The 113,496-nt window shown below is 71.8% G+C and carries 99 protein-coding genes and 7 pseudogenes (2 of these 106 only partly in view); 57 read left to right on the top strand and 49 right to left on the bottom strand.

Annotated elements, in window-relative coordinates; all coding sequences use genetic code 11:
- Positions 1-131 (bottom strand): annotated as a pseudogene (locus ACWCQS_RS23935) (HAD family hydrolase); it reaches 564 nt to the left of the window's first position.
- Between the two features lie 20 nt (positions 132-151).
- Entirely contained in the window at positions 152-628 is a 477-nt protein-coding gene (locus tag ACWCQS_RS23940) for an Lrp/AsnC family transcriptional regulator (RefSeq protein WP_388629174.1), read from the bottom strand.
- A 241-nt stretch (positions 629-869) separates the two neighbouring features.
- Here ACWCQS_RS23940 and ACWCQS_RS23945 point away from each other — a divergent pair.
- The 3 genes and pseudogenes from ACWCQS_RS23945 to ACWCQS_RS23955 form a co-directional block, all read left to right on the top strand.
- Positions 870-1,733: pseudogene (locus tag ACWCQS_RS23945) on the top strand (FUSC family protein); the annotation flags it as partial.
- Between the two features lie 199 nt (positions 1,734-1,932).
- Complete coding sequence (locus ACWCQS_RS23950; RefSeq protein WP_451006326.1) at positions 1,933-3,429, top strand: FUSC family protein; 1,497 nt, start codon at positions 1,933-1,935, stop codon at positions 3,427-3,429.
- Between the two features lie 640 nt (positions 3,430-4,069).
- Positions 4,070-4,340 (top strand): annotated as a pseudogene (locus ACWCQS_RS23955) (4-hydroxy-2-oxovalerate aldolase); the annotation flags it as partial.
- Between the two features lie 81 nt (positions 4,341-4,421).
- Here the strand turns inward: ACWCQS_RS23955 and ACWCQS_RS23960 are convergent.
- From ACWCQS_RS23960 to ACWCQS_RS23985, 6 genes are all read right to left on the bottom strand, one after another.
- Positions 4,422-5,126, bottom strand: a complete 705-nt coding sequence (locus ACWCQS_RS23960) for a hypothetical protein (RefSeq protein ID WP_451006327.1) — start codon at positions 5,124-5,126, stop codon at positions 4,422-4,424.
- Positions 5,127-5,198: 72 nt separating this feature from the next.
- A complete protein-coding gene (locus ACWCQS_RS23965) occupies positions 5,199-5,546 on the bottom strand; it encodes a DoxX family protein (protein WP_451006328.1) in 348 nt (115 codons plus the stop codon).
- Positions 5,543-7,576, bottom strand: a complete 2,034-nt coding sequence (locus ACWCQS_RS23970; RefSeq protein WP_451006329.1) for an acetoacetate--CoA ligase — start codon at positions 7,574-7,576, stop codon at positions 5,543-5,545. The genes ACWCQS_RS23965 and ACWCQS_RS23970 overlap by 4 nt, the downstream gene beginning before the upstream one ends.
- Before the next feature lie 16 nt (positions 7,577-7,592).
- On the bottom strand, positions 7,593-9,212 hold the full coding sequence (mhpA, locus tag ACWCQS_RS23975; RefSeq protein ID WP_451006330.1) for a bifunctional 3-(3-hydroxy-phenyl)propionate/3-hydroxycinnamic acid hydroxylase MhpA: 1,620 nt from the start codon (positions 9,210-9,212) through the stop codon (positions 7,593-7,595).
- Positions 9,209-10,147 (bottom strand): fumarylacetoacetate hydrolase family protein, encoded by a 939-nt coding sequence (locus ACWCQS_RS23980; protein ID WP_451006331.1) that lies wholly within the window; start codon positions 10,145-10,147, stop codon positions 9,209-9,211. Before ACWCQS_RS23980 ends, mhpA begins: the two co-directional genes overlap by 4 nt.
- Entirely contained in the window at positions 10,144-11,181 is a 1,038-nt protein-coding gene (locus ACWCQS_RS23985) for a VOC family protein (RefSeq protein WP_451006332.1), read from the bottom strand. The genes ACWCQS_RS23980 and ACWCQS_RS23985 overlap by 4 nt, the downstream gene beginning before the upstream one ends.
- Positions 11,182-11,427: 246 nt before the next feature.
- On the opposite strand from ACWCQS_RS23985, the gene ACWCQS_RS23990 reads away from it, so the two are divergent.
- Positions 11,428-12,066: a TetR/AcrR family transcriptional regulator gene (locus ACWCQS_RS23990; RefSeq protein WP_451006333.1), complete on the top strand. Its 639-nt coding sequence runs from the start codon at positions 11,428-11,430 to the stop codon at positions 12,064-12,066.
- Here ACWCQS_RS23990 and ACWCQS_RS23995 read toward each other — a convergent pair.
- From ACWCQS_RS23995 to ACWCQS_RS24005, 3 genes are all read right to left on the bottom strand, one after another.
- Positions 12,032-12,682, bottom strand: coding sequence for a TetR/AcrR family transcriptional regulator (locus tag ACWCQS_RS23995; RefSeq protein WP_451006334.1), 651 nt, complete (start codon positions 12,680-12,682; stop codon positions 12,032-12,034). The two genes, ACWCQS_RS23990 and ACWCQS_RS23995, sit on opposite strands and share 35 nt — an antisense overlap.
- Positions 12,683-12,790: 108 nt before the next feature.
- The gene (locus ACWCQS_RS24000; RefSeq protein WP_451006335.1) at positions 12,791-13,837 is read right to left on the bottom strand and encodes a zinc-binding dehydrogenase; all 1,047 of its coding nucleotides are present in this window, start codon (positions 13,835-13,837) and stop codon (positions 12,791-12,793) included.
- A 231-nt stretch (positions 13,838-14,068) separates the two neighbouring features.
- On the bottom strand, positions 14,069-17,290 hold the full coding sequence (locus tag ACWCQS_RS24005; RefSeq protein ID WP_451006336.1) for a bifunctional cytochrome P450/NADPH--P450 reductase: 3,222 nt from the start codon (positions 17,288-17,290) through the stop codon (positions 14,069-14,071).
- 254 nt (positions 17,291-17,544) lie between these two features.
- On the opposite strand from ACWCQS_RS24005, the gene ACWCQS_RS24010 reads away from it, so the two are divergent.
- The 8 genes from ACWCQS_RS24010 (at position 17,545) to ACWCQS_RS24045 (ending at position 24,377) form a co-directional block, all read left to right on the top strand.
- Entirely contained in the window at positions 17,545-18,213 is a 669-nt protein-coding gene (locus tag ACWCQS_RS24010) for a TetR/AcrR family transcriptional regulator (RefSeq protein WP_451006337.1), read from the top strand.
- A 417-nt stretch (positions 18,214-18,630) separates the two neighbouring features.
- Positions 18,631-20,139, top strand: coding sequence for an MFS transporter (locus ACWCQS_RS24015; protein WP_451006338.1), 1,509 nt, complete (start codon positions 18,631-18,633; stop codon positions 20,137-20,139).
- 123 nt (positions 20,140-20,262) lie between these two features.
- A complete protein-coding gene (locus ACWCQS_RS24020; protein WP_451006339.1) occupies positions 20,263-20,859 on the top strand; it encodes a TetR/AcrR family transcriptional regulator in 597 nt (198 codons plus the stop codon).
- A 638-nt stretch (positions 20,860-21,497) separates the two neighbouring features.
- Entirely contained in the window at positions 21,498-22,565 is a 1,068-nt protein-coding gene (locus tag ACWCQS_RS24025; RefSeq protein WP_451006340.1) for a S1 family peptidase, read from the top strand.
- 34 nt (positions 22,566-22,599) lie between these two features.
- Positions 22,600-22,878, top strand: a complete 279-nt coding sequence (locus tag ACWCQS_RS24030; protein ID WP_451006341.1) for a hypothetical protein — start codon at positions 22,600-22,602, stop codon at positions 22,876-22,878.
- Between the two features lie 6 nt (positions 22,879-22,884).
- Entirely contained in the window at positions 22,885-23,664 is a 780-nt protein-coding gene (locus ACWCQS_RS24035) for a D-Ala-D-Ala carboxypeptidase family metallohydrolase (RefSeq protein ID WP_451006342.1), read from the top strand.
- Positions 23,665-23,730: 66 nt separating this feature from the next.
- A complete protein-coding gene (locus ACWCQS_RS24040) occupies positions 23,731-24,039 on the top strand; it encodes a hypothetical protein (protein ID WP_451006343.1) in 309 nt (102 codons plus the stop codon).
- 47 nt (positions 24,040-24,086) lie between these two features.
- The gene (locus ACWCQS_RS24045) at positions 24,087-24,377 is read left to right on the top strand and encodes a hypothetical protein (protein ID WP_451006344.1); all 291 of its coding nucleotides are present in this window, start codon (positions 24,087-24,089) and stop codon (positions 24,375-24,377) included.
- Between the two features lie 331 nt (positions 24,378-24,708).
- On the opposite strand, the pseudogene ACWCQS_RS24050 reads toward ACWCQS_RS24045, so the two are convergent.
- From ACWCQS_RS24050 to ACWCQS_RS24075, 6 genes and pseudogenes are all read right to left on the bottom strand, one after another.
- A pseudogene (locus ACWCQS_RS24050) lies at positions 24,709-24,843 on the bottom strand (transposase); the annotation flags it as partial.
- A complete protein-coding gene (locus ACWCQS_RS24055; protein ID WP_451006467.1) occupies positions 24,843-24,968 on the bottom strand; it encodes a hypothetical protein in 126 nt (41 codons plus the stop codon). The gene ACWCQS_RS24055 and the pseudogene ACWCQS_RS24050, both read right to left, overlap by 1 nt.
- 106 nt (positions 24,969-25,074) lie before the next feature.
- Positions 25,075-25,464 (bottom strand): SsgA family sporulation/cell division regulator, encoded by a 390-nt coding sequence (locus ACWCQS_RS24060; RefSeq protein ID WP_451006345.1) that lies wholly within the window; start codon positions 25,462-25,464, stop codon positions 25,075-25,077.
- Positions 25,465-26,057: 593 nt separating this feature from the next.
- On the bottom strand, positions 26,058-26,387 hold the full coding sequence (locus tag ACWCQS_RS24065) for an NIPSNAP family protein (protein ID WP_451006346.1): 330 nt from the start codon (positions 26,385-26,387) through the stop codon (positions 26,058-26,060).
- Positions 26,388-26,427: 40 nt separating this feature from the next.
- The gene (locus ACWCQS_RS24070; RefSeq protein ID WP_451006347.1) at positions 26,428-26,850 is read right to left on the bottom strand and encodes an SsgA family sporulation/cell division regulator; all 423 of its coding nucleotides are present in this window, start codon (positions 26,848-26,850) and stop codon (positions 26,428-26,430) included.
- 243 nt (positions 26,851-27,093) lie between these two features.
- Complete coding sequence (locus tag ACWCQS_RS24075) at positions 27,094-27,507, bottom strand: hypothetical protein (protein ID WP_451006348.1); 414 nt, start codon at positions 27,505-27,507, stop codon at positions 27,094-27,096.
- A 643-nt stretch (positions 27,508-28,150) separates the two neighbouring features.
- On the opposite strand from ACWCQS_RS24075, the pseudogene ACWCQS_RS24080 reads away from it, so the two are divergent.
- The 5 genes and pseudogenes from ACWCQS_RS24080 (at position 28,151) to ACWCQS_RS24100 (ending at position 31,750) form a co-directional block, all read left to right on the top strand.
- Positions 28,151-28,370, top strand: a pseudogene (locus ACWCQS_RS24080) (ferredoxin).
- Positions 28,367-29,770, top strand: coding sequence for an NAD(P)/FAD-dependent oxidoreductase (locus ACWCQS_RS24085; protein ID WP_451006349.1), 1,404 nt, complete (start codon positions 28,367-28,369; stop codon positions 29,768-29,770). Before ACWCQS_RS24080 ends, ACWCQS_RS24085 begins: the two are co-directional and overlap by 4 nt.
- Positions 29,771-29,831: 61 nt before the next feature.
- Complete coding sequence (locus tag ACWCQS_RS24090) at positions 29,832-30,710, top strand: hypothetical protein (RefSeq protein WP_451006350.1); 879 nt, start codon at positions 29,832-29,834, stop codon at positions 30,708-30,710.
- The gene (locus ACWCQS_RS24095; RefSeq protein ID WP_451006351.1) at positions 30,710-30,850 is read left to right on the top strand and encodes a hypothetical protein; all 141 of its coding nucleotides are present in this window, start codon (positions 30,710-30,712) and stop codon (positions 30,848-30,850) included. Before ACWCQS_RS24090 ends, ACWCQS_RS24095 begins: the two co-directional genes overlap by 1 nt.
- Positions 30,851-31,072: 222 nt before the next feature.
- Positions 31,073-31,750 (top strand): HdeD family acid-resistance protein, encoded by a 678-nt coding sequence (locus ACWCQS_RS24100; RefSeq protein ID WP_451006352.1) that lies wholly within the window; start codon positions 31,073-31,075, stop codon positions 31,748-31,750.
- A 426-nt stretch (positions 31,751-32,176) separates the two neighbouring features.
- Here the strand turns inward: ACWCQS_RS24100 and ACWCQS_RS24105 are convergent, their stop codons facing one another.
- Positions 32,177-33,073, bottom strand: a complete 897-nt coding sequence (locus tag ACWCQS_RS24105; RefSeq protein ID WP_451006353.1) for an AI-2E family transporter — start codon at positions 33,071-33,073, stop codon at positions 32,177-32,179.
- 141 nt (positions 33,074-33,214) lie between these two features.
- Here ACWCQS_RS24105 and ACWCQS_RS24110 point away from each other — a divergent pair, with 141 nt between their 5' ends.
- The 5 genes and pseudogenes from ACWCQS_RS24110 to ACWCQS_RS24130 all read left to right on the top strand — a co-directional run bounded on the left by ACWCQS_RS24110 (position 33,215) and on the right by ACWCQS_RS24130 (position 42,345).
- Entirely contained in the window at positions 33,215-34,165 is a 951-nt protein-coding gene (locus ACWCQS_RS24110) for a diacylglycerol/lipid kinase family protein (RefSeq protein ID WP_451006354.1), read from the top strand.
- Positions 34,166-34,459: 294 nt separating this feature from the next.
- Positions 34,460-36,922 (top strand): SpoIIE family protein phosphatase, encoded by a 2,463-nt coding sequence (locus ACWCQS_RS24115; protein ID WP_451006355.1) that lies wholly within the window; start codon positions 34,460-34,462, stop codon positions 36,920-36,922.
- A gap of 66 nt (positions 36,923-36,988) precedes the next feature.
- On the top strand, positions 36,989-39,427 hold the full coding sequence (locus ACWCQS_RS24120; protein ID WP_451006356.1) for a SpoIIE family protein phosphatase: 2,439 nt from the start codon (positions 36,989-36,991) through the stop codon (positions 39,425-39,427).
- Between the two features lie 913 nt (positions 39,428-40,340).
- Positions 40,341-40,985 (top strand): annotated as a pseudogene (locus ACWCQS_RS24125) (FUSC family protein); the annotation flags it as partial.
- A 322-nt stretch (positions 40,986-41,307) separates the two neighbouring features.
- Entirely contained in the window at positions 41,308-42,345 is a 1,038-nt protein-coding gene (locus ACWCQS_RS24130) for a lactonase family protein (protein ID WP_451006357.1), read from the top strand.
- Positions 42,346-42,424: 79 nt separating this feature from the next.
- Here the strand turns inward: ACWCQS_RS24130 and ACWCQS_RS24135 are convergent, their stop codons facing one another.
- From ACWCQS_RS24135 to ACWCQS_RS24150, 4 genes are all read right to left on the bottom strand, one after another.
- Positions 42,425-43,351, bottom strand: a complete 927-nt coding sequence (locus ACWCQS_RS24135; protein WP_451006358.1) for a sirohydrochlorin chelatase — start codon at positions 43,349-43,351, stop codon at positions 42,425-42,427.
- Positions 43,352-43,540: 189 nt separating this feature from the next.
- Complete coding sequence (locus ACWCQS_RS24140) at positions 43,541-44,515, bottom strand: N-acetylglucosamine kinase (RefSeq protein WP_451006359.1); 975 nt, start codon at positions 44,513-44,515, stop codon at positions 43,541-43,543.
- Positions 44,512-45,189, bottom strand: a complete 678-nt coding sequence (locus ACWCQS_RS24145) for a uracil-DNA glycosylase (protein WP_451006360.1) — start codon at positions 45,187-45,189, stop codon at positions 44,512-44,514. The genes ACWCQS_RS24140 and ACWCQS_RS24145 overlap by 4 nt, the downstream gene beginning before the upstream one ends.
- An 86-nt stretch (positions 45,190-45,275) precedes the next feature.
- Positions 45,276-46,364, bottom strand: a complete 1,089-nt coding sequence (locus ACWCQS_RS24150; protein WP_451006361.1) for a WD40/YVTN/BNR-like repeat-containing protein — start codon at positions 46,362-46,364, stop codon at positions 45,276-45,278.
- Positions 46,365-46,652: 288 nt separating this feature from the next.
- Between ACWCQS_RS24150 and ACWCQS_RS24155 the strand changes: the two genes are divergently transcribed.
- Positions 46,653-47,243, top strand: coding sequence for an Rv1733c family protein (locus ACWCQS_RS24155; protein WP_451006362.1), 591 nt, complete (start codon positions 46,653-46,655; stop codon positions 47,241-47,243).
- A 182-nt stretch (positions 47,244-47,425) separates the two neighbouring features.
- Here ACWCQS_RS24155 and ACWCQS_RS24160 read toward each other — a convergent pair whose 3' ends face one another.
- A complete protein-coding gene (locus tag ACWCQS_RS24160; RefSeq protein ID WP_451006363.1) occupies positions 47,426-49,399 on the bottom strand; it encodes a HEAT repeat domain-containing protein in 1,974 nt (657 codons plus the stop codon).
- 166 nt (positions 49,400-49,565) lie between these two features.
- Positions 49,566-51,245, bottom strand: coding sequence for a DNA alkylation response protein (locus ACWCQS_RS24165; protein ID WP_451006364.1), 1,680 nt, complete (start codon positions 51,243-51,245; stop codon positions 49,566-49,568).
- Between the two features lie 71 nt (positions 51,246-51,316).
- Between ACWCQS_RS24165 and ACWCQS_RS24170 the strand changes: the two genes are divergently transcribed.
- The gene (locus ACWCQS_RS24170; RefSeq protein ID WP_451006458.1) at positions 51,317-52,075 is read left to right on the top strand and encodes a PaaX family transcriptional regulator C-terminal domain-containing protein; all 759 of its coding nucleotides are present in this window, start codon (positions 51,317-51,319) and stop codon (positions 52,073-52,075) included.
- Positions 52,017-52,346, top strand: a pseudogene (locus ACWCQS_RS24175) (hypothetical protein); the annotation flags it as partial. The gene ACWCQS_RS24170 and the pseudogene ACWCQS_RS24175, both read left to right, overlap by 59 nt.
- 69 nt (positions 52,347-52,415) lie before the next feature.
- On the opposite strand, the gene ACWCQS_RS24180 reads toward ACWCQS_RS24175, so the two are convergent.
- Entirely contained in the window at positions 52,416-54,671 is a 2,256-nt protein-coding gene (locus tag ACWCQS_RS24180) for a DEAD/DEAH box helicase (RefSeq protein WP_451006365.1), read from the bottom strand.
- Positions 54,672-55,025: 354 nt separating this feature from the next.
- Between ACWCQS_RS24180 and ACWCQS_RS24185 the strand changes: the two genes are divergently transcribed.
- Together ACWCQS_RS24185 and ACWCQS_RS24190 are read left to right on the top strand one after the other, a co-directional pair.
- Positions 55,026-55,712, top strand: a complete 687-nt coding sequence (locus ACWCQS_RS24185; protein WP_451006366.1) for a hypothetical protein — start codon at positions 55,026-55,028, stop codon at positions 55,710-55,712.
- A gap of 8 nt (positions 55,713-55,720) precedes the next feature.
- On the top strand, positions 55,721-60,052 hold the full coding sequence (locus ACWCQS_RS24190; protein WP_451006367.1) for an HAD-IC family P-type ATPase: 4,332 nt from the start codon (positions 55,721-55,723) through the stop codon (positions 60,050-60,052).
- A 602-nt stretch (positions 60,053-60,654) separates the two neighbouring features.
- Here the strand turns inward: ACWCQS_RS24190 and ACWCQS_RS24195 are convergent.
- Positions 60,655-61,734 (bottom strand): NADH:flavin oxidoreductase/NADH oxidase, encoded by a 1,080-nt coding sequence (locus ACWCQS_RS24195; RefSeq protein ID WP_451006368.1) that lies wholly within the window; start codon positions 61,732-61,734, stop codon positions 60,655-60,657.
- 131 nt (positions 61,735-61,865) lie between these two features.
- On the opposite strand from ACWCQS_RS24195, the gene ACWCQS_RS24200 reads away from it, so the two are divergent.
- A complete protein-coding gene (locus ACWCQS_RS24200; RefSeq protein ID WP_450982655.1) occupies positions 61,866-62,222 on the top strand; it encodes an ArsR/SmtB family transcription factor in 357 nt (118 codons plus the stop codon).
- On the opposite strand, the gene ACWCQS_RS24205 is transcribed toward ACWCQS_RS24200, so the two are convergent.
- Both ACWCQS_RS24205 and ACWCQS_RS24210 read right to left on the bottom strand, forming a co-directional pair.
- Positions 62,139-63,533: a nucleobase:cation symporter-2 family protein gene (locus tag ACWCQS_RS24205; RefSeq protein ID WP_451006369.1), complete on the bottom strand. Its 1,395-nt coding sequence runs from the start codon at positions 63,531-63,533 to the stop codon at positions 62,139-62,141. The genes ACWCQS_RS24200 and ACWCQS_RS24205 overlap by 84 nt on opposite strands.
- Before the next feature lie 143 nt (positions 63,534-63,676).
- Entirely contained in the window at positions 63,677-65,011 is a 1,335-nt protein-coding gene (locus ACWCQS_RS24210) for an FAD-dependent oxidoreductase (RefSeq protein ID WP_451006370.1), read from the bottom strand.
- A gap of 209 nt (positions 65,012-65,220) precedes the next feature.
- Between ACWCQS_RS24210 and ACWCQS_RS24215 the strand changes: the two genes are divergently transcribed.
- Entirely contained in the window at positions 65,221-65,889 is a 669-nt protein-coding gene (locus ACWCQS_RS24215; protein WP_451006459.1) for a DUF6214 family protein, read from the top strand.
- 33 nt (positions 65,890-65,922) lie between these two features.
- Here ACWCQS_RS24215 and ACWCQS_RS24220 read toward each other — a convergent pair whose 3' ends face one another.
- Positions 65,923-66,591 (bottom strand): TetR/AcrR family transcriptional regulator, encoded by a 669-nt coding sequence (locus ACWCQS_RS24220; RefSeq protein ID WP_451006371.1) that lies wholly within the window; start codon positions 66,589-66,591, stop codon positions 65,923-65,925.
- Between the two features lie 265 nt (positions 66,592-66,856).
- Here ACWCQS_RS24220 and ACWCQS_RS24225 point away from each other — a divergent pair, with 265 nt between their 5' ends.
- Positions 66,857-67,105 (top strand): DUF2630 family protein, encoded by a 249-nt coding sequence (locus tag ACWCQS_RS24225; RefSeq protein WP_451006372.1) that lies wholly within the window; start codon positions 66,857-66,859, stop codon positions 67,103-67,105.
- A 46-nt stretch (positions 67,106-67,151) separates the two neighbouring features.
- On the opposite strand, the gene ACWCQS_RS24230 is transcribed toward ACWCQS_RS24225, so the two are convergent.
- The 3 genes from ACWCQS_RS24230 to ACWCQS_RS24240 are packed head-to-tail and all read right to left on the bottom strand — an operon-like array spanning position 67,152 to position 68,842.
- Entirely contained in the window at positions 67,152-67,841 is a 690-nt protein-coding gene (locus ACWCQS_RS24230; RefSeq protein WP_451006373.1) for an HAD family hydrolase, read from the bottom strand.
- Positions 67,838-68,230 (bottom strand): hypothetical protein, encoded by a 393-nt coding sequence (locus ACWCQS_RS24235; RefSeq protein ID WP_451006374.1) that lies wholly within the window; start codon positions 68,228-68,230, stop codon positions 67,838-67,840. The genes ACWCQS_RS24230 and ACWCQS_RS24235 overlap by 4 nt, the downstream gene beginning before the upstream one ends.
- Positions 68,231-68,284: 54 nt before the next feature.
- Complete coding sequence (locus tag ACWCQS_RS24240; protein ID WP_451006375.1) at positions 68,285-68,842, bottom strand: DUF5134 domain-containing protein; 558 nt, start codon at positions 68,840-68,842, stop codon at positions 68,285-68,287.
- A gap of 184 nt (positions 68,843-69,026) precedes the next feature.
- On the opposite strand from ACWCQS_RS24240, the gene ACWCQS_RS24245 reads away from it, so the two are divergent.
- Together ACWCQS_RS24245 and ACWCQS_RS24250 are read left to right on the top strand one after the other, a co-directional pair.
- Positions 69,027-70,709 (top strand): FUSC family protein, encoded by a 1,683-nt coding sequence (locus ACWCQS_RS24245; protein WP_451006376.1) that lies wholly within the window; start codon positions 69,027-69,029, stop codon positions 70,707-70,709.
- Positions 70,710-71,296: 587 nt separating this feature from the next.
- The gene (locus ACWCQS_RS24250) at positions 71,297-71,776 is read left to right on the top strand and encodes a MarR family winged helix-turn-helix transcriptional regulator (protein WP_451006460.1); all 480 of its coding nucleotides are present in this window, start codon (positions 71,297-71,299) and stop codon (positions 71,774-71,776) included.
- Between the two features lie 30 nt (positions 71,777-71,806).
- On the opposite strand, the gene ACWCQS_RS24255 is transcribed toward ACWCQS_RS24250, so the two are convergent.
- Positions 71,807-72,571: a VOC family protein gene (locus ACWCQS_RS24255; RefSeq protein WP_451006377.1), complete on the bottom strand. Its 765-nt coding sequence runs from the start codon at positions 72,569-72,571 to the stop codon at positions 71,807-71,809.
- Between the two features lie 154 nt (positions 72,572-72,725).
- On the opposite strand from ACWCQS_RS24255, the gene ACWCQS_RS24260 reads away from it, so the two are divergent.
- The gene (locus ACWCQS_RS24260; protein ID WP_451006378.1) at positions 72,726-73,565 is read left to right on the top strand and encodes a class I SAM-dependent methyltransferase; all 840 of its coding nucleotides are present in this window, start codon (positions 72,726-72,728) and stop codon (positions 73,563-73,565) included.
- On the opposite strand, the gene ACWCQS_RS24265 is transcribed toward ACWCQS_RS24260, so the two are convergent.
- The gene (locus ACWCQS_RS24265) at positions 73,562-73,954 is read right to left on the bottom strand and encodes a VOC family protein (RefSeq protein ID WP_451006379.1); all 393 of its coding nucleotides are present in this window, start codon (positions 73,952-73,954) and stop codon (positions 73,562-73,564) included. The two genes, ACWCQS_RS24260 and ACWCQS_RS24265, sit on opposite strands and share 4 nt — an antisense overlap.
- Before the next feature lie 71 nt (positions 73,955-74,025).
- On the opposite strand from ACWCQS_RS24265, the gene ACWCQS_RS24270 reads away from it, so the two are divergent.
- On the top strand, positions 74,026-74,565 hold the full coding sequence (locus tag ACWCQS_RS24270) for a GNAT family N-acetyltransferase (protein ID WP_451006380.1): 540 nt from the start codon (positions 74,026-74,028) through the stop codon (positions 74,563-74,565).
- A 3-nt stretch (positions 74,566-74,568) separates the two neighbouring features.
- Here the strand turns inward: ACWCQS_RS24270 and ACWCQS_RS24275 are convergent, their stop codons facing one another.
- A complete protein-coding gene (locus tag ACWCQS_RS24275; protein WP_451006381.1) occupies positions 74,569-75,252 on the bottom strand; it encodes a glycerophosphodiester phosphodiesterase in 684 nt (227 codons plus the stop codon).
- 388 nt (positions 75,253-75,640) lie between these two features.
- Here ACWCQS_RS24275 and ACWCQS_RS24280 point away from each other — a divergent pair, with 388 nt between their 5' ends.
- The 4 genes from ACWCQS_RS24280 to ACWCQS_RS24295 all read left to right on the top strand — a co-directional run bounded on the left by ACWCQS_RS24280 (position 75,641) and on the right by ACWCQS_RS24295 (position 79,564).
- Positions 75,641-77,038: a DUF6421 family protein gene (locus ACWCQS_RS24280; RefSeq protein WP_451006382.1), complete on the top strand. Its 1,398-nt coding sequence runs from the start codon at positions 75,641-75,643 to the stop codon at positions 77,036-77,038.
- A complete protein-coding gene (locus tag ACWCQS_RS24285; RefSeq protein WP_451006383.1) occupies positions 77,035-77,829 on the top strand; it encodes an SDR family NAD(P)-dependent oxidoreductase in 795 nt (264 codons plus the stop codon). Before ACWCQS_RS24280 ends, ACWCQS_RS24285 begins: the two co-directional genes overlap by 4 nt.
- Positions 77,826-78,896, top strand: a complete 1,071-nt coding sequence (locus tag ACWCQS_RS24290; RefSeq protein ID WP_451006384.1) for a threonine aldolase family protein — start codon at positions 77,826-77,828, stop codon at positions 78,894-78,896. The genes ACWCQS_RS24285 and ACWCQS_RS24290 overlap by 4 nt, the downstream gene beginning before the upstream one ends.
- Before the next feature lie 77 nt (positions 78,897-78,973).
- The gene (locus ACWCQS_RS24295; protein ID WP_451006385.1) at positions 78,974-79,564 is read left to right on the top strand and encodes a transglutaminase domain-containing protein; all 591 of its coding nucleotides are present in this window, start codon (positions 78,974-78,976) and stop codon (positions 79,562-79,564) included.
- Positions 79,565-79,782: 218 nt separating this feature from the next.
- Here the strand turns inward: ACWCQS_RS24295 and ACWCQS_RS24300 are convergent, their stop codons facing one another.
- Together ACWCQS_RS24300 and ACWCQS_RS24305 are read right to left on the bottom strand one after the other, a co-directional pair.
- Positions 79,783-80,511 (bottom strand): lysophospholipid acyltransferase family protein, encoded by a 729-nt coding sequence (locus tag ACWCQS_RS24300; protein WP_451006386.1) that lies wholly within the window; start codon positions 80,509-80,511, stop codon positions 79,783-79,785.
- 188 nt (positions 80,512-80,699) lie between these two features.
- Positions 80,700-81,116, bottom strand: coding sequence for a DUF4395 domain-containing protein (locus tag ACWCQS_RS24305; RefSeq protein WP_451006387.1), 417 nt, complete (start codon positions 81,114-81,116; stop codon positions 80,700-80,702).
- 75 nt (positions 81,117-81,191) lie between these two features.
- On the opposite strand from ACWCQS_RS24305, the gene ACWCQS_RS24310 reads away from it, so the two are divergent.
- From ACWCQS_RS24310 to ACWCQS_RS24335, 6 genes are all read left to right on the top strand, one after another.
- Positions 81,192-81,605: a TlpA family protein disulfide reductase gene (locus ACWCQS_RS24310; protein WP_451006461.1), complete on the top strand. Its 414-nt coding sequence runs from the start codon at positions 81,192-81,194 to the stop codon at positions 81,603-81,605.
- A gap of 229 nt (positions 81,606-81,834) precedes the next feature.
- Entirely contained in the window at positions 81,835-82,344 is a 510-nt protein-coding gene (locus ACWCQS_RS24315) for a flavin reductase family protein (protein WP_451006388.1), read from the top strand.
- A gap of 217 nt (positions 82,345-82,561) precedes the next feature.
- A complete protein-coding gene (locus tag ACWCQS_RS24320) occupies positions 82,562-83,347 on the top strand; it encodes an electron transfer flavoprotein subunit beta/FixA family protein (RefSeq protein ID WP_451006389.1) in 786 nt (261 codons plus the stop codon).
- 55 nt (positions 83,348-83,402) lie between these two features.
- Positions 83,403-84,365: an electron transfer flavoprotein subunit alpha/FixB family protein gene (locus ACWCQS_RS24325; protein WP_451006390.1), complete on the top strand. Its 963-nt coding sequence runs from the start codon at positions 83,403-83,405 to the stop codon at positions 84,363-84,365.
- Between the two features lie 184 nt (positions 84,366-84,549).
- The gene (locus ACWCQS_RS24330) at positions 84,550-85,848 is read left to right on the top strand and encodes a DUF6986 family protein (RefSeq protein WP_451006391.1); all 1,299 of its coding nucleotides are present in this window, start codon (positions 84,550-84,552) and stop codon (positions 85,846-85,848) included.
- Between the two features lie 110 nt (positions 85,849-85,958).
- The gene (locus ACWCQS_RS24335; RefSeq protein WP_451006392.1) at positions 85,959-87,674 is read left to right on the top strand and encodes a protein kinase domain-containing protein; all 1,716 of its coding nucleotides are present in this window, start codon (positions 85,959-85,961) and stop codon (positions 87,672-87,674) included.
- Positions 87,675-87,904: 230 nt separating this feature from the next.
- Here the strand turns inward: ACWCQS_RS24335 and ACWCQS_RS24340 are convergent, their stop codons facing one another.
- Complete coding sequence (locus ACWCQS_RS24340; protein WP_388629024.1) at positions 87,905-88,954, bottom strand: LacI family DNA-binding transcriptional regulator; 1,050 nt, start codon at positions 88,952-88,954, stop codon at positions 87,905-87,907.
- Positions 88,955-89,221: 267 nt separating this feature from the next.
- Between ACWCQS_RS24340 and ACWCQS_RS24345 the strand changes: the two genes are divergently transcribed.
- Positions 89,222-90,172 (top strand): ROK family protein, encoded by a 951-nt coding sequence (locus ACWCQS_RS24345; RefSeq protein ID WP_451006393.1) that lies wholly within the window; start codon positions 89,222-89,224, stop codon positions 90,170-90,172.
- Between the two features lie 201 nt (positions 90,173-90,373).
- Here ACWCQS_RS24345 and ACWCQS_RS24350 read toward each other — a convergent pair whose 3' ends face one another.
- The 3 genes from ACWCQS_RS24350 to ACWCQS_RS24360 all read right to left on the bottom strand — a co-directional run bounded on the left by ACWCQS_RS24350 (position 90,374) and on the right by ACWCQS_RS24360 (position 93,749).
- The gene (locus ACWCQS_RS24350) at positions 90,374-92,413 is read right to left on the bottom strand and encodes an NPCBM/NEW2 domain-containing protein (RefSeq protein ID WP_451006394.1); all 2,040 of its coding nucleotides are present in this window, start codon (positions 92,411-92,413) and stop codon (positions 90,374-90,376) included.
- Between the two features lie 215 nt (positions 92,414-92,628).
- Positions 92,629-93,399 carry a maleylpyruvate isomerase family mycothiol-dependent enzyme gene (locus ACWCQS_RS24355; RefSeq protein WP_451006395.1) on the bottom strand — a complete coding sequence of 257 codons (771 nt, stop codon included), beginning with the start codon at positions 93,397-93,399 and terminating at the stop codon, positions 92,629-92,631.
- Entirely contained in the window at positions 93,396-93,749 is a 354-nt protein-coding gene (locus tag ACWCQS_RS24360) for a hypothetical protein (protein ID WP_451006396.1), read from the bottom strand. The genes ACWCQS_RS24355 and ACWCQS_RS24360 overlap by 4 nt, the downstream gene beginning before the upstream one ends.
- Positions 93,750-94,592: 843 nt before the next feature.
- On the opposite strand from ACWCQS_RS24360, the gene ACWCQS_RS24365 reads away from it, so the two are divergent.
- Positions 94,593-94,787 (top strand): hypothetical protein, encoded by a 195-nt coding sequence (locus ACWCQS_RS24365; protein ID WP_451006397.1) that lies wholly within the window; start codon positions 94,593-94,595, stop codon positions 94,785-94,787.
- A 150-nt stretch (positions 94,788-94,937) separates the two neighbouring features.
- Positions 94,938-95,981: an NUDIX hydrolase gene (locus tag ACWCQS_RS24370; RefSeq protein ID WP_451006398.1), complete on the top strand. Its 1,044-nt coding sequence runs from the start codon at positions 94,938-94,940 to the stop codon at positions 95,979-95,981.
- Between the two features lie 80 nt (positions 95,982-96,061).
- Here the strand turns inward: ACWCQS_RS24370 and ACWCQS_RS24375 are convergent, their stop codons facing one another.
- Positions 96,062-96,766 (bottom strand): MBL fold metallo-hydrolase, encoded by a 705-nt coding sequence (locus ACWCQS_RS24375; RefSeq protein WP_451006399.1) that lies wholly within the window; start codon positions 96,764-96,766, stop codon positions 96,062-96,064.
- Between the two features lie 61 nt (positions 96,767-96,827).
- Positions 96,828-98,180 (bottom strand): M20/M25/M40 family metallo-hydrolase, encoded by a 1,353-nt coding sequence (locus ACWCQS_RS24380; protein WP_451006400.1) that lies wholly within the window; start codon positions 98,178-98,180, stop codon positions 96,828-96,830.
- A 141-nt stretch (positions 98,181-98,321) separates the two neighbouring features.
- Here ACWCQS_RS24380 and ACWCQS_RS24385 point away from each other — a divergent pair, with 141 nt between their 5' ends.
- Positions 98,322-99,563, top strand: coding sequence for a geranylgeranyl reductase family protein (locus tag ACWCQS_RS24385; RefSeq protein ID WP_451006401.1), 1,242 nt, complete (start codon positions 98,322-98,324; stop codon positions 99,561-99,563).
- Between the two features lie 696 nt (positions 99,564-100,259).
- On the opposite strand, the gene ACWCQS_RS24390 is transcribed toward ACWCQS_RS24385, so the two are convergent.
- Entirely contained in the window at positions 100,260-100,709 is a 450-nt protein-coding gene (locus ACWCQS_RS24390; RefSeq protein ID WP_450982622.1) for a nitroreductase family deazaflavin-dependent oxidoreductase, read from the bottom strand.
- Between the two features lie 145 nt (positions 100,710-100,854).
- On the opposite strand from ACWCQS_RS24390, the gene ACWCQS_RS24395 reads away from it, so the two are divergent.
- The 3 genes from ACWCQS_RS24395 (at position 100,855) to ACWCQS_RS24405 (ending at position 103,533) form a co-directional block, all read left to right on the top strand.
- The gene (locus ACWCQS_RS24395; RefSeq protein WP_451006402.1) at positions 100,855-101,541 is read left to right on the top strand and encodes a TetR/AcrR family transcriptional regulator; all 687 of its coding nucleotides are present in this window, start codon (positions 100,855-100,857) and stop codon (positions 101,539-101,541) included.
- A 115-nt stretch (positions 101,542-101,656) separates the two neighbouring features.
- Positions 101,657-102,871, top strand: coding sequence for a sensor histidine kinase (locus ACWCQS_RS24400; RefSeq protein WP_451006403.1), 1,215 nt, complete (start codon positions 101,657-101,659; stop codon positions 102,869-102,871).
- Positions 102,868-103,533, top strand: a complete 666-nt coding sequence (locus tag ACWCQS_RS24405; RefSeq protein ID WP_451006404.1) for a response regulator — start codon at positions 102,868-102,870, stop codon at positions 103,531-103,533. Before ACWCQS_RS24400 ends, ACWCQS_RS24405 begins: the two co-directional genes overlap by 4 nt.
- Before the next feature lie 183 nt (positions 103,534-103,716).
- On the opposite strand, the gene ACWCQS_RS24410 is transcribed toward ACWCQS_RS24405, so the two are convergent.
- Complete coding sequence (locus ACWCQS_RS24410; RefSeq protein WP_451006405.1) at positions 103,717-105,207, bottom strand: MFS transporter; 1,491 nt, start codon at positions 105,205-105,207, stop codon at positions 103,717-103,719.
- Positions 105,208-105,292: 85 nt separating this feature from the next.
- Here ACWCQS_RS24410 and ACWCQS_RS24415 point away from each other — a divergent pair, with 85 nt between their 5' ends.
- Positions 105,293-105,691: a MarR family winged helix-turn-helix transcriptional regulator gene (locus tag ACWCQS_RS24415; RefSeq protein ID WP_451006406.1), complete on the top strand. Its 399-nt coding sequence runs from the start codon at positions 105,293-105,295 to the stop codon at positions 105,689-105,691.
- 7 nt (positions 105,692-105,698) lie between these two features.
- Here the strand turns inward: ACWCQS_RS24415 and ACWCQS_RS24420 are convergent, their stop codons facing one another.
- Both ACWCQS_RS24420 and ACWCQS_RS24425 read right to left on the bottom strand, forming a co-directional pair.
- Positions 105,699-106,439, bottom strand: coding sequence for a maleylpyruvate isomerase family mycothiol-dependent enzyme (locus ACWCQS_RS24420; protein ID WP_451006407.1), 741 nt, complete (start codon positions 106,437-106,439; stop codon positions 105,699-105,701).
- A 205-nt stretch (positions 106,440-106,644) separates the two neighbouring features.
- Positions 106,645-107,829 carry an MFS transporter gene (locus tag ACWCQS_RS24425; protein WP_451006408.1) on the bottom strand — a complete coding sequence of 395 codons (1,185 nt, stop codon included), beginning with the start codon at positions 107,827-107,829 and terminating at the stop codon, positions 106,645-106,647.
- A 567-nt stretch (positions 107,830-108,396) separates the two neighbouring features.
- Between ACWCQS_RS24425 and ACWCQS_RS24430 the strand changes: the two genes are divergently transcribed.
- The 3 genes from ACWCQS_RS24430 to ACWCQS_RS24440 all read left to right on the top strand — a co-directional run bounded on the left by ACWCQS_RS24430 (position 108,397) and on the right by ACWCQS_RS24440 (position 109,505).
- On the top strand, positions 108,397-108,657 hold the full coding sequence (locus ACWCQS_RS24430) for a sigma factor-like helix-turn-helix DNA-binding protein (RefSeq protein ID WP_451006462.1): 261 nt from the start codon (positions 108,397-108,399) through the stop codon (positions 108,655-108,657).
- Complete coding sequence (locus ACWCQS_RS24435; RefSeq protein ID WP_451006409.1) at positions 108,609-108,902, top strand: hypothetical protein; 294 nt, start codon at positions 108,609-108,611, stop codon at positions 108,900-108,902. The genes ACWCQS_RS24430 and ACWCQS_RS24435 overlap by 49 nt, the downstream gene beginning before the upstream one ends.
- A 207-nt stretch (positions 108,903-109,109) precedes the next feature.
- Entirely contained in the window at positions 109,110-109,505 is a 396-nt protein-coding gene (locus tag ACWCQS_RS24440) for a luciferase domain-containing protein (protein ID WP_451006410.1), read from the top strand.
- A gap of 712 nt (positions 109,506-110,217) precedes the next feature.
- Here the strand turns inward: ACWCQS_RS24440 and ACWCQS_RS24445 are convergent.
- On the bottom strand, positions 110,218-110,997 hold the full coding sequence (locus ACWCQS_RS24445) for a DeoR/GlpR family DNA-binding transcription regulator (RefSeq protein ID WP_451006411.1): 780 nt from the start codon (positions 110,995-110,997) through the stop codon (positions 110,218-110,220).
- A 127-nt stretch (positions 110,998-111,124) separates the two neighbouring features.
- On the opposite strand from ACWCQS_RS24445, the gene ACWCQS_RS24450 reads away from it, so the two are divergent.
- The gene (locus ACWCQS_RS24450; protein ID WP_451006412.1) at positions 111,125-112,006 is read left to right on the top strand and encodes an SIS domain-containing protein; all 882 of its coding nucleotides are present in this window, start codon (positions 111,125-111,127) and stop codon (positions 112,004-112,006) included.
- Between the two features lie 31 nt (positions 112,007-112,037).
- Entirely contained in the window at positions 112,038-112,895 is an 858-nt protein-coding gene (locus ACWCQS_RS24455; RefSeq protein ID WP_451006413.1) for a class II fructose-bisphosphate aldolase, read from the top strand.
- On the opposite strand, the gene ACWCQS_RS24460 is transcribed toward ACWCQS_RS24455, so the two are convergent.
- Positions 112,892-113,496: the 3' portion of a methyltransferase gene (locus ACWCQS_RS24460; RefSeq protein WP_451006463.1), read on the bottom strand. The gene runs 529 nt beyond the window's last position; the window shows 605 of its 1,134 coding nt (coding positions 530-1,134); the start codon falls outside the window, past its right edge — the gene reads right to left on this strand; its stop codon occupies positions 112,892-112,894. The two genes, ACWCQS_RS24455 and ACWCQS_RS24460, sit on opposite strands and share 4 nt — an antisense overlap.

A 113,496-nucleotide genomic window follows, 5' to 3' on the forward strand; every position in this document is an offset into this window, starting at 1 on the left:
TCCGCCCAGGTGAAGTCCGGGACGCCATGCCCGGCCAGGGTCTGCCGGCTCGCCTCGTAGTAGTTCGGTTCGCTGTTCACCAGCGTTCCGTCGAGATCGAAGACGACCGAGAGGCCGCCGAGATCGCTCATGCGCTCCAGCATGCCAAGCGTCAGGCGCGCGCCGCCCGGCCGATCGACTCCACCAGGGGCAGCAGCCGGTGCGGGACGCGCTCGCGCAGCGCCACCTCGGTCCGCGTGCGCACCACGCCCGGCAGGCTGATGAGTTTCTGGATGACGTCCTCCAGATGGGCGTTGTCCCGGCCCACCACCCGGGCGAGCAGATCGCCACCGCCCGTGATGGAGAACGCCTCCACGATCTCCGGCACGGCGGCCAGCGCGTCCCCGACGTCGTCCAGATGGCCCTGGGTGACCTCGATGTGCACGAACGCCAGCACCGGATGGCCCAGGGCGGCGGGGGAGAGGGAAGGGCCGGTGCCGGTGATCACGCCGTCCCGCTCCAGTCGGTCCAGCCGGGCCTGGAGCGTGCCGCGGGCGACGCCGAGAATGCGGGCGTACTCGCGCACGCTGGTGCGCGGCTGTTCCAGGAGCAGTCGCAGGATGCGGGTGTCGAGTTCGTCCACGGACATGATGGACGACTGTACCAATGGCTCAGCGCACCCACCTGCGCCTGTGCCGTCCGACCTGGTCCGTTGGCCCTCGGCGCAACACGGATACCGAGGTGTCACTGGTCCAATGGCACAGCGATTCGGGTCACACTTGAGCCAGTGACCTCGGTGATGCTCTCATGGACAGGTCGATGGCGCTGCGGATCCCCGCGGCGCCTTTTCTGTGCCGGTGTTCCATCCGGTTTCCATGGGGAGGGCAGCAGTGCTGAAGAGGATGTTCGTGGCTCCGGACCCGGGGCGGGCGCGGTTGCGCTTCGCCGCGCGGGCCGTCCTCGGCATCGGCCTCGCGGTCGTCGTCTGCCTCCTCGCCGGTCAGTCCGTCATCGGCGCGGTCACCGGCGGGCTCGCGGCCCTCCTTGCGCTGTTCACCGTCGCCGACCCGACCGTGCGCGGTCAGGCCGTCACCACCGCGTTGCTGCCCACCGTGGGCGTGCCGGTGCTCGCCGCCGCGGCCGAGCTGCACGCCGTGCCCGTCGCGCGCGACCTCGTCTTCCTGGCCGTCGTCGGCGCCGGGGTGTACGCGCGCCGCTGGGGACCGCGCGGGCACAGCCTCGGCGTGTTCGCGTTCATGACCTTCTTCGTCGCCCAGTTCCTGCACGCCACCCCCGCGCAGCTGCCCGAGCTGTACGCCGCCGTCCTGCTGTCCGTGCTCAGCGCGGCCGTGGTGCGCTTCGGCGCCTGGTGCTACGAGCGCCGGCTGCCCCCGGCCGCCGTACCGGCCCCGCCCGCCGGGCGCGGCCTCGCCCGGGTCACCGCGCGGCAGGCCGTCCAGACGACCGCCGGCGCGGGCTTCGCGCTGGTCGTCGGGCAACTGGTGTCCGGACAGCACTGGTACTGGGCCGTCGGCGCCACCTGGTGGATCGTCGTCAACACCGCCTCGCGCGGCGAGACCCTGGTACGCGGCTTCCGCCGGGTCCTCGGCACGGTGATCGGCATCTGCCTGGGCTTCCTCGTCGCCGTTCCCGTGGGCGGTGCGCCGGTCCCGACGGCAGTCCTGGTCGCCGTCGCCGTCTTCGGCATCTTCTACACGGCCGCCGTCTCGTACACCTGGATGATGTTCTGCGTAGTGTCAACCGGGCGGGTCGCGGGGGTAGCGGGCCTGGGGCCTGTTTTCGCAGATCAGGCACGGTCTTCTTGGCGTCGCTTGATGTGCGGGTGTGGGCATCTTCGGCAGTCTGTGGGTGGACTGATGCTGACCCTTTGCTGATTTTCCTGACTGTGTGTCAGTTCTGCGGGTTGATCGTTTTGGGTGTCAGGGAGATGTCGTGTTGAAGCGGGTGTTCGTCGCGCCGGATCCGGGGCGGCTGAGGTTGCGCAGTGCTGCGCGGGGCGTCCTGGGTGTCGGTCTGGCGGTGGCGGTGTCGGATCTGACGATGCAGTCGCTGCCGGCGGCGATCGCTGGTGGGCTTGCCGCGCTGCTCGCCTTGTTCACGGTGGCCGATGGGTCGGTGCGGGGGCAGGCGGTCACGACGGCACTGCTGCCGGTGGCGGGTTTCCCGGTGCTGGCTCTCGCGGCGGTGTTGCACGATTTCCCGTGGGTGCGGGACGTGGCCTTTGTTGCCGTCCTCGGCGCGGGGATGTATGCCCGCCGGTGGGAGCCGCGGGGCCACGCTCTGGGGACTTTCGCGTTCATGATGTTTTTCGCGGCGCAGTTCCTGCGTGCGGTGCCGGGCCAGTTGCCGGAGCTTTATGCGGCGGTGGCCCTTGCCCTGCTGGCGTCCTCAGCGGTGCGCTTTGGCCTGTGGTGTTACGAGCGGCGGCTGTCGCCGCCTGCTGTTGTGGTGGTGGCGCCGGGTGGTACGGGTTTTGCCAGGGTGACCACGCGCCACGCGGTGCAGGGAATGGCGGGCGGCACTTTCGCTCTGTTGGTGGGGCAGCTGGTGTCGCACGAGCGCTGGTATTGGGCTGTGGGTGCGGTGTGGTGGATTTTCGTGAATACCACCTCGCGGGGCGAGACCCTGGTGCGGGGCTTTCGCAGGGTTTTGGGCACGGTGATCGGTATTGCCATTGGCCTGGTGATCGCTGTGCCGCTGGATGGGGCTGGTGCCCCCACCGCGGCGCTTGTCGCGGTCTGCGTGTTCGGCATTTTCTATACGGCGGCGGTGTCGTATACGTGGATGATGCTGGCGGTGACGGTGATGGCCGGGCTGTTGTATGGACTGTTGGGGGTGCTGAATCCGGGGCTGCTTGCTCTGCGTGTGATGGAGACGGGGGTGGGGGCACTCGGCGCGGGGCTCGCGGTGTTGTTGGTACTGCCGGTGACCACGCACGCCACCACTGACGCGTGGATCCAGCGAGCGCTGCACTGTGTCCATGCGTGCACTTCTGAGGCTGCGGCCCGTCTGGCCGGCTCTCCGGCTGCGGATCCGGCCCGGCATGTCGCTGAACTGGAGCTGCTGTTGGGCAGGGTGAGGCTGTCGCTGGCGCCGCTGGTGCACCCGTTCACTCCGCTGCGGGCGCGTAAAGCGCGGGCCCGTCAGGTGATCGAGCTGCTGGACCGGTGTGCCCGGGAGGTGCGTGGCCTCGCATCGGTCGCGGCGGATCCGGATGCTTCCCACGACGCGAGGCTTGCGGCAGCGTGCTGGCGGGTGGAGGCAGCAGTGGAGGCACTCATCACGCCCGGTGCCACGCCAAGCGAGGGTCATGCGGCGGTTGCAACACCGCATCCTTCCGGTGGCGAACTGGCCTTGGCCCATCTGCATGGCCTGGAACAGGCACTGAAAGCACTCGCAGTCCCGTTGCAAGGCTCCGTCGCGGCCTGACGGCCGCCGCCCCAGGAGGGTTACGAGGCCCGTGCTCCGTGACGGCGCCCATTACGCGATGGCGATTCGCCGAGTGGGTAGTCGGCCAGGGGCCTGGAACATGCGGTGTCTGCCAGGGGTGTGCGTGTACTGAATGGGCTTGATCCGCTTCGGGTCCGGCTGTGTAGCGAGTGCGGAGCTGACTGGCGGTCAGAGCTGACCTCGGTACGACATGGCACATGTCGTAGAAACCGTCTTTGGGCGTCCACGTCAGTCCAGGGTGGGCGCGTAAGAGCAGGTCAGGGCGTAGCGGTACGAGGGAGTCGACGTAGTTGGTGACAGACGTGTGAGAGCGGTCTGTGAGAGGTGCGTTCGACGGCAAGCCCCTACAGGCGCGGCCGGCGGGGGCTTCCGGGCGGGTGTGCTGCAGCTCCGGCGTCGACATCGTTGCCCTCGGGTTCTCTTCCACCGAGCACTCGACGCGAGGGCACAGTGATGACACACGCCTTACGGTAAATCCGGCAGGGGCCCTTGGTGACCAACAGTCATAGCCTTCGCCCCTGCAAAGTCGAACGCTCTCCGGGGGGTGTCTGAGGCGATGCCTGCCCCCGCCGAGGGGGCACGGGCTTCTCGTCCGCAGGCTGTTCATGGTCGCGGAAGCTGCGACCTGTTCCGCCTGATGGACGCTGCCGACCGACATCGTCCGCCCCCTGCAGGCCCGCGAGGTGCGGGTGGACCGCGAGACGCTCGCCCTCGGGTACGCGGGCGTGTACTCCGGCTTCCTCCGGCACGCCGTTGCCGCGGCGCGCCGTCACGGCCTGGACACCCGGGCGGTCCCTATCGAAGCCGGCCGGCGCCGGATGGTCGGCGGCCAAACAGACATGATCACGGACATTGCGCTCGACCTCGCGGCGGTCGGTTGCGCCGACTGACGCGAGTGATCGGTGCGGTGGCTGTGGCGGCCCGGCGGGGCCGGTGCCACCGCAGTCCACGTCAGAGGACGGACGGCGATATCAGCGGCTCGTGTCGGCGTCACCTTCGTCATTCGGAGGGTCTCCCTGTCTCCTGTCGCCCGGAGGGGAGCCGTCCCCGTGCTCTTCCAGCAGTTCGAGGAGCGCGGCATCCGCTCTTTTCTGGTCTTCCTTCGTCAGCTCGACCGGTGCGTTGTCGTAAACGGTGTAGCGATCTGGATCGATGATGTTGGCGGCCCTCAAGCTGAACGTCAGCAGGGGGCGCCAACCCTTGCGGTGGCCGACCCGCACCTGTATCTGGGCCTTGTAGTCACGGGCCTCCGGGAGGAAGCCGGAAAACGGTGCCTCGAACTCGAGGAAGAGCTGTTGCGCTTCTCTGCCGGGCACGACGAATCCGGCGGGCAGCTTCGCCTCCTCGTCCGGCCCCGGTTGGAGCCGGGACGGGGAGGACACCCACAGGAGTGGCAGATGAGAGGCGGGCTCATCGGGGAAGGTCAGGATGAGGTCCTGTACGACGATCGGTTTGGGACCGGTGTTGTGCAGGACGAGCGGCAGTCGTAGGCGTGCCGTGGAACCGTGGATGACGGCCGCGAAGGAATGAGGTTCCCACGCCTGCAGGCGTCCCTGTCGGGCGTTGAGCCACCAGAACGACGCGACGGTGAAGAGCAGTGCGCAGACTGACACCACACTGGCGCCGGTAAGCGATGAGGACGCGATCTGATCCGCCGCGACCATCAGCGGAACCACAGATTCAGTCTGCCAGCCCCGCCGTGGGCTCGCTAACAGGACGAGTGGCCGCCGACAGTCTCCCGGAACGGGTCAGAGACCGGCGAGGAGTACGAGATACCAGGCGACCAGGGCCGCGCATGTCACCGCGGGGAGGAGCTTGGTCAGCCCGTCGCCCTTGCGTGCGTGCGTGGTCACGGCACCGGCGAGCAGCATCAGCAGTCCGATGCCGGCCAGGCGGCCGCACAGCGGTACGACCGGGCCGAGGGCCACGCCGATGGCGCCCGCCAGCTCCAGCCCGCCGATGACCCGGTAGGCCGCGGTGGTGAAGCCGGCGTGGGCGGCGAGCTCGGGCATCGGACCCAGGGCCAGGATCTTGGCCGCGCCCAGCAGGGCGAAGATCAACGCGATGAGACAGGTCAGCGAGGCGGAGAGGATCACGAGGCGCCTTCGGGGGTGTGCGGGCGGCGGGCCTGGCGGCGTTCGGCTCCCAGGCCGGCGAAGTGGGCGATCAGGTCGGGGTTGTCGACCGCGGAGGGGTTGAGGACCTGCTCGGCGGGTGCGCCCTGAAGGAGGCGCTTGACCGGGACCTCGAGTTTCTTGCCGGTCTTCGTGTGCGGGATGGCCGGCACGGCGAGGATCTCGTCGGGGACGTGGCGGGGGGAGGCGCCGGTGCGGATCGCGTCGCGGATCTTCTCGCGCAGGGAATCGTCCAGCTCGATCCCGTCGGCGAGGACCACGAAGAGCGGCATCCAGTAGCCGCCGTCGGGTTCTTCTGCGCCGATGACGAGGGCCTCGGCGACCTCGGGGAGGCGTTCGACGATGTCGTGGATGTCGGCGCTGCCCAGCCGTACGCCGTTGCGGTTGAGCGTGGCGTCGGAGCGTCCGTGCACGATCACCGAGCCGTGGGAGGTGAGGGTGATCCAGTCGCCGTGCCGCCACACGCCCGGATAGGCGCTGAAGTAGGCGTCGCGGTAGCGGCTGCCGTCGGGGTCGTTCCAGAAGTACAGCGGCATGGACGGCATGGGCCGGGTGACGACCAGTTCGCCGACCTGGTCGACGACCGGCCGTCCCGCGCCGTCGTACGCCGCGAGCGCCACGCCGAGGTTGGGAGCCGACAGTTCACCCGCCCACACCGGGGTGGTGGGGGCGCTGCCGGCGAAGCCGGAGACGACGTCCGTGCCGCCGCTGGTGGAGGCCAGCTGGACGCCTGCGCCGACGTGGTCGCGGACCCAGGGGTAGGCGGAGGCGGGCAGGGCGGAGCCGGTGCATCCGATGACGCGGATCGCCGACAGGTCGTGCACGGCGGGGTCGACGCCGAGCTTGGCCATGGCCAGCAGGTACTGGGGACTGGTGCCGAAGACGGTGACCTTGTGGCGGGCCGCCAGCTCCCACAGGACGTCCGGGCGCGCCACCGGCGCGGGGCTGCCGTCGTAGGTGCAGGTGGCGGCACCGGTCAGCAGGGTGGATACGGCCAGGTTCCACATCATCCAGTGGGTGGTGGTGTACCACAGCAAGCGGTCTCCGACGCCCAGGTCGCAGTGCAGGCCGAGGGTCTTGAGGTGCTCCAGCAGGACGCCTCCGTGACCGTGGACGATGCCTTTGGGCAACCCGGTGGTGCCGGAGGAGAAGACGATCCACAGCGGGTGGTCGAACGGCACCGGGGTGATGGTGAGGTACTCGGTGCGGCCGGCCGCGTCCTCCCAGGGAACCGTCAGCCTCGCGGCCCGGGTCGCGGGCCACGCAAGGCCCAGGTGATCCACGAGGACCGTGGCCTTGAGCGTGGGGAGGGCGGCGGCGAGGTCGAGGGAAGCGGTGCGGCGGTCGTGCGCGGTGCCGTTGAAGAGGTAGCCGTCCGCGGTGATGAGCACCGTGGGTTCGAGCTGGGCGAAGCGGTCGGCTGCGGCCTTGGGTGCGTAGTCCTGGCCGCACACGGACCACACCGCGCCCAGGCTGGCGGTGGCGAGGAAGGCGATGACGGCGTGGGGGGTGTTGGGCAGGTAGCCGACCACCCGGTCGCCGTGTCCGACACCCAGGTCGCGCAGGGTGGCGGAGACGGAGGCGACCTGGGCGCGCAGCTGCCGGCCCGTGATCTCGTAGGCGGCTCCGGTCTCGTCCAGTGCGGTGATCGCGGGTGCGTCAGGGTGCAGGTTGCGCAGTGCGTGGTGGGCGTAGTTGAGGGTGGCGCCGGGGAACCAGCGGGCGCCGGGCATGGTCTCCTGGGCCAGCACCCGCTCGTGCGGAGTGGTGGCGTCGATGTCGAAGTACTCCCACACCGCGGCCCAGAACCCTTCCAGGTCCGTGACGGACCAGTGGTGCAGGGCCTGGTACTCGGTCGGGTCAGGAATCCCTTCGGCGCCCTGGTGCCGGGCGGCCCAGCGGGCAAAGTCCGCGATGCGGCTGCCGGCGGCCGCTTGGGGGTCGGGCGGCAGGAAGGGCTCCGGACAGGGCGTGGAGTGCGGGGTGGTCATGGTGTGGTGTTCCTCGTCAGGGTGCGGGCCGGGCTTCGGCGGGGCGGCGGGCCGTGTGCAGCAGGGGAGCCCAGGCGGCGGCGTCGGTGAAGTCGCCGGTGCCGGCGGGGACGGTGTCCATCACGACACGGTCGGGGCGCAGCAGGACGGCGTCCGCTCGGCCGCGTGCCAGCCAGGCGGCGAGCGTGCCGTCGTCGTCCAGGTCGTCGACGTGGATCGTCGGGGCGCCCAGTGCCGTGGTCACTGCTGTCATCTGCGCCGTGGCCGGTACGGCGGTCAGGACGACGAAGGCGTCCCGGACGACGTCATCGAGACGCACTCGCCTGCCATCGTGCCGTATCCAGGGCTGCGGGCAGAAGGTGCCGGCCAGCGCGCGGCCGGCCAGCCTGGGCCTGCGCCGTACCAGCGGGCCGGCGGCCAGGGCGGGGCTGAGGTCACGGCTCACCGCCTCGGTCACGCCCGGGATGCGACAGACCGTGCCCACGACGGCCCGGCGAAAGGCCGCACCGCGGTCCTGGCCGCCGGTCATGGCCCAGCCGACGGCCACCGCCACGCGGATCACATGGCGGGCGTGCGGCTTGCGCTCGCGTTCGTAGGTGTCCAGCAGTTCCTCGGGCGCGCCCTGTCGGAGGACCCGGGCGAGTTTCCAGGTGAGGTTGTTGGCGTCGCGCAGGCCGGAGCACAGACCCTGCCCGACGAAGGGCGGGGTCAGGTGGGCGGCGTCGCCCAGCAGGAAGACACGCCCCCTGCGCCACCGGTCGGCGAGACGGGCCTGGAAGGTGTACTGCGCCTGCCGTACCACCTCGAAGTCGTCGCTCTGCGAGGCCGGCAGGTCCACCCAGGGGGCGACCAGCTCGCGCAGGCGCTCCCATCCGTCCGGGCCCTCCAGGTTCTGGTCGTCGGCCAGCCGGAACTCCCAGCGGTAGCGGTCCTCGCTGATGCGCATGAAGGTGGCCGGCCGGGTGGGGCAGCAGATCTGCTCGGCGCCTTCCCAGGTCCGCACCGGGCGGCTGGTGCGCACGTCGATGACCCGCCAGTTCTCCTGGAAGTGCAGGTCCTCCCAGGCGGCACCGATGGCGTCACGGGTGAGGCTGCCCGCCCCGTCGCAGCCGAGGACGGCATCGGCCCACAGGTGTTCCTCCTCGTCACTGCCGCCGCGCCGGAAGGTGACCCGGACGGGACCCGTCGGATCGTCGGGTGTGTCGGTGTTCGGCGTGCTGGACTCGGTGACGGACACGACCTCCACCCCGCTCCACAGCTCGCACTCCGGGCGGCGCGCCAGGGCGCCTCGCAGCAGACGTTCCAGCTCGGGCTGGTTGAACATGCTCAGCTGCGGGAAGCCGTGGAGTCCGTGCATGGACCGCGGGAACTCGCTGATCACGCGGCGCCGGGCGTCCAGCAGCCGTAGCCCGGGCGCCGGCCTGGCGATGGCGGCGAACTCCTCGTGGACGCCGACGCTCTGCAGGATCCGGCAGATCTCGTCGTCCGCGACGACGGCGCGTGGCAGGGGGTAGACATCGGGGTGGCGTTCGAGGAGGAGGCTGCGCACTCCGTAACGGGCCAGCAGGAGCGCGGCCGTGACTCCCACGGGCCCCGCCCCGATGATCACCACCGGTCTGCGGGTGGTGGCGCTCACGTCGCGTCCGCCACAGCGGTCCGCTGCTCGCCCAGGTCGATCCGCCCGTCGGGGGTGGCGATCGTGGCGGTGACGAGGTCGCCGTCGCGCAGGTACAGGGGGTTCTTGGCCTGTCCGTTGAAGAACGCCTTCCACTTCAGCGCGGGCGGCAGCAGCGCGGCGATCTTCTCGACCGGCTTGGGCGGGGCCTTCAGGGCGGTGCCGCCGGGCGTACCGGTCAGCAGCAGGTCGCCCGGGTCGAGGGTCTGGAAGCGGGCGAGCAGGGAGAGGGCCTGGGCGGGCCGCACGATCATGTCGGCCAGGGTGCGGTCCTGACGCGTTACACCGTTCACCGACAGCCGCAGTCGCAGGTCGATCAGACGGTCGAAGTCCTCCGGCTCCAGCAGGGCCAGGTACGGACCCGTCGGCGTGAAGGTCGGGTAGGACTTGCTCTCGTAGAACTGGGTCTTGGTCAGCTGGACGTCGCGGGCGCTGACGTCGTTGGTGAGGACGAGCCCGGCGACGTACGAAGGAAGGTCCTGCTCCCCCACAACCGTGCCCACCGGGAGCGTCGCGCCCATGACGAGGCCGAGTTCGACTTCGTAGTCGAGGAACTTCACGTGTGCCGGGCGGACGATCGTGTCGTGCGGGCCGCTGACCGAGCCGGACGCCTTGCGGAAGAAGGTGGGCGGTATGTCGCCCGTGAAACCCGAATCCTTGGCGTGGCTGCGGTAGTTGACCATCTGGGCGACCACCCGGCAGGGGGTGGTGACCGGGGGCAGCGCCACCAGGTCGGCGACGGGTGTGCCGCTCTTGCCGGAGGCGGCGGCCTCCCGGACGGCGGCCCGGTCAGCGAGCAGTTCGGCGGTGGTGACCGCCTTGGTCTCGATACGGACGGCGCGCTCGTTTCGGACGGCCCACCAGCCGTCGGGGGTGCGCAGCACGTTGGTGCTCATGAGCTCATCGCTTTCATCAGGCCCAGCAGGCGTGCGGGGTCGAGTTCGTTGTCGTCGCGCAGGGCGGTCATGACCTCGCGGAGCTTGGCGGGGGAGGGGTTGGTGCCCAGGAAGTCGCGGGTGACGGGCGGGCCCCACTGGGCCAGGCCGCTCGCCGACATGGGTGCCCAGCCGGGTTCGAGGTCGCAGGAGAACAGGTCGCCGTCGGCGAAGTGCTCCAGCATGAAGTGGTCGGGGTCGCGCCAGTAGTCGAAGAGCTGGCTGCCCTGGATGTGCCGGCCGATCCCCCAGCTGCGCTTGTATCCGCGCTCGGCGAGGTACTCGCCGCCGGCGGCGATCGCGTCGAGGTCGGTGACCTGGTAGGCGGAGTGGACGTAGCCGGTGCCCGGCCCGAGGTGCAGGGCGAGGGTGTGGTGGTCCACGGGCAGGCTGCCCTGGTCGCAGCGGATGAACGCCATGGTCGGCCCGCGCTGGCGTTGCCCGTCGAGGAACAGGAAGTCGGACACGATCATGCCAAGGGTGTCCAGGTACCAGTCCAGGGTGCGGGTGAACGTCCGCGTCTCCAGCACCACATGGCCGAGGCGCTGGATACGGGACGGCTCACGGGGCGGGCGCTGGGTGGTGTTCGTACGACGGCCTTCGATGCCGGTGTTGAGGATCAGCGGCTGCTGCCCGGGCAGCGCGGGAAGCGGTTCGGCGCAGTGCACCACCCGGACGGGGAGTCCCGAGGGATCGAACAGGGCGACCGACCGGCCGCCGCCGGGGACGTCGATGTCCCGGACGGTGTGTCCGACGGCGGCGGCCAGCCGGTCCACATCGGTCCGTTCGGCCGCGCGGAACGCGGGCCCGAGGAAGCGGGAGGCGCGACCGCGTCGGATGACCATGCAGGGAGAGCCCCCGAACGTGCCGCGCAGCCACAGCTCGTGATCGGTGCGGGCGGCGATCGCGAAGCCGAAGTCACGGGCGAACACCTCGGCCCGGTCCAGGTCCGGCTTCTCGAACTCCAGCCAGGCCAGGTCCGCCACTTTGATCACGGGATTCCGGGCTCGTCCGGGGTGTTCACCGCGTAGGGCGCCCTGCTCACTGTGGAGGTCTTGGTGGGGCGTCAGAGGACCGCCCTTGTTAACGGGGATGTGGGACACGGTGTCCTCCAAGCAACACTGCCGTAATGAGGAAATCATCAACTCTGTCGTTTCTCGTCGTCAATAGGTGCAGCCCAAATAATTGAGGATCTCATCAGTAATGGCAGTGTCATCGTTGCGGCGGTTACACTGAGCCGCATGCCGACGTCAGCCCTGCCCAAGAACCGCTTCGAGCGACGCCGTGCCGAGACCCGCCAGGCGCTCGTCCGCGCGGCCCGGCAGATCCTCGCGGAAACCGGGGACACGAGCGCGAGCATCCAGGCCCTCGCCCAGCGCGCCGATGTCGGCTTCGGGTCCTTCTACAACCACTTCGAGTCGAAGACGGAGCTGTTCGACGCGGCGGTGACGGACGCCCTGGAGGAGTTCGGGAAGGTCATCGACGAGCGCGTGGAAGGCATCGACGACCCGGCCGAGCTGGTCGCGGCCGGCTTCCGGCTCACCGCCCGGATGGCCGACTCCCACCCGGAACTCATGCGAATCCTGCGCGACCGCGGCCTGTCCCACATCCACTCCGACAGCGGCCTCGCCCCACGCGCCCTGCGCGACCTGGAGATCGGCATCGCCTCAGGCCGTTTCACCTGCGGCAACGCGACCACCGCCCTGTCGGCCCTGGGCGGCACCCTGCTGTCCCTGGTGGCTCTCCGGCTGGAGCGCCCGGACCTCGACGGCGACGAGGCCGCCTCCGACCTGGCCGAGATGGTCCTGCGCATGCTCGGCCTCGCTGCGGACGACGCCCATGAGGTCACCCGTCGCCCGCTGCCCGATCTCGCCCGATGACCTCCTGCACCTGAAGCGCGGCCCTCTGTGGTGCTACGCCGGCGGCGACGAGGAACGCGGTTGCCGCGGCCTCGCCCGTGGGGTCGGTCCACGGGCATGCGGCGTTCTCCTCGGCGAGGGCCAGCATCAGTGCCTCCAGCGCTTGGGCGAGGACAGGTGCGGGAAGGTGGTCCGCGAAGACGCCTTCGCGCTGACCACGTCGTAGGGTTGCGACGGCTTCTGCGCGGGCCGGTGCCAGAGTGGTACGGATCGCGTCCTCTCCCAGGTGGCGCCGTCCCAAGGCGATGAGCATGCGGTAGTGGTCGCCCACCGTCCATGCCGCCAGCACCATCCGTGTCATCGCCTCGACCGGGTCGGCATCCGCGGTACGGGCTCTGGCGAACGCCTGCCGGAGTTCATGGCCTGCTTCCTGTGTCAGGTCGGCGATCAGCGCATGCCGGCTGGGGAAGTGCCCGTAGAGGGTGCGCCGGGCGACGCCGGCCGCCTGAGCGATGCTGTCGAGACTCGCGTCCGGGTCCTCCCGCAGTTTCCGCCGGGCGGTCGCGAGGATGCGCCTGTGGTTGGAGTGAGCATCCTTGCGCTGCACAGTACGGCCCGGGGTGTCGGTCGTCTGCATGGTTCTTCCTCTCCGCGGTTGCCGGAAAGCCGTGGGCGCCGGTGTTCCCTCACGCACCGGCGCCCACTCACCCCTGCCCAGGGTGGCTTGTTGTCCTGCTGACGGGCGTCAGGGGACGAGGATGAGGCGGATCGGGTCGCCGATCTTGTTCTCCAGTCGGTGGACGGCGTCGGCGGCTTCGATGAGCGGGATGTGGTCGGTGATGGAGGGGGCCAGGTCGAGGCGGCCGGCCGCGGTCAGCTGCACCAGCTCGGAGACGGACTCGGGGAAGCCGCCGTAGTGGCCGCGCACCTGCTTCTGCAGGTAGTTGAAGGTCAGGCCCTCGGTGATGGTCAGCGGTCTGGGGGTGATGCCCACCAGGATCAGGGAGCCGCCCAGGCCGAGCACGGAGGCGGCCTGGTCGCGGACGGCGGGGACGCCGGCGCAGTCGAAGGCGAAGTCGAGGCCGCGTCCGCCGGTGGCTGCGCGGACCTGGTCGGCGAAGTCGGGGGCTGCCGGGTCGAGCGCGTAGTCCGCGCCGAAGGCCAGGGCGCGCTCGCGGGCGCTGGGCAGCGGGTCGACGGCGATGATCGGGGCGGCGCCGACCAGGCGGGCGAGGCGTACGTTGTGGGCGCCGACTCCGCCGACGCCCCAGACGCCGACGGACTGGGCGGGGCGGACGCCCGCGGTGGCGACGACGGCGGCGTAGGGGGTGGAGACCGCGTCGGGGATGATCGCGGCCTGGTCGAAGGGGAGGCTGTCGGGGATGGGGATGAGGGTGTCCTCGCGGGCGATCACGTACTCGGCCCAGCCGCCGTCGTAGTCGATGCCGGCGGTGAGCATCTGGGTGCAGGGGCGGTGGCGCACGCATCCGGCGCACGTGCCGCAGGTCTTGCCGGCCTCGAGGGTGACGCGGGTGCCGACGGGCAGGCCGCGCTTGAGGTCGGGGCCGAGCGTGTGGATCACACCGGCGACCTCGTGGCCGACGGTGATGGTGTCGGAGGTGGCGAACAGGGGGGCGAGGGAGCCGTCGAGGAGGTGGACGTCGGAGAGGCAGACGCCGGCGGCCTTGACCTCGATGAGGACCTCGCCCGGGCCCGGCACGGGGATCGGGACCTCTTCCACGGCGAACTTCTTGCTGTCCAGGTGGAAGCGTCCGGCGAGCATGGTGTCCATGAAGGTCTGCTTTCTGTGAGCGGCACGGCCCGGTGGTTCGGGCCATGGGTGCCATGGGTGTCTGAATGGCTGGTGGGGCCGGGAGGCGGGCGGAGTGGCAGGAGGGGGGGCCGCACGCCTCCCGGCGGCTGGGGGTGGGGGGGGGGGGCGGGGGGGCGGGGGGGGCGGCGGGGGGGGGGCCCCCCCCCCCCCCGGCGGCTGGGGGTCGCACGCCTTCACGGCGTGCGACGGTCAGGCGAAGACGTCCTGCTGGTAGCGCTCGTCGGCCTCGAGCTGGGCGAGCCACTGCTGGGCGGTGTCGTCGTCGCTGCCGGTCTTTTGGCGGTGGATGGCGGCGAGTGCCTCGCGGACGGCGGGGGCCATGCGGCGGCCGTCACCGCAGACGTAGATGTACGCGCCGTCCTCGATGGCCTGCCACACCGTGTCGGCGGCATGGGCGATGGCGTTCTGCACGAACCGGGCCGGGTGGCCGGTCACCGCGGAGAAGGCGGTGTGGATCTGGGCGATCCCGGCCTGCTCCCAGTCCTGCATCTCCTGCTTGTAGAAGTAGTCGTGCTCCGGGTGGCGGCAGCCGACGAACACCTGCGACGCGCCCACCTGGGTGCCGTTGGCGTGCTGTGTCGCCCGCTCCTCCAGGAAGCCGCGCAGCGGTGCGATGCCGGTGCCGGGGCCGATGAGGATCAGCGGCGTGGCGGGGTCGGCGGGCGGGGCGAACGTGGGGGAGGGCACGCGGACGTAGCCGTAGACGGCGTCTCCGGGTTCGAGGCCGGCGATGTAGGAGGAGCAGGTGCCGCGGTACTGGCCGTCGCCGGACAGGGCCGGGCCCTCCAGCAGGCCGACGGTCAGGCGCACGTGGCGCGGGTTGGCGGACGGGGCGGAGGAGATGGAGTAGAAGCGCGGGCGGATGGGGCCCATCATCTCCAGGAAGACCGCGAGCGGCAGCTCGACGGCCGGGAAGCGTTCCAGCAGGCCCAGCACCGAGATGCGCTTGCCGAGGATCTCCTTGCTGTAGCGCTCCTCGGCCTCCTGGGTGTCGGCGGTGTACGCCAGCAGCTGCGGCCGGGTCCACGGGCACTCGGTGTACTCGGCGAGCGTCTGGATCTGGGAGCGGGTGGCCACGTCCTGCAGCTCCAGGAACTCGGTGAGCAGGATGCCGGCGGTGACCGGGGTGCCGACCGGCAGGTGGGTGCGGCCACCGGCGGGCTGCTCCAGCCGGAGCACCTGGTCGTAGTCGACGCCGAGCCGCCTCAGGGCGCGCTCCACCAGGGCGAGTTCGTTCTTGGCGAAGACGGCCAGGTGGTTTCCGGTGTCGTAGGTGACGCCCTCGGGCAGCTCGAAGGTGATGGACTTCGCCGACGGGCGCGGCGGCTCGATCTGGAAGTCCCACAGGCCGGTCGCGTCGGCCACGAGCTCCTCATTGGCCACCACCGTGAGCGGGTACGCCTGCTCGGAGACGATGGCGGGGCGCACGTCGGCCTCGGTGAGCAGCTGGACCTGGAAGCGCGGGCCGCTCGCCTCGGAGGTGTCGGCGGCGTACTCCTCGGCCAGAGTGGCCCACAGGGTGTCCATCCACCGCGTGGCCATGCCGTCGAAGTCACCGGCGGCGTCCGCGATACCACGCTCGACGATGGGGGTGGCGCCGGCGGCCAGCAGACCTTCCTCGATCCGCTTGGGGAATGCCTGGTAGGTGGCCACCCATTGGGTGTTGCCGGCGCCCAGCAGCGCGTACCGCACGTTGGACAGTGAGCCCTCGGGCAGTCCGGCGGCGAGCAGGTCGTCGAAGCGCTGGGCGTTGTCGGGGGCCTTGCCGTTGTAGCTGGCGGCGACGACGGCGAGCAGGCCCTCGGTGGGCAGGTTGTCACCCAGCTCGTCCAGGCTGATGAGGGTGGTGCCGAAGCCGGAGCGCTCGCCGCGGTCGGCGATGGTGCGGGCCAGGTCCTCGCACGAACCCAGGCTGGAGCCGTAGGCGACGGTCAGGTTCACACCGACACCGCTGACCGCGGCCTGTGCCTGCGTGTCGCCGGTCTGCAGGTCCGCGGCGCCGAAGACGGTCCGCTCGTGCTCCTGACGGCGACGGACGATCAGCTCGAAGTTGCCGGGCTTGCGCGTCAGCGCCTCCCGGGGGTCCATCTTGTAGTCGTTGGTGTCGGAGAACTTGAACTTCTGCAGCACCAGCGCGAGGGCCAGGCGGGCCTCGGTGAGCGCGAACTGGCGGCCGATGCAGGCACGTATGCCGTTGCCGAACGGCTTGTAGGCGTGCGGGTGGTGCTGGACGCGGTTTTCCGGCAGCCAGCGGTCGATGTCGAACTCGTCCGGCCGCTCCCACGCCTTGGGGTGTGTGTGCAGCGGGCCTTCCAGGATGAGGACCTTCGCACCCTTCTTCAGCTCGTAGTGGCCGCCGATGACGGTGTCCTCCCGCGCCGTCTTGCCGAACGACGGGATGGGAGCCCACAGGCGCAGGGTCTCGTCCAGGATCCGCGGGATGACGTCCAGCTGCATGATCGTGTCGTAGTCCGGGACCGTGTCACCCGGCATCAGCCGGTCCACCTCGGCGTACGCCTGGGCCAGCACGTGCGGGTTGCGCATCAGCGAGTACGTGGCGAACGACAGCAGGCCGCTGGTGGTCTCGTGGCCGGCGATCAGGAACGTCAGCACCTGGTCGCGGACGTTGTCGTCGTACAGCCGCTTGCCGGTCTCCGGGTCGGTGGCCTCCAGCATCAGGCCCAGCAGGTCCTCCTCACCGCCGCCCTTCCCCTCGCGGCGCTCCTTGATCACGCTCTCGACCAGCTCCTGCATCAGCCGGACGTTCTCGCCGTACTTCTTGGCATCGGCCTTGCGGAGCTTGGTCATCATCGGCAGCTCCTGCGAGCGCCGCAGCGACTCCACCAGCGCGCCCAGCAGCGCGTTGAGGAAGGGGTGCAGCTCCTCCTTCTCGAAGGAGTCGAACCGGTAGCCGAACCCCGACAGGGCGATCGTGTCCAGCGTCAGCCGGGTGTAGTCGTCGGTGATGTTGACCGACTGACCCTCCTTGCGCTCCCACTTGCCCGCCAGGTTCTGGGCGATCTCCAGCATCTGCCCGAAGTACGCCTTCATGGCCCGCTGGCTGAACGCCGGCAGGAGGATCCGGTGCGCCATGCCCCATTCCTCCTCGTGCTGGTGGGCCGTGAACAGGCCCGCGCCCGCGAAGTCCCGGACATGCTGCAGCGGCGTCTTCTCGATCTGCTTGAAGAACCGCGTCTCGTCGGAGACCTCGGCCACCAGGTCCGGGTCGTAGACGAAGATCTGCTCGATACCGGCGATGTCCAAGCCGTAGATGCCCTCGGGGAACTGCTTGGACAGCTCGGCGAAGTACTCGACCGGGTTGGTGTCGGGGATCTGCGGCGTGTTGCCGAGGAGGGGGATCCCGCGCGGGGACCGGATGGGGCGAAGGTCGTTCGCGGAGTGCGTGGTCATGTCTTGCTCCTCTGCGCGGAGGGGGTGGAGGGGGATGGGCAAGGGCGCGCTGCGCAGGTCGATGCCGTGGCGCCGTACGGAAACATACGCCGTATGGAATTGGAACCATACGGGGTATGGAAAGTGGAGCGCAACCCCGGGGGCCCAGGTGGGGCTGTGGTGAAGCTCATTTCCGTACCGTGTACGGAACTGGTACCGTACGAGGTATGGAAAAGAAGGTGAGACGTCCCCCGCGGGGAACGAGGAAGAGAGACGTGCCTCTGACGGAGGCCGGGATCTATACCGCCGCCCTGCGGCTCATCGACGAGGACGGCGTCGAGGCGCTCACCATGCGCAAACTCGCCACCGAGCTCGACGCGAACCCGATGTCGCTGTACCACCACGTGCCGAACAAGGAAGCCGTGCTGCGCGGCGTGACGAGAATGGTCGGAGCGCAGTTCCGCACCGTGACACTGGAGGACGCTCCCTGGCAGGAGCGGATCCGTCTGCTCGCCACAGACTTCCGGACCCTGGCGCACCGTCACCCCAAGCTGCTGGCTTACTCGTTCAGCCACCAGCCGGACTTCATCCAGCCCAACGACCCGTTCTGGACCGCCCTCACCGCCATCGTGGCCGCTGCCGGTGTGCCGCAGTCAGAGGTCTCGAAGATCGCTGCGCTGATGGTCGCCGTCGTCATCGGCGTCCTCACCGCAGAACTCAACGGCGCACTCCACCAGTGGTCGACCCTCAAGCCCCATGGCCCTGAAGCCGATGAAGACGGGGCCATGGACGCACACCCTGGCTCTACGGGTGCGGCCCCCGAAGGCCCTGACCAGGACCACATGTTCCGCCTCGTGATGGACACGCTGATCACGGGCCTGGAAAGCCGCCTCACCGCCGGACGTGACGGCCGGCACGCCCGGCCATTGAGCCAGTCAGCCTGAGACGCTGCGCCCCAGCCACTGGCGGCTGAGGCGCGCCCGCAGTCGGGCGATCTCAGGCTGCGACACACGGGAGCCACCCCGTCACATCGGGTGAGACCGCCCGGCGGGGTAGTTCCACACCGCCCGGCGGGGTGGTTCCACATCCAGCCTCTACACGGCAGCCGTATGCCGACGCTGAACCGTGCAATGACCATGGTCGTCGGCTTGTTCCTGGTCTCCCTCCTGAGGGGGGAGACCGTCGGCCTCGTCGAGCTGAATCACCCGCGTTGTCCGTTCACCGAGGCGGCTACGCCGCCGAGTGCTCCCGCCCGTGAGCGCGAAGTGTCGCCCCGTACCGGATGAGACCTACCCGATCTCTCGATCCGTTCTTTTCTCTCTTCCTCCATCCCCACCTTTGCTGTCCGGAGGGCTGCCCCCATGTCCCAGAACGCCACCGTCGCTGCTTGCGGCGCCGAGACCACAGCTGAGAATGTGCCCGACCTGTCGCACCGGCGTCGCTGGTGGATTCTGTTGGTCATTTCCCTGTCGATGCTGATGGGTGTCCTCGACGGCACCATCGTGAACATCGCCCTGCCGTCCGCCCAGCACGACCTGGGCTTCTCGGATGCCGACCGGCAGTGGGTGGTCACCGCCTATGCGCTGGCCTTCGGCAGTCTGCTGATGCTCGGCGGCCGGGTCGCGGACCTGGTCGGGCAGAAGGTGACGTTCCTGGTGGGTCTGGCCGGCTTCGCAGCCGCCTCCATGGTGGGAGGAGCGGCGAACGGTTTCGCCATGCTCGTCATCGCGCGCGCCGTCCAGGGCCTGTTCGCCGCCCTGCTGGCCCCGTCCGCACTGTCACTCCTGATGACCACCTTCACCGATCCGCGCGAGCGGGTGAAAGCTTTCACCGTCGCGGGATCGGTCGCCGGTGCCGGCGGAGCCATCGGCCTGATCCTCGGCGGGGTGCTGACCCAGTACTTGGACTGGCGCTGGACCATGTACGTCAACGTGGTCTTCGCGGGGGTGGCGTTCGTCGGTGGGGCCGCTCTGCTGCACCGCACGCCGCGCGACACGTCCTCCAAGCTCGATGTCCTCGGCACTCTGCTGGTTTCCATCGGCCTGTTCTGCCTGGTCTACGGGTTCTCGAACGCCGAGACGCACGGCTGGGGCTCGTCGGCGACCTGGGGCATGCTGGTGGCCGGTGCCGTACTGGTGGCCGTCTTCGGGTGGTGGCAGACCAGGGCGGAGTATCCGCTGCTGCCCCTGCGGGTCCTGCTGGACCGCAACCGCGGTGCCTCCTTCGCCGCCCTCTTCGTCACCGGCGCGGGCATGTTCGGCGTGTTCCTGTTCCTGACCTACTACCTGCAGCAGAGCCTCGGCTACAGCGCCCTGAAGACGGGCTTCGCCTTCCTGCCCATGATCGTGGCGTCGTCGTCCGCGTCGGCGGTGGCCAACAACGTCCTGGTGCGGCGCATAGGTCCCAAGCCGGTGGTTCCGCTGGGGATGGCCATCGCGGCCGCCGGCCTGGTGTGGATGACCACGCTGGACCTGGGCAGCGGATACATGACACAGGTACTGCCCCAGCTGGTGCTCGTCGGCGTCGGCCTGGGCACGGTCATCGCGCCCGCCATGAGCCTGGCCACCTCCGGCGTGGCCGCGGCCGATGCCGGAGTCGCGTCCGCCGCCGTGAACACCGTCCAGCAGGTGGGTGGGTCCATCGGCGTCGCCCTGCTCAGCACGATGGCCTCCGACGCCGCCACCAACTACCTCTCCGGCCGTGACCCCAAGGGCCCCGGCGTCCTGGCCCAGGCCGGTCTCGAGGGTTACTCCACTGCGTACTGGTGGTCGGCGGCCGTCTTCGTGGTGGGTCTGGTGGTGACCGTGCTGCTGTACCGCCGTGGCGTGCCCCAGCAGAACGAGAACGCTGCATCCGTCGTGCACATGTAGCGGGACAAGCAGTGCTTTGAGGGCCACCCACCTTCGAGGGGGGCGAACAGGGTCTTTGCGGCTCCCCTCCCTTGCTCAATGGATGCCCCATAGGGGCAGCGACTCGGGTTCTATCAGCGGAAGGTGTACCAGGTGGAAGATCGAACAGATCCGCGTCTATTGCGCAGTCGTGAGGCCATGGTCGCGGCGGCCACCGCGTTGCTCACGGAAGGTGGGCTGGAGGCCGTGACACATCAAACGGTTGCGACTCGTGCCGGCGTCGGCAGGGCAACCGTCTACCGGCACTGGCCGAGCCTTCTCGACCTCCGCCTGGCCGCGCTGGAGGCCGGCATGCCCCCTCTGCCTCCGGTACCCGAGGAGCTTCGGGCCGCTTCGGGCAACGATCCGCGAGCGGAGCTCATTTACCGTCTGAACGTGCTCGCCGAGCGTTGGGACGACGAGCAATCGGGGGCCGTCCTTGCCGCGGTCCTCGGGGGCTCACGGCACGACGAAGGTATGCGCCGCCTCCGGGAGTCACTGCTGAACCAGATCGCCGACGCCCTGCGTCCCGCGGTTACCGCAGCCGTCGAGCGCGGCCGGCTCCGGCCCGACGTCACCCCCGAGACATTCGCCATGGCCACCGCTGGGCCGCTGTTCTTCGAGCGCTTCTTCGTCGGGAACCACCTGGGACGCGACACCGTGAACGCCGTCGTGGACGCCGCTTTGCGAGGTTGGTCCTAGATGTAGCGGCTTGCGGCCGCGAAGCAAGCCAGGCCATCCGTCCGACAAGGTCTCCGCCCTTCAATTCTTCGCAGCGGGTTACGCCTTGCTTCCGCAGCGGCTTCGCCGAGCATGTTTGCCGATGCTCTGCTCGCCCGGACGGTGTGGGCAACTCGGCCGTCGTCCACCAGCGGGCTTTCGGGGCGAGCGCGAAGCGGACAAACGGCGGCCAGACTTCTGTCGGTGGACTTCGAAAAGGCGTGAGATCAGAGCGCCGCGATGGCCTGCGGGGGCCGGCTGCGCATTCGACAGTCGACGCCAACGACCGAAAACGAGCACACGGTACCGTGGCCCCCCTGACCCCGGTCGTCGCCGCCACAGGCCACCGAGAGCCAGTTCCTCGGACTCGCCGTGTACGCGGCGCAGCTCTGCGACGGTTTCCTGAGTGTGCCTCAATTACTGGTGGTAGCAGTTCATTTGCCGCTTCGATCGGCAGGTACGTACCAACGTGTTACGCGCGTAAATTCTGCCTCCGGCTTCTTGTTCGCCGACCGCGGGGCGCGGAATACTCCCGATCCGAACTTGTCAGGGACACGCTGTTCGCGAGGGCTCTTGTGCCGCCCTGACGGGTCTCCCCTGTCCCCACCCAGGAGGAACGAGTGAAGGTCAAGACCCTCCGCACCGCCAGACGCTCCGGGTTGATCGCCTTGGCGTCCGGGCTCCTCGCGGTGTCGCTCACCACGCCCACCGCCCAGGCCGCCCCCTCGGCCAAGGCCTCGCCCGAGGCCGCGGCCAAGCTCACCAAGACCCTCGGCACCACCTCGACGGCCGGCTCGTACTACGACGCCGAGACCAAGTCCGTAGTGGTCAACGTCACCACGCGGAAGGCCGCGGAGGCCGTCCGCGAGGCCGGTGCCGTGCCGAGGCTCGTCACCCACAGCTCAGCGCAGCTGGCCAAGGCCGGCGCCGCCACCAAGGCTGCCGACATCCCCGGCACCGCCTGGGCCGTCGACCCCAGGAGCAACAAACTCGTGGTGAGCGCCGACAGCAACGTCTCGCGCGCCGACATCGCCGAGCTCAAGTCCGCCACCGCCTCCTACGGCGACGCGGTCACCGTCAAACGAGTCAGCGGCACCTTCAGGAAGCTGCTCAACGGCGGCACCGCCATCTACGCCGACGCCGGCTGGCGCTGCTCCGTCGGTTTCAACGTCCGGAGCAGCAGCGGCGCCTACTACTTCCTGACCGCCGGTCACTGCACCGACGGTTACCCGAACTGGTACACCAACTCCGGCCTGAGCACCTACGTCGGCCCGACCATCGACTCCAGCTTCCCCACCAACGACTACGGCATCGTCCGCTACGACAACACCGGCGTCAGCCACCCCGGCACCGTCAACCTCTACAACGGCACCAGCCAGGACATCACGTCCGCCGCCAACGCCTACGTCGGCGAGTCGGTCAAGCGCAGCGGTTCCACCACCGGCGTGCACGGCGGGACCGTCCAAGCCCTCAACGCCACGGTCAACTACGGTGGCGGCGACGTCGTCTACGGCCTCATCCAGACCAACGTCTGCGCCGAGCCCGGCGACTCCGGCGGTTCGCTGTTCGACGGCACCAAGGCGATCGGTCTGACTTCCGGCGGCAGCGGCGACTGCACCTCCGGCGGTACGACCTTCTTCCAGCCGGTGACCGAGGCGCTGAGCGCGTACGGCGTCAGCGTGTACTAGGTCCTCCTCCCTCTCCCGAGCGTTGACGACGCACGTGACCGCCGCCCGGAAGGCGGCGGTCACACGCGGCCTGTGGGTGCGCCGTTCCGCCAACCCGCCCTACGCCTCCTGGGGGACGTTCGCGGGCGACAACGGTGAGGACAACGCCGCGCACACGCCCTGGGCCTGGGACGACGGGGACGACGGCAGCGATCTGCAGGACGGCTCGATCACGCCTGACCCCGCGTACCTGATCTCGCAGTACTTCGCCAACACCGCTCAGCCTCACCTACACCCGCAACGCCTACCGGTCCTGACGGGCACACCGAAGTGAGGGCTCATGAACACTGCAGCAGACTCCGGCCGAGGCCTGGACCGGCGTACCATGCTCCGCGGCGCGCTGGGCCTGACGGCCGCGCTCGGTACGGCGGCGACCCTAAGCCTCGGGTCGGCCTCCCGCGCCTCGGCCTACGGATGGACCCGCACTCTTCAGCAGGGCGACAGCGGCTCCGATGTGAAGGAGTTGCAGATCCGCGTCGGCGGCTGGGCCGCATCCAGCGCGCAGCAGACCTACGTCGCCTGGGACGGTGCCTTCGGTGCGGCCACCTACAACGCGGTCAGGCGGTTCCAGTCCGCGTACGGTCTCACGGCGGACGGCGTCGTCGGCCCGCAGACCCAGAGCGTGCTCAACAGTCTCGAAAGCAGCGACGGTTCCACCGCGCACTTCGACTGGAGCGAGTTCTACTCCCATGACGGGTCCGGCTTCAGCGGCGGGCAGGTGGGCGCCGCCGAGGTCAAGGAGAACGTGCGTCGGCTGATGTACAAGCTCGAGGCCGTACGCAAGAAGGCCGGCAACAGCGCGACCACGATCAACTCCGGTTTCCGCAGCGTCTCCTACAACGCCTCGGTGGGCGGCGCGTCCAACAGCATGCACGTCTACGGCGTCGCCGCGGACATCGTCGTCTCCGGACACACCACCCTCCAGGTGTACAGGATCGCTGAGACCTGCGGATTCTCCGGGCTCGAGGCCTACACCCACTCCTGGCAGCACGTGGACAGCCGCGTCCAGTACCCCTCCTACGGCTCCGGTTCCTGGTGGTGGGAGAGCGGCGTCGTGTGACCTCCCTCCGCCCACACGCGTCGACCCGCCCCGCTCTTCAGAGGAGTTGACGAATCTTGAAGTTCCGTGCCAAGGCCCGCCCTCACCATGGCGGCCACCGTGGTCATCGCGGTCGCCCTGCAGCAGTCCGCTGCCAGGGCTGACGTCCCGCCGCAGCACGCGGTCACCGTGTGCCAGACTGCCAGCTTCTACGCCAACTACGACAGCGCCTCGGGCCCCACCGGCTATCTGCGCACCCTCACCTACGGCAACAAGGTCGGCCACACCCAGGGCGTGCACCCTGTCTACAACGGCTGGGCCGCCACCTTCGACTACGGCCCCAACGACTGGGGCTACGTGCGCATCGAGTGCATCGGCGGCTACGACTCCTGGTGAGCCGTGACAGCCCCGAGTCCCCCGCAACGACAGGGAAGGGAAAGCCGATGTCCGCACTCCGTGCCGGCCGTGCGGCCGCCGTCGTCGCCGCGGTGAGCGCCGCGGCACTGATCGGCGCCGGGCCCGCCATCGCGTACTCGAACGGCACCGTGGGTGTCCGGGAGACCGTGTGCGCCAGTGACCTGTACGTCCGCACCGACCCGGGCGGCGCCTGGATGGGCACGCTCTACAAGGGCCAGACCTTCCTGGTGGAGAGCAAGCAGAGCGGTTGGGCGTGCGGCTTCGCCTACGGCGACATCAACCGCCACGGCTGGGCCCAGGACGGCTGGTTCTGCTGACGTCTTCGCCGCAGCGCCGCTGACCGCCGCGCTGCTGTGCGCGGCGCCGTCACGGGAACGGTCGGTGTTTCCCGAACGTGTCCAGGGAAGCACCGACCGGGGCGCGGGGCCCCGCAGCCACGCCCCCGGTCGTCCTCGCCGGGACTGGACGGCCTCCTGGCGCTCGGGGTCGAAGGCGATACCAGTGGCCGGTCAGCCGACCCTCTTCCACTCCTGACACCGGTTGGTCTTGAAGTACTCCCCTCGGTTGAGCGTGACCCGGCCCGGCCCTTCAGAGGGGTTCTTGGATCACTTTCCGTGCCAGGGCCACGGAGGGTCACCACAACCGCGATCATGAACGGCTTCGCGCCGCCAGGAGGACCCGCTTGCGGAGCAGGTCGAAGTTGGCCCGGCCGAACATCTGCCGCTTCAACATCTTGATCTTGTTGTTGTGGCCTTCGACGGCGCCGGAGCTGTAGCGCAGGCTCAGCCCGCAACCACGGCGTCGAGGTCCTGGCCGAGGCCGGTGGCGAAGCCGTGCAGGGCGGGTAGATCGTCGGCTTGGACGGCATCGATCCACTGGTCGAGGTGCCGGCCTTGGCGGTTGTTCATCAACTCAGCGAAGGCGCGGACGTATTCGGCGGTGCGGTCGAGTGCTGGGCGGCGGGCGAGGATCGAGACGTCCGTGTGCCTGCCTCAGGTCGCACCATGCCAGGACTCACCCTTTGGCGAGGAAGTGCGCCAGCAAGCGGTCGAAGTCGCTGTGGTCGAGCTCGGCCCGCCGGGGCACCACTGCCTCCGTTTCCTGCAGGAACGCCTTGAATTCCTGCGCTGGGGCCTTGAGCAGGGCCGTACCGGACGGCGGGTTGAGAAGGATGTACAAGTCGCGGCAGCCCTCCTCGCCGGTGGGCCATATGCGAACGTCTCCCTCGCCGGCGGGGCCCTCCAGGCCGTCGATCAGCAAATCGCGCCCTATGATCCATTCCACCGGCTCGTCGCTGTCGACATCGGTGGTGAATGCGGCATGGACCACATACGGATCACTCGGCTCGTACCGCAGATTCATGATCATGGGCAAGGACGTCGCATGCACGCCGACAAGCTTCACAGGTAGCCCCTGGATCACAGTTCTCAATGACTTCATCGGGTCTTACTCCTGGTGTTTCGAGTCATCCGGGGAGGACCATCGGAAGGGCTGTCGTCGGATTCAAAGAGGCTGCACAGAGAAGCGGTTACTGCGAGGACCGGTGGCGGTCGGCACGAGGACACCCGCAGGAGCAGTTCTTCGCGCCGTCGCAAGGGCGCCCGGCCGACGGGAGCAGGCGAGGCTACTACTTTCGGCCGGGGCCATTACGGAGATGTGGCCAACGGTGGTTGCCGGACAGAGGGTGCCCTTGGTCTCAGCGATCGACGCTGTACCGGTCGTGGTTGTAGTGAACCGACTCTCCACGGTCCCCACCTCGACGCGGGTCGTGGTTGCCGGGGCCCGGTCCCGCAGGGCAGAGCCGTCCTTGGACCGGTACGGCACGCTGTCCGAGTCGGAGGAGACGCACATGACCACACAGGTGCCCTGCTTATGGGTCGGTGTCGATGCCGGCAAGGGCCACCACTGGTGGGTCGCCGTCGAAGACACCGGAACCACCATCGCAGGGCCGCCGGATATCGGCCCTTCTGGCCGCGTCACTCGTCGCAGGCCGACCGTCAGCGCAAGGGTGAGTCCACGGTGGGAGTCAGGAGGGTCTCGTCGAGGCCGACGATCTGGCTGATGTCGAAGCCCTCCATGTCCGCGCGGAATTCAGGACTCGACAGGTATGCCTCCAGCCGCTCCTGCACGTCGTCGGCGTCCCTGTAGGAAACGAGGGCGTACAGCCGGGGAGTGTCGCTTCCGGGCGCCGCGGGCACCGTCCAGACGCCGTGGGTGGTGATCCGGTGCTTGGCCATACCGGGAATGTGCTGGGCCCAGATCTTCTCGTAGGCGGTGAGCGCGTCGGAGCTGCGCAGGGTGTAGACGCGAAGCTGGTACTGGGACATGACACTGGTTCCTTTACTTCTGAGCATGGATGGTCGGCGGTCAGCCTTGGGGGAGGAGGTGTGCCAGTTCGGCATCCCAGTCGATGAGTCCGGACTCGGTACCCCGTGGCACCAGAGCCTGGGTGTCCTGAAGGAAGGACGAGATGTCCTGCACGGGGACCTCGAGCAAGGCGGTGCCTGCGGCAGACCCGAGGGCGATGTAGATCGACTCGTCACCCCGCCCTGCGGCCGACCAGATCCGGACGTCCGCGTGGCCTGCGGAACCCTCCAGACCGTCAGCCAGAAGATCCCGCCCCAGGATCCATTCGACCGGCTCGTCACAGTCGATGAAGAAGACGGCACGGACGACATAGGGATCAGCGGGCTCGTAGCGCAGACGTACGCATAGGGGCAACGAGTAGACATGCGAGACGACCAGCTGCACGGCCACCTGCCGTTCTACGACCTTCAAGGACTTCTTCATCGGCTTGCGCTCCTGGGTAGGGCTCGGCGGTGCCTCACACCGGCCGGTGGCGAAGAGGCAGCGCGGGCGGAGGCGGTACAGCGGGGCGCGGGCGCCGGACGGCACCGGCGCACCGCATGGTGAGTGCGTTGCACTCACTCGGCCGGCGGTCGGGGACGCCGCCCCCCGGCCGCCGGACGGGTCCCCGCCGCGGGCAGGGACAGGGCCGAGGGGAACTGCTTGCGTTCATGGCCGATACCCGTCTCACCGGTCGTCGCGGCTCAGGTCATGGTGGTGCCTGCCCCAACCGTCGTGCTCGCAGCGGTTTCCGTCGTGGCGGTGGGGCCTGTTGGACGTCCAGCCGTGTCCCTCGTCCTGCCAGCGGTAGAAGTGACCATCGCGGTAGTAGAGCCCGTCGCAGTCGTGCCGGGTTGAATCGCTGCCGTGGCGGTCCTGGTGCCAGCCGCGGGTCTCGTCGCAGGAGTAGCCCCGCTCGAGCAGGTAGCCGACACCGTGGTCCCAGCTGTAATCAGCGGCCACGGCCCCGTCGGTCGGGTGCTGGGCGTGCGCGGACGCAAGGGGCGCGGCCGAAGCAGTGCCACCGGCACCGAGGACGGCGGCACCGGCGACCGCGACGGAGGAGACAGTGAGGGCGATGCGCTTAGCGAGCTTGTTCATGATCTTTCCTTCCCGAGGGGGTGATCTGCGCCAACGGCGGTTCTGCCAGGCGATGTATGACGCCCGGTGTGGTCCGAGCGAGCAGTTCCATACGTCGTATGGAAGCGCGCTTTCATTGTTACCATACGTCGTATGGAAATGTCGAAGTGACGAAGGCAACCGTTGAGCGGCTGGCACCAGCGCCAACAGATGTCGCTCTTCAGGGCGAGCTGCCCGTTGCCGGCCCCTCGGCACGCCGGCCTTCCTCGCCTTGGCCGCGGCGGTGTGTCCTGGTGATCGGTGGCTTCACCGGCCCGGAGATCGCCGTAGCCCGCGGGGTGAGGTCTCGAAGTCACGGATGCATCCAGTACGCCGCAGTGGCGGGTTTGCGATCGTCAGAAGGCGGGACGAGTAATTTTTAGGGCGTGACGACCGGGGCACCCTCTGATGCCGACACCGTCGATGCAGCGCCCCCGTCTGGTTACGCCCACGCTCACAGCCGACAAGCGTCACCGTGAAGGAAGCGGCGACGACGGATGGGGCATCAGGCCCCGTCGCCCTGAAACAGGAGGCTTGTGAAACCGGCCCATGGCTTCATGACCGAGGCTGCATGACCGGGTCGATGGTCGCCGCGGGGCGGAGGCAGCGCGGAAGGAGTCTGCCCATGCGGATCGTCGTGGACCTGAATCGCTGCCAGGGATACGCGCAGTGCGTGTATCTGGCGCAAGAGGTCTTCAGGTTGAACGGCCAGGAGGGCGCTCACCTATGAGCCGAACCCCGACGACGAGCGGCGCCTGCAGGTCGAGCGAGCGGCTGCGGCGTGCCCGGTGCAGGCGATCGTGATCGACCGCTTGGACGGCGCGAAGCGGAGCGAGACGCCATGACTCTGCGGGCAACGGTCGCAGAGCTGGTGCGCGAGTTCCGGGCCAGGGGCCGGATCGTCATCGTGCGTGCTTCTCTGGCCGGGCCGCGGGCCGCGGAGACGCTGCGCGAGGAGGGTTTCTCCGGTTCCCTGACCATGATCGGTGACGAGCCGTACGAGCCCTACGACCGTCCCCCGCTGTCCAAACAGGTACTCAAGGGCTGGGTGCCGGCCGACCACACCAAGCTGCCCCGTATGCGGGAAGTGGATGCGGACTGGCGGCTCGGGGTGGCCGCCGTCGGGCTGGACCGGGCCACCAAGCAGGTGCGCCTGGCCGACGGCGAGCAGGTGCCGTACGACCGGTTGCTGATCGCTACGGGCACTCGCGCGCGGCAGTGGCCGAACCCGACCGAGGCGGCGCTGCAGGGGGTCCACACGATTCGCTCGCGTGACGATGCCGCTCAGCTGCAGAAGGCGCTGGCCGAGCCGCCGTCGCGGGTCCTGGTCATCGGCGCCGGGTTCATCGGCTCGGAAGCGGCCTCCGTCTGCCGGGAGCTCGACATCCCGGTGACCGTCGTCGAGCGGGGTTCGGCGCCACTGGTCGGCGCACTCGGCGGGGTGATCGGGGAGATCGCCGCGCAGATGCAGCGCGATCATGGCGTGGACCTGCGCTGCGGGCTGGGCGTGTCGTCGCTGGAGGGCGACCCCGAAGGGCATGTGCGGCGGGCGCACCTGTCCGACGGCACCACTGTCGACGCCGATGTGGTGGTGGCCTCCCTGGGATCGATCCGGAACGTGGAGTGGCTGGAGGGCTCCGGGCTGGCGGCCGGTTTCTGGGGTGTCGGCTGCGATGCCGGTGGTCGTGCCTTCGACATCAACGGGGTGGTCACCGACAGCATCTACGTGGCAGGGGACGTGGCGCGTGCGCCGCATGTGCTGTACGAGTACCAGTTCCTGGCGATGGAGCACTGGGACAACGCCGTTTGCGGTGCCGAGGTCGCGGCGCACAACATGGTGAACCTCGAACCCCACTATCGTCCGCATCTGCTGCTGCCCAGCTTCTGGTCCGGTCAGTTCGGCGTGAACATCAAGTCTGTCGGGGTGCCGCCTTTCGGTGACGAGATCGTCTTCACCCAGGGGTCCGTCGAGGAGCGCCGTTTCGCCACCGCCTACGGCCACCGAGGCCGCATCGTCGCGGCCGTCACCTTCGATCACGGCAAGTGGCTCGAGTACTACAGGAAGCTGATCGAGCAATCAGGTCCATTCCCGCCTCCGCCGCCGGGCTGGGACCAGCCGCCCGACATGAAGCCGATGCCGGCCGAGTTCCCGGACCCCAGGGTCCCGACGGCGGTCCCCGACGTCGTCCTGACCGGCCATGCCCCGAGCGAGCGGACGGCCGAGTTCCGGCCCCGGCGCCACTGACCCGGCCCGCCGGGCCGAGCGTGCAAGCGGACAGCACCGACAGGAAAAGGAGGGGAGCCTCGTGGCCGAGGAAACCCCATGGCAGCAGGCGCTGCGCTACGCCAATCGCGCCAACCCGTACCCCTTCTACGAGGAACTGCGCAAGACACCGGTGGCGCGGCAGCCGGACGGAACCTATGTCGTCAGCACCTACCGGGAGATCGTCACGCTGCTCCACGACCCCCGGGTCAGCTCGGATCCACGCAAGTGCCCCGTTCCGGCCGCCACCCCGGCCGAGGGAGCGGCGGAGGCGGAGGCCGAGCCGATCACGGAGGCGATCATCTCCTTGGAGCCGAACATAATCACCCAGGATCCCCCCGAGCACGATAGGGACCGCCGGACGATGATGCCGCATTTCGTCGGGCCTCCCCGTTCCCCTCACCTGATCTCCGACCTGGAGCCCGAGATCCATCGCATCGTGGCCGGGCTCCTGGACGGCATGAAGGGCAAGAACCGGATCGACGCCGTCGACGACTTCGCCTACCCCCTGCCGGTGACGGTGATCTGCAAGGTCCTGGGCGTGCCGCTGGAGGACGAGTCACGCTTCCACCACTGGATCGAGACCGCCCTGGACGCCCTGGACTTCGGCCCCGAGGCCGCGTCCGACGAGATCCGGAGCCGGCTGGCCGGCGGACGGCGGGCCGTGCAGGACTTCGGGCAGTTCGCAGCCGACCTGCTCGACCGGTACGCCGACCAGCCCGGCCCGGGCATTCTTTCGGCCATGGTGAACGAGGACGGCACGGAGGGACGGATGTCCAAGGGCGTGCTCGCCAGCAACGCCCTGCTCCTGATCTTCGCGGGACACGAGACCACGGTCAATCTCATCGCCCACACGACTTCTCCAGCCCGCCGCACGAGTGCTCGGTCGCCTCGCCCTACTGGGGCTCCCTCACCGAACTGATGGATGTGATCACGCTCGCCCAGCAGGAAAAGATCAAGGTGCTGGTCGAGTACTTCCCCCTGCAACGCGCGAACGAGGCTTACCAGCTCCTGCACGACGGCAGGATCCAAGGACGTGCCGTCATCACCCCCTACGCGTGAATCCCGCCGTTCACGCGAACGGGACACCACGACTGTGCCTGGCCGCCGGCACCGGACGGTCCGGCGGATACGCACCCCGGCTCCCGCAGGACGGAGGAGCTTGCCCGGAACACCTCATGCGCCACGGTCCCCTGCCCTTTCCGCCGAGCGACATGAGGCTGATCGGGTGACGATGGACATGTAGTGACGTGACCACGCTGCTCACAGAAGGAGGTAGGTGCCATGACATCTCCTTCCGATTCCTCCGGTTCCGTTCCGCCACGTGGCACCGAACCACAAGAAGGTCCTGCGGTCGAAGGCATCACCGCTCTGGCGAACATGGGCTGGCAGATCCTGCTCACCATGGGCCTCGCCACCATCGCCCTGGGCGTCATCGCCCTGGTCTGGCCGGGCGAGACGCTCCGCGTCGTCGGCGTGCTCTTCGGCGTCTACCTGCTGGCCACCGGTGCCTTCCAACTCGCCGCCGCCTTCGGCACCCACGTCCCCCGGCATCTTCGCGTACTGCACTTCATCACCGGCGCGGCCTCCGTCCTGTTGGGACTGGTCTGCTTCCGGGGCCCCCTCGAGTCGGTCTTCCTGCTCGCCCTGTGGATCGGCTTCAGCTGGCTGCTTCGGGGCACCTTGGAGACGGTCGCGGCGGCCTCCGATCAGACCATGCCGGCGCGCGGCTGGCACGTGGCCTTCGGCATCATCGGCACCATGGCCGGCATCGTGATGATCGTCATGCCGTTCGCCTCCATCGCGACACTCACGCTGGTAGTGGGCGTCATGGCCATCGTCGTCGGCCTGACCGAAGTGGTCCGTGCCATCAGGACACGCGTCGAGATCGGCCATCTGGCTGCCGGAACGCCCCCTCAGCGGCGCCCCCTGTTCCACGCACGTCCGCACCCCCAGCACTGACCGGCGAAGCCGGATCGACCGGACGCTGGCGAGCGGCGACATCACACCACCTCCGCGGGCCGTCGGCCGGCGAGGGGTCCTTCGCGCTCATCTCGGCGCGGCTGTGATGGCGACGCCGGCGTCGTGCGGCTCCCTCAACTGGGCGGGGCGATCTCGGACATCGGCTCATTCATCAGGGCGGCAGGCGGCAGTCGAAATATTCGGTCAGTCCGACGTCCAGGTCCCGCTCGAACACTGACCGGGTGAGGGCGATCAACAACCCGCTCTCACCCCGGGTCCTCGCTGTCTGCCAGGTCCGTCCGTTCATGCTGTGCCCTGAAACCCCGACCGGCCTGTCAACGATCTTTCGCCTGACGAGGAAAGGCGCAGCCGTCGACCCGGGCGAACTCCTCGCTGTGCTTGTGGCGGCCGGATTCCACGGGGCCGTCATCCGGGGACGTCGGACCGGTCGGCGTTCTCGGGGCCGTTGTCTGCCCGTGTCGGCAGCCCCAGTGGCCGACCGCCGCGGTGAGCCCAGATGTCACCGAGGACGACCTGGATGATGCCGGTGACGGGAATCGCCAGCAGGGCACCGAGGATCCCGGCGACTTCGGCGGCGATCAGGGTGGCCAGCAGCACGGTGAGGGGGTTGAGTTTCACCGTCCGAGACAGGATGACCGGTTGCAGGAGGTGGTTTTCGGCCTGCTGATAGACGATGAAGAAGATGATGGCCCCTATGCCGGCCGGCAGGGAGTGGACGAACGCCACTGCGGAGGCGACGACAGCTCCTATCGTGGCTCCCACCAGGGGAATGAGGTCGGTCACGGCGACGAAGAGGGCCAGCAGGCCGGCGAACGGCACTCCGGAAACCAGCAGCACGACGTAGGTCAGAAGCCCGCAGATGACGCTGATCAGCAAGTTCCCGGTCAGATAGCCGTTGACGGTACGGGCGCACGCGGCTCCGACGCGGCGTATGCGGACCGCAGGCGCCTCGTCCACGAGGGCCAGGGACCGGTCTATGGCCTTGGGGCCCTCCAGCACCATCAGATAGGCCAGCACGAAAATAGTGAGAGCGCCCGCCGCGGTGCTCGCTGCACCGCGGAGGAACTTCGCGACGGGCGTGCTCAGTCCGGTGGCGAACGCGTGGATCTGCGCCTGATGGTGCTGGACATACTGCAGAGCGTGCGTCCGTTCCAGCAGGTTGCCGACTGGCCCGCGGCCGGCCTGGGCGTCCCTGATCATCGCGGGTAGGCGACCGGCGAACCGGCTTCCCTCCTGGGCCAGGGGGATGACGAACAGGGCGATCACTGCGCCGACGGCCGCGGCCGCGGCCAGGAAGACCATCGTGGCGGTGGCCGCAGGCGCAATCGCCGGACCGTCGGCCCGGTGGGGGACGGAGCCGTCAGCTGCGGGCGTGATCGCGGCAGTCCTGATGTCGTCAGTGAGGTGCGCCCGGCTGATGCATGCGGCTTTCGGGTACGCGCCGTGAGCGAGAACGCGTCGCGGCCGACGACAGGCGCGCGGCGGCCCTGTCTGATCGTGAATCCGCGTTCGGGGGGAGGGAAGACGAGCCGGTTCCGGATCGCGGAACGCGCCCGCACGCTCGGAGCCCAGGTGGTCCTGATCGATCGTTCCCTCCCCCAGGGCCTGGCGACGCTAGCCCGACGCGCGGTGGACGACGGTGCGGATCTGCTGGGCGTGGCCGGCGGAGACGGTACCCAGGCGCTTGTCGCCGAGGTGGCCGCGGAGAGCGGCCTGCCCTTCGTGGTCATTCCGGCGGGTACCCGCAACCACTTCGCCATGGATCTCGGCCTGGACCGTGGGGACCCCTCGTCCGCGCTGGAGGCCCTCACGGACGGCGTCGAGCTGCGCGTGGATCTGGGGTACGCAGGCGAGCGGGCGTTCGTCAACAACGTCTCGTTCGGTGCTTATGCCGCCCTGGTGCAAGACCCGGCTTATCGGGACGACAAGCTTGGCACGGCAGTGCGCATCCTTCCGGAATTCCTGGCCCGCCACGAAGGCCCGGATCTGGTGGTGCGCGCCGGGCCGCTCACCGTGGACGGGCCGGATGCCGTACTGGTGAGCAACAACCCGTACCAAGTGGATGACCCTGCCGGACTCGGAAGGCGTGCGCACCTGGACTCCGGCCTTCTGGGAGTACTGACCGCCAGGGCAGAGACGCCAGCCGAGACGGCCGCGAGGCTGCGCAGTGGACAACCACACGGCCTCACCTGTCTCGCCACGCCCGACGACGTCGTCGTCTACGCCGCCGCCCCGGCCCTCCCCGCCGGGCTGGACGGCGAAGCCGTCAGCCTGCCGACTCCCGTGCGGTGCCGCATCAGCCCTCGAGCACTCCGGGTATGGGTTCCCCGGCATCGTCCCGGCGCCCAGCCTGAGCGACCGCCAGGGTGGGGCGCCATTCGCCGGATGGTCTGAACCTTGGGGAGCCGCTCCCACCGCCGCGCATGCTCGGCGGAACCCGCTACCCGTCCGTTCACCTGCGAAGCCGTGCCCTGGAGCCCCGGCATCTGACTTTTCGATCACCTATGAGGGTCTTGACGTCCAAGTCATTACATCTGACTATTTCATCAGAAAAGGCGATTTGCTCTGATATGACACATACCGCACCGTGTGCCGCTCACCGGGACATCGATGTTCACCACCGCTGCACACAGGGTCGCCGGACCACATGCCGACGCTCCTACTTCCGCACCGATGGGATGGACCGCTATGACCAACATTGACCACACCCTCCTCGCCGAGCCGGTGAGCCTCCCCGAGGTGCCCGATGCCGCGATAGCGATGATCGATGCCGAGGGCATCGTCGTGGGGTGGACGCACGCCGCTCAGCAGCTCGTCGGTTATGCGGCCGGGGAGGTGGTGGGCCGGTCCGCCGCACACGTGCTGCCGCCTCCCGAGGACGCTCGGAGGGCGTTGGCGTTCGCCGAGCAGTGCCGTGCGCGGGGCGGCTGGTCCGGCACCGTCGCGATAGGCCACCGCGACGGCCACACGCTCAGGATGACGCTGCGGGTCTCGCTGCTGCGGGGGCAGGGCGACGACACCCGGTGGCTGGCGTCCGTGACGGACATAGGTTCCCTGTCCTCGGGGGCGACCGGGGGACCGGTGCGGGAGTCGCTCCTTGCCCGAGCCCCGATCGGCATCGTCGTTTATGACACGCAGCTGCGCTGTGTCTGGGTGAACGACGCCATGGAGCGGCACGACGGCGTGCCTCGTCACCGACGCTTCGGGCGCGGTCTGAAGGACTCGCTCCCCGCCGTCGAGGCCGAAGCGCTCAAGGTGGTGATGCGGCAGGTGCTGGAGAGCGGCACGACGACGGTGCACGAGTACCGTGCGTGGCCGCCTGCGGACCGGCCCCGCGAGCACGCGTTCTCCGCTTCCTTCTTCTGTCTCCAGGGCGCGGACGGCACGCCACTGGGCGTGTGCTCCATGACCGTGGACGTCACTGGAAACAAGCGGGCGCGCGAGCGCCTCGCCATCCTCAGCGAGGCCAGCACGCACATCGGCAGCACCCTCGACGTGATGCAGACCGCCCAGGAACTGGCAGAGCTCACCGTGCCCCTGCTGGCCGACCACGCCCTGGTCGATCTCGTGGAGTTTGTTCCGTTCTGCGTCGAGCCGCCTGCACGAACCGGCACGACGAGTGGCCGACCGCCGCTGTTGCGCCGTGCCGGTCTGGCCTCCGTCGACCTGGGTCTCCTCGAGTTGCCATGGGTGCGTGAAGAAGTGGTCCACCCCCACCCGGACTCGCCGTTCTTCGCCGCCATGCGCACGGGACGGTCGTACCTGGAGCCGATGCTGGACACCCATTCCGGCCCCTGGGTCGACCATGACGCGGTGCGGGCGCAGAAGGTACGCGACAGCGGCGTCCACTCCTTGATGGTCGTACCCATCCGTGCCCGGCGCTGCGTGCTGGGACTGGCGCTGTTCGGCCGTTCCACGGAACAGACGCCGTTCCAGGAGGACGACCTGCTCCTCGCCGAGGAGCTGGTCACCAGGGCCGCGCTCTGTTTGGACAACGCGCTCCAGTACGCGCGCGAGCGCACCGCCGCTCTTGCGCTGCAACGCGACCTGCTCCCTCACCGGGTGCAGGGCGGTGCTGCCGTCGAGGTCGCCTCGCGTTATGTGCCCGCCGACATGGACCACGGTGTGGGGGGCGACTGGTTCGATGTGGTCGAGCTGTCCGGCGCACGGGTGGCCCTGGTCGTCGGCGATGTGGTGGGACACGGCATCAACGCCGCGGCGACCATGGGCAGGCTGCGCACCGCCGTGCGCACGCTTGCGGACCTCGACCTGCCCCCGGACGAACTGCTGGCGCACCTCGACGACACGGTCCGGCGACTGAACGACGAGGACGCCGACGACTCCGACCGGGTTCCCGCGGTCGTCGGTGCCACCTGTCTGTACGCCGTCTACGACCCGGTCTCCCGACGGTGCACGCTGGCACGGGCCGGGCATCCGCCGCCCTTGGTCGTCGACGCACAGGGCGGGGTCACTGTCCCCGACCTGCCGGCCGGAGCCCCGCTGGGCCTCGGTCTCGGCCTGGTGCCTTTCGAGTCCGTGGAACTGGAACTGCCCCAAGGAAGCGTGCTCGCCCTCTACTCCGACGGCCTGGTGGAGTCCCGCGGCGAGGACATCGACGTCGGCCTGCGGCGTCTGGGCGCCGCCCTGGCACAGCCCGGTGCCACCCTGGAGGACCTGTGCTCGCGGGCGATGGAGACCTTGTCGGCGCAGGCACCGGCCGACGACGTCACCCTGCTCCTTGCGCGGACGCGCGCCCTGCCACCCGCCCAAGTCGCGTCCTGGGATCTGCCGAACGAACTCGTCACCGTCCCGACGGCCCGGCGTCTGGCCGCCCGTCAACTCCGTGAATGGGGTCTGGAGCCGCTGGTGACGGCCGTGGAGTCGCTCGTCAGTGAACTGGTCACCAATGCGATCCGCCACGGCGACGGCCCGATCCGCCTACGGCTCATCCAGCACCGGGTGCTTACCTGCGAAGTCTCCGACACCAACACCGGTCAGCCACGCTCCCGCCATCCCGGCAATCTCGACGAGCACGGCCGCGGCCTTCACCTGGTCGGTCGGCTGTCGCGCAGGTGCGGTTTCCGCTCCGTAACAGACGGCAAGGTCGTCTGGGCCGAACAGGACCTGCCATCCCCAACCAGTGCCCGCTGAGCGCCGACAGCCGCCACAGGATCCCCATCCGCGTAGTCGCGGAACCTCGTAATGAAAGCCGGAGACATGGACCCATCAGATGTTGAAATCGCCGACTCGGCAGGCGCCTTTCGAGGTGCGACGAGCGTCTTCGGCGCCGGCCCCCGCGGCGGGCCGCCCGCCTTCGACGGTCTGGCCGCGGCAGTGCTCGACGATCGGGGCACGGTGGTGGGGTGGACCGGCACAGCACAGGACCTGACCGGGTTCTGCGCCGACGAGGTCCACGGCCGCCCCGTGCAGGAGCTCGTGGCCGACCTCCCGCACGACCCGCACAGGGCCGCACACGTGCCGGCGACCGGCCGGGTACGACTGCGTCACCAGTGCGGCAACACGATCGACGTCACATTCCGGACCACACGGGTGAGCGGCTCGGCGAACTTCCTCGTGCTCGCAGCCCCCACTCCTCACGTCGCCGACCACCGGCACGGCGCAGCCCTCCTGCGCGCACTGTCCGCACAGAACCGGATCACGATCGCCCTGCACGACACGGATCTCGCCACCGTGCAGACGAACGCCATGCCGGACACTCCCGACGGCCGTCCCATACAGCCCGGCGCCCGACTGAGCGACGTGCTGTGCGCCGAGGACGCAGAGACCATCGAGGCGGTACTGAGGCAGGTGCTCGAGACGGGCGTCCCGGTGATCCACAGGAACCAGCGAGTGAGCTGGCGACACCATCCGGCGCGGCGACACGCGCTGTCGCTGTCCGCCTTCCGACTGGAGGACGCGCGAGGACACCCCACAGGAGTCGCAGCCCTGTACATAGACGACACCGACCAACTGCGTGCCCGCCGACAGCTGGATCTTGCCCACGCGGTCGCCGAGCGGGTGGGGGGCTCCCTGGATGCCGTGCGGACCGCCCAGGATCTCGCGGACGCCCTTGTACCCACCTTCGGTGATCTCGCAGCAGTCGACCTTGCGGAAGCCGTCTTCGACGGTGACGAACCCGCCGAGCGGCTGGGCGGAGGAGATCCGCATCTGCGCAACGCTGCCCTGGCGCCGGCCACCGCGGACTGGCCGTCCGGCATCCAGCGCGGCAACCTCGTCCCATCCCTGTCCGACCACCCCCTCCTGCGCCGCTTCCAGCACGGCGAGACGGTCGTCTACGACCGGGACGACTACATCGCCCTGATCGGCGGCCCACATCCGGCCGAGCAGTTCCTCCCGCACGACGTCCAGGCGGTGATGGTGGCACCGCTGCACGCCCGCAGCCTCACCCTCGGAGCGATCGTGGTCTGGCGCACCGGTCCGTCCGAACCGTTCACCGCGGACGAGGTGGATCTCATGAGGCAGATCGCCTCACGGGGAGCACTCGCCATCGACAACGCCCGCCGCTACAGGCGCGAGCACAGAGCGGCCATGGCCCTGCAGCAAAGACTCCTTCCCCCGGCCACGACCGACACTCCGGCAGCCGAGACCGCCGGCGTCTACCTGCCCACAGACCGTGGGGGCGGCACCAGCGGCGACTGGTACGACGCCATACCCCTGCCCGCTCTCCGGCTGGCCCTGGTCGCCGGAGACGTGATCGGCCGCGGCATACCCGCCAGTGCCACCATGGGCCGTCTGCGCGCTGCCATCCAGACCCTCGCCGACCTCGAACTGGAGCCGGACGAGTTGCTCACGCGTCTCGCTGACCTGGTCCAGCGCCTCGCGGCGGAAGCACCCCCTGGCGACCATGACGTCATGGGCGCCACCTGTCTGTACGCGGTCTACGACCCGGTCACCCGACGCTGCGCCATGGCCAGTGCCGGGCACCCGCCGCCCGTACTCGTACGGCCCGACGGTAGTGCCGAAGCCGTCGACATCCTGCCGGGGCCACCCCTCGCCGTCTGCGGCATGCCGTACGAGACGACCACGATCGATCTCGAACCGGGCAGCGTCCTCGCGCTCTACACCGACGGCGTGGTCCACCGAGGTGCGCACGACGTCGGCGACGGGCTCCAGCGGCTGACCAATGCGCTCGCCACCTCCTGCCGCCCGGACCGCGCCCTGGACGAGACCGGCAGGGCCCTCCTCGACCATCTGGTGGAGGCAGCACCGCGTGACGACGCGACCCTGCTGCTGGCACGCACCCGCGCCGTACCCGCCAACGACACCGCTCGCTGGCGGATACCGGCTGATCCGGCTGCCGTCTCGGACGCTCGGGCATGGGCGACCCGCCAGCTCACCGCATGGGGGTTGGACGACCTCCTCTTCCCCACCGAGCTCATCGTCAGTGAACTGGTCACCAACGCGATCCGCTACGGTCGTCCGCCGGCGGAGCTGCGACTGATCCGCCACCACGTTCTGGTCTGCGAGGTCACCGACGCCAACAGCGCCCAACCCCGTCTGCGCCGCGCTCGCACCACCGACGAGGGCGGACGCGGCCTGTTCCTCGTCGCCCAACTCGCCGAGCGCTGGGGCTGCCGCCACGGCCAGAACCACAAGACCATCTGGTCCGAACAGCCCATCGCGCGCGCCCACTGATCACGTCCTGTGGCCATCTTTTGCTCTTTCTGACGGAACGTGACCTCCCGAGAGCGGTTTGCCGGAACTTGAAGAGAATTCGGCTGGGTTCCCCGCTCCGCTGATTGCGGTGGCAGGCGCGCTGCCGCCGTATTTCGGCAGACCGAACGTTTGGCGGAGCGGGCGTTCAGTAGGTGGGGCCGTAGGGGCTCCAGTCAATGGGTCGAGGCGCTCCACGGTGGCCGCTGCCCAGCTGATCCATTCCTTGGCTTCGGTTCTGGTCTGACCCGGTATGCCTCCGCGTAGCGGATGCGGGCTTGTTCCATGGCGGCTTCCCAGCGGATGCGCTTCTGGCGTGCCGCTTCGGCCTCGTCCTGGCGCATGCGTTCGGCGGCTTCGCCGCGAAGCGTGACCTCCTGTGCGATCTCGGCGAGTTGCTCTTCGAGAGGGCGGCCGGGAGCGTCGGCCCATTCGCTCGCCCGGTGTGGCTGGCCGCCGCTGACGATGAAAGCGAACGCGGCCCTGCACCGGATTGTGCAGACCCGCCTGCGCGTCGACCCGCGAACCCAGGACTACTACGAACGCCGCAGCAAGGAGGGCAAAACCCGGCGCGAGATAGTCCGAAGCCTCATTGGGGAAGTATCGATGCTGCGGCCCGCGAGGTCTTCAACCTGGTCAGGACGGAGTCTCAGCATGACAATCGGCGCTCCGTTGCACTCCCCTTGTAGAGCTCGGCGTCGTGGCCGACGGGGCGTCCTCCTTTGCGGTATTTGAAGTGTGTACCCCAAGGCGCCACGGCCGAAATATGATCCATTGCCAGTGATAGCACACCTGCAAGGGGAGTTCCGGGGCGAGGATGCCGTGCCGATGCTGACTTTTTGCTGACCTTGGACGTGTTGCGTAGCCCTGACCTGCGGAAACCCTGGCGAACAACTGGATGATGCTCTGCGTGACCCTGCTCGCCGAACTGCTCTGCGGCCTCCTCGGCGTCCTGAGCCCCGGCCTGCTCGCGCTGCGTCTCGCCGAGACCGGCGTGGGTGCGCTCGGCGCCGCGCTCGCCGTGCTGTTCGTCCTGCCGGTCACGACCCACGCCATCACGGACGCCTGGATCCAGCGGGCTCTGCGCTGTGTCCACGCCTGTACGGCCGAGGCGGCGGCCCGGCTCGCGGGCTCCACCACGGCGGACCCGGCGCCGCGCGTCGCCGAACTGGAGCAGCTGCTCGGCCGGGTCCGGCTGGCCGTCGCCCCGCTGGTGCACCCGCTGAACCCGATGCCCGCCCGCAAGCGGCGCGCCCGCCGGGTCCTCGCGCTCCTCGACGACTGCGCCCGTGAGGTGCGTGGGCTGGTGGCGGTCGCCGCCGACCCCGAGGCCTCGCACGACGCCCGCCTGGCCGCGGCCTGCTGGCGCGTGGAGTCCGCCGTCGAGGCGCTCACCGCGGGCCGGCTGGAGCACGTCGGCAGCCCCGCCGAGCCTCCCGCCGAACCCGCCCTGGCCCACCTGCACGGCCTGGAACGCGCCCTCGCCGATCTGGCCGAGCCCCTGCGGGCCCCGACTGGGTCGCGCCTGGTGGGGGCCTGACCTGGGTCATGCCGGAGCTGCGGCGGGTCGCTGCGTGGGGGTGGCTGTGGGGGTCGGCCTGAGCTGCGCCGCTTTGTGGCGGCGGTAGGGGGGAGCCCGCCGCCCCGGCGTCGCCGCTGGACCAGCCACGTGAGCGCGCTCGGATTGTTCCGGTGCGGCGTGTGACGGCAGAGGCCCATGAGGCACGGACACGCGCCTGCGAGGCAACAGCGCCGTCGCGTCGAGGAAAAGAACCGCCGACCACGCCCGCCTCTTGGTCTAGACCGCCCGTGATCGGCTGCTACCGTCGGCCGCGAACGGGCACGACCGAGAGGGGACAGCGGTGGCACAGGACGACAGGTCCGGCAGGCGCCGGGCGTTCATCGGCTCGTTCACGGCGGCCGGCGGCCCCGGCCTTGTGACCGCCGAGGTCGCGCCGAAGGGTGGCGCCCTCCTCCTCGGCACCGCGGTGAACGACGTACCCGACCCGTCCTACCTGGTCCTGTCCCCGGACGGGCAGACGCTCTACGCGGTCAGCGAGACGGCCGAGGGCGCCGTCGCCGCCTACCGTGTCGAAAACGGCCGGCCGGAGCTCGCCGGGCCGCCCGTGCGGGTCGACGGCAGCGGACCGACCCACCTCGACCTGTACGCCGGCCATGTGCTGACCGCCAACTACGGCTGTGGCAGCGTCACCGCCGTACCCGTGCGTCCGGACGGCTCACTCGCCGCCAAGCCCTCCGGGCGGCTCCAGCACACCGGCTCCGGCCCGCACGACCGGCGCCAGCGCGGTCCGCACGCCCACCAGGTGCAGCCCGACCCGAGCGGCCGGTGGGCGGTCAGCGTCGACCTCGGCACGGACTCGGTGCGGATCTGCACCCTCGACGGCGGCGTTCCCGCCCTGCACCGCGAGTTCGCCCTGCGCCCCGGCTCCGGCCCGCGCCATCTGGCCTTCCACCCGGACGGCGCGCACGTCTACGTCGTCAACGAACTCACCCCCACGGTCACGGTGTGCCGCTGGGACGCCGAGGCCGGCTCGCTCAGGCCGCTGGCCGAGGTCCCCGTGCTGCCAGGCGCCCCGGCCGGCGACGCCTATCCGTCCGGGATCGTGGTCTCGCCCGACGGCCGTTTCGTGTGGACCGCGACCCGCGGCGAGGACGTGCTGTCGATCCTCGCCGTCGAGGGCGAGGCGCTCCGGCTGATCGGCACGGTGCCCTGCGGCGGGCACTGGCCGCGCGCGCTCGCCCAGTACGACGGCTTCCTCTACGCGGCCAACGAGCGGTCCGGCGACGTGACGTGGTTCGCCGTGGACGAGGCGACCGGGCTGCCCCGCTACGAGGGCGCGGTACCGGTCCCCGCGGCCTCCTGCGTCGTCTTCGGCTGAGCTCGCGAGGAACGGGCGTACCGGCAAGGCGAAGGGCCCGCTCCGGGGTGCGGAGCGGGCCCAGTGGCGTACGCGTGGGTCAGCGGACCGGCATGCCCTGCGGCTGCTGCGGGGCGATGCCCAGCGCCGTCGTGTACTTGGCGAGGGCGAGCTTGCCGATCGCCGGGTACGCGCCGAGCGCCTCGGCCGTGGCGCAGCCCGCCTCCTCGGCGGCCGCCGCCAGCAGCGCCGGGTCGATCTCCGGGCCGATCAGGTACGGCGCCAGGGCCAGCTGCTGCGAGCCCGAGGAACGCAGCTGCTCGGCGACGGAGGAGATCGAGCCCTCCTGGTCCAGGGCCGCCGCCATCACCGGCACGGCCAGGCGCGCGGCGAGCAGCATGCCGGTGATCCCGGCCGCCTGCACGGCCTCCTCGCCGCCCACGGACGCCAGGATGATGCCGTCCGCGGCGGTGGCCACGGTGAACAGCCGTGCGCGGTCGGCCCGGGCCAGCCCCGCCTCGGACAGCCGCACGTGCAGGGCCTCGGCGAGCAGCGGATGCGGACCGAGCACATCGGTCAGATCGGCGGCGACCCGGCTGTCCATCACGGACTGGCGGATCTGCCGCAGCAGGGAGCCGTCCGGACCGGCCAGCAGCGGAACGACGACGGCGACCGGGCCGTCGGGCTCCTTGACGCCCTCGACCCCGGCGGCGACGGCCTGCTCGTAACGGGCCGTGCGCTCCTCGGCCGCGCGCTCGAGCACGGACCGCAGCGTGGGGAACTCGGTGTCGTCCCCGTCCAGGTATCCGATCCGGGCGTCCAGGCCGGGCAGCTCGGAGCGGGCGATGCTCACGACCTCCTCGGCGAGGGCGCGCGTGGCGGCGCTGGGCGCACCGGGCACCGCGAGGGCGAGCGCGGGCGCACCCTGGGGAGCCACCAGCGGTTCCGGTCGGCGGTGCCGTCCGGGCTGGCGGGGTCGCGGCATTCGTACTGGCAGGCCGGACTCGGGCCCAGTGGGGGTGCTCATGGCGCCGCATGTTACTGGCTTCTCGGGTTACTCCGTTCGGGGAGGGTGCAGGTGAGAGGTATCCGTCCGGTTTTGTCTGATGAGTTACGCGGCGGTGACACATGTTGCGGGCACGTGCCGAGAACATGGGCCGACAAAGCGGTGACTACGAGGAACAATCCGCTTTTGCGGGCACCCTGATCGGGAACCTCAATCTCCTTGTGCGGGGACCTCGTAGAGCATGGTGGGTTCACCCGGCAGGGTGAGCCGGCCGGCCGCGAGGTCGCTCGCGATCCGTACCGAGCCGTGCAGGGGGTCGCCCTCCGCCGGCACCTGCCGGGCGTGCGGAAGTCTGCTCGCCAACTCCTGCCGCAGGGGTGCGAGCAGGGGCTCGCCCAGCCGGAACAGGCCACCGGTGAGCGCCACTCGAGGCTCCCCGTTCGCCGGGCACACGGCCGCGACGGATTCGGCCATGTGCCGGGCCGCGGCGCGCAGGATGCCCGCGGCGACCGGGTCGTGCGTGGCGCACGCGGCCACCCGGGGGGCGAAGGAGGCCAGTACGGCGGGCCGGTCGGAGCGCGGGTAGAGCTGCCCCGGCAGTCCGCGCGCCGGGCCGAACTGCTCCTGCGCGCAGGCCAGCAGCGGTGCGGAGCCGCCGTCCCGGCCGTCGTGGGCGCGCAGGGCCGCCTCCAGGCCGACCCGCCCGATCCAGGCGCCGCTGCCGCAGTCGCCGAGCAGATGGCCCCATCCGTCGGCCCGGCGCCAGGCCGTGAGGTCCGTGCCGACCGCGATCAGCCCGGTACCCGCGGCGAGCACCGCGCCCGGGCGCGGGCCGAGGGCGCCGACGTAGGCGGTGACGGCGTCGGCGGCGAGCGCCACCCGCCGTACGCCCAGCTCGCGGGCCAGAGCGCCCGGCAGTTCAGCGCGCAGGGCGTCGCCCAGGGTGGCGAACCCGGCGGCGCCGACGACGGCCGTCTCCAGCGCGTCCACTCCGGCCTCCGCGGCGGACGCGCGGGCCAGCGGCACGAGCCCGGCCATCAGATGGCCGGGATCGATGCCGCGTTCGCCCGTGCGGACCGGTTCCCGCGACTCACGCTGTGCGGCCGGCGGCCGGCCCGGCACGCCGACGGCGACCCGGAGACCGGAGCCTCCGGAGTCCACCGCCAGATAGCCGGGGACGGTCACGGCAGTCGCCAGTCCACCGGCTGTCCGCCCTGCCGGATCAGCAGGTCGTTGGCCTGGCTGAACGGGCGTGAACCGAAGAACCCGCGGTCGGCCGACATCGGCGACGGATGCGCGGACTCCACCGCCGGCAGGCTGCCCAGCAGCGGACGCAGATTGCGGGCGTCGCGGCCCCACAGGATGGACACCAACGGCTTGCCGCGCGCCGTCAGGGCCCGGATCGCCTGCTCGGTGACCTCCTCCCAGCCCTTGCCGCGGTGGGCGCCGGGGCTGCGCGGAGCCGTGGTCAGCGCCCTGTTGAGCAGCAGGACTCCCTGCTGGGTCCATGGTGTGAGGTCGCCGTTGGCCGGCTGGGGCAGGCCCAGGTCGGTGTTCAGCTCGCGGAAGATGTTGATCAGGCTGGGCGGCAGCGGGCGCACCTCGGGTGCGACCGAGAACGACAGGCCCACCGCGTGCCCCGGGGTCGGATACGGGTCCTGACCGACGATCAGGACCCGTACGTCGTCGAACGGCTGTTGGAAGGCCCGCAGGACGTTGGGTCCGGCCGGGAGGTAGGTGCGTCCCGCGGCGATCTCCGCGCGCAGGAAGTCGCCCATCTCGGCGATCCGTCCGGCGACGGGTTCCAGGGCCTTCGCCCAGCCCGGTTCGACGATTTCGTGCAAGGGTCGTGGTGCCACGGGCGTCACCCTACTGCCGTACCCGGCCCGGTGATCAACCGATGGCCGAAGCCCGACGGAGGCGCCCCGCGGCCCGCGGACGTGGCTCAGCCGATCACCGCCGCCCGCACGCACAGCACGTCCGGCAGATGCGCCGCCAATTGCTGCCAGCTGTCGCCGTCGTCGGCCGAGGCGAACACCTCGCCGTTGCGGTTGCCGAAGTAGACACCCGCCGGGTCGGCGTCGTCGGTGCACAGGGCGTCCCGCAGCACCGTGCCGTAGTGATCCTCCTCCGGCAGCCCCTTGGCCAGCGGCTCCCAGGTCCGGCCCGCGTCCTCGGTGCGGAAGACCCGGCAGCGGTGCCCGGCGGGCACCCGGTCCGCGTCGGCGTTGATCGGGAAGACGTAGGCCGTGTCGGCCCGGCGCGGATGCGTGGCCACCGCGAAGCCGAACGTGGACGGCAGATCCGTGCCGATGTCCGTCCAGTGCGCGCCCGCGTCGTCGCTTCTGTACACCCCCCAGTGGTTCTGCAGATACAGCCGGTCCGGGTCGCCCGCGTCCTTGGCGATCTTGTGCACGCACTGGCCGAACTCCGGGTTCGGGTCCGGCAGGAACACCGCGGACACACCGGAGTTGGACGGTGCCCAGCTCGCCCCGCCGTCGCTGGAGCGGAACACCCCGGCCGTCGAGACGGCCACGGTGACCGCCTTCGGGTCGCGGGCGTCGGTGACCACGGTGTGCAGACCCTCACCTCCGCCGCCCGGCACCCACTGCGAGCGCGTCGGATGCTCCCACAACGGCCGGACCAGCTCGAAGCTCTCGCCACGGTCCTCCGAGCGGTACAGCGCCGCCGGTTCCGTGCCCGCGTACACCACGCCGGGCTCGGCGGCGGCCGGGTGCAACTGCCAGACGCGCTCCAGGGAAGCGCCGGTGTCCTTGGGGAACTTGACGGCCGGCTGCGGCGGTTCGGTCCAGGTGCGGCCGAGGTCGTCGGAGTGGAAGACCGACGGGCCCCAGTGCGCGCTGTCGCCGCCCACCAGCAGCCGCGGCCGCCCCTCCCGGGTGTCGATCGCGACCGAGTACACCGCCTGCGCGTTGAAATACGGACTGTCGTCGAACTCCCAGGTGCCGCCACCCCTGCGCCGCCCGATGAACAGGCCTTTGCGGGTGCCCACCGCCAGCAGTACCTCGGTCATGCCGATCACCTCCGGGACGCCTTCGTCCAGGTAGTTGTGAGACAGGTAGTCGTCGGTTATCGGCCAGTGTGCACCCCACCACTGACAGTCTCCCCGTGCGTGCTCGTTTCCGCAGGTCACGGCGGTGTCGACGGCCGGTCACGGAGATCGGCCCGAGCCCGTTGCGGCATGCGCCTGCGCTGGGGGCACGTCTCGTGCCACCGTCGGGGAGACGGCTCGTCGTGAGCAGCGGAGCGATCTCCCGCGTATGGGAGGGCGGTCCGGCCGGTCGGTGCGCTCGTGAGGAGGATGCCTTTGAAGGCGTTCCGTGGTCCGAAGGTGTGGCTGTGGCGCTGGCGGCGCAATCCGCTCAAACGCCGGGCCGATGTCGTGGAGGCCTGGGTGCTGCTCGGCGCCTGGCTGCTGACCGTCCTGGCAGGGATCTCGGCCGGCCTCGTGGCGGCCGAGTCGGTGGAGCACGGACTCGCGAGGGAGCAGGCGGCCTGGCGTCCTGTCGTCGCCCACGTGGTGGGGCGGGCCCCGGGAAGGCCCCCCGTGCACCGCCATGCCTCCGCCGGTGAACGCGTCTGGGCCAAGGTGGGCTGGACCGTGGCCGACGGCTCCACCCACACCGGACAGGTCCGGGTCGAGCCCGGCAGCAAGGCCGGCACGCCGGTCACGGTCTGGACCGACCCGCAGGGCCGGCTCGTCGACCGCCCGGCCTCCGCCTCCGAGGCCGCCTTCCGGGGCACCCTGATCGGCTGTCTGGTGGGCGTGAGCGCGGCGGCCGTCCCCTTCGTCGGAGGCCTCGCCGTGCGCGGCCGGCTGGAACGCCGCCGCATGCACGCCTGGGACACGGAGTGGGCACGGCTCGGACCGCAGTGGGGACGGATGGTCTGACCACGGCCGACGGCCGACGGCCTCCGGTCCGTCCGGGTGCGGGGCGCCGTCTGCCCGAAGCCGATGGCCGAGTACCGGCGCAACCCTGCCTGGAACCACGCACGCTGGAGCGTCGCCGTCCACGAGGTGAGCAGCCGCGTCCCCGCATTCATCGGCTCGGACGAGTGCCCGCCGTGACACCCCTACACCGTCGCCAACACCTCCCGGCACGCGCCCAGCAGAGCCTCGTCCTCCGGTATGCCCGGCCCGCCGCCTGCGTCCACATGAGCCAAGTGGCGGCGCGGAGCGGCCAGTTCCGCTGCCGCGAGGTGCCGTAGCGGCGCGGCGGCCGGGCCCATCGCGGTGAGGCACCGGGCGATCGGGCGGCGGGAGTGCGGGTCCTGCGCCCAGGCCTGCTGGAACACCGGCAGAAGCGGCTCCGGATCCGCGTCGATGCGCCACAGCGCGCACGCGGCCGTCACCCGCTCCCGCGCGAGCCGCGATCGGGTCATGCGGCGCAGCGCGGGCCGCGCGGCGCGCCCGGCCGGGCCCAGACGGCCGAGCTGCACGGCGGCCGCGCGCCGGCTCACCGGATCATTCCGGCCCAACTCCCGCAGCAGCACGGGGAGTACGGCGGAGGGGTCCTGCTGCGCCGACCAGAGCGCGCCGGCCGCTGCGGCGGCATGCCGGGTGCGCAGGAGCGCGCGGAGGGCCGGTACCGCCCGCGCGGTGGCGCCCAGCACCTCCAGCGTTTCGATGGCCCGGCCCGTGACCGTGTCGTCCCGCGCCCCCGGTCCGCCGTCAGCACCCGACAGCAGCCGCAGCACCTGCGGAACGGCTTCCTCGTCCCCCATGGTGCCGACCGCCGCCAGCAGCGGGGCGGCGGCGGGGGAAGCCGGCGGAATCCGGCCGAGCCGATGCCGCACCGCGGGGGCGAGCGGGGCCGCGGCGGCACCCAGGTGGGCCAGCTCGAACCCCAGGTCCACCGGTGCGGCCGGGCCGGCCAGCAGATGGGCCAGGGGTGGGACCGCGCGCGGATCGCCGGCCCTGGCCAGCGCCCTGAGCGGACCGCCCAGCGTGCAGGAGCCGCGCTCCACGCGGTGCGTCCACAGGTCGGGGCGGGCGCACACGAGGGCGTGCAGGTCGTCCGCGGCGGGCGTGGCCAGCGCCCACAGCTCCGCCAGCACGGCGACCGCCGCGTCCCGCAACCAGTCCTGTTCCGTGCCCAGTTGAGCCCCGAGCAGCCGGACCGTCCCGCGGTGGTCGGCACGCCAGCCGCGCAGCAGCGCCGCCGCCATCCAGACGCCATGGCACCGGTCCACCGGGTCCGGGCCGGTCAACTGCCCGCCCAGGAGCGCGATCCGGTCGTCAACGCGGTCGCCGAGCGCGGTGTGCAGGGTGCGCAGCAGCCTGGAGCCCTCCTCGTCGGACGGGCGCAGCCGCCGTATGCGCCCGACGAGGGAGTCGGCGGCGCGGGGCTCGCTGATCCGGGCGCGGTGCGCGGAGCGCTCCCGCAGCAGCCGGACGGCCGTCGGCACCAGGTCGGCGGGCAGCCGGGCGGGCGCGACGAGTGCGAGCTGACCGAGTGCGGCGAGCCGCAGCCCCGGGGCGTAGGGCGGTGCGCTCTGTTCGGCCAGGAGGTCCACCGCGGCGTCGGCGTGCGCGGGGTACCGGCGGACGAACAGGGCGAGCGCCTCCGGAAGGGCGAGCAGGACGCGGTCGTCCCGCTCGGCCCGCAGCCGCTGCCGTAACAGGTCCAGGATCCGGGCCGGCGCGGGCAGGAAGTGCACGAGGGCCGAGGCGGTCGCCCGGCGCACCGCGGGGTCCGGGTCCCCGGCGAGCCGGACGAACACCTCGGCGCCCGCGCACACGGCCTCCCGTGCGCGCGGGTCCCCGTGCGCGCTGTCCGCGCCGATGCCGACCAGCAGTTCCACGATGCCGCCCCGGTCCGGCACCTCCTCGCGGGCCGCGAGCGAGAGCAGGAACGGGACGCAGGCCAGCGTCGAGTCGTACACACACCCCTGGTCGTGCAGCGCGCCGTACATCCCGTCGAGCGCGGTCGCCCGCTCGGCGGTGTCCGCGGACGCCAGCGCCCGTAACCATCCGGGCACGTCCTCCGCGCTGCCGTGGGCGTGCCGCAGCGAGGCCCAGTCGACCTCGTCGATCCCCGTGAACACGTTGTCCTCCCGAGACGAGTGCCACCTGATCGCGAGTGTGCACCACGGCACTGACAACGGTCCGGAGCTGCGCGCTGACTGTGTGCGATCCGTCGGCTGTCACCGGCCAGGGCGCGAGCCGCCCGCGCCTGCCGCCGAGAGGAGCACCGGCGCCCGGTGGGAGGGGTCAGTTCCGGCCGGGCAGGGCCCGCTCCAGGATCGTGTCGAGGTCGGTCCCGGCGGGCAGCGTGCCGAACGCGTGCCCCCAGTCGCCGCCCAGCCGGCTCGCACAGAAGGCGTCCGCCACCGGGTGCGGGGCGTGCCGTACCAGCAGGGAGGCCTGGAGGGCGAGCGCCATCCGCTCGACCAGACGGCGGGCGCCCACCTGGTCCGTTTCGGCCAACTGGTCCTTGAGTGCGGTGACCGCCGTGTCCAGGCGGGCGTCCGCCCCGCGCGCGAGGGCGAGTTCGGCGAACAGGGCCTCGGCGGTGTCCGGTTCGCGGCCGAGGGCGCGCAGCACGTCGAGCGCGTTCACGTTGCCCGAGCCCTCCCAGATCGACAGCAGCGGAGCCTCCCGGTAGTGCCGCGGCATGCCGGAGTCCTCGACATAGCCGTTGCCGCCCAGGCACTCCAGGGCCTCGGCGGTGAACGCCGGGCCCCGCTTGGTGACCCAGTACTTGCCGACGGCGGTGGCGATCCGCCGGAAGGCCCGCTCCCCGGCGTCCCCGCGCACCGCGCGGTCGGCCGCGCCGGCCAGCCGCAGCGTGAGGGTCGTCGCCGCCTCCGACTCCAGAGCCAGGTCGGCCAGGACGTTGCGCATCAGCGGCTGCTCGATCAGCCGGGCGCCGAACGCGCTGCGGTGCCGGGCGTGATGACCCGCTTCGACCAGCGTCTTGCGCATCAGGGTCGCCGAGGACATCACGCAGTCCAGCCGGGTGCAGTTGACCATCTCGATGATGGTCTTCACGCCGCGCCCCTCCGGCCCGACCAGCCAGGCCACCGTCCGGTCGAACTCCGGCTCCGAGGACGCGTTGGAGCGGTTGCCCAGCTTGTCCTTCAGCCGCTGGACGCGGAAGGTGTTGCGGCTGCCGTCCGGCAGCACGCGCGGCACCAGGAAGCACGACAGCCCGCCCGGGGCCTGTGCGAGGACCAGGAAGACGTCGCACATCGGCGCGGATGTGAACCACTTGTGCCCGCGCAGCGTGTACACACCGGTCTCCCCCGTGGGCGTGGCCACGGTGGTGTTCGTCCGGACGTCCGACCCGCCCTGCTTCTCGGTCATGCCCATGCCCGCGAGTAGCCCCGGCTTCTCGGCCGGCACGCGCAGCTCCGGGTCGTACTCCCGGCTGGTGAGCAGCGGTTCGTAGACCTTGGCCAGATCCGGCTGTGCGCGCAGCGCGGGCACGGCGGCGTATGTCATCGACGTCGGGCAGCCGTGCCCGGCTTCCGTGTGCCCCCACACCAGCCCGCCCGCGGTACGGACCACATGGGCGCCGGGCCGCTCGTCCGCCCATGGCGCGCCGGCCAGGCCCTCGGCGACTGCCGTGCGCATCAGGTGATGCCAGCTGGGATGGAAGTCGACCTCGTCGATCCGGTGGCCGTAGCGGTCGTGGGTACGCAGGACCGGCTCGTGCCGGTTCGCCAGCTCACCCCACTCCTGCGCCTCCGCGCTGCCGGCGCGCGCCCCCAGCCGCCGGATGTCCTCCTCGGCCCAACCGGCGCCCTCCCGGCGCAGTCCCTCCAGCAGGGCCCGGTCGTCGGAGGTGTCGTACGGGGCCAAGGGCGGGGCCTGGTTGGTGACCTCGTGCGTGGCGTACTGCGGCTGGGGCTGCGGCTGCGCAGGCGACTGCGCGGGAATCGAGACCATAGGAGCATGTTGCACTCTTCCTGCGGTCGTAGCAATACTGCAACAAGGAGGTGGACGTACAGTACGTGCCCATGCGCATGAACGTCTCGCCCGAGCCGGAGGAGTCAGGGCTGCGGCCGCTGTCCGCGCGGTCGGTCGTGCTCAGCCTGCTCCTCGGCGCGCACCCGGCCGAGCTGCCGGTGAGGGACCTGGTCCGGCTGGTGGAGCCGTTCGGCGTCGGCGGCTCCACGCTGCGGGCCGCGCTCAGCCGGATGGTGACCGCGGGGGACCTGCGCCGCACCGCCGGCGTCTACCGGCTCAGCGACCGGCTGCTGGCCCGCCAGCGGCGTCAGGACGAGGCGCTCCGGCCGGGCACGCGCGCGTGGGACGGCGACTGGGAGATGGTGGTGATCACGGCGACCGGTCGTGGTCCCGCCGAACGCGCCGATCTGCGTGCCCGATTGGCCGCGCTGCGCCTGGCGGAACTCCGCGAGGGCGTATGGCTGCGCCCGGCCAACCTCGACCGTGCCCTGCCGGACATGCTCGGATCCGTCGCCCAGACGTACACCGCGCGACCCGATGAGCCCGCACATGACCTGGTCGCCCGGCTCTGGCCGCTGGACGCCTGGGCGGCCACCGCGCGGACCCTGCTCGCCCGCGCGGCCGCCGCCCGCACCCCGGCGGAGCGCCTCACCGCCTACGCCGCGGCCGTACGCCACCTGCTCACCGACCCGGTCCTGCCACCCGGACTCCTCCCCGCCGACTGGCCGGGGGAGGCCCTGCGCGCGGCCTATGCCGGCTATCAGCGGCAGCTGGCCGCGTCGGTGGGGCGAAGGAAGCGTGCCGCATGACCGCCCTGGCTCTCGAACGGTTCCTGCGCGCCCGGTTCCAGGAGGAGGAACGGGTGGCCAGGGACGCGATCACCGGCGCGCCCGGCGCGGTCCGGGGCGTGATGGCCGACGAGATCGAGCAGGTGCTCACCTCCTGGGAGGGGAGGGCCGCGCCCGGGTGCTGGGCGAACTGGAGGCGAGGCAGGCGCTGTTGGCGGAGCATCGGATCCGCGACGACGGTGGGTGCCGTGCCTGCCGCGAAGGCGAGCATCCTCGTGCGCGCTGCACCACGCCGCGCCTGCTCGCCCTGCCGTACGCCGGCCATCCCGGACACGACGACTCCTGGCGCCCCCAGGCGCCGTCAAGAAGTGCTGTCGGCCGCCTCGCCGGTACCTGGAACCGCGTCCGCCGGTTCGCCGGACACGCTGCCCGCACGGCCGGATGCGCCGCCGACACGGCCGGTTCCGAAGCCCAGGCGGGTCTGTTCCTCAGCCACGATCCGGCGCGCCATCTCCGTGTCCGACACGTCGACGGCGTCCGGAGTCGCCTCCGCCACCGCGCTGCGGCGGGCGTAGGCGTCGAACAGGCGGACCTTCCTGCGCAGCATCTCCACCATCCGCTCGTCCACGCCGCCCGGAGCCAGAAGGCGGTGCACCCGGACCGGCCGTACCTGGCCCATGCGGTGGGCCCGCGCCACCGCCTGCTGTTCGACGGTTGGCTTGATCTGGGGCTCACAGATGATCACGACGGAGGCGGCCTGGAGGTTGAGTCCGACGCCCGCCGCCTGGATCTGCGCCAGCAGTACCGCCGGACCGGACACAGCAGTGAACTCGTCGACGAGCAGCTGGCGCCGCTCGGGCGGCACGCTCCCGGTGAGCGGGCCGACCACGGGACCGCCGGCCCGTGACCCGGCGTAGAGCGCGTCCTGCACCACGCCCAGGACATCCCGGAAGTTGGAGAAGACCACCACCTTCAGCCCGTTCTCCGCCGCCTCCCGCACGATCTCGCGGAGCCGGACGAGCTTGGCGGACTTCTCCGGACGGGCGTACGCGGCCCTGCGCATCGCCATGAAGTTGCCGGAGCGCACCGCCTCGCGGTATGCCTCCTCGTCCGAGGCGCTCGGTTCCTCCCACTCGTCCGTCTGCTGCAGGGCGGGCAGTTCGGCGAGGACATCCACCTGGTTGCGGCGCAGGTAGACCGGTGCGACCGCTTTCCGGAAGGCCACCGAGCCGGGCAGTCCGGCATCGGCGCCGACACGGTCGGCCACGGTCTCGTCGAGCATCCGGACCAGGTTGCGGAACTCGGCGACCCGGTTCTCCATCGGCGTGCCCGTCATGAAGAGGACCCGTTCGCAGAGCCCCGCCCAATGCGCCACGGCCTGGGAGCGCAGGGCCCTGGGGTTCTTCACACAGTGGGCCTCGTCCACCACCAGCATCCCGATCTCACCGCCGCCGGGGGCCGGGAAGCCGCGCAGGGCGTCGAAGGTCGTCACGGCGACGCCGCCCCGCCCCTTCCAGTAGGCGAACGCGTCGTGCCGGTCCGGCCCGTGCAGGGGCGTGACATGCAGCGAGGTGCGTCCCTCGACCTCGCGCGTCCAGTTCACCAGCACGCTCGCCGGACACACGACCATGAAGTGGCTCTGCCCCTCTGCGGCCAGATGGGTCAGCGCTGCCATGGCCTGGACGGTCTTGCCGAGCCCCATCTCGTCGCCGAGGATCACCTTGCGCTGCGCCAGGGCGAACCGGGCGCCGAAGGCCTGGTAGCCGCGCAGCGACACGCGCAGCCGGGAGTCGTCGAGCTGCTGTCCCCGCACCCGCTCGGCGATCCCGTCGGGCAGGAACCCCTCGGCGGCGGCCGTGTCCGGGGCACGCCCGGAGACTTCGGTGAGCAGGCCGTAGTACTCGGCGGAGCGCAGTTCGAAGTCCACCCAGGCCGCGAGGTCGCTCGACGTGCCCCGCAACAGGTCCACCGACGCCTGCGCGAGCGCCTCAGGGGTACCGGCCTCGACCGCCTCCGCCACCAGCGTGCGCAGCTCCTCGACCGCCGCCAGCGCGCGCGCCTTCCTGGCCCGCCCGGCCGTCAGCATGCTCAGCCGCCCGGCCGCCGGCCGGGCCTCGGCCAGCGGGGGGCCGAGCCGCCGCGTCAGCTCGGCGGCGGTGCCGACCGCGCGCCGCGCGTCGGGCCCCGCCTCCACCAGGACGTGCAGAGCCATGACGAGCGCCGTGGTCCGCGGCTCCGGCCGGTCGACGTCGATGTGTACGGCGACGGTGTCGAGCACGGCGTCGGACAGCTGCCGTGCGGCCGCGACGATCTGGTCCGCGGTGCGCTGACCGACTCCGGGGATCTGCCGCAACCGGTAGGGACCGGCTTCGAGCACCTGCCGGACCGTGCGCAGTCCGCTCTTGTCGACACTGGCGAGCCGCAGCCGTCCGTCCGTGGCGTCCTGCAGCCGTGCCACGGGTATGGCGTCGAGCGCCTGCTCCACCGCCGCGTCCTGAATCGGCTTCAGCGCCGCGCGGACCGCCTCTACGGCCCTGCCGTGGTCGTCGGCCAGTGCCTGTGCGGCCTCGTACAGCCGGGCCGCCTGCGCGACCGCCTCCCTCTCCCTGCGCCCCATCCGCCCTCCCTCACGCCCATCCTTCCATCCGGAGTCGACGCGGTGGGACGGGAGTGCGGCGACCGGGACCGGGCTCCTGACAGCGGGTGAAGACCTGGATCCGGACCCCGGCCACTTCGATGAGCCGACCGACTTCGGCTGTGTTCGAGGCGCTGTTCCAAGGCGGCCGCCGAGGCGTCCGGGGCGGGACGGTTGCCAAGGCGTCCGGGCAGGGTGGTCGCGCGGTGCGGGTGGCGCGGGAGCGTCGCGAGGCGTTCCCTTGGAAGTGGGCACCCTCCGCGGAGAAACGGGGATGACCAGCACGGTTGCGGGCACTCGGTGGGGCACGCAAGGCGATCTCACCCGAGGAGAGTCATGGCTGAGCAGAAGTCGCCGTCGGTTCTCACGGGGCCGCTGCGCGGCGCGGCCTCCGCACTGCGCAGGGTGCCCGGCGCCGGGATGGTGACCAGGGCCGCGGAGGAAACCCTGGACAAGGTGGGGGCGGTCTCGCCCCGCGGGCGGCGCATCGCGGTGTACGCGGGGGCCGGAGTGCTCGGCGCGGCGGGCGTGGTCGAGTGGCCCGTGGCCCTCACCGGCGCAGCCGTGGCCTGGCTCACCCAGCCCCGGCCCAAACTTCCGGCGGACGGCGGGCAGAGTCCCGAGGCCGCCCAGGACCTGGGCACCGCGGCCCTCAGGTCCGGCCACGGCGGCAGGTCCACGGGCGCCCACCGCACGGGTGGGGCGAACGCCGCCGAGGACGCCGAGACTTCCGGCGAGGCCTGGGACGCCGGCGCCGCCGAGGCCGGGGTCGAGGCCGCCGGGGCCGCCGAGGCGTCCGGAGGGAGCCGGACAGCCGGCGACGCCGGGACCGGTGCAAGCAGCCGGACGACCGGCAGCACCGGGATCCCCGGAGGCGCCACCGCGTCCCGGACCACCCGAACGACCGGCGGCACCAAGACCTCCGGCGGCACCCGGACCACCCGCAGCGCCGAGGGCGCGGCGGGCAAGCACTCCACCGGGCCGCTCGGTCCCACGACCCGGCCCGACCGCACCGCGCTCTGAGGAGGACCATGGCGCTCCGACTGCTGGCGATGCCCTCGGCGGCCGTACGGCTGCTGCCCTCGGCACCGCGGCTGCTGGCGCCGGCGGTCGGAGCGGCCGCCGGCGCCGCCGCGGGGACGGTGCGTGCCGGAGTGCGCGGCGCGGACGCCGCCGTACGCGTGGCGCGGGTCGCCCGCAACGCGCTGCCCGGCTCCGGCGGCCATTGGCGGGCCGGGGCCCGTGCCCATCTGGCCCTGCGGCCGGTGGCGCACGAGCATGTGCAGCGCGCGGGCGGCACGGCGCATCTGGCGCGCCGGGTGGCCGAGACGCTGGCCGAGCGACCCGACGTGCTGTTCGCGTACTGGGACGAGGGACTCGCGCGCCTGGTGGTGACCGCGACCGAGGAGGAGGCCACCGACCGGATCGTGGACCACGCCGCCGAACTGGCCGAGGGACACGGATTGCTCCTGGCCGCGGATGTGGACGAGACCACGCATCCGGCCGACCCGGCCGGGGTGCGCGCGGCCGTGGCCACGCTCGCCGCCGACACGGTGGGCATCGGCGTCGCGGTCACCGCGTACGCGCTCCGGCTGCCGCCCACGCCGCGCCTGGCGACCGCGGTGGTGACCCTGCTGCGGGAGAACCCCCGTTTTCGCGCCTGGCTGCGCGGCCGGCTCGGAAACGCCGGCATGGATCTCCTGCTGGCCTGCGCGAACGCCACCGTCCACGGAGCCGGACAGACCCCCACGTCCCTCGTCCTCGACGGCGTCCTGCGGGCCTGCCAGGTGGCCGAGACGGTGGCTCGCTCCGCCGCCTTCGACACGGTGCACGACCAGTTGTGCGCGCCCGGGCGGGTCAGCATCGCGGCGGACGGCGCTCCCCGCCCGCCGCTGCGGGAGTCCCCGGCCCAGGAGTACGCCGAGCACGCCTCCGCGGGCAGTGTGCTGGGCGCCGCGGCCACCCTGCTGGTCAAGCACGACGTCGCCGAGGCCGCGGAGGCGGTCCTCGCCGGCTCGCCGAAGGCCGCCCGCTACGGCCCCGCCGCCTTCCACGCGCTGCTGAGCACCGCGCTCGCCCGCACGGGTGTCCTGGTCCGCGACCCGGACCGGCTGCGCCGGCTGGAGATGGCCGGCACGGTCGTCCTGCACTCCAGCGCGCTGTGCACGGACGAGGGCGAGGCCGACCCGTGGGCCGAACCGGTCATGGACGCGGCCCGCCGGGCCCGCCTGCGCGTGGTGCTCGTGGACGACCCGGCCCTGGAGGACTTCACCGGCCTCGCCGACCAGGTCGTCGACCCACGCCGGCCGCTGGACGACGTCGTGTACGAGGCGCGCGGCGACGCCGGGGCGGTGCTCGCCGTCGCGCGGGTGCGCACGGCCGACGAGCACGACGTGCTGGCCGGGCTGCGCAGCGCCGACATCGCCCTCGCCCTGACCGACCACGACGGCGCCGTGGTCTGGGGCGCGGACCTCCTCGCGCTGCACGGGCTGCCCGACATATGGCGGGTGCTGACCGCGATCCCGGCCGCCCGCACGGTCGGCGGGCATGCCCAGATCCTGGCCCGTTCTGGCGCCGCGCTCTCCGGGCTGCTCGTGGCCGTCGGCGAGTCGGGCGGCGGCCGTGGACGCCTTGCCGCACTGCCGGGGCTGCGGCACGCCCCCGTGGACGCCGCCGCCGTGGCGGCCCTGCTCTCCGGGGGCCGGGCCGCGCTCGGCGTGGCGGCGGCCCGGCCCCCGCACCCGCACGCGCGCGTGCACTGGCACGAGCTGGACCCCGAGCAGGCCCAGGAGCGGCTGGAGCACGAACCGGCCGCCGAGGGCGGCGCTTTCGAGACGCTGGCCGCCCGCGTGCGCAAAGCCGCCGCCGGTGTGTCCGGACATCCGGCCGCCGCGCCGATGCGCTGGTCCTACCGGCTCGGCCAGGCCGTACGCGGCGAACTCCACGACCCGCTCACCCCGGTCCTCGCCGTCGGCTCGGCGGCGTCGGCGATCCTCGGCTCCGTCGTGGACGCCCTGCTCGTCGTCGGCGCGCTGGATCTGAACGCCCTGGTCGGCGGCATCCAGCGGCTGCGCGCCGAACGGGCGCTGTCCGGACTGCTCGCGGAACAGCAGCAGATGGCGCGCCTCGTACCGCCGGAGACCGAGGCCCCGGCCGGCGGCACGCGGACCGTGGAGGCGGGCAAGCTGCATCCGGGCGATGTGATCCAGCTGAAGGCGGACGACGTGGTGCCCGCCGACGCCCGGCTGCTGTGGCAGGACGGCCTGGAGGTCGACGAGTCGGCCCTGACCGGTGAGTCCCTGCCGGTGGAGAAACAGACGGATCCGACCCCGCACGCCGCGGTCGCCGACCGGCGGTGCATGGTCTTCGAGGGTACGACCGTGGTGGCGGGCCAGGCCCGTGGCGTGGTCGTCGACATCGGTGAGCACACGGAGGCCGCCCGCGCCGTCCACCTGGCCGCGCGTACGCCTCCGGCCGGCGGTGTACAGGCCCGGCTGCAGGAACTCACCCGCAAGGCACTGCCGCTGACCCTGGCGGGCGGCGCCGCGGTCACCGGCCTGGCGCTGGTGCGCGGCACCGCCATCCGGGAGGCGGTCAGCGGTGGGGTGGCGGTGGGCGTGGCGGCCGTACCGGAGGGGCTGCCGCTGGTGGCCACGGTCGCGCAGCTCGCGGCCGCCCGGCGGCTGAGCCGCGACGGTGTCCTCGTCCGCACCCCGCGCACCTTGGAGGCGCTGGGCCGGATGGACACCTTCTGCTTCGACAAGACCGGCACGCTCACCGAGAACCGGTTGCGCCTGGTGCGCACCTCCGACGCCGACGGCACGGTGCGCCCGGTGGACGACCCGGGGTCCGCCGGCACCGTCCGGGCCGCCGTCCGCGCCTGTCCACGCGTCGACGGCGACGCCGAGCGGCCGGTGCACGCCACCGACGAGGCCGTGCTGGCGGCGGCCGGTCCCGATCCGGAGTGGACACAGTCCGCGGACCTGCCCTTCGAGGCGGCACGCGGATACGCCGCCTCCGTCGGCCGGAGCGGGGACGGCCCGCTGCGGCTGGTGGTCAAGGGCGCCCCGGAGACCGTGCTGCCCGCGTGCGCCGGGCTGCCCGAGCACGCCTCGGAGGCGGCCCAGGCGCTGGCGCGGGACGGCCTCAGGGTGCTGGCGGTGGCCGAACGGCGGCTGGGCGCTGACGAGCAGGAGGACGACGTACTCGAACAGCCGCTGCGGGAGCTGGGGTTCATCGGGCTGCTCGCCCTGTCCGACGTACCGCGCGAGACCTCCACGGCGCTGGTCGCGGGCCTGATCGAGGCAGGCGTACGACCCGTCATGCTCACCGGGGACCATCCGCAGACCGCGCGGGCCATCGCGGCCGAGCTGGGCTGGCCCGAGGACACCGTCGTGGTCACCGGCGACGAGCTGGCGGCGGCGGACCGGGCGGCAAGGGCCCGGATGCTGCGTGACGCGGGTGTGGTGGCGCGGGTGGCGCCCGAGCAGAAGCTCCAGGTCGTGGAGGCGCTGCGGGACGCGGGCCGGGTCGTCGGCATGGTCGGCGACGGCGCCAACGACGCCGCGGCGATCCGCGCCGCCGACATCGGCGTCGGGATCAGCGCGCGCGGTTCGGCCGCGGCGCGCAACGCCGCCGACATCGTGCTCACCGACGACGATCTGACGGTCCTGATCGACGCGGTCGGCGAGGGCCGGGCGCTGTGGCACAGCGTGGCCGACGCCATCGCCATCCTGATCGGCGGCAACGCGGGCGAGGTCGGCTTCGGCATCCTCGGCGCGCTGCTGTCCGGCCGGGCGCCGCTGTCCACCCGGCAGATGCTCATGGTGAACCTCTTCACCGACCTGTTCCCGTCGATGGCGGTGGCGGTGACCGAGAAGGAGGACGCGTCGGCACCGGCCCGTGGCGGAGCGCCGGAGGACGGCGTGCCCGGTGCCGTACGGGTCCGCGGCGGATCGCCGGAGGACGCCTCCGCCGTCCTGGGCGCACCCCTGCTGCAGCAGATCCGGCACCGGGCGCTCACCACCTGCCTGGGCGCGCTGACGGCCTGGCTGATCGGCCGCTTCACACCCGGCACCGCGCGCCGCTCCAGCACGATGGCGCTGTGCGGGGTGGTCGGCACACAGCTCGTGCAGACATGGCTGGACCGGCGCGCGAGCCGCTTGGTGCAGATCACCTGCCTGGGTTCCGCCGCGGCGCTGTTCGCGGCGGTGCAGATCCCGGTCGCCAGCCACGCCGTCGGGTGCACCCCGCTCGGCCCCGGCGCCTGGGCCGGAGTCCTGGCGGCGATCGCCCTGGCCCTCGCGGGACAGCGGGTGCTCCCCCGCCTGGAGGAGACGATCGGCCGCCTGCTCCCGACCTGACCACCGGACACCCGCGCTTCGATCGGCCGGGGGTGGCGGCTGCGGTTGGATCGGCGGGGGGCGAGTGGCTGTGGTCTGGTCGGCCGGTGGTGGTGGGCGCAGTTGCATCGGCCGGTGGTAGGTGGCTGTGGTCGGTTCGGCCGGTGGTCGCGGAGGGCCGCGCTGGACCGGCCGGTGGTGGCGAGTGGGCGCGGTGGACCGGCTGGTGTGGTGGTGGCCTTGGTCGGATCGGCCGGTGTTGGTGGGCGTCCGTGCTCGGACTGCCTGGTGTCGCGGACGACCGTGCTCGGGCCGGTTGGTGGTGGAGGGTGGCCTTGGTCGGATCGGCCGGTGTTGGTGGGCGTCCGTGCTCGGACTGCCTGGTGTCGCGGACGACCGCGCTCAGGCCGCCCGGCGGTCGCGGAGGGCTGCGCTGGACCGGCCGGTGGTCGCGGAGGGCTGCGGTCAGGCCGGCCGGTGGGCGCGGTCGCCGCGCTGGATCGGCCGCTGGTGGTCGGTGGCTGTGGTCGGTTCGGCCGGTGGTGATGGGCGGCCGCGGTCAGGCCGGCCGGTGGTCGCGGAGGGCTGCGGTCAGGCCGGCCGGTGGGCGCGGGCGGCTGCGGTCAGACCGACCGGTGGTACGGGTTCGGCACCCTGACCTCGCCGCCCAGTTCGCGGGCCGCGTGTCGGGCCCAGGACGGGTTGCGCAGCAGTTCGCGGCCCAGCAGGACGGCGTCGGCCTCGCCGTTGGTCACGATCTTCTCGGCCTGTCCGGCCTCGGTGATCAGGCCCACGGCGGCCACGCGCAGCGGGGTCTCGGCCTTCACCCGGGCCGCGAACGGCACCTGGTAGCCGGGCCCGGTCGGAATGGTCACGCCGGAGGCGTTGCCGCCGGTGGAGACGTCGAGCAGGTCGACGCCGTGCGCGTGCAGGTCGCGGGCGAGACGGACCGTGTCCTCGGTGGTCCAGCCGCCGTCCTGGAGCCAGTCGGTGGCCGAGATGCGGAAGAACACCGGCTTGTCCTCGGGCCACACCGCCCGTACGGCGTCCACGACTTCGAGGGCGAACCGGGTGCGGTTCTCGTACGAGCCGCCGTAGACGTCCGTGCGATGGTTGGAGTGCGGAGAGAGGAACTCGTTGATCAGGTAGCCGTGGGCGCCATGGATCTCGGCGATCTCGAAGCCGGCCGCGAGCGCCCGGCGGGCCGCCGCGGCGAACTGGCCGACGACCTCATGGATCTGGTCCACCGTCAACTCCCTGGGCACGGGGTGGCGCTCGTCGAACGGCACCGCGCTCGGGGCGACCGGCTGCCAGCCACGCGCCTCCGGTCCCAGCGGCGCGCCGCCCTTCCACGGCTGGTCGGTGGACGCCTTGCGGCCACCGTGTGCGAGCTGGACCCCCGGCACCGTGCCCTGGGCGGTAAGGAAGCGGGTGATCCGGCGGAAGGCCTCCACCTGGGTGTCGTTCCACAGACCGAGGTCGTAGGGGGAGATCCGGCCCTCCGGCGCCACCGCGGTGGCCTCCACGATGATCAGACCGGTGCCGCCCGTGGCGCGCGCCGCGTAGTGCGCGAAGTGCCAGTCGTGCGGGGCGCCCGCGAGCGGACCCTCCGGCTCGGCCGAGTACTGGCACATCGGCGGCATCCACACCCGGTTCGGGATGGTCACTTCGCGCAGGGTGATGCTCTCGAAGAGCGAGCTCACGACAGACTCCGTTCGTCACGGGACCGCTGGTCGCCTCGTACGATAATCCTCGTACTACGAGACATGTCAAACTACGACGTCTCTCGTACAATGGTCGCAGTCGAGGAGTTCCGTGACGAAGGGCAGCCGCCGTGACCGAGACCGCCACCGCCGGCCGCGCGCTGCCGCATCCGGAGCGGGAGGAGATCCGCCTGGAGGGCGTGCTGCATGCGCTCTCCGACCCGATGCGGCTGCAGATCGTGCGTGAACTCGCCGCTCGCGAAGCCGAGTTGACCTGCTCGCAGTTCGAACTGCCGGTGACCAAGTCCACCACCACGCACCACTTCCGGGTGCTGCGGGAGAGCGGGGTCATCCGGCAGGTCTACCGGGGCACGGCCAAGATGAACGGCCTGCGCCGGGACGATCTAGACGGACTCTTCCCGGGACTGCTCGACAGCCTCCTCGCGGCCGCCGACCGGCAGGCCGGCCGACTCGGCGACGGCGCCTGAACCCGCCTTCCCCGGAAGGTGGTTGAACAGCAGGTTGAGTACGATCGCGGACAGGCAGCCCGCGCTGATCCCGCTGTTCATCACCGTCTGGAACCAGTCCGGGAACTTCTCGTAGACCGTCGGCACACCCACCGGCAGCATGCCGATCGCCACCGACACGGCCACCACGGTCAGATTGTGGTTGCCCTTGAAGTCCACCCCGGCCAGCGTCCGCAGCCCGCTCGCCGCGACCGTGCCGAACATGACCAGCCCCGCGCCGCCCAGCACCGGCGCCGGGATCGCCGCGACCACCGCGCCCAGCTTGGGCAGCAGACCGAGCAAGACCAGGATCCCGCCGGCCGCCGCCACCACCCAGCGGCTGCGCACCCGGGTCATCCCGACCAGGCCCACGTTCTGCGCGTACGCCGTGTACGGGAAGGTGTTGAACACCCCGCCCAGCACCGTCGACAGGCCGTCCGCGCGCAGCCCGTCGGCGAGCGAGCGCGGCTCGACCTTCCGCCCGGTCAGCTCGCCCACCGCGATCAGGTCACCGGTCGTCTCGGTCATCGTCACCAGGGCGACCACCAGCATGGACACGATCGCGGACGCCTTGAACTGCGGCGCCCCGAAGTGGAACGGCGTGCTGATGCCGACCCAGTCGGCGCCGGAGACCCCGCTGAAGTCGGTGAACCCGAACGGCACCGCGACCGCCAGGCCCACCGCGATCCCGATCAGGACGGCGATCCGGCCGAGGGTGGGCGGCGCGAACCGCTGTACGGCCAGCACCACCGCCAGCACGAAGGCCGCCAGCGCCAGGTTCTTCGGCTCCCCGAAGTCCTTCGCACCGGCGCCGCCCGCCGCCCAGTTGCCCGCGACCGGCAGCAGCGAGACCCCGATGATCAGGATCACCGTGCCGGTCACCAGCGGCGGGAAGAAGCGCAACAGCCTGCCGAAGACCGGCGCGAGCAGCATGATCGCCAGACCCGCGACGATCACCGAGCCGTAGATCGCGGGCAGTCCGCCGCCCGTCGTCCCGATGAGCACCATCGGTGACACGGCCGCGAACGTGCAGCCCTGCATGATCGGCAGCCGGACGCCGAACCGCCAGAAACCGACGCACTGGATCAGCGTGGCGATCCCGCACACCAGCAGGTCGGCGGTGATCAGATACGCCAGGTCGGCAGGCGACAGCTTCATCGCGCCGCCCACGATCAGCGGCACGGCGACGGCACCCGCGTACATTGCGAGCACGTGCTGCAGCCCGAAGGCCGCCAACTGCCGTGCCGGTGGTATCTCGTCGACGGGGTGGACGTCTGCGGTGGTGGTGGCCATGGGTACTCCAGCGGTGCGCGGGCGGGGAGTGACTTCCGAACAGGACGAGACCGTAAGCGCCTTGAACAGTTTGTTGATTTCCGGTCTGTTGCCGCTGTGTGTCATGCCCGCCCGGCCGCCGCGGAATCCCTGGCCACCGGGGGCTATGCCGACCGGGCCGCCGTGAGCAGCGCGTCCCAGTCGGCCAGCTTGACCACGCTCCGGCCGAGCCGCGCGCCCAGCTCGGCCTCGGCCCGCTCGATCGCCAGCCACCCCGTCCACGGCACCGGCTCGATGCCGGCCGCCCGCAGCGCGGACACCGGATCCTCGGGCACCTGCCGGCGCAGCAGCGCCGGAGCGTCCGCGAGCAGGGAGGTCACCGTCTCCTTGGCGCAGGGCCGGTTGGTGCCGATGACACCCGTCGGACCGCGCTTGATCCACCCGGCGACGTACTCGCCGGGGGAGGGGGTGCCCTCGCGTACCACCCGCCCTGCCGCGTTCGGCACCGTGCCGCTCGGGGCGTCGAACGGCAGCCCGTCCGGCGGCACTCCGCGATAGCCCACCGAGCGCAGCACCAGCTGGGCGGGCAGGTCCATGAACCGGCCGGTGCCCGTCACCCCGCCCCGCCCGTCGGGCGCCGTCCGCTCGAGGCGCACGGCGCCCACCCGGCCGGCGTCCGCGAGCAGTTCCACGGGCCGCAGGAAGAACCGCAGGTCGATGCGCCGGGCGGCCCCGGCCGGGGACCGGGCTGCCCAGCCGCGGAGCACCTCCAGGTTGCGGCGCGCTACGGCGGGCAGGGCGGCGGGGTCCGCCGGATCCAGCGCCAGGTCGGCCGGATCGACGCCGACCGCGGTGCCGGGCAGCGCGCCCAGCTCACGCAGCTCCTTGGTGGTGAAGCGAGCCTGGGTCGGTCCGCGCCGGCCCACCATGTGCACCTCGGTGATCCCGCTCGCCGTCAGCGTGTCCAGCGCTGCCTGCGGCATGTCCGTCGGGCGCAGCTCCGCGGCACCCCGGACCAGCATCCGCGTGACGTCCACCGCCACATTGCCCACGCCGATGACGACGGCCGACCGCACTTCGCGCAGAAAGCCCGAGTCGGCCGCGTCCGGATGGGCGCTGTACCAGGCCACGAAGTCGGTCGCCGACCAGCTGCCCGGCAGCTCCTCGCCCGGAATCCCGAGCCGGCGGTCGGCGGCGGCGCCCACGCAGTACACCACGGCGTGGTACAGCTCCCGCAGCCGCTCCACCGTCAGCCCCCCGGGGCCGCCCACCCGGACCCCGCCGAGGAACCGCACCCGCTCGTGCTCCAGCACCGTCCTCAGGCTGCCCTGCAGGGACTTGATCTTCTCGTGGTCCGGGGCGACGCCGTACCGGACCAGGCCGTACGGGCACGGCAGCCGGTCCAGGACGTCTACGTACACGCCTGGGTCCTGCTGAACCAGGGTCTGGGCGGTGTAACACCCGCTCGGCCCCGAACCGACGACGGCGACACGCAGCACAGCGGTACTCCTCGGACGAGGGGACGAAGGAGGTGGTGTGCGGACGGCTCCAGCATGGCACCCGCAGGTCCCGGACGGCAGGGGCCGGCGGGGTGACTACGAAGCGTGTCCATTCGTATGGATTGTGATCATGAGGCTACGTTGCGTGTGTGCGGGAGGCATCCTTTCTTGATCTTTCCGAGCGGGACGCGAAGGACGGTGTGGTGTCCGTGTGGCCCGCGTGGAAGGTGCGGGAGAACGGCGAGGCCACGTCTTGGTTCCATGTGCGGCTGGCCTTCCCGGACGGTGCTCAGGTCGACGCGCTCGCCGTCGTGCGCGAGGGCTGCGTGTCCATCGAGGACGTCAGGGCCCAGCCGGCCCTGTCCCTCGCCGATCTGACGGTGCTCGCGGACTGGATCGAGGGTCCGCTGTTCGAGTCGTGCGGGGTGGAGCGGTCGTACGAGGTCGACGGCGACGAGCACCCGGAGGAGCGGTGCGAACCGGAAGCCGACGCCGGGGCGGCGGCCGGTGCGCAGGAGGTCGCCGAGGCGGCGGCCGGTGTGGAGGAGGTCGTCGAGGCGGCGGCCGGTGTGGAGGAGGTCGTCGAGGCGGCGGCCGGTGTGGAGGAGGTCGTCGAGGCGGCGGCCGGTGAGGGGGAGGCCGCCGAGGAGGAGGGCGCGCTCTGTGTGGGTCCGCGGCGCGCCCGGCCGGTCTGGCCGCGCGGCATCGAGGGCCGTCGGCTGGTCGCACAGGAGTACCGGGCCGCACAGGAGGTGGGTGGTGACCCGGTGCTCGCCGTGATGAGCGCGACCGGACACAGCCGCCGCCGCTCGCTCAGGCTGATCGCCCAGGCACGGGACGCGGGATTCCTGACCCCCCGTCACGTGCGCCGCGACTGAGGCGAGTTGCCGTCATCGCAGCTCACGCGGCCGTCATGGACTGCTCGGCCGCTCCTCCGTCGCGAAGAACCGGGACAGATCCTGCGCTCGCGCCTCCCTGCCCTGCTCGCTCTCCGGCGGCACCCCGGACTCCCAGTCGAGCCCGTACCGCTGGAACAGTTCGGCCCGCAGCGCGGGGACGGGCATCGGCACCCCCGGCACCAGCGCCGAGTACACCGCGCCCATCAGCAGGGCGCGCAGCATCGGATAGTCGACGGCGACGTCCTGGGAGCCGTACCGGGCGACGGTGTCGCTGAGCAGTTCCGACAGCCGGCGCTGCTCCGGGCACTGCACGAAGCCCTCCGCCTGCAGCAGCCCCGCCATGTGCTGCCGCATCAGCACCGGCCGGTCGTGGGCCAGGCCCAGAATCGCGTCGATGGCGCGGGCGAGGCGCTCCCGGCCGTCCTCGGTGTGCGGTTCCCGCTCCAGCGCCTCCTCCAGTGTGCGGTGCATCAGCCGGTGCACGGCGGACTGCACCAGTTGGCGCTTGCCGGGGAAGTAGTACGACACCAGTCCGCGTGCCGAACCGGCGCGGTCCGCGATGTCGCCCAGGGTGGTGGCCTCGAAGCCGTGCTCGTCGACCAGTTCCACGGCGGCCTGCAACAGCCGCTCCCGGGAACGCCGCCGCAACTCTTCATTGACCGAGGCGCTGCGCGGGGACATCCTGTAACTCCTGCGTTGACTGGCTGCCAGCCAACTATACTCACCGCAGTGGGCACCGCCATGTGTGGGCCCTGTCCAGGGCTGCCGTCCGCCTGGGGCGACGCGGGGGATCGTCTCAGGCGGACGGCTTGGCAGCGAGCCCTTTCCATGGCGTGCTCGCGGTGCCCTCGGCACGCTGCCCGCACCACGCCTCCCCTCGATCTCGCACACCGTCCGCTGCCTCCCTAGAGTGGGCAGCGGTGCCGAGGTGAGGAGGCGGGTCGTCATGGATCAGGACCAGCGGATCCTGAGCAGGATCACGGAGATGGTCGAGGACGAGCGCAGACTCCGCGCGGCGCTGGCCTCGGGCCGGATCGACAGCTCCGTCGAGCAGCAGCGGCTGGGACAGCTGGAGCGCGAACTCGACCAGTGCTGGGACCTGTTGCGGCAGCGCCGTGCCAAGGCCGAGTTCGGCGAGAACCCGGACGAGGCGCGCGTGCGCCCCGCCACCCAGGTCGAGGACTACCAGGGCTGACCACGGCAGGGCCCGGCAGACCGCGCGGGGGGCAGCGCGTCGGCCCTCAGCCCGTCAGGTCCAGCACCGGCAGCAGCGCGTCGGGCCGGTCGGTCACCGGCAGGTGGTCGACGAAGTGCACCCGGCAGCCGAGCGCGGCCGCGCCGCCGTCGGCCTCCTTGCTGTCGCCCACCATGACCACCTGCCGGGGATCGGCGTCCAGCGCCGCACAGGCGACCGAGAACAGTCGCGGGTGGGGCTTCTGCACCCCGTGCTCGTACGACAGGACATACGTGTCCACATACCGGTCGAGGTCGTGCTCGCGGAACACCGGGCGCAGATCCCAGCCGATGTTGCTGACCACGCCCACGCCGATCCCACGCTCGTGCAGCGTGCGCAGCACCTCGGGGGCGTCCGGGTACGGGGACCAGGCGGCCGGCGCCTTGTGCCGTTCATACAGCGCGTCGTGCAGCCCGGGGTCGGGCAGCGGCACCCGCCGGGACAGGCCCGTGTAGGCGGCCCGGTGCAGCTCCGCGCTCTCGTCCCGCACCGCCCAGACTTCGGCCAGGTCAGCCGGCAGCTCCAGCGGATTCGCTCCGCCCGGCAGCGCACCCGCAGCCTCCAAGGCCCGTGCGGCCGCCTTCAGTTCAGGTTCGGGTAGGGTGTGCCCGGTCTCGGTCAGCACCGCACGCAGCCAGGACTCGGTGGACTCGACGCGGAACAGCGTTCCGGAAAAGTCGAACAACACGGCAGTCATGCACCTGACCCTATCCGCGGTGCCCAGCGGTTCGGGCGTGACCAGGCCATGGCCACTCGTACACGATCACGGCCGGGGGCCACCACCAACGCCCCGAACGGCCGGCCGCCCAGCACGTCCGAGAGCCGGCGCACGCCCAGCCATACCCGGGTCACGCCCACGCCCACCGACGAGACCACGGCCGCCGCCACGGCCGTACCCACCGGACGCGGCCACGCCGAAGCGGTGCGGCGGCCACACAGCAGGCCGTCGACGGCACCCTTCACCGACTGCTGCACCACCGCCGCCAGGGCCAGTACGGCGGTGGGTGCCGCCCACGGGCCGGCCGTGCCGAGGGCGTGGGCGTCCACGGTCGCGCGCGGAGCTGGAGCACCCGCGAGACCGCTCACCGTACGGTCCGCGCCACCGAAGTGACGCGGACAGGGCACCCGTACGGACCCGGCTCACATGGTCAGTAGCATCGCCACCATGCCGATCCCCATCGACAGCCGACAGGCGCGTGCCAGCTCCGGCCGGTCGCTCCAGCCGACCGCGCCGCCGCCGGCCCCGGCCACCGCGACGGCGGCCGGCACCAGACGGGCGCCGGCCAGCAGCACGTAACCCGCGAAGTACAGCAGCAGCAGGCTGGTCAGCAGCGGCACGCCCGAGCCGCCGTGCGCGTGATGGGCGCCGGGCGGAGCCGCGGCCATGACCACCGACATGTAGACCATCGCGGACGCGCCCACCAGGTGGTGCAGATGATGCGGGGCGGCGCGCGCGGCCCACAGCGCGCGCAGTGCCGCCGCACCGAACACGGCCGCGTACACCGGCCACGCCCACCTCGGTGGCGAGACCACCGCCGCCGGTACGGCCATCACGGCCATGCCGAAGCCCATCAGCGCCTCGCCACCCGCGGCCCTGCGCTGCTCCTCCACACGGCTGCGCATCCGCAGCAGGCAGTAGGCCCCTGTCGCCGCGCACAGGGCGACCAGCAGCCACGCTGCCGGTACCGGTCCGTGCACGCGCACCTCCCCGTTCGACGGTCGGTCGAGGGATGCGATGCCCACGCCGTGCGGAGCGCACGCAAGCGCATGGGTGTACACGGGGGAGCGTTCGGCGGAGCACGGTAGGTGAGCGAACTCCTGGGATCGCCTGAGGGCCGCCGCCAAGGAATTTTACGAGTAAAACATATGTTAAATTGATGGTATGAGCAGTGCGACCCTCCACCGACTTCCCTTCACCGGAGTGCTCCGCCTCGGGCGGCCTTCCGACATCTGGTTCAAGCCCGCGCTGAGCGTGGTCGCCGCGGTCGCGCCGCCCAACCTGATCCTGCTGGCGTTCGGCCGCCTCGACCTCGCGATGTACACGATGGCCGGGTCGCTGTGCGCGCTCTACGGCCACAACCGGCCCTACGCCGCCCGCGCCCGCGTCCTGGCCTGGGTGGTGCTCGGCATGGTCGGCGGCCTCGCGGTCTCCCTGCTCGCCGCGTCGTTCACGGGCGACGCCGTCGTCCTCGTCACCGTCGGCGCCGTGATGGCGGCCGTCCAGAAGGCCGTGAGCGACGCGACCCGGCTCGGACCGCCCGGAAACGTGGTCCTGACCTTCATCAGCTCCGCCTCGCTGTTCGCGCCGCAGGCCCTCGGCCAGGTGCCCGGACACGTGGGGCTGGCCCTCGCGGCCGGCGCCTGGGCCTGGCTGGTCGGCATGGCACCCGGGCTGCTCCGCCCGCACGGCCCCGAGCGCCGCGCCACCGCCCAGGCCTTGCACGCGGCCGCCGCCTACGCCGACACCCGTGGCACCGCCGACGGCCACGCCCGGGCCCGGGCCGCGAGCGCCGCCGCTGTCCACGCCGCCTGGCAGTCCCTGCTCGCCGCCGGTACCCGCCCCGACCGCACCCGGCGCGCTCTTGAACGGCTCCTCGTCCGCGCCGAGGTCGCCCTCGCCGCCCCCGCCGACGCCGACCCCGCACGGCTGCGCGCCTGGGCCCGTGAACTGCGCGGCACCGGGCGGATCCCGCGCGTCGATTCGCCGCGCGAGTCCGCCGACGAACTCCTCGGCCTCGACGCCGAACTCGCCCTGTCGCGACGGCCGTTGCGGCAGCGCCTGGCGCCCCTGGCCCCGATCGCCGCGCGCACCGCGATCGGCTGTGCGCTCGCCGGTTACGCCTCCCTCGCGCTCGGGGTGGGGCGTCCCTACTGGGCGCTGGTCACCGCCGCCTCCCTCTACCAGGCCAACGTCACCCTCACCTGGAGCCGGGGCGTCCAGCGGGTCGTCGGCAACGTGCTCGGCGTCCTCGTGTTCGCCGTCGTCGCCCCGCTCGCCCATCTCCACCCGGTCGCGCTGGTGCTGTGCTGCCTCGCCTTCAACTTCGGTGCCGAGGCGCTGATCGCGCGCAACTACTGGCTCGGCACCGTCTGCGTGACCCCGATGGCCCTGCTCATCACCGAGTTCGCACGCGCCCAGAACCCGGCCGAACTGATCACCGAGCGGGTCGCGGACACCCTGGTCGGCGCGCTGGTCGGCTTCGTCGCGGCCGTCGTCGTCACCAACCGGCGCGCGGGCGACCGCCTCGAACACGCCCTGACCACGGCGGAGCGCGCCCGCGAGCATGCCGCCCGGCTGCTGGCCGAGCCGCACCCGGCACCCCGTGCCCTGGAGCCGGCCCGCCGCAGCCTCGCCGCCGCCCTCGCCGACCTGCGCGCCACGGCCGACGCCGCGTCCGGCGAGTGGTGGCAGCGCGCCCTGCCCGAGGAGCGGATCGTGCTCGCCGAGCAGTCCGGACACCGTACGCTCGCGGCGACGGTACGACGGCAGGGGTTCGTGCCGCGGCACCAGAACCAGGATCCGGTCCCGGACCCCGGCAGGACGACGGAGGACATACGGCCATGACGGCGACGAACCGCGGACACGCGCCGGCGGACGGCACGGCCGACGCGGACCGCGCGGGCGACCACCGGCCGCCTGCCGAACCGCAGCCGGCGGTCGGTCGTGGTTCCGTGGGGGCGCGCCGGGGGAGTGGTGACGCCATGGCCGAGGCAGGTCGGGCTGGCGGTCCTCGGCGGTCCGTCGGCGCCGAATCGGCGGACGGTCGTGGTTCCGTCGGGGCGCGCCCAGGGAGCAGTGACGCCATGGCCGAAGCGGGCCCGGCTGGCGGTCACAGGCGGTCCGCCGACACGCAGCCGGCGGTCGGCCGTGGTTCCGTGGGGGCGCGCTCAGGGAGTGGTGACGCCATGGCCGAGGCAGGCCCGGCGGGCGGTCACCAGCGGTCCGCCGACACGCAACCGGCCGACGGCCGTGGTTCCGTCGGCGCGCGTCCACGGAGCGGTGACGCCACGGCCGAAGCGGGCCGGACGGGTGGCCACCAGTCCGTCGGAACGGACGCCGGCGGGGCCGTCGGGCCCGGCAGACCGGCAAGCGGCGCCGCCCCCGCCACGGTCACCGCCCCCGCCGCTCACCACGACACAGTCGCCGCCGTCGTGCGGCAGTGGCGGGTCGTTCGCCCGGAGCTGGACACCGGGCCCATGGAGATCATCGGCCGGATCAACCGGTGTGCCGCGCTGCTCCAGCAGGCCGAGGACGCGCCGCTGCGCCGGGCGGGCCTCAGCCGTCCCGAGTTCGACCTGCTGGGCGCGCTGCGCCGCACCGGCCACGAGCTGACCCCGGGCGAACTCGCCCGGGAGACCTTCTCCTCCGGGGCCGCCGTCACCAAGCGGCTCAAGCAGCTGACCGAACGGGGACTGGTCGAGCGGCGCGGCGACACCCGGGACCGCCGCGTGGCCCATGTCCGCCTCACCGACGCGGGCCGCGAGCTGGTCGACGGCATTCTGCCGGATCAACTCGCCTATGAAACAGCTGTGCTGAGTGTGCTGGCTCCCCAGGGGCAGGGCGAACTCGCCGATCTGCTCGCCGAGTTGCTCGCCCGTCTGGAGGGCCGGATGGGATCGCTCCGGACGTGAGCGAAGGCGAGGGAGGGCGAGCGCAGCGCCTCAGCCCTCCTCGCCGGCCTGGTGCACTCCGAACGCCGCGCCCTGCGGATCCCGCAGCACCGCGATGCGCGGGCCGTCGGGCACCGACACGGGCGCCAGGACGACGGCGCCGCCCGCCCGCTGCGCGACCTCGGCCGTCGCGTCCACGTCGTCCACCGCGAAGTAGGGCAACCAGTGCGGCGGCACCTCGGGCGGGAACCGGTCGCCCATGTCGGCCATGCCGCCGAAGTCGTCCCCGCCGATGCCCCACTGCGTGTACGCCTCCGAGGCGTTGACGCTCCAGCCGAACACCGTGGTGTAGAAGTCCCGGGCCCGCTCGGTGTCCCGGGTCGTCAGCTCCACCCAGCCGAGGGTGCCGGGCGCGTTGAACAGCCCGGCGCCGGGGAAAGACCGCGCCTGCCACAGCTGGAACGCCGCGCCGGCCGGATCGAGGGCCACCGCGAACCGGCCCACGTCGAACACGTCCATCGGGCCCAGGACCACCGTCCCACCGGCCTCCTCCACCCGCCGTGCCGCCGTGTCGGCGTCGGTCACCGCGAAGGAGACGTTCCACGCCACCGGCTGGGACTCCTGGTACAGCGGGGTGAGTGCGGCGACCGCCGCGTCCCCCAGGTGCGCCACCGTGTATCCGCCCGCTTCCTGCCGCGGGTCGGTCTCCGGCCGCCAGCCGAACAACTCGGTGTAGAACCGCTTGGCCCCCTCCAGATCGCTGGTCCCGAGCTCGGTCCAGCACGGTCCGCCGGTCACCGGCTTGTCGAACTTCATGGGGGTTCCTTCCGGCCGGGGCGGGCCTGCCGTGCCGCACAGAGCGCTCTCCCGGCACGCTAACCCCGGCTCCCCGCCCCGGCCATCCGGGACGGTCCCCGCGGGTGCGGAAATGGCTTGCCCGGGCGGAGCGGGGTGCGCGAGGGTTCCGGCCATGGAGACCGAGGACACCACGGCACCCTCGCTGGCCGAGGAGATCGCCGCGTACTACGGACGCGACCAGGAGGACGCCAGGCTGCGCACCGGCGCCGGACGGCTGGAGTTCTGGCGCACCCAGGACGTTCTGCGCAGGCTCCTGCCGCCGGCTCCGGCGCGGATCCTCGACGTGGGCGGCGGCAGCGGCATCCACGCGGAGTGGCTCGCCGCCGACGGCCACGACGTGGAACTCCTCGACCCGGTACCCCTGCACGTCGAGCGGGCGGCCCGGCTGCCCGGCGTCCGGGCCCGCCACGGCGACGCCCGGGCCCTCGACGCGCCGGACGCCTCCGTGGACGTCGCGCTGCTTCTCGGCCCCCTTTACCACCTGCCCGAGCGCCCGGAGCGGGTACGGGCGCTCGCCGAGGCGCGCCGGGTGGTGCGCCCGGGAGGGCTCGTGGTCGCCGCCACGATCAACCAGTTCGCACCGCTGCACGACAACCTGAGCACCGGGCTCTACTTCGACGCCGAGCGCCGGCCGCAGATCGAGGCCGCCGTCCGCGACGGCCTGATGAGTCCGACCGGTCGGCCGAAGTCCCTGTTCACCACGGCCTACTTCCACGACCCCGGCGACGTCCCCGCCGAGTTCGCGGACGCCGGCCTGACACCGCAGGCTCAGTACGGCCTCGAAGGCGCCGCCTGGCTCATGGGCGACGTCGCCTCCTGGCTCGACGATCCGGAGCGCCGGGTGCTGGTCCTGGCGGCGATGCGGCGGACCGAGTCCGTGCCCTCACTGCTGGGCATCAGCGGTCATGTGCTCACCGCGGGCGTCCGCCCCGAGCGCACGCCCCGACCCTAGACACCCGGCCGGTAGCGCATCGGATGGTCCTCCGGAACCTCCACCAGAGCGATGCGGATGCCGTCCGGGTCGGCGATCCACATCTCGACCAGGCCCCACGGCTCCTTCACCGGCGGCCGGACGATGTCCACGCCCTTGGTCTTCAGCTCCTCGTGCGCGGCCGTCACGTCGTCGACCTGGAACCACAGCCGGACCGCGGGCGACGGCGGCGCCTCGGACCGCCCGGAGACCTCCAGGAAGCCGCCGCCGAGGAAGTAGACGGTCCCCCGCTCGGGCCCCGTACCGAACTCGCGGTAGACGGACAGCCCCAGCTGCTCGCCGTAGAAGGTCCGGGAGCGCTCGGGGTCGGAGGGGGTGAGCAGGGTCCGGCTGCTGAGAACGTGCACCATGCAGGCGCAGCCTAGTGGCAGGGTTACCCTCGACCCTGGCTCAGCCACGCCCGAGATCGGAGAAGCGCTCCATGGACACCCCGGCCGCCGGCCCCACCTTCCGCGACGCCACCGACGCCGACGTCGACGCGCTGGTCGCGCTGATCGAGTCGGCCTACCGCGGGGACTCCAGCCGGGTCGGGTGGACCACCGAGGCGGACATCCTGCAGGGGCGGCGGACGGATCCCGAGGGCGTGCTGGAGGTCATCAAGTCGCCCGAGAGCAGGATGCTGACCGTGGAGCAGGACGGCCGGATCATCGGCTGCTGCCAGCTGGAACACCGTGGCGATCATGCCTACTTCGGCATGTTCGCGGTCAGCCCCACCCTGCAGGGCGCGGGTCTCGGCAAGACGGTCATGGCGGAGGCCGAACGCCAGGTCCGCGAGGCCTGGGGCGTCACCGAGATGCACATGACCGTGATCTCCGTGCGGGACGACCTGATCGCCTGGTACGAGCGCCGGGGCTACCGCCGTACGGGAAAGATGTCGCCCTTCCCGTACGGCGACGAGCGCTTCGGCATCCCGCAGCGCGACGACCTGCAGTTCGAGCTGCTGGTCAAGAAGCTCGGGTGACCGTCAGGCCGTGAACCGCCCCGTGCGCTTGATCTGCGGGAAGTCGGTCGTCGCGCCGTCCAGCTCCAGAGCGCGCACCAGCCGCAGATGATCCTGGGTGTTGACGACCCAGCCGATGATCCGCAGCCCGGACTTGCGCGCGTGCTCGACGATCTCCAGGGTGAGCCGGCGGATGTTGAGGCAGACGGTCGCCGCGCCCACGGCGACCGCACGGTCCACGATGTCCGTGCCGTAGCGGCTCCCGATCAGCGCCGTGCGCACACCCGGCACCAGCCGGGCGATCTCGGCGACCGCATCGTCGTGGAACGAGGACACCTCCACCCGCCCGACCAGGTCGCGCTCATGCATCACGGCCGCGAGCGCCCGGGCCGCCGCCACATCCTTGATCTCGGCCTGGAGCGGTGTGCGCACCGCGTCCAGGACCTCCTCGAACACCGGTACCCGCTCCCCGCGGCCGGCGTCCAGGGAGCGCAGCTCGGCCAGGGTCTTGTCGGCGATCGCCCCGGTGCCGTCGGTCGTACGGTCCACCTCTGCGTCGTGCATGACGACCAGGGCGCCGTCCTTGCTCAGGTGCAGATCGAGTTCGATCAGATCGAGGCCGGCGTCCTGCGCGGCGACGAAGGAACGAAGGGTGTTCTCGGGCTCGACACCCATGACCCCGCGGTGACCGATGGTAAGGAAGTTCAAGGTTCGACTCCGTTCCGTCGACGGCGGCTCGGCGCGCGCGGAACGGGCGGACTCCGTCGTCCGCGCGGGCAGAGTCGCAGCCTAACGGCCGGGCCCCGCGATGAACCCGCACGTGCATGAGGCATACGGGTGCGTGGCGGCCGTCAGCCGGCCGGTGCACGCCCCTGCCGTCACGCTGTCGTGGGCGAGTCTCCGCCCGTTGACCTACCGGACGGCTGCCGCGCGGGGGCGGGTGCTCGACGGAAGTGAGCGCTGTCACGGTTTACCGCAGGAAAAATGTCGGTGACCAAGCAGAAGGACAGAAAAATTTCCCGAGCTGCCTCTTGCTGGCTGAAACCGGGTATGCATACGGTGTCCCTACTTGAGCTTCTCCCGTGGAGGATGGGACATGACGGAAATTCTTGTGCAGGCGGGTGCGGAGGAACACATTCCTTCGTCGACCAGGGTGGTTGAGCACCCGGCCTGGCCCGTGCTCAAGGATGCCGTGGAGCAGATCCGGCCATGGCAGTCGAAGGACGGATCGATCGACTTCGAGGCCGAGGGCGCCCCGGCCAGGGCGGACGCCGAGGCCGTCGTACGGCGTGTCGTCGACGCGGTCGAGCAGCTGTCCCCGCTGCTCCCGCACGACGCTGCCTACCACCAGGCGCTGGTGAAGGATCTGCACCGCTGGGCCGAGGGCGGCTTCCAGGTGCCGGACTTCCTGGACTCCCTGCTCGCCTTCCAGCCCGCCGCGAACCGTGCGGACGGCCTGCAGCACCTGGTCGTCTTCCCGATGTACACGCAGAACGGCAACCTGGACCGCAACCTGGAGGCGGTCGTGCTGCGCATGGTCTGGCCCGACTGGCTGGCCGAGCTGGAGCGCACCCGCTACGACAACCCGCTGTTCTGCGGCATCACCTTCGAGGACTTCACGGCCGGCTACGACACCAACTCGGCCGTTCTCTTCCCGGAGACCATCGCCGTACGCGAGGCGCCGGAACGTTTCTCCTGGGGTGGCATCTTCTGTGACCGCGAGGCCGCCCGCTTCCGCCGGGTGACCGACGCCGCCGTCGGCATCCTCGGCCTTCAGCTGCCCGAGGACATCGCGGCGATGGTCCACGACCAGAAGCGCTGTGAAGAGGCCTTCGTGCTCTGGGACATGGTCCACGACCGCACCCACAGCCACGGCGACCTGCCGTTCGACCCGTTCATGATCAAGCAGCGCCAGCCGTTCTGGATGTACGGCCTGGAGGAGCTGCGCTGCGACCTCACCGCCTTCAAGGAGGCCGTGAAGCTGCAGGCGGACGGCGTCCCGCAGGCCCGTGACGTGCAGTACGCGGTGCTCTTCGACCGGATGTTCCGCTTCCCGGTCACCGGCGACCGCGTCCGCAACTACGACGGGCTCGGCGGCCAGCTGCTCTTCGCCTACCTGCACAAGCACGACGTCGTCCGCTGGACCGACAACAAGCTCTCCATCGACTGGGAGCGCGCCCCCCAGGTCACCAACCAGCTGTGCGCCGAGATCGAGCAGCTCTACAAGGACGGCATCGACCGCCCGAAGCTCGTGCACTGGTTCGCCGGCTACGAGCTGGTCGCCACCTACCTCGCCCCGCACCCCGGCTCCAAGTGGGCCAAGGGCCCGGACGCCCTGGATCTGACCCAGCCGCCGCGCAAGCTCGTGGACGACGTGCTTCCGGACGAGTTTCCGCTGAGCATGTTCTACGAGGCCCTGTCGAAGAAGCTGAAGAATGTGATCGCTTCCACCAAGGGCATCACGGCGGACAGCGCCGAGCGGATCGCCGCGTGAGCGACCGCCTCAACGAGAACACTGCTTCAGAGGGGAAGAACGTGGCGAACAACGGATCTCTCAGCGGTGCGGTGATCGCGGTGGCCGGCGCGGGCGGTCCCGCCGGACACGCGGCCCTGGTCCGGCTCGCCGAGGCCGGCGCGGTCGTGGTCGGCGCCGACAACAACCCCGAGCGCCTGGCGGAGGCCGTGGACGCAGCCCGCTACGCGCGCGGCGGTGCCACGGTCACCGGCGAGACGGTCGACCTGCTCGACCTGGACTCGACCCGTGCCTGGGCCGACCGCATCGAGAAGGAGCACGGCCGGATCGACGGTCTGGTCCACCTGGTCGGCGGCTGGCGCGGCAGCGCGACCTTCGCGGAGACGAGCGTCGCGGACTGGGACCTGCTGGAGAAGCTGCTGATCCGCACGGTGCAGCACACCTCCCTGGCCTTCTACGACGGCCTGCAGCGCAGCGACCGCGGCCGCTACCTGCTGATCAGCGCCGCCGGTGCGTCGAAGCCCACCGCGGGCAACGCGGCGTACTCCGCGGCCAAGGCCGCCGCCGAGGCGTGGACGCTGGCCATGGCCGACGGCTTCCGCAAGGCGGGGGGCGAGGCCGGTCCGCAGGCTGCTGCTGCCATCCTGGTGGTGAAGGCGCTGGTGCACGACGCGATGCGCGCCGAACGCCCCAACGCGAAGTTCGCGGGCTTCACGGACGTCAAGGACCTCGCCGAGGCCATCGAGGGCGTCTGGAGCAAGCCCGCCGCGGAAGTGAACGGAAACCGTCTGTGGCTGACCGAGAAGCCGTGAACCCTCCCAAGACCGACGCGCGTCGCCATCACGACCCCGAGGTCCGCGGTTTCGCCAGTGACAACTACGCCGGGGCCCACCCCGAGGTGCTGGCCGCCCTGGCCCTCGCCAACGGCGGCCACCAGGTGGCCTACGGCGAGGACGAGTACACCGAGAACCTCCAGCGGATCATCCGCAGCCACTTCGGGGCCACCGCGGAGGCCTTCCCGGTGTTCAACGGCACCGGCGCGAACGTGGTCGCGCTCCAGGCGGTCACCGACCGCTGGGGCGCGGTGATCTGCGCCGAGAGCGCCCACATCAACGTGGACGAGGGCGGCGCGCCCGAGCGTATGGGCGGCCTGAAGCTGCTCACCGTGCCCACGCCGGACGGCAAGCTCACGCCCGAGCTGATCGACCGGCAGGCCTGGGGCTGGGAGGACGAGCACCGTGCCATGCCGCAGGTCGTCTCGATCACCCAGAGCACGGAGCTCGGCACCCTCTACACGCCGGCCGAGATCCGCGCGATCTGCGAGCACGCCCATGCGCACGGCATGAAGGTGCACCTGGACGGCTCGCGGATCGCCAACGCGGCCGCCTCGCTGAACGTGCCCATGCGGACCTTCACGAGCGCGGTCGGGGTCGACATCCTCTCGCTGGGCGGGACCAAGAACGGCGCCGTCTTCGGCGAGGCCGTCGTGGTCCTCAACCAGGACGCGGTGCGGCGGATGAAGCACCTGCGGAAGCTGTCGATGCAGCTGGCCTCCAAGATGCGTTTCGTCTCGGTGCAGTTGGAGGCGCTGCTGGCGAAAGACCTGTGGCTGCGCAACGCCCGGCACGCCAACGAGATGGCCCAGCGGCTCGCCGAGGGCGTGCGCGCGGTGCACGGCGTGGAGATCCTCTACCCGGTGCAGGCCAACGGCGTCTTCGCGCGGCTCCCGCACGACGTCTCCGAGCGCCTGCAGAAGCGCTTCCGCTTCTACTTCTGGGACGAGGCCGCCGGAGTGGTGCGCTGGATGTGCTCCTTCGACACCACCGAGGAGGACGTCGACACCTTCGTGGCCGCGCTCAAGGAGGAGATGGCGCGCTAGTCGTCAATATGCATAGGTATGCGGTCGCTCGAAAAGTCATTGACTGTCGGTCGATCGCGTTCCTATGCTCTGCGGGCATGGAGCTGATCCAGAACACCGCCGATCTGTCTGCGTACTTGGCCGCTGACGAGGTCATCGACCAGCACCATCCCGTGGTCCGGGAGACGGCCGAGAGGCTGGCCGCCGGGGCGGCCGATTCGTATGCCTATGCGCGCGCCGCCTATGAATTCGTCCGGGACACCATCCCGCACTCCCAGGACTCCGGGGACCTGCGCGTCACCTGGCGCGCCTCCGACGTGCTCGCCCTGGGCACCGGCATCTGCTACGCCAAGGCCCATGCGCTGGCCGCGCTGCTGCGTGCAGAGGACATCCCCACGGCCCTCTGCTATCAGAGGCTGACGGACGACGAGGGCGGCCACGCCGTGCACGGCCTGGTCGCCGTCCGCTTCCACGGCGCCTGGCACCGGCAGGACCCGCGCGGCAACAAGCCTGGCGTGGACGCCCAGTTCTCCCTGGACGGCGAACGCCTGGCCTGGATCCCCGACCCCGCGGCAGGTGAGCTGGACTATCCGGTCCTGTACGCCGAACCGCACCCGGTCGTCCTCGACGTCCTGAAGGCGGCCCCCGACCGGCCGTACCTGTGGAAGACGCTCCCTGACGCACTGTGAAGCCAAGGGACGACCGTCGCTGGAGCGAAGACGGGGCGGCTCCGCCGACGGCCGGGTGCTCGGCGGCAAGCGGTCGGCGAGACTTCGAGTGTCGCTCACCCGAAATCGACGGCTCTGCAGCCCCGGAGGGACGCGGGGAACTGCCCGTCAGCCCCTACCGGCCGGCATCCGAAGAAGCCGCCGAAGCTCCCCAGGCCCTTCGCCGAAGGCGCCGCAGGTCACCGCGCGTCGGCCGCCCGCAGCTGCTCCATAGTCGGTGCCGTGCCCCCCAGATGGGCCGGCAGCCACCAGGAGTCCGTGGAGTCCTTGGGGCGGCCCGGGTAGGCTCGCTGCGCGGCCTCCAGCAGTTCCTGGACGCCCTCGCGCAGCCGGCGGGTGATGGCACCCGCGTACTGGTCGCGGGGTGCCTCGACCGCCTCGCCGACGCGGATGGTGACGGGCAGGTGGCTGCGCCTGAAGTTGCGCGGGTGGCCCTTCGTCCACAGCCGCTGGGTGCCCCACACCGCCATCGGGATCAGCGGGACACCGGCGTCCTGGGCGAGCCGGGCCGCACCGGACTTGAAGCTCTTCAGCGTGAACGACTGCGAGATGGTGGCCTCCGGGAAGACCCCGACCACCTCACCGGAGCGCAGCGAGTCCAGCGCGTGCGCGTAAGCCTCCTCGCCCTGCTTGCGGTCCACCGGGATGTGCTTCATGCCGCGCATCAGCGGACCGGAGATGCGGTGTCGGAAGACGGACTCCTTCGCCATGAAGCGCACCAGGCGCTTCTGCGGCAGGGCCGCCAGGCCGTTGAAGATGAAGTCCAGATAGCTGATGTGATTGCTCACCAGCACGGCGCCGCCCGAGCGCGGGATGTTCTCCGACCCCTGGCAGTCGATCTTCAGGTCCCAGACCTTGAACATCGTCTTGGCGAATCCGATGACGGGGCGGTAGACCAGTTCTGCCATGGGCGGGACGGACCCTTTCTGCTCTGCTCGGGAAAGGGGGCTCCCGGCGGGAAAGTTACGCAGCCGTAGGTTTACGGCGTCTCGCAGATCGTGCCCGAAGAACGGACGGGTAGCCAGCCCTGGTGCCCGGCGGCGGCGAGATTCTCGTCACGTCGGCCTACATCCCACCTTGGATCTTTAAGGGCCTTTTACTCCGCCCGTACGGTGGCCCTCTTCAGAAGCAGGAACATCTCGCACCCCAGGCAGTAGCCGAACGCCGCGTTCAGGAAAGCGGCGGCGAGCGCCGCGCCGGTCGCGGCCAGTCCCAGCCACTGCGGTCCCACCGTGAACCCGACGAGACCGAGTCCCGCGAACACCAGACCCACGGCCTGCGCGAACCGCGGCGGCTCCGGCGCCTCGAACTCCGTGGGCGGGGCGAGCCGCGGCCGTACCGCCGTACGGAACGCCCAGCCGTACGGCGAACGCTGCACGCCCGCGGCCGCGCCCACCGCGAACACCAGCGTCTGCCAGCCCAGTACCCAGGAGTTCTGCAGGATCAGTGCCACGGCCAGAACGGCCGTCGTCACGGCCGCTCCGAAGCGCGGCCCCCTCACGTCGATGTCCATGAATCCAGCATTCCGCAACGGAAACCGCGACGGGAGGCGGGAATCCTTGCAGTCTGATGAATGCTTGTGCAGATGATGACCGGAGCGATGGTGTGCGTGGCGGTGCTCGTCGTGGCGAGCGCCTTCGGAGTGCTGCACAAGCGGCGGAGCGGGAGAGTACGGGTGCGCGGGCGGGACGAGGACAAGCGGCTGGGCGCCGTCGAGTTGGGTGGCGACCTCGGCGAGCGGGCCACGCTGGTCCAGTTCTCCAGCGCCTTCTGCGCACCCTGCCGGGCCACCCGGCGTGTCCTCGGCGAGGTCGCCGGAATGGTCCCCGGGGTGACTCACATCGAGATCGACGCCGAGGCCCGTCTGGACCTCGTACGCGAACTGGAGATCCTGAAGACGCCTACCGTGCTGGTCCTCGACGCCGACGGACGGGTCGTACGGCGTGCCACGGGACAGCCCCGCAAGGCCGACGTCATCGCGGCACTGGGCGAGGCTGTGTGAGGGGCCCTCAGGATACGGTGAAGGGCCCTCAGGGCACGGTGCGGGGTCTTCCGCATCCCGGACCGTGCTTGACTGGGCGCACCAACTATCGTCAGCCTGACCGTATGCCGACCGAACTCCTTCTCCACGGGCGGGTCCATGTCGACCTCGCCCACACCGCGAGCGCCATCTGTCCGGGCTGTTGAGACCCGACGGCCCAACTCGCGAACTCCAGCAGAAGGACAACTCCATGACGGCCTCGCCCGACCTCGGCACTGTTCAGCTCGCCTCGCCCGACCTGTTGCGCTCCACCTTCCGCCGGCACGCCGCCGGTGTGGCGGTGATCACCGCGCGTGGTGCCTCCGGCCCGGTCGGCTTCACCGCCACCTCCCTCACCTCGGTCTCCGCCGAGCCCCCGCTCGTCTCCTTCGGCATCGGCACGGGCGCCTCCAGCTGGCCCGTGATAGGCGAGACGGACCACATCGGCGTCCACATACTCGGCGAGCACCAGAGCGAGCTCGCCGCCACCTTCGCCCGCAGCGGCGCCGACCGCTTCGGCGCGCCCACCGCCTGGCGCGAGGGCCCGGAAGGCGTACCGGTGCTCGATGACGTGCTCGCCTGGCTGGTCTGCCGGATCGTCGACCGGGTCCCGGCCGGTGATCACCGGATCGTGCTCGCCGAGGTCGTCCTGGGTGATCCCACGGGCGAGGGCCGCCCGCTCCTCTACCACCAGGGCCGTTTCAACGGTCTGCGGGATTGATCACGTCCGCCTCGCCTGCGAAGCCGTCGAGTTCCGGTTACGCTGCGTTGCGAAGGTCACAGTTCAAAGCGCTTGCTTAGCGGGCATGAACTGGATGTACTGACGAGTAATATTTCGGTCGGAGCGCGCGGACGCCCCGACCGGGATCGGCCGCTTGAGGCGCCTATGCTGCGTGCAAGAGGCAGCCCGGAAATGACGATGCAGTAGGAGAGCCGGCGTGAGCTTGAGGATCGTTGTCACTGTGAAGTACGTGCCCGACGCCACTGGCGACCGGCACTTCGCCGATGACCTGACCGTCGACCGCGACGACGTGGACGGTCTGCTCTCCGAGCTGGACGAGTACGCGGTCGAGCAGGCCCTCCAGATCGCGGAGAACGCGGACGACGCCGAGGTCACCGTCCTGACCATCGGCCCCGAGGACGCCAAGGACGCGCTCCGCAAGGCCCTGTCCATGGGTGCCGACAAGGCCATCCACGTCGAGGACGACGACCTGCACGGCACCGACGCCATCGGCACCTCCCTGGTCCTGGCCAAGGCGATCGAGAAGGCCGGCTTCGACCTGGTCGTCTCCGGCATGGCCTCCACCGACGGCACCATGGGCGTCGTACCGGCGCTGGTCGCCGAGCGTCTCGGTGTCCCGCAGGTCACCCTGCTGTCCGAGGTCTCCGTCGAGGACGGCGTCGTGAAGGGCCGCCGTGACGGCGACGCCGCCTCCGAGCAGCTTCAGGCCTCGCTTCCGGCGGTCGTCTCCGTGACCGACCAGTCGGGCGAGGCGCGTTACCCGTCCTTCAAGGGCATCATGGCCGCCAAGAAGAAGCCGGTGGAGTCCTGGGACCTGTCCGACCTGGACATCGAGGCCGAAGAGGTCGGCCTGGACGGCGCGTTCACCACGGTCGAGGCCGCGAACGAGCGCCCGGCGCGCACGGCCGGCACCATCGTCAAGGACGAGGGCGAGGGCGGCAAGCAGCTCGCTGAGTTCCTCGCGAGCCAGAAGTTCATCTAAGGGCTCGCCCCCGCTGACCGCCCCTCACCTTCCGTTTTCGCAGGAGAGCATTCCCATGGCTGAAGTCCTCGTCTACGTCGACCACGTGGACGGTGCCGTCCGCAAGCCCACCCTCGAGCTGCTGACCCTGGCCCGCCGCATCGGCGAGCCCGTCGCCGTCGCGCTGGGCAACGGCGCCGCCGACACCGCCGCCACGCTCGCCGAGCACGGCGCGACCCGCGTTCTCACCCACGACGCCTCCGAGTACGCCGACTACCTGGTCGTGCCGAAGGTGGACGCCCTGCAGGCCGCCCACGAGGCCGTCTCCCCGGCCGCCGTGCTGGTCCCGTCCTCCGCCGAGGGCAAGGAGATCGCCGCCCGTCTGGCGCTGCGCATCGGCTCCGGCATCATCACCGACGCCATCGACCTGGAGGCCGGCGACGAGGGCCCGGTGGCCACCCAGTCGGTCTTCGCCGCGTCCTTCACCACCAAGTCGCGTGTCATCAAGGGCACCCCGGTCATCACGGTCAAGCCGAACTCGGCCGCCGTCGAGGCCGCCCCGGCCGAGGGTGCGGTCGAGGCCCTGGCCGTGACCTTCTCGGACCAGGCCACCGGCACCAAGGTCACCGCTCGCACCCCGCGCGAGTCCACGGGCCGCCCGGAGCTGACCGAGGCCGCGATCGTGGTCTCCGGCGGGCGTGGTGTCAACGGCGCAGAGAACTTCGCGATCATCGAGGCGCTCGCCGACTCCCTCGGCGCGGCCGTCGGTGCCTCGCGTGCCGCCGTCGACGCCGGCTGGTACCCGCACACCAACCAGGTCGGCCAGACCGGTAAGTCGGTCTCGCCGCAGCTGTACATCGCCAACGGCATCTCCGGCGCCATCCAGCACCGTGCCGGTATGCAGACCTCCAAGACGATCGTGGCCGTCAACAAGGACGCCGAGGCCCCGATCTTCGAGCTGGTCGACTACGGCGTCGTCGGCGACCTCTTCGACGTCGTCCCGCAGCTGACCGAGGAGATCAAGGCCCGCAAGGGCTGAGCCTCACCCAGGCACGTCCGAGGCCCCGGTGACCGACGCGGTCACCGGGGCCTCGGTGCATCCTGGTGACGATCCGCCGGACCCCGACCACGGTCCGGACGAGGTGTTGACCAGCGAGAACCACCCGGATAACTTCATTCTACGGATTGTTGATTCCGTACAGCGGAAAATTGGAGGGTGTGGGATGGGTCAGCAGGAGAAGGTGGCGACGAGCCTCGCGGGCGCCGTGAGCGAGGAGATCAGCGCCTCCCTCGCGCCGGTGGACGCGGAGCTGGAGCGCCGCTACCCCGGGGACCCCGGCACCCGGCAGCCCGTCCACACCGTCTACGTCCCCGGTGACGCCTTCGCCGCCGACACCATCCGCTCCTGGGGCGATCAGGCCCTCGCCGCCCTCGACGAACACGCCCCCGACGCCGCCTCCTTCGCGGCCGTCCTGGGCCTCTCGGACGAGCTGGCCGAGCCGGTCCACTCCCGCGTCCGCGCCAAGTTGGAACGCGAGCCGATCGAAGACCTGCGCGTCGACTTCGAGGACGGCTACGGTCCCCGCCCCGACGCCGAGGAGGACGAGGATGCGGCCCGCGCGGCCCGGCTGATCGCGGAGGCGTACGCGAACGGCACGGCGGCGCCGTACATGGGCATCCGCATGAAGTGCATGGAGGCGGCGGTACGCGACCGGGGCATCCGCACCCTCGACGTGTTCCTCACCGGTCTCGTCGAGTCGGGCGGCGTGCCCGAGGGCTTGGTCCTCACCCTGCCCAAGGTGACGTACCCGGAGCAGGTCGGCGCGTTCGTGCGGCTGCTGGAGGCCTTCGAGAAGGTGCACGGCCTGGACGCCGGGCGGCTGGGCTTCGAGATCCAGATCGAGACCAGCCAGTCCATCCTCGCCACCGACGGCACCGCCACCGTCGCCCGGATGATCCAGGCCGCCGAGGGCCGCGCCACCGGCCTGCACTACGGCACCTTCGACTACAGCGCCTGCCTCGGCGTCTCCGCCGCCTACCAGGCCAGCGACCACCCGGCCGCCGACCACGCCAAGGCGGTCATGCAGGTCGCGGCGGCGGGCACCGGGGTGCGCGTCTCCGACGGCTCGACCAACGTCCTGCCCGTCGGCCCGACCGAGAAGGTCCACGATGCCTGGCGGCTGCACTACGGCCTCACCCGACGGGCTCTGGCCCGCGCCTACTACCAGGGCTGGGACATGCACCCCGGCCACATCCCGACCCGCTACGCCGCCGTCTTCGCCTTCTACCGCGAGGGCTTCGAGCAGGCCGCCGGCCGCCTCGCCCGCTACGCCAACCGGGCCGGCGGCGACGTCATGGACGAGCCCGCCACCGCCAAGGCCCTCAGCGGCTATCTGCTGCGCGGCCTGGACTGCGGCGCCCTCGACATCGCCGAGGTTGCCCGCCTCACCGGCCTGACCCGCGCCGACCTGGAAGGCTTCGCCGCTCCCCGCCGGGGCGACCTGACGGCCTCCGCCAAGTAACGGCAGCGAACCGGTCCCAGCCCTCGGGCGGGCACCGCCGCCCCGTACCCTGGACGCCACGCATCGACCAGGCGGACAGGACGGCGGACGACAGAGGAACGGGGCGGCGGGTGTCTTCGGGGGAGCAGGGGCCGGAGGAGTACGGGCGCACGGACCACGGTGCCGGCCGGCTGCTGGCCGGGCGCTACCGCGTCACCGCGCGGCTCGGCCGCGGCGGCATGGGCGTGGTCTGGCGGGCGGTGGACGAGGTCCTCGGTCGCGAGGTCGCCGTCAAGGAGCTGCGCACCTACACCGACACGGCCGGACCGGAACTGTCCGAGCTGCGCTTGCGCATGCAACGCGAGGCCCGAGCCGCCGCTCGGGTCCGCCACCCCGGTGTCGTCGCCGTGCACGACGTCACCGAGGTCGACGGACGCCCACTGATCGTCATGGAACTGATCGACGGGCCCTCCCTCGACGACGTCCTGCGCGAGCACGGCACCCTCGACCCGTACGAGGCGGCGCGCATCGGCGCGGCGGTGACGGACGCCCTGGCCGCCGCCCACCGCGCCGGTGTCCTGCACCGTGACGTCAAGCCCGGCAACATCCTCCTGGACCGCTCCGGCCGGGTCGTCCTGACCGACTTCGGCATCGCCACCATGGACGACCCCGGCGACGGCTCGGCCACCCGCCTCACCCGCAGCGGCGAACTGGTCGGTTCCCTCGACTACCTGGCCCCCGAGCGCGCCCAGGGCGTCGAGCCGGGCCCGCCCGCCGATGTGTGGGCCGTGGGTGCCACCCTCTACGCGGCCGTCGAGGGCGCCTCGCCCTTCCGCCGTACGTCGACCTACTCGACGCTCACCGCGATCGTCTCCGAGCCCCTGCCCGAGCCCCGCCGGGCGGGTCCGCTGGCGCCGGTCCTGCGGCGCCTGATGGACAAGCGCCCGGATGCCCGGCCGGACGCCGAGGAGGCCCGCGAGGCGCTGCGCGAGGCGGCTCGGGCGCGGACCCCGGACGTCCCGACGACCACCCTGCGCCCGACGCCGCCCCGGGCTTCCGAACCGACGGTGGGCGGCGCGCCGTCCGTACCGCCGGGCTTCGGTCCGGTACGGCCGGGCCCGGCCGGGCAGACGTCCGCCTCCGGCCCGGCTCTCCGGGCCGGAGCGCCCACGCGTCCGCTGCCGTCGCACGCAGAAGGCGCGCCGCCTGCCCATTCGCCCGGCGGCCCCACCGGGGCCATGAGCACGGCGACCGGCTCGCCCCGCCGCAAGGGCCGCGCTCTGCTCGCCGCCGCTGCCGTCGCCGTCGTCCTTGCCGGAGCCGGGGTGACCATCGCCCTCGTGCGCGACCAGGGGGCGCCGAGGACCGACTCCGCATCGGCCGCGTCCCGCTCCGGAACCGCGACCAAGAAGCGCGCCGGCACCGCGTCCACACGGCCGTCGCGTGGGGACGGGAAGAAGAGCGCCGAGCCCACCGGGACGGGGAGCGGCGCGGGTGACGGCAAGCCGTCCTCGCATGCCTCCGCCTCGGCCTCCGCCACGGCGCCGGACAAGACCGCCCCGACCGCCGCCTGCCGGTCCACCGGCGGCGGCAAGTACGACTGCCAGGTCTGGCGCGCCGCCCAGTCCTACACGGCTTCCGGCACCCAGGCGGGGACCCTGAAAGCGGGCACCGACTACTTCTACTGCCAGGCGAATCTGGGCCGCCGGGAGACCTACGGCCGGTGGACGAACGTGTGGTGGGCGAAGACCGACGACGACAGCAGCAACACCGGCGTCTACGTCAGCGACGTCTACCTCAAGGGCGGGAACAACGACGCACCGGTGCCCGGGCTCCCGTTCTGCTGAGCCTCGGCGTACGGCTCGAAGCCCGGCTCCGTCACCCACTTCTGTTCGGCGAACACTCCGAACAGCTCGCGTCGTCGATCACCTCCAGCGATGTCCACGTCGAGCCCGGACACCCGCGACCGCACCATCGGCACGTGGAGTCGATCCCGAACTCGGCCATTTTGTGCCGAAGTTGGCCGGGACAGGCCGCTAGGCCGAGTTTTGCCGGGGTGCGGCCGGTCACGGGCGGCTCAGTCGGCCGGCGGTAGCTCGCCCGAGCCGCGCGTGATCAGCCGGGTGGGCAGTTCGATGCGCTCCGGTGCGACGAGGCCGCTGTCCAGCTGACGGAACAGGCGCTCGGCGGCGGTACGGCCCAGGGCGGCCGCGTCCTGGGCGACGACCGTGACGCCCGGCTGGAGCAGATCGGCCAGCTCGATGTCGTCGAAGCCGACCAGGGCGACCCGACGGGACTGCTCGGCCAGCACCCGGATCACGGTGACCGTCACCCGGTTGTTGCCCGCGAAGATCGCGGTGACGGGGGCGGGACCGGAGAGCATCTCCTCCGCCGCCCGGCGCACCCGCTCCGGATTCGTCTGTCCGAGGGACATCCAGGCCTCCTCGACCGGTATCCCCGCGTCCTCCATGGCCGCCCGGTAGCCGCGCAGCCGCTCGGCGGCGGTGTGGATGCGCGGCATGTCGCCGATGAAGCCGATCCGGCGGTGGCCGTGGGCGATGAGATGGGCGACGCCGTCCCGGGCACCGCCGTAGTTGTCGGAGAGGACCACGTCGGCGTCGATGCGCCCGGCCGGACGGTCCACGAACACGGTCGCCACGCCCGCCCTGATCTCCGGTTCGAGATAGCGGTGGTCGTCCCCGGCCGGGATCACCACGAGACCGTCCACCCGCCGTGCGCACAGGGCCAGCGCCAGCTCCTGCTCGCGCTCCGGGTCCTCGGCGCTGGAGCCGTTGATCAGCAGGGCGCCGTGGGCCCGGGCCACCTCCTCGACGGCGCGGCTGAGCGGGCCGTAGAAGGGGTCGGCGAGGTCCTCCAGGACCAGCCCGATGCTCGCCGTACGGCCCTTGCGCAGTACCCGGGCGCTGTCGTTGCGGCGGAAGCCCAGCGCGTCGATCGCCTCCTGCACCCGGCGCTCGGTGTCCGGGGTGACACCGGGCTCGCCGTTGACCACCCGGGAGACCGTCTTCAGGCCGACCCCGGCCCGTGCCGCCACGTCCTTCATGGTCGGACGGTTGCCGTAACGGGTGCCGGAAAGGCTGTCTGTGCGGCGGGTGGTCTCGGGCACGATGCGGCGTCCTGTCCTGTCGTCCGTCTTGTCGTCCGGTCACGGAGCCGGTGCGTCCGGGGTGGTGCGCCGGTGTGCACGGGGTCGTGCACCCCGGGTGATGCGCCGATCCGTGGATTGTATGAGGATGTGGCGTCGAGCATAGAGCCTGGACAACGTTGTCAGATGCGCGAGAGACTGTCCACTGCTGTCTGTCGGCCTGCGCCCCACGTGTGACCGGCCTGCGTGTCTTTGGTTCTCAAGCTTCAACGGGGAGATCTGACTCTGATGCACACCGACCTCGTGGCGGCCCTGGACATCGGCGGCACCAAGATCGCCGGCGCGCTGGTGGACGGCGACGGACGGATACTGGCGCGGGCCCAGCGCGGCACGCCCGCCCAGCAGGACGGCGAAACAGTCATGCGGGCCGTCGAGGAGGTCCTCGGCGACCTCGCCGGGTCGCCGCTGTGGGAACGCGCCGACACCGTCGGCATCGGCAGCGCCGGCCCGGTGGACGCGTCGGCGGGCACGGTCAGTCCGGTGAACGTGCCGGGCTGGCGGGACTTCCCGCTGGTCGAGCGGGTGCGCGCGGCCACCGGCGGACTGCCGGTCGAGCTGATCGGCGACGGCGTCGCGATCACGGCGGCCGAGCACTGGCAGGGCGCCGCCCGCGGCCACGACAACGCGCTGTGCATGGTCGTGTCGACCGGCGTCGGGGGCGGCCTGGTCCTGAACGGCCGGCTGCACCCCGGGCCGACCGGCAACGCCGGGCACATCGGCCACATCACCGTCGACCTCGACGGCGACCCGTGCCCGTGCGGCTCGCGCGGCTGCGTGGAGCGGATCGCGAGCGGCCCGAACATCGCCCGCCGCGCCCTGGACCGGGGCTGGCGTCCCGGCCTGGACGGCGACACCTCGGCCGCCGCCGTGGCCGCCGCCGCCCGCGAGGGCGACCCGGTCGCGGTGGCCTCCTTCGAGCGTGCGGCACAGGCGCTGGCCGCCGGCATCGCGGCCACCGCGACCCTGGTCGAGATCGACATCGCCGTGATCGGCGGCGGCGTCGGCAAGGCGGGCGACATCCTCTTCACCCCCCTGCGCAAGGCACTCGGCGACTACGCCACGCTGTCCTTCGTCCAGCGCCTGCGGGTCGTGCCCGCGCAGATGGGCACGGACGCGGGGCTGGTCGGCGCGGCGGCCGCGGCGCTGGCTCGGCGGCCGGACGCTACGGCGGGGGTTTGAGCGGTAGCGCTGCTCGCCGCAGGTGCCGCTGGGGCGGCGCCGTTGTGCTGCGGGCCGTCTGCCAGGCGCGGATGTGTGGTGGGCTGGTCGCGCCCGCGCGGCGGAGCCGCATAGCAGACACAGCCCCGCGCCCCTGGGGAGTCGCAGCCGCCGCACCTGGATCCGCGCCCTTGCCGGGCATGACGGCCCGCAGCCGCACGGTCAGCAACTCACGCGTGCGTCTGCCCAGTCCGCATGGTCCGAGTCGATGCCGTCGCCCGCGTCGGTGACGACCAGGCGGACCACCTGGGCGCCGGTGACGTCGGCGGTGAGGGGCTGGGCGGGCATCGCGTTGGTCAGGACGCCGGTCGAGGCGACCTTCGTGCCGTCGGCCCAGATCTCGAAGGTGACGGTGCCCTGCGTGCCCTTCTCGTCGTCGACGCCGACGTCCGCGGTGACCTTGCCGCAGGCCTTGCCGGTGTAGAAGGAGACGTCGCTCAGGGCGTGGACGCCGAGGCCCTTGGCGTACACGGTGCCGCCGATGGTGATCGGGTGGCCGTCGCCCGCGGCGCTCTCCCCGTTGCTGGTGTCGCGCTCCACCGGCCCCCACCCGCTGGTCGCCGACAGCCAGGGCAGATCGCTGAGGTACGACGTCCCGGCGGGCGGCCGCACGACGACGGACGCGGTCAGTGGAAGGGTGCTGGTGACGCGTTGTCCGGCCGGTGAGAGGTAACGCGCTTGGAGGGTGAGGCCGTAGGAGCCGGTCGGTGTCCCGGCCGGCGCGGTGACGGTCCAGCCGGTGCGCAGGGTGCTGCCAGTGGCTAGGGCGGCGGCCGTGGCCGGCGACGAGGGCCGTACGGTCCACCCGTCGGGGCCGGTCAGGGACACGGACATCTGGCGCGCCGGAGTGCGGCCGAGGTCGGTGACGGTGCTGGTCAGCGTGGCCGGCGTACCCGCCTCCAGCAACGGGCTGCCGTCCAGGCCGAGTTCGGCGGCGGGCGGGTGCGCGGCCCAGCGCGGGTCGGCCGAGACGCGCAGCAGGACCGTGCCGTGGGCGGGGACGGTGGCCGCGATGGTGCCGGCGGTGTTGTAGCTCTTGTGCTGCCACAGGTCCCGCAGGGTGTACGCGGTGGCGTCGGGCAGGCCGACGGCGGACGCGGTGGTGGCGATCCGCTGCGCGCTGCCGGACTCGTTGAACAGGGCGACTGCGCGGCTGCCGTCCTTCATCTCCTTGGCGATGACCCAGCGTCCGCCCGCCGAGGAGACGACCGTGCCCTGCTTGCCCAGTGGGTCCTGGTCGACGGCGATGACCTCCTTGTTGTCCAGGATGTCGAGGGTCGCCTGGGAGGCCTTGCGCAGATCCGTGCCGATCAGCAGTGGCGCGGCCATGACCGACCAGAGGGAGAAGTGCGAGCGGTACTCGGTGTCCGTCATGCCGCCGTTGCCGACCTCCAGCATGTCGGGGTCGTTCCAGTGGCCGGGTCCGGCGTACGGCGCGAGCGGCAGGTTCTGCTTCAGGATCGACAGCATCGAGGACCAGCTGTCGCTGATGTCACCGGTGGTCCGCCACAGGTGACCTACGTCAGACGCCCACTCCCAGGGCCTGTTCTGGCCCCATTCGCAGATGCTGTAGACGATGGGCCGACCGGTCGCCTTGAGCGCGTCCCGCATGGTGGTGTACCGCTGCTTGGCGTCCACGCCCTGGTTGTTGCAGTTGTCGTACTTCAGGTAGTCCACGCCCCAGTCGGCGAATTGCTGGGCGTCGCTGTACTCGTGGCCGAGCGCGCCGGGGAAGCCCGCGCTGTTGCAGGTCTTGGTGCCGGCGCTGGTGTAGATGCCGAGTTTGAGCCCCTTGGAGTGGACGTAGTCGGCGACGGCCTTGATGCCGTTCGGGAAGCGGGCCGGATCGGGCACCAGCTTGCCGTCGGCGTCGCGCTGCGGCAGGGCCCAGCAGTCGTCCAGGTTGACGTACTGGTAGCCGGCGTCCTTCAGGCCCTTCGCCACGAAGAGGTCGGCGATGCCCTTGACCATGCTCTCGTTGAAGTCCGCGCGGCAGTGCGTGGAGTTCCAGTTGTTGAAGCCCATGGGCGGAGTGAGGGCGAGACCATCGGCCAAGGCGGGAGCGGCCGGGCTTTGGGCGGGGGCCGCCAGCGCGGGGCCGGCGAGGCCCGCCGCGCACAGCAGGCCTGCGGTGAGTGCTCCCGCGACTCTTCGGCGGGTTGTGCGGGTTGTGCGGGTCGTGCGGGTGTGAGGGTGACGCATCGTTGACGTTCCTCCGACTCGCGAATGGTGGCTGACGACAGGGCGGCGCCTGGGCGTCATGTATGTGTCAGCTGTGCGCGATTACGGTAGGACGTGTCGGACTGTGTTGGAAGAGGTGCGTCCCGACTGTTCGATATGCCGTCAGAAGTGTGGTCGGCAGGGCCGTTTGGTTCAGTCGCCCCTGTCGGGCGTTCGGATGTGTGCGCTTCCGGGGCTCACGCCTCGTCGTCGACGCGGCCCCAGCCGGGCAGAGGAGGCTGGGGCCAGGCGGGCGGGGCGGGGAGGAGAGGGGCCGGGCTGTCCGTCGTCAGCACGCCGGCCGGAGTCCGTCCGCTGAGCCAGCCGAGTACCTGGTGCCCGGCCCCGGCGACCGAGGGCCCCTCCGCCGCCATGGACCAGCGCCGACCGAGATCCACGGCCGCCACCGAGGCGAGCGGAAAGCCCTGGGTGCGCAGCGTGGTGAGGGTGTCGTCCAGCGCCCAGGAGACGTAGCTGTCGGGCCACTGCTCGGTGCCATGGCCGAGGCCCAGGTCGAGGTGGTGAGTCTCCAACTCCCGCAGGCAGCGCAGCAGGAGGTACCAGGAAGGGTGCCGCCAGCCGGCCAGTGCCGTGACCGGACGGTCCCAGGCGGGGGCCGGCATGTCGCGCGCCTGTGCCGTGAACCGGTCCAGGCTCTCCCGCAGCCGGGCCAGGAGCCGGACGGCGGACAGGGCCGCGTCCCGCTCGACTGCCGCGGACAGCGTCGCCGCGTTCGCGCGCGGACCCGGTTCGCGGCCGGTGTGCGCGAGCCGCACGAGCCACACATAGGCGTCGACGCTGTGGGCGACATGGGCGAGCACATGGGCGCGAGTCCAGCCGGGCAGCTCGGACGGTGCGCGGAGTCCCGCGTCGGACAGGCCGGCCGCGGTCCGCAGGAGCCGGTCGCCGGAGCGCCGGACGTCCTCGATGCGGTCGCCTCCGGCGTGGCAGGCGGCGGGCTCGCTCACCGGAACTCCCGCACGACTTCGATACGGCCGACGATATGGGCGTTGAACTCGTCCAGCTCCTCCGCCGGGACCCACAGTTCGAGGATCGTCTCGCCGCCGGCCTGGCGGACCGGATAGCGGCCGAGGAACTCCGTGTCGACCTCGAAGCGGGTCACGAAGCCGGCGCCGTCGTGCTTGACGTTCCAGTCCCGGGCGATGCGGATCGCGTAGTCCTCGTTGAGGACCGGGTAGAAGATCGGCTGCTCCGGAAGCCGGGGCGGCCAGGCCCGCCAGTCGAGCGCGCGGACCAGCTCCAGCTCCTTGGGGCCTGTCGGTCGCCAGAGGGTCGTCGTCGGGGGCCGGCTGGTCATGATGTCGCAATTCTGGTCGGGGCCTGCCACAGGAGCGGGAGGGCCGGGACCTCGGACGATACCGGCCCCATGCGGGAGCGGACCAGCGGGTTTCGACGGGGACCGCATCCTCTGGCTGCCGTGAACCGCCGTGCCGAATCGCGGTGTTGGGCGGCTGCTCGCTGCACCCGGGCCCGGTCGGCGATCGGTCCCGGCTGCCCGGCCGCCCGCTCCAGCCGGCCGGCGAGCCGCGGGAGCCAGTCCAGGGCATGCTCGCGGCACGGCGGGCACGTGACACGCTCGGGGTGCCCTGAGACGAGAGCGCGGGGGCACCCGCAGCCCGCACCCCGTGCCGGCCTCGACGGACAGCGTGCCGACCAGACCGACGGGGCGGCGATGACGTTGCGCACCGCCGCCGCGTCGCCCTGCGCCTAGAGGTGGACGTGAGCGCCGGGCTTCTCGATGCACCCTCCTTCTGGGCGTCACCTGGCCCTGCCGGGCCTTCCTCGGGCTTTCGGCGGGCGTTCCTCGTGCTTCCGGCGGGCCTTCCTCGGGCTTCCGCCGGCGTCCCTCGGCTTTCGCGTTGGGCGTTGCTCCGGTCTTTCGCTGGGTGTTCCCTCGGCTTTCGCGTTGGGCGTTGCTCCGGTCTTTCGCTGGGTGTTCCCTCGGCTTTCGCGTTGGGCGTTGCTCCGGTGTTCCGTTGGGCGTTCCCCGGCTATCGCGCAGGGCGTCCCCCTGCCTTCCGCCGTGCGTCCCCCGGTTCTCCCCGGACGTATCCCCGGCCTTCCCACCCGGGCGGAACCCCCGGCGTCCACTCGCGGGTATCCGCGTGACCCCTGGCCCGGATCCGCAGTTGGTCAGTGCATGAAGAAGCGCAGCATGCTCGCCATCGCCACCCTGGCCACCGGATTCGTCGTGGCTGCCATCACCCCCTCCCACGCGGCGGACCAGGGGCCCCTCAAGGACCTCAAGGTCTCGGACACCCTCGACTCGGCCGGTCACCTGGCCAGCCAGGACAGCTTCGCCGTCGATGACAACGCGCTCGGCGGCCAGGAGTAGGCCCACGCCCCATGGCCCATGGCACGCGTGCCGGTGTCCCCACCTCAGGGGGGCGCCGGCACTGCCGTTCCCGCGCCCTCACCGGGGCGGGGTTTCCGTGGCAGGGTGGAGCGGGCAAGCCTCAGGGGGCCTACACAAGAGGGGGAGTCCGTGACCGTCGTCTGGATCAACGGCGCGTTCGGTGCGGGGAAGACCACCACCGCACGGGAACTGATCGAGCTGATCCCGAACAGCACGCTCTTCGACCCCGAGGTCATCGGCGCGGGGCTGAGGCACCTTCTGCCGGCCAAGCGCCTCGCCGAGGTAGGTGACTTCCAGGACCTGCCGATCTGGCGCCGGCTCGTGATCGACACGGTGGCCGCGATGCTCGCCGAGCTGGGCGGGACGCTCGTGGTGCCGATGACCCTGCTCCGCCAGGAGTACCGCGACGAGATCTTCGGCGGCCTCGCCGCCCGCAGGATCCCCGTGCACCATCTGCTGCTCGCCCCGGCTGAAACGATCCTGCGCGAGCGGATAGCCGGGCGGGAGATCCCGCCGGACCTGCCTGACGGCGAGATACGGGTGCGGCAGTGGGCCTACGACCACATCGAGCCCTACCGCGCCGCCCTCGCCTCCTGGCTGACCGCCGACGCCCACCTCGTGGACACCAGCGCCCTCACCCCGTACGCCACCGCCGTCCGCATCGCCGACGCCGTCGGCAGCGGTGCCGTACCGCCCTGCGACATCGTGCAGACCCCCGAACCGACCGCCGAGACCCTGGCCGCCGGGGTGCTGCTCTTCGACGAGCGCGACCGGGTGCTCCTCGTGGACCCCACCTACAAGCCCGGCTGGGAGTTCCCCGGCGGCGTCGTCGAGCGCGGCGAGGCACCGGCCCGCGCCGGAATGCGCGAGGTCGCCGAGGAGACGGGGATACGGCTGCGGGAGGTGCCCCGGCTGCTCGTCGTGGACTGGGAACGGCCGGTGCCGCCCGGCTTCGGCGGGCTGCGGCTGCTGTTCGACGGCGGCCGCCTGGAGACCGGCGAGGCGTCCCGGGTGCTGCTGCCGGGCCCCGAGCTGCGCGGCTGGCGTTTCGCCAGCGAGCAGGAGGCCGCCGAACTGCTGCCGCCGGTCCGCTACGAGCGGCTGCGCTGGGCACTGCGGGCCCGAGAGCGGGGGACCGCGCTGTATCTGGAGGCGGGCGTACCCGTCGGCTGACCCGCGCCTGCGGTCCGGTGGTCGTCCGGCCGACCTGGGAGGTGGTGCGGTGTGCCGGCGTTACGGCCGCGCCCCACTGGTCAGTGGGTGTTCGCGACCTTGCGCAGCGCTGCGGCGGCGCCTCCCACCACGGCGTCCCCGTGTCCGAAGCACGCCACCTCCGCGTCCAGCTCGGCCAACCGGACGAGCGCGGCGAGGAGTTGGGGCCGGTCGAGGTTGAAGACGCCCGGGATCACCGTGCCGTCGACCGGTGAGGCCGCCACCGTGTCCCCGGTGAACAGCACCCGCTCGTCCGGCAGGAACAGGGCGATGCTGCCGTCCGTGTGCCCCGGTACGTGGATCACCCGGGCGCCGCCGCCGAAGCCCAGCACATCGCCGTCGGCCACACCGGTGACCGCGGCCGGGGGCACCGGTGTGCCCTTGGGCAGATGCCGGGCGACCTCCGCGTGGATCGGCAGCTCCCACTCCTCGAAACGCGGTGGCGGGCCCTGGAGTTCACCTCGGACGAACGGCGCGTCGAGATCGTGGGCCAGTACCTCCGCGCCGCTCAGTGCTGCGAACTCGCCCGCCCCGCCCACGTGGTCCTCGTGGAAGTGGGTCAGCACGATCCGCCGTACGTCCCCGGGCGCGTGCCCCAGCGCCCCGACCGCCTCGGCGATGGCGCGGCCGGCACCGATCGTGCCCGCGTCGATCAGCGTCAACGCGTCGTCGTCGCGCCAGAGATAGGCCTGGCCGACGGGGAAGCGCAGGAGGTGGAGCCGAGGGAGCAGTTCGATGACGTCCATGGGCCGACCGTAGGCGGCGCCCCCGCCCGAGGTGAGGGCGCTCTGCCACGGGCAGAAGCGATCAGCCCGCGTAGTTGCGCAGGAAGAGGGCCTCGGCGACCGACAACTGCTCCAGCTCCCTGGGAGACACGCTCTCATTGACCGCGTGGATCCGCGCCTCCGGCTCGCTCAGGCCGATGAGCAGGATCTCCGCCTGCGGGTACAGGCCGGCGAGGGTGTTGCACAGCGGGATGGAGCCGCCCTCACCGGCGTACTGCATGGTCTCGCCCGGGTAGGCGACCGCCATCGCGTCGGCCATCGCCTGGTAGGCCGGGCTGGAGGCGTCGGCGCGGAAGGCCTGGCCCTGGCCGATCTGCTCGGTGGTGACCCGGGCGCCCCACGGGGTGTGCGCCGTGAGGTGGGCCTCCAGCAGCTTGCTCGCCTGTCCCGCGTCCACGCCCGGCGGCACCCGCAGGCTGACCAGCGCGCGGGCGCTGGAGTGCACGGACGGGGTGGCGCCGACGACCGGCGGGCAGTCGATGCCGAGGACGGTGACGGCCGGGCGGGCCCAGACGCGGTCGGCGACCGTGCCGTTGCCGATCAGCCCGACGCCGTCGAGCACCTTGGCGTCCGCGCGGAACTGCTCCTCGGGGTACTCCAGGCCGTCCCACGTCCCCGTGGAGTCCAGCCCCTCGACCGTCGTCGTGCCGTCCTCGGCCCGCAGCGAGTCCAGCACGCGGATCAGTGCGGCGAGTGCGTCCGGGGCGGCGCCGCCGAAGGAGCCGGAGTGCAGATTGCCGGCGAGGGTGTCGATCCGCACCCGGACCAGGGTCATGCCGCGCAGCGTGGTGGTCACCGTCGGCAGGCCGACGCGGAAGTTGCCCGCGTCGCCGATCACTATGGTGTCGGCCGCCAGCAGCTCCGGGTGCTCCTCGGCGTACCGCTCCAGGCCGCCGGTGCCCTGCTCCTCGGAGCCCTCGACGATCACCTTGACGTTCACCGGGACGCCGCCGTCCGCCTTCAGGGCGCGCAGCGCGAGCAGGTGCATGATCACGCCGCCCTTGCAGTCGGCGGCCCCGCGGCCGTACCAGCGGCCGTCGCGCTCGGTCAGCTCGAACGGCGGGGTGGTCCAGCCGGCCTCGTCCAGCGGCGGCTGCACGTCGTAGTGCGCGTAGAGGAGAACCGTTTTCGCGCCCTCCGGGCCCGGCAGGTAGCCGTAGACGGACTGTGTGCCGTCCGGGGTGTCGAGCAGGGCCACGTCGACGAATCCCTCGGCGCGCAGCGCGTCGGCGATCCAGTTCGCGGCGCCCTCGCTCTCGCTCTTCGGGAACTGCGTGAAGTCCGCCACCGACTTGAAGGCGACCAGTTCGGTCAGCTCCGCCTTCGCTCTGGGCAGCAGCGAGGCGACGGTCTCGGCGACCGGATTCGACGACATGGGCACGCTCCTCGTGGGTGCGACGTTGAACAGCTTGAACAGGGTATGTGCCTCCGATACTCCCACAGTGGCCTGCGGCGATGGCCGCCGTAGGATGCGGGGGACACTACGGCAGCGGCTTGATCGGAGCGGTAGACCATCGTGAGCGGCGAGAACTCTTCGGCGGACGACGTGGAGCGGGTGTGGGACGTCGTCGTGGTGGGCGCGGGGCCCGCAGGGGCCTCGGCGGCCTACGCGGCGGCGGTCGCGGGCCGGCGCGTGCTGTTGCTGGAGAAGGCCGAGTTGCCGCGCTACAAGACCTGCGGCGGCGGAATCATCGGCCCCTCGCGCGACGCGCTGCCGCCCGGCTTCGAGCTGCCCCTCCGCGACCGGGTGCACGCGGTCACCTTCTCGAACAACGGCCGCTTCACCCGCACCCGCCGCTCCAAGCAGATGCTGTTCGGTCTGATCAACCGGCCCGAGTTCGACCAGCAACTGGTCGAGCACGCCCGGAAGGCGGGCGCCGAGCTGCGTACGGGCGTCACGGTGCAGCGGGTCGAGCAGCACGGCTCGGCGGTGCCCGACCGGCGTACGGTCGCCGTGGTCCTGCAGGGCGGCGAGACGGTGCTGGCCCGCGCGGTCGTCGGCGCCGACGGCAGCGCCAGCCGCATAGGGGCGCACGTCGGGGTGAAGCTGGACCAGGTGGACCTCGGCCTGGAGGCGGAGATCCCGGTCCCGGAGCCGGTCGCCGAGGACTGGAAGGGACGGGTGCTCATCGACTGGGGCCCGATGCCGGGCAGTTACGGTTGGGTGTTCCCCAAGGGCGACACCCTGACGGTCGGCGTGATCTCCGCGCGCGGTGAAGGCGCCGCCACCAAGCGGTACTTGGAGGACTTCATCGCCCGCCTCGGCCTGTCCGGCTTCGAGCCGGCCGTCTCCTCCGGACATCTGACCCGCTGCCGCGCCGATGACTCGCCGCTGTCCCGGGGCCGGGTGCTGGTCTGCGGTGACGCGGCCGGACTGCTGGAGCCGTGGACCCGCGAGGGCATCTCCTTCGCGCTGCGCTCGGGCCGGCTGGCGGGGGAGTGGGCAGTGCGCATCGCCGAGGCGCACGACGCGGTGGACACCCGCCGCCAGGCCCTGAACTATGCGTTCGCGATCAAGGCCGGGCTCGGCGTCGAGATGAGCGTCGGCAAGCGCATGCTGGCCGTGTTCGAGAAGCGCCCCGGCCTCTTCCACGCGGCCCTCACCGGCTTCCGTCCCGCGTGGAAGGCCTTCCGGGACATCACCCAGGGCTCGACCTCCCTGGGCGACCTCGTCCGCACCCACCCCATCGCCCAGCGCGCCCTGACCGCGCTGGACCGGGGGGCGGCGGTTCCGGTCGAGGACCCAGCCGGTTCCTGACCGCACCGGACAAGGCCGACGACGGGTCTCGCGGGCCGGAGGGCCTGTGCGGACCGCGCCTATGGGAGCCCGCGCGGACCGGCCCAGTGGGGCGCGAGAGCCGGTATGAGAACCGGGTCGATGGGGGCGCCTGAGCTGGGCCGGGTGTGGCGTGTGAGAGCCGGTCCGGCGCGGGAGAGGCGCGGGAACCGGGCTGGACGGGGCCCGTATGGGACCGGGCCGGTGGGCGCGCGAGAACCGGTCCGGTGCTGGAGAGGCACGGGGACCGGCTGGGCGGGGCCCGTATGGGACCGGTCCGGCGGGGGTGCGAGAGCTGGTCCGGTGTGGGGGTGCGAGAAGCGGGTCGGGTGCGGGAGAGGCACGGGGACCGGCTGGGCGGGGCCCGTATGGGACCGGTCCGGCGGGGGTGCGAGAGCTGGTCCGGTGTGGGGGTGCGAGAACGGGTCGGGTGCGGGAGAGGTACGAGAACCGGGCTGGGCGGGGCCCGTATGGGGCCGGGCCGGTGGGCGCGCGAGAGCCGGTCCGGTCCGGTGCGAGAACGGGTCGGGTGCGGGAGAGGCGCGGGAACCGGGCTGGACGGGGCCCGTATGGGGCCGGGCCGGTGGGCGCGCGAGAACCGGTCCCGTGCGTGAGACGCGCGAGAACCGGGCCGGTGGGGGCGGCGCCGGTCCGTGTTGCGCCGGGAGCGGGTTCCGGTCAGTTCGTGACCGTGATGTGGAAGACCGGGTGGTCGGGGGCGATGCGCCGCAGGTCCTCGTCCGGGGAGTCGGGGCCGACGCCGTTGAAGAAGACCCCGACCTCCGCCTTCCAGCGCTTGAGGTAGGCGCGCAGCAGCGGGACCTTGTCGTCGTCGGCGACCTCGGTGGCGGTGAAGACGTCCACGTTCTTGCCGAGCCGCAGCTCGCCGCCGCCGGCCGCCCGCATGTTGTGGGTCCACTGGACATGACCGCGCGGGGCGAGCAGGTACTGCTGTCCGTCCACCGTCAGCAGGTTCACCGGAGTGGTGCGCCACTCTCCGCTCTTGCGCCCGCGCACCGCCAGGACCCTGGAGCCCCAGACACTGAGGCCGCGCCGGGTGAGCCAGGCGACCGCCCGGTTGAAGACGTTGACGGTGAACCAGCCCGGCTTCTTGACGTGTGTCGACATGGTGACCCCCACGGTTGAGGAGAGCGGTGCTCTCGCTTGTCTCGATTGTGGCGCAGACAGATGCTCCGAAGCAAGAGCGGCGCTCTCTTTTTTGTTCAGCGCTCTCCTTTGTGTGCACTGCTCTCCTGCGTGGCACACTGCAAGTATGAGCACCACACAGGGCGCCCGGGCACGGGCCAGGATCGAAGTCACCGCCGCCATCAAGGAAGCGGCCCGCAGACAGCTGGCGGAAGAAGGCGCGGCCAAGCTCTCGCTGCGGGCCATCGCCCGCGAACTGGGCATGGTCTCCTCGGCGCTCTACCGCTACTTCCCCAGCCGTGACGAGCTGCTCACCGCCCTGATCATCGATGCCTACGACTCCCTCGGCGAGGCGGCCGAGCAGGCGAGGGACGCCGCGGCCGGCGCCGCTCCGGTGCCCCGCTGGACAGCGGTGTGCGAGGCGGTGCGCGCCTGGGCGCTCGCCCACCCGCACGAGTACGCGCTGATCTACGGCTCGCCTGTGCCGGGTTATGCCGCCCCTCAGACAACCGTCCCGGCCGCCGCCCGGGTCGGCCTGGTCTTCATCGGCATCGTCCGCGACAGCCACGAGGACTCCGGCCTCGCCGACCTGCCCCTGCCTGCCGGGCTGCGCCCCGAGGCCGAGCGCATGGCCGCCGACCTCGCTCCCGATCTGCCGCCCGAGGCGATCGCGGCACTGGTGGCGGCCTGGGCCCAGCTGTTCGGGCTGGTCAGCTTCGAGCTGTTCGGCCAGTTCAACAAGGTGGTCGAGGACAGGGAGGCCTTCTTCCGGCACGCGGTCACGGGGCTGGCCCACGGAGTCGGGCTGCGGTAGGCGCAGGGCGGTCCGATGCCGAGCCCGCGGTCGGCGTCGTACTTCCCCGGGAGTACCCGTGATCACCTCGTCCGGCTGACGTCCCTGCCACCCGGCGGCGTCTACCGTGGCCTGCATGGAAGAGCAGCGCGCCGCAGGTCACCGGTGGCGGCACGGGCCGCCGTGGCGGAGCGCCCCCGACGAGACGGAGCCGGACCGGGCGCACTGGCCCTGGCGCACCACCGTGCTGCTCACCGCGTTCGTCCTCATCGGCACCCACTTCGCGGCCCACAGCCAGCCTCACCGTGTGCCTCTGGACGGCTACGCGCGCATGCTGCTGCTCGTCGGCTCGGTCCTGCTGCTGTGGCGGCACCGGCACCCGGTGGCCGTGGCCTACGGCACCGCGGTGGCGACCCTCGTCTACCTGGCCGCGGGTTACCCCTACGGACCGGTCTTCCTGACCGTCGCCGTCGGCTGTTTCAGCGCGGTCGTCGCCGGGCACCGGCGGGCGGCCTGGGGGGCCGTGGGGCTGCTGTGGGCCGGGCACGCCCTGGTCGCCCTGTGGTTCTATCGCTGGCTCCCGCCCTCGGGCGACAAGGGCGGCAGCGTCTACCAGGAGATCGGCATCGGCGCCTGGGTGCTGGCCGTCGTAGCCCTGGCCGAACTGGTCCGGGTGCGGCGCGAGCAGTGGGCACGGGAGCGCGCCGACCGGGCGGAGGCGGCGCGGCGCCGCGCGGACGAGGAACGGCTGCGGATCGCCCGCGAGTTGCACGACGTCCTCGCGCACAGCATCTCGGTCATCAACGTCCAGGCCGGCATGGGGCTCGCCCTGCTCGACAGCGACCCCGAGCAGGCGCGCGCCGCGCTCACCACCATCAAGGCCGCCAGCAAGGAGGCGCTCGGCGAGGTGCGCCAGGTGCTCGACACCCTGCGCGCCCCCGGCGCCGCGCCGCGCGCCCCCGCCCCCGGCCTGAGCCGGCTGCCGGAACTGGTGGAGCAGGCGGCCGCGGCCGGACTCACCGTGGAGATCGAGGGCGAGCCACCGCAGTTGCCGCCCGGTGCCGACCTCGCCGCCTTCCGTATCGTGCAGGAGGCCCTGACCAACGTCGTACGGCACTCCGGATCGCGGCACGCGCGCGTGCGGTTCGCCCATGACGGGGAGGCGCTGCGGCTGCGCATCGACGACGACGGGCCGGCCACCGGCGCCGACGCCGGGGGCAGCGGCAACGGACTGGCCGGCATGCGGGAGCGGGCCGCCGCGCTGGGTGGCACGATCGAGGCGGGCCCGCGCGCCGACGGCGGCTTCCGGGTGCTCGCCGTACTGCCGTCGCACCCCAGGGAGGACCAGTGATCCGGGTACTGCTCGCCGACGACCAGTCGCTGGTGCGGGCCGGTTTCAGGGCATTGCTCGACGCTCAGCCGGACATCGGGGTGGCCGGCGAGGCGGCCGACGGCGAGGAGGCGCTGCGTCTGGTGCGCGAACTGCGCCCGGACGTCGTCCTGATGGACATCCGGATGCCCCTGCTCGACGGTCTCGCCGCGACCCGGCGCATCACGGGAGACGCGGAGCTGAGGGACGTGAAGGTGGTCATGCTCACCACCTTCGAGCTGGACGAGTACGTCTTCGAGGCGATCCGCTCCGGCGCCTCGGGCTTTCTGGTGAAGGACACCGAACCGGACGAACTGCTGCGCGCGGTACGGGCGGTGGTCCAGGGCGACGCACTGCTGTCGCCGGGTGTCACGCGCCGGCTGATCGCGGAGTTCGCGGCCCGCTCCAAGGAGCCCGCGGCGGCGGATGCGCTCGGCCGGCTCACCGAGCGGGAAAGGGAGGTGATGGCGCTGGTCGGCATCGGCCTGTCCAACGAGGAGATCGCCCGCCGGCTGGTGGTCAGCCCGCTCACCGCCAAGACCCATGTGAGCCGCACGATGGTGAAACTGGGCGCACGGGACCGAGCGCAACTGGTGGTGCTGGCCTACGAGTCGGGGTTGGTACGACCCGGCTGGCTGGGCTGAATCGCCCGCCGGAAGCGCATCAGCACGCCGAGGAGCGCACCCGCTTGCCGGACACGCGCGCCCGGCGGGGCAAGAGCCCCGCCGGGCATGGCAGCGCCCCGCAGGGGCGCGGGGAACTGCGCGATCGGCCACGACGGACCCGCAGACGATCGACGGCCCATCACGGCCTTTCCCGCGGAGCGCTCAGTCGCGGACCGGCACGCGCTCCGCTTCCGCCTCCTCCACGGTGGACCTGGCGACCACGAGGGACGGCTGCGTACGACGGCTGCGCAGACCGGTGAGGGTGATCAGCAAGCCCGCCGCCGCGATGCCCGTGACGACCGTGAAGCCCGGCCGGTAGCTGTCGAGGACGGCCTGCGGGGTGGCGTGCGCGGGGGCGTTCGCGGTCACCACGGCGGTGACCACCGCCAGGAAGATCGCGCCGCCCACCTGCACCGAGGTGTTGAGCAGGCCGGAGACCATGCCCTGCTCGTGGTCCTCGACCCCGTTGGTGGCCTGGATGTTGAGCGACGGGAAGACCAGCGCGCAGGCCGCGCCGATCAGCAGCATGGACGGCAGGATCACGGCCGCGTACACCGGGTCGAGGTCGACCCGCAGGAACAGCGCGTAGCCGAGGACCATGAAGGCGAAGCCGGTCGCGATCAGGCGCGGGGTGCCGAACCGGTCGACGATCCCGCCGACCTTCGTCGAGGACACCGCCACCAGCGCGCCCGCCGGCAGGAACGCGAGTGCCGTGTGCAGCGCCGACCAGCCGAGCAGGGACTGCATGTACAGCGTCGTCAGGAACTGGAAGCCGACGTAACTGCCGAAGAAGGCGATCGCACCGAGCTGGGCGCGGACCTGGCTGCCCGAGCGCAGCACGCCCAGCCGGATCAGCGGGCTCGGCGAGCGCCGTTCGACCAGGACGAAGGCGGTCAGCAGCACCGCGACGGCGAGGAAGGACAAGAGCGTGCGGGCCGAGGCCCAGCCGGCCTCGGGTGCCTGGACGACGGTGAAGACCAGCAGCAGCATCGCCGCGGTGCCGAGGACGGCGCCGGGGATGTCGTAGCCGTCGTGGTTCTCCTCGCGGGCGCTGCGCGGCAGCAGCCGCAGGCCGGCGAGCAGCGCGAGGAGGGCGATCGGTGCGGGCAGCAGCATGGTGAAGCGCCAGCTGGCCTCCGTGAGCAGGCCCGAGAGCACCAGGCCCATGGAGAAGCCGGTCGCGGCGCAGGTGGTGTAGATGGAGAGGGCGCGGTTGCGCAGCGGGCCCTCCGGGAATGTCGTGGTGATGATCGACAGGCCGGCCGGAGCCGTGAAGGCCGCGCTCAGGCCCTTGATGAACCGGCTGGCGATCAGCAGCGGACCCGAGTCCACGAGCCCGCCGAGCAGCGAGGCGAGTGCGAAGACGCCGAGGGCGACGAGGAACACCTGGCGCCGGCCGAGCAGGTCGGCGGTGCGGCCGCCGAGGAGGAGCAGGCCGCCGTACCCCAGGATGTAGCCGCTGACGATCCATTGCAGCGTCGACGTGGACAGATGCAGGTCGGAGCCGATGGACGGCAGTGCGACGCCGACCATCGACACGTCCAGCGCGTCCAGGAACATCGCCGCGCAGAGCACCAGCAGGGTGCCCCACAGCCGGGGGGTCCAACGGACCGTCGAGGACGGGGCCGCGGAGTGGGTGAGCGGAGAGGTCATACGGCAGAGACTACATGCGCATGCATGAAATGCAAATGCATTTAATTCCGATGCAATAATCTCGCTTCTCTGCTACGGTGCGCCCATGGCGTCGAACAGGGCCGAGCAGGCGCTCGTGGAGCAGTGGCGGGGCATCCTGGGGCTGCATGCCCGCACCCAGTGCGAGCTGGACCGGGTCCTGCACGGACACGGCCTGTGCGCCAGCGACTTCGAGGTCCTCGACCTGCTGGCCGAGGGCGCGGCGACGGACGGCGGCTGCGCCTACCGCGTGCAGGAGATCTCCGAGCGCGTCCACCTCAGCCAGAGCGCGCTGTCCCGGCTGATCGGGCGCCTGGAGAAGGACGGCCTGGTCGAGCGCGCCATGTGTGCCGAGGACCGGCGCGGGGTGCGCGTGGCGCTCACCGCGAAGGGGCGCGCGCTGCACCGCGAGGTACGGCCGGTGCAGCGCGCGGTGCTGAACCGGATGCTGGCCGAAAGCGACTGACCAGGCGTCAGATCCCGCTCTTCTCCCGCCAGAAGGCGGCGAGGGAGCGGTCACCGGACACGCTCGGCACGGGCTCCCGGTTCCACAGGGCGAGGTACAACCGGTCGGCGGGGCCCGACAGTTCGGCATGGGCCTCGTCCGCCGCGTCCCGTACGGTCACCGGTGGCTCCGACGTGAGCCGTACGGTCCACACCGCGTCCGGCCCTGCGTTCACCGCCCGCACCCGCAGCAGACGCGGCTCGTCCGTGCGGACGCGGCTCCTGGGGCGGGCGTGGAAGCCGCGCAGCAACTCGTCGATGCCGTCCACCGCGAAGTCCGGCTCGATCGGCGACGCCGTCCCGCCGCGCGCGGCCTCCGCGTCGTACCGGTGGACGGTCGTCTCGTGCGCCTGCCTGCGGGTCCAGAAGGCCAGCGCCGAGGGGGTGGGCGCCGGGTGGAAGGTCCAGCACTCCAGGTCGGCCGGCGCGGCGGCCAGGGTGTCGACCAGGAGGCGGTGACTGTCCCGGTACCAGTCCACCAGTTCGTCACCGTCCAGGTCCGGCGAGTCGCCGATGGGGCGAGGTCCCGTGTGCCCGTCGGCGACGACGGCCGCGGCCCACCGGTGCACCGTGCCGGTGTGCCGCAGCAGGTCGCGCACCTGCCAGTCCGGGCAGGTCGGCACCTTGGCATCGGTCCCCGCCGCGGCGGCGGCCGCCGCGAGCGACCGGCCCTCCCGGTCCAGGGTCTGAAGATAGTCGGCAATGTCCATGGCCGTGAGTGTGCCGGATGGGCGCGCTCCACCGGGCGACAATGTGCGACGCGAGGGCCGACCGGGCTTTCGGCGCGACGCTGACCGGGCGCGCCGGCCCGGGCCGGCCGGCGGCGTCTTCTCGGGGCGGTGAAGCTTCCGGTCGGTGCGGTGGAGGGTCCGGTCGGTGCGATTGAAGGTCCCGGCCGATCCCGGCGCCCTGGCCTCAGGCGCCCATCGTCCGCCGCGTGCACACCCCGATGGCCGCGGCGACGGCGGCCAGTGCCGCGATGCTGGTGAGCGCGGCCGGCAGGGAGAACCAGTCGGCCATGAAGCCGATGGCGGGCGGCCCGAGCAACATGCCGCCATAGCCGAAGGTCGAGGCGACGGCCACACCGGACGGGCCGGTCAGCGCGCCCGCCCGCTCCACGGCGACCGGGAAGAGGTTGGCGAGCCCCAGCCCGGTGACGGCGAAGCCGAGCAGCGCGGCCCACACGGACGGCGCGAGCGAGCCGAGCAGCATGCCCACCGCCGCGACGGTGCCGCCGGTGATCACCGTGCGGGCGCGGCCGAAGCGCTCCAGGAGGGTCGTGCCGGTCGCCCGGCCCACGGTCATGGCCAGCGCGAAACACGCGTACCCGGCCGCCGCCACGCCGGACGACGCCGCGAGGTCCTGCTGGAGGTGGAGCGCGCCCCAGTCGGCCATGGCGCCTTCGCCGTAGGCGGTGCACAGCGCGATCAGCCCGAAGACGGCGACCAGCCCGCGGCCGCCGGTCCGCCGCGCCGCGGTACGGTGCGGCTGCGGCTGCGGGGGCGAGGAGGGGGTGCTGTCCGCCGGGACGGGCGGTTCCTGCCGCAACAGGGTGCGCCCGGCGATTGCCGTGACGAGCAGCCCGATCAGCGTGAGCCCGAACAGATGCTGAGTGGGGGAGAGCGCGCCCGCGACCAGTCCGCCGAGTCCGGCGCCGATCATGCCACCGAGGCTGAACGCCGCGTGGAACGACGGCATGATGGGCCGCCGCAACGCGGCCACCAGGTCGACGGCGGCACTGTTGAAGGCGACGTTGATGCCGCCGTAGGCGGCGCCGAAGACGAGGAGTACGGCGCCGAGGGCGGGCGCGGAGTGGGTCAGTGGCGGCAGGCTGACGCTGAGGGAGAGCAGGACGGCGCAGACCACGGTGACCGGATGGCTGCCGTAGCGGCGGCACAGCCGCCCGGTCAGGGTCATGGTGACGACGGCACCTGCCGAGACGCCGAGCAGGGCCAGGCCCAGGGCGCTGGCGGAGGAGTCGGTCTGCTGCTTGATGGCGGGGATCCGGACGACCCAGCCCGCGAAGACGAAGCCGTCGAGGGCGAAGAAGGCGGTCAGCGCGATGCGCAGCCGGGAGAGATCGCGGCTGCCACCCGGCACGACGTTGTGCGTTCGGGGTTTGTTTATTTGCGGCACAAAGTCAGGCTAGGTGGCGGCGCGGGGTGGGGCAAGGGATATGCGGGGCGGTCGGGTGTTCGGGTGCCCGCCTTCGTGCTCAGCCTCCCCATGCCTCTCCATGAGGCGGGATGCGCCGCTCGACGAGCGTGACATCGTGCCGGTGCGGAGGCGGCCGAGGTGACTCGGCCGATGTCGCGCCGCGCCCGCACCTCGGACCGGCGCCACGGTCCACACCCGCAATCGGGACCGGCGTCTCGAGCCGCGCTCGCTCCCCGGACCTGAGCCCCGGTCGGTGCCTGTTTGCCCGGGCCGGCGCCCCGCGGACCGGCCTGAACGCGCTGCGCGACGCGAGCCGCCGGCCGCAGCCGCGCGAGCCTGGCCGCCCGCCGCTGGACGTGCCCGAGCCCACGCGCCGCTCCGAGGTGATCTGGTACGAGCCCTGTCCGGACGCCCTGCCGGCGGACCTGCCCGACGCCGCGCCGGGCCCGGGAGGCCCGTTACGAGACGCGGGAGGCGCCGGCGCTCTCGTCCACTGCCGGGCTCCGGCATCTGCCGCCACGGCAGCGCGCGGTCCTGGTGCTGTGCGATGTCCTCGGCTTCCACGCCGGTGAAATGGCCGAACTCCTCGACAACAGCGGCGCGTCGGTGAACAGCGCCCCACAACGCGCGCTGCGGCGCTGGACGGCCGGCTTCCCGCGCAGGACCGGGACCGAGCGCCGCTGCCGCGCTCGGCACGGGAACGCGCGCTCGTCGGGCGGTTCGTGGACGCGCTGGAGAACGCCGACGTCGACGGGCTCCTCGCGCTGCTGACCGAGGACGCGTGGCTGACGATGCCGCCCGAGCCGCTTGAGTACCAGGGACACACGGCGATCGCCCGGTTCTACCGCGCCCTTCCCTGGTGGGGCGGCCGGGGGCTCCGCCAGCTACCTGGGCGAGCCCGGCAGACCGGTCGCCTACGCCTTCGGGCTTGTCGTTCTCACACTGCGAGACGACCGGATCTCGGCCGTCACCCGCTTCGGCGACAACGGCCTTCGGCCGTGCTTCGGACTGACTAGAGCCCGAGTGCCCAGGAATCGACCGATGTGCCCTTGACCTGCACCGACTTGTGCTCGTGCGGGCCGCCGGCGGCGTCAACGCGGCGGGCCCGATGCCTCGTTCGGTGTCCTCCGAGGGCGTCCGCGCACGCTCCGCGGTCGGATACAGGTCGGTTAATGCTTGCTCACGAGCTGGTTGCCGAGGGGTGAGCGGGCCATGATGGGCCCATGACGTTGGCCTCGCGCGCGCTCGCGCAACTGGCGACCTGGCCCGACCTGAGTCAGGCGGTCCCGAGCTGCGGCCTGGGACAGGCGGTGAGTTCGGCCCAGGGCGAGATCGCCCACTTCCACTCGGACCGCGATGTCGATCTGCGGCTGACCGACCGGGCGATCCGGCGGTTCGCCAAGGACCTCAGGGACTCGGGCGCGATCAGGCTCGTGCCCGGTTCGCAGTGGGTGACCCTGCGCCTGGACGCGGCGAGCGACGTCGACCTGCTGCTGACCCTGGTGAGCGTGGCGCTCCAGGCCCAGCAGACCTGGCCCGACCCCCTCGACCGGCCACCGGCGGGCTGCAACGACCAACGCGGCGCGGGCTTTGTGAAGGCCGACCGCGGCGGCATCTGAGGCGCACGACCCGACGTGGTGGTGTCCGATCCGCGCGGTGTCGCGGCGCGGCATCTGATCCGCGCGGCGTCGCGCGGTGGCTGTGAAGGCCGACGGCACCGCTGAACTCGCGCCGACTGCGCGCCTCCACCCTGCACCCGCACCGCGGCGGGCAGCCGGCAGCCGGTGCCTGCGGACCATCCCTCGCCCGAGCCGAGCCCGCCGTCACACTGTGAGGCACCGAAAGCGCGCCTCCGCGCCCCCGTCACGCCGCGCCGACTCAGGCGCCCGTCTCGCGTTCCCGTCAGGCCGCGACGACCCAAGTGCCCGCCTTCGCGCTCCCGTCAGGCCGCGACGCCCCAGGCGCCCGCCTCCGCGTTCCCGTCCCGCCGTGAGGCCCCGGCGCTCTCCTCCGTGCCCCGCCACACCGTGACGACCCAGGCGCCCGCTTCCGCGTTCCCGTCCCGCCGTGAGGCCCCGGCGCTCTCCTTCGCTCCCGTCGCAACGTGACGACTCAGGTGCCCGCTTCCGCGTTCCCGTCACGCCGTGAGGCCCCGGACGCCCGCCTTCGCTCCCGTCACACCGTGACACTCAGGCGCCCGCTTCCGCGTTCCCGTCACGCCGTGAGGCCCCGGACGCCCGCCTTCGCTCCCGTCACACCGTGACACTCAGGCGCCCGCCTCCGCGTTCCCGTCACGCCGTGAGGCCCCGGACGCCCTCCTCCGTGCCCCCGTCACACCGCGACGACCTGCACGCCCGCCTCCTCGAAGCGGCGTACCGTCTCCGGCCCCACCGCCGTGTCCGTCACGAGCGTGTCCACCAGTTCCGCCCCGCAGATCCGGGCGAACGCCCGCTGGCCCAGCTTGCTGGAGTCCGCCGCGACCACCACCCGCTCGGCGCGCTCGCACAGCAGCCGGTTGATCGCGGCCTCCGCCTCGTCATGGGCCGCCGCGCCGTGCGTGACGTCGAAGGCGACGACCCCGAGCACCGCCACGTCGAGCGTGATCTGACCGAGCACCCCGTCCGCGAGCGGTCCGATGAGCTCGTAGGACTGCGGGCGCGCCACACCGCCCGTCACCACGATCTTGAACTGGGGTCGTACGGCGAGCTCGTTGGCGATGTTGAGCGCGTTGGTGACGACGGTCAGCGCGGGTGATCCGGTGGCCAGATCGCCGCGTACGGCGAGGGCGCGGGCCACCTCCGTGGTGGTCGTGCCGCCGGTCAGCCCCACCGCCTCGCCGGGCGCGACGAGTTCGGCCACGGCCTTGGCGATGCGCTGCTTCTCCGAGGCCCGGCGGGCTGTCTTGTAGCGCAACGGGAGTTCGTACGACACCCCGTGCACCACCGCCCCGCCCCGGGTGCGCACCAGCATCTGCTGCTCGGCGAGCTGGTCGAAGTCCCGGCGGATCGTCGCCGCCGACACCTCCAGCTCGGCCGCCGCCTCCTCCACCTCCAGCCGGCCGCGCTCGACGAGCAGCTCCAGCAGCGCCTTCCAGCGGGCGTCCCGGGACATCCGCAGCCTCCGTTCCCAAGTGTTCCCGGCGACCCTAGCGCACCCTCGATCTGCGCTCGGATGCTTGATTTTGCTCGAAAATTCGCTCTATCTTGCAGGAACAATCAGAAAGGGGGAGGGTGTGGCCATGAGCCATGTCGAGAACGAGCTGAACAGCCAGCCGGAGTGCTGGATACGGGCGGCTGAGGAGGCGGGGCGGTACCGGGACGCACTGCCGGGGCCGGGGGAGCGGGTCGCGATCGTGGGGTGCGGGACCTCGTACTTCATGGCGCAGGCGGTGGCCGCCCTGCGGGAGGGCGCGGGGCGGGGTGAGACAGACGCGTTCGCGGCCTCCGAGTTCCCGTACGGGCGCTCGTACGACCGGGTGGTGGCCCTGACCCGCTCCGGCACCACCACCGAAGTGCTGGAACTGCTGGGTGAGTTGAGGGGCAGGACCCGGACCACGGCCGTCACCGGCGATCCGGACACCCCGGTGGCCTCGGCCGCCGACGACTTGGTCGTCCTGGACTTCGCCGACGAACGCTCCGTCGTCCAGACCCGGTTCGCCACCACCGCCCTCACCCTCCTGCGCGCCCACCTCGGCCTGCACACCGACTCCGTCGTCGCCGACGCGCGCACGGCCCTCTCCACCCCTCTGCCCGAAGGCCTGGTCGCCTGCACCCAGTTCACCTTCCTCGGCCGCGGCTGGACTGTCGGACTCGCCAGCGAGGCCGGGCTGAAGATGCGCGAGGCCTCGCTGTCCTGGACCGAGGCGTATCCGGCGATGGAGTACCGGCACGGTCCGATCAGCGTCACCACCGAGGGCACGGCCACCTGGATGCTCGGCGAGGCACCCGACGGGCTCGCCGAACAGGTCCGCACCACCGGCGGCCGGTGGATCGCCGGCGGGCTCGACCCGCTCGCCGAACTCGTCCGCGTCCAGCGGCTCGCGGTCGCCGTCGCCGCCTCCCGCGGCCTCGACCCCGACCGCCCGCGCCACCTCACCCGCTCGGTGATCCTCGCCCCCTGAGCCCCGACCCGCGCCCGGAAGGACACCTCACGTGCCCCTCGCGTCCACCGGCGAGCTGGTCACCGCAGCCGCCGAATCCAGATCCGCCGTCGTCGCGTTCAACGTCATCACCCTGGAGCACGTCGAGGCCGTCATCGCCGGCGCCGAGTCGGCCGGCGCGCCCGTCGTGCTCCAGGTCAGCGAGAACGCCGTCAAGTTCCGCTACGGGCGGCTGCTGCCGCTGGCCAGGGCCGCCGTCGCCGCCGCGGAACGCGCCGCCGTTCCCGTCGCGTTGCACCTGGACCATGTGCAGAGCGACCACCTGCTGCGCCAGGCGCCCGACGCCGGGTTCAGCTCGGTGATGTACGACGCGGCCCGGCTGCCGTACGCCGACAATCTGTCCGCCACCCGGGCCGCCGCCGACTGGGCCCATTCGCAAGGGCTGTGGATCGAGGCCGAGTTGGGCCAGATCGGCGGCAAGGACGGCAGGCTCCCGCTGGACGCCCACGCGCCCGGCGCCCGCACCGATCCGGACCAGGCCCGCGACTTCGTGGCGGGCACCGGGGTGGACGCGCTCGCCGTCGCCGTCGGCAGCGTGCACGCGATGACCACCCGCACCGCCACCCTCGACCACGGCCTGCTCAAACGGCTCTCCACTGCGCTGTCCGTCCCGCTCGTCCTGCACGGCTCCTCCGGGGTCCCGGACGACGGCCTGATCGCGGCGGTCACCGGCGGCATCGCCAAGGTCAACGTCGGCACGGCGCTCAATGTGGCCATGACCGGCGCGATCCGGGACTTTCTCGCGGCGCATCCGGAGGCCGTCGACTCGCGCAAGTACCTCAGCGTGGGACGGGAGGCGATGGCCGACGAGGTGCGCCGGATCATCGCGGTCCTCTCCCGGACGGCCTAGCCCTTCTTGACGGCCCGCAGCACCACGAACTTCGGGTCGGAAGCCACCAGTTCGCTGTTCCCGAACAACCGCCTCAGCTTCACGTGATACCCGAGATGCCGGTTCCCGATCACCCACAGCTCACCCCCCGGCCGCAGCGCGCGCCGCGCTCCCGTGAACATCCGCCACGCCGTCGCGTCGGTCGTGGCCTGATGGGAGTGGAAGGGCGGGTTGTTCAGGACCAGGTCCACGCTGCCGGGCGCAACCCCCGCCAGCCCGTCGCCGACGCGGAACTCCGCGTGTCCCGGCACCCCGTTGGCCTTGTAGGTGGCCTCGGCCGAGGCCACCGCCTGGAAGGACTCGTCCACGAACAGCACCTCGGCCGACGGATCGGCGAGCGCCACCGCCGTACCGACCACGCCGTTGCCGCACCCGAGGTCCACCACGCGGCCCGCGCCCGGACCGGGCAGGTGCTGGAGGAAGAAGCGGGTGCCGATGTCGAGGTGGTCGGCGCAGAAGACGCCGGCGTGGTTGACCACCGGGCGCCCGGAGACCGCCCCGACGCCGTCGGGGAGGGTGTAGCCGTACGGCCATGGGTTCGCCGGCCGCTCCAGGGCCGGGT

The sequence above is a fragment of the Streptomyces sp. NPDC002076 genome (genome assembly GCF_053593835.1).

Bases quoted from the DNA above. Each gene is read 5' to 3' on its own strand.
- ACWCQS_RS23940 (WP_388629174.1), bottom strand. From the start codon at position 628: ATGTCCGTGGACGAACTCGACACCCGCATCCTGCGACTGCTCCTGGAA.
- ACWCQS_RS23970 (WP_451006329.1), bottom strand. From the start codon at position 7,576: ATGACCACCCCGCACTCCACGCCCTGTCCGGAGCCCTTCCTGCCGCCC.
- ACWCQS_RS23980 (WP_451006331.1), bottom strand. From the start codon at position 10,147: ATGAGCACCAACGTGCTGCGCACCCCCGACGGCTGGTGGGCCGTCCGA.
- ACWCQS_RS23990 (WP_451006333.1), top strand. From the start codon at position 11,428: ATGCCGACGTCAGCCCTGCCCAAGAACCGCTTCGAGCGACGCCGTGCC.
- ACWCQS_RS23995 (WP_451006334.1), bottom strand. From the start codon at position 12,682: ATGCAGACGACCGACACCCCGGGCCGTACTGTGCAGCGCAAGGATGCT.
- ACWCQS_RS24000 (WP_451006335.1), bottom strand. From the start codon at position 13,837: ATGGACACCATGCTCGCCGGACGCTTCCACCTGGACAGCAAGAAGTTC.
- ACWCQS_RS24005 (WP_451006336.1), bottom strand. From the start codon at position 17,290: ATGACCACGCACTCCGCGAACGACCTTCGCCCCATCCGGTCCCCGCGC.
- ACWCQS_RS24015 (WP_451006338.1), top strand. From the start codon at position 18,631: ATGTCCCAGAACGCCACCGTCGCTGCTTGCGGCGCCGAGACCACAGCT.
- ACWCQS_RS24035 (WP_451006342.1), top strand. From the start codon at position 22,885: ATGAACACTGCAGCAGACTCCGGCCGAGGCCTGGACCGGCGTACCATG.
- ACWCQS_RS24045 (WP_451006344.1), top strand. From the start codon at position 24,087: ATGTCCGCACTCCGTGCCGGCCGTGCGGCCGCCGTCGTCGCCGCGGTG.
- ACWCQS_RS24055 (WP_451006467.1), bottom strand. From the start codon at position 24,968: ATGAACAACCGCCAAGGCCGGCACCTCGACCAGTGGATCGATGCCGTC.
- ACWCQS_RS24065 (WP_451006346.1), bottom strand. From the start codon at position 26,387: ATGTCCCAGTACCAGCTTCGCGTCTACACCCTGCGCAGCTCCGACGCG.
- ACWCQS_RS24070 (WP_451006347.1), bottom strand. From the start codon at position 26,850: ATGAAGAAGTCCTTGAAGGTCGTAGAACGGCAGGTGGCCGTGCAGCTG.
- ACWCQS_RS24075 (WP_451006348.1), bottom strand. From the start codon at position 27,507: ATGAACAAGCTCGCTAAGCGCATCGCCCTCACTGTCTCCTCCGTCGCG.
- ACWCQS_RS24085 (WP_451006349.1), top strand. From the start codon at position 28,367: ATGACTCTGCGGGCAACGGTCGCAGAGCTGGTGCGCGAGTTCCGGGCC.
- ACWCQS_RS24095 (WP_451006351.1), top strand. From the start codon at position 30,710: ATGGATGTGATCACGCTCGCCCAGCAGGAAAAGATCAAGGTGCTGGTC.
- ACWCQS_RS24100 (WP_451006352.1), top strand. From the start codon at position 31,073: ATGACATCTCCTTCCGATTCCTCCGGTTCCGTTCCGCCACGTGGCACC.
- ACWCQS_RS24105 (WP_451006353.1), bottom strand. From the start codon at position 33,073: ATGGTCTTCCTGGCCGCGGCCGCGGCCGTCGGCGCAGTGATCGCCCTG.
- ACWCQS_RS24115 (WP_451006355.1), top strand. From the start codon at position 34,460: ATGACCAACATTGACCACACCCTCCTCGCCGAGCCGGTGAGCCTCCCC.
- ACWCQS_RS24120 (WP_451006356.1), top strand. From the start codon at position 36,989: ATGGACCCATCAGATGTTGAAATCGCCGACTCGGCAGGCGCCTTTCGA.
- ACWCQS_RS24135 (WP_451006358.1), bottom strand. From the start codon at position 43,351: ATGAGCACCCCCACTGGGCCCGAGTCCGGCCTGCCAGTACGAATGCCG.
- ACWCQS_RS24150 (WP_451006361.1), bottom strand. From the start codon at position 46,364: ATGACCGAGGTACTGCTGGCGGTGGGCACCCGCAAAGGCCTGTTCATC.
- ACWCQS_RS24155 (WP_451006362.1), top strand. From the start codon at position 46,653: ATGCCTTTGAAGGCGTTCCGTGGTCCGAAGGTGTGGCTGTGGCGCTGG.
- ACWCQS_RS24165 (WP_451006364.1), bottom strand. From the start codon at position 51,245: ATGGTCTCGATTCCCGCGCAGTCGCCTGCGCAGCCGCAGCCCCAGCCG.
- ACWCQS_RS24170 (WP_451006458.1), top strand. From the start codon at position 51,317: ATGCGCATGAACGTCTCGCCCGAGCCGGAGGAGTCAGGGCTGCGGCCG.
- ACWCQS_RS24180 (WP_451006365.1), bottom strand. From the start codon at position 54,671: ATGGGGCGCAGGGAGAGGGAGGCGGTCGCGCAGGCGGCCCGGCTGTAC.
- ACWCQS_RS24185 (WP_451006366.1), top strand. From the start codon at position 55,026: ATGGCTGAGCAGAAGTCGCCGTCGGTTCTCACGGGGCCGCTGCGCGGC.
- ACWCQS_RS24190 (WP_451006367.1), top strand. From the start codon at position 55,721: ATGGCGCTCCGACTGCTGGCGATGCCCTCGGCGGCCGTACGGCTGCTG.
- ACWCQS_RS24205 (WP_451006369.1), bottom strand. From the start codon at position 63,533: ATGGCCACCACCACCGCAGACGTCCACCCCGTCGACGAGATACCACCG.
- ACWCQS_RS24220 (WP_451006371.1), bottom strand. From the start codon at position 66,591: ATGTCCCCGCGCAGCGCCTCGGTCAATGAAGAGTTGCGGCGGCGTTCC.
- ACWCQS_RS24225 (WP_451006372.1), top strand. From the start codon at position 66,857: ATGGATCAGGACCAGCGGATCCTGAGCAGGATCACGGAGATGGTCGAG.
- ACWCQS_RS24230 (WP_451006373.1), bottom strand. From the start codon at position 67,841: ATGACTGCCGTGTTGTTCGACTTTTCCGGAACGCTGTTCCGCGTCGAG.
- ACWCQS_RS24245 (WP_451006376.1), top strand. From the start codon at position 69,027: ATGAGCAGTGCGACCCTCCACCGACTTCCCTTCACCGGAGTGCTCCGC.
- ACWCQS_RS24255 (WP_451006377.1), bottom strand. From the start codon at position 72,571: ATGAAGTTCGACAAGCCGGTGACCGGCGGACCGTGCTGGACCGAGCTC.
- ACWCQS_RS24260 (WP_451006378.1), top strand. From the start codon at position 72,726: ATGGAGACCGAGGACACCACGGCACCCTCGCTGGCCGAGGAGATCGCC.
- ACWCQS_RS24265 (WP_451006379.1), bottom strand. From the start codon at position 73,954: ATGGTGCACGTTCTCAGCAGCCGGACCCTGCTCACCCCCTCCGACCCC.
- ACWCQS_RS24270 (WP_451006380.1), top strand. From the start codon at position 74,026: ATGGACACCCCGGCCGCCGGCCCCACCTTCCGCGACGCCACCGACGCC.
- ACWCQS_RS24280 (WP_451006382.1), top strand. From the start codon at position 75,641: ATGACGGAAATTCTTGTGCAGGCGGGTGCGGAGGAACACATTCCTTCG.
- ACWCQS_RS24295 (WP_451006385.1), top strand. From the start codon at position 78,974: ATGGAGCTGATCCAGAACACCGCCGATCTGTCTGCGTACTTGGCCGCT.
- ACWCQS_RS24300 (WP_451006386.1), bottom strand. From the start codon at position 80,511: ATGGCAGAACTGGTCTACCGCCCCGTCATCGGATTCGCCAAGACGATG.
- ACWCQS_RS24305 (WP_451006387.1), bottom strand. From the start codon at position 81,116: ATGGACATCGACGTGAGGGGGCCGCGCTTCGGAGCGGCCGTGACGACG.
- ACWCQS_RS24310 (WP_451006461.1), top strand. From the start codon at position 81,192: ATGACCGGAGCGATGGTGTGCGTGGCGGTGCTCGTCGTGGCGAGCGCC.
- ACWCQS_RS24315 (WP_451006388.1), top strand. From the start codon at position 81,835: ATGACGGCCTCGCCCGACCTCGGCACTGTTCAGCTCGCCTCGCCCGAC.
- ACWCQS_RS24325 (WP_451006390.1), top strand. From the start codon at position 83,403: ATGGCTGAAGTCCTCGTCTACGTCGACCACGTGGACGGTGCCGTCCGC.
- ACWCQS_RS24330 (WP_451006391.1), top strand. From the start codon at position 84,550: ATGGGTCAGCAGGAGAAGGTGGCGACGAGCCTCGCGGGCGCCGTGAGC.
- ACWCQS_RS24345 (WP_451006393.1), top strand. From the start codon at position 89,222: ATGCACACCGACCTCGTGGCGGCCCTGGACATCGGCGGCACCAAGATC.
- ACWCQS_RS24350 (WP_451006394.1), bottom strand. From the start codon at position 92,413: ATGCGTCACCCTCACACCCGCACGACCCGCACAACCCGCACAACCCGC.
- ACWCQS_RS24360 (WP_451006396.1), bottom strand. From the start codon at position 93,749: ATGACCAGCCGGCCCCCGACGACGACCCTCTGGCGACCGACAGGCCCC.
- ACWCQS_RS24365 (WP_451006397.1), top strand. From the start codon at position 94,593: ATGAAGAAGCGCAGCATGCTCGCCATCGCCACCCTGGCCACCGGATTC.
- ACWCQS_RS24375 (WP_451006399.1), bottom strand. From the start codon at position 96,766: ATGGACGTCATCGAACTGCTCCCTCGGCTCCACCTCCTGCGCTTCCCC.
- ACWCQS_RS24380 (WP_451006400.1), bottom strand. From the start codon at position 98,180: ATGTCGTCGAATCCGGTCGCCGAGACCGTCGCCTCGCTGCTGCCCAGA.
- ACWCQS_RS24390 (WP_450982622.1), bottom strand. From the start codon at position 100,709: ATGTCGACACACGTCAAGAAGCCGGGCTGGTTCACCGTCAACGTCTTC.
- ACWCQS_RS24395 (WP_451006402.1), top strand. From the start codon at position 100,855: ATGAGCACCACACAGGGCGCCCGGGCACGGGCCAGGATCGAAGTCACC.
- ACWCQS_RS24400 (WP_451006403.1), top strand. From the start codon at position 101,657: ATGGAAGAGCAGCGCGCCGCAGGTCACCGGTGGCGGCACGGGCCGCCG.
- ACWCQS_RS24410 (WP_451006405.1), bottom strand. From the start codon at position 105,207: ATGACCTCTCCGCTCACCCACTCCGCGGCCCCGTCCTCGACGGTCCGT.
- ACWCQS_RS24415 (WP_451006406.1), top strand. From the start codon at position 105,293: ATGGCGTCGAACAGGGCCGAGCAGGCGCTCGTGGAGCAGTGGCGGGGC.
- ACWCQS_RS24420 (WP_451006407.1), bottom strand. From the start codon at position 106,439: ATGGACATTGCCGACTATCTTCAGACCCTGGACCGGGAGGGCCGGTCG.
- ACWCQS_RS24440 (WP_451006410.1), top strand. From the start codon at position 109,110: ATGACGTTGGCCTCGCGCGCGCTCGCGCAACTGGCGACCTGGCCCGAC.
- ACWCQS_RS24445 (WP_451006411.1), bottom strand. From the start codon at position 110,997: ATGTCCCGGGACGCCCGCTGGAAGGCGCTGCTGGAGCTGCTCGTCGAG.
- ACWCQS_RS24450 (WP_451006412.1), top strand. From the start codon at position 111,125: ATGAGCCATGTCGAGAACGAGCTGAACAGCCAGCCGGAGTGCTGGATA.